The 113643-nt window shown below is 59.8% G+C and carries 105 protein-coding genes and 1 pseudogene (1 of these 106 only partly in view); 64 read left to right on the top strand and 42 right to left on the bottom strand.

Going from position 1 to position 113643, the window contains the following annotated elements:
• The 3 genes from P406_RS24170 to P406_RS24160 form a co-directional block, all read left to right on the top strand.
• Positions 1 to 1044, top strand: partial view of a YegJ family protein gene (locus P406_RS24170; RefSeq protein WP_052739357.1) — the 3' portion only. It extends 183 nt beyond the left edge of the window; only the last 1044 of its 1227 coding nucleotides appear in the window; its start codon lies beyond the left edge, outside the window; it ends in the stop codon at positions 1042 to 1044.
• 82 nt (positions 1045 to 1126) lie between these two features.
• A complete protein-coding gene (locus tag P406_RS24165) occupies positions 1127 to 1966 on the top strand; it encodes a TauD/TfdA dioxygenase family protein (RefSeq protein WP_003410004.1) in 840 nt (279 codons plus the stop codon).
• A 92-nt stretch (positions 1967 to 2058) separates the two neighbouring features.
• Positions 2059 to 2310 (top strand): hypothetical protein, encoded by a 252-nt coding sequence (locus P406_RS24160; RefSeq protein WP_032702858.1) that lies wholly within the window; start codon positions 2059 to 2061, stop codon positions 2308 to 2310.
• Positions 2311 to 2331: 21 nt separating this feature from the next.
• Here the strand turns inward: P406_RS24160 and P406_RS24155 are convergent, their stop codons facing one another.
• Positions 2332 to 2838: a GAF domain-containing protein gene (locus P406_RS24155; RefSeq protein WP_003410007.1), complete on the bottom strand. Its 507-nt coding sequence runs from the start codon at positions 2836 to 2838 to the stop codon at positions 2332 to 2334.
• A gap of 224 nt (positions 2839 to 3062) precedes the next feature.
• Here P406_RS24155 and P406_RS30435 point away from each other — a divergent pair.
• Positions 3063 to 4109 (top strand): annotated as a pseudogene (locus P406_RS30435) (methyl-accepting chemotaxis protein); the annotation flags it as partial.
• Positions 4092 to 4964 carry a methyl-accepting chemotaxis protein gene (locus P406_RS30430; RefSeq protein ID WP_370737614.1) on the top strand — a complete coding sequence of 291 codons (873 nt, stop codon included), beginning with the start codon at positions 4092 to 4094 and terminating at the stop codon, positions 4962 to 4964. The pseudogene P406_RS30435 and the gene P406_RS30430, both read left to right, overlap by 18 nt.
• Before the next feature lie 81 nt (positions 4965 to 5045).
• On the opposite strand, the gene P406_RS24145 is transcribed toward P406_RS30430, so the two are convergent.
• Complete coding sequence (locus tag P406_RS24145) at positions 5046 to 5951, bottom strand: LysR family transcriptional regulator (protein WP_046237582.1); 906 nt, start codon at positions 5949 to 5951, stop codon at positions 5046 to 5048.
• A gap of 103 nt (positions 5952 to 6054) precedes the next feature.
• Between P406_RS24145 and P406_RS24140 the strand changes: the two genes are divergently transcribed.
• Together P406_RS24140 and P406_RS24135 are read left to right on the top strand one after the other, a co-directional pair.
• Positions 6055 to 7257: an aspartate aminotransferase family protein gene (locus tag P406_RS24140; RefSeq protein ID WP_046237581.1), complete on the top strand. Its 1203-nt coding sequence runs from the start codon at positions 6055 to 6057 to the stop codon at positions 7255 to 7257.
• Positions 7258 to 7381: 124 nt separating this feature from the next.
• Positions 7382 to 7927 carry a DUF4174 domain-containing protein gene (locus P406_RS24135; RefSeq protein WP_046237580.1) on the top strand — a complete coding sequence of 182 codons (546 nt, stop codon included), beginning with the start codon at positions 7382 to 7384 and terminating at the stop codon, positions 7925 to 7927.
• A 53-nt stretch (positions 7928 to 7980) separates the two neighbouring features.
• Here the strand turns inward: P406_RS24135 and P406_RS24130 are convergent, their stop codons facing one another.
• A complete protein-coding gene (locus P406_RS24130; RefSeq protein WP_046237579.1) occupies positions 7981 to 8421 on the bottom strand; it encodes a CBS domain-containing protein in 441 nt (146 codons plus the stop codon).
• A gap of 223 nt (positions 8422 to 8644) precedes the next feature.
• Between P406_RS24130 and P406_RS24125 the strand changes: the two genes are divergently transcribed.
• Positions 8645 to 11008, top strand: a complete 2364-nt coding sequence (locus tag P406_RS24125) for a DNA polymerase II (protein ID WP_046237578.1) — start codon at positions 8645 to 8647, stop codon at positions 11006 to 11008.
• On the opposite strand, the gene P406_RS24120 is transcribed toward P406_RS24125, so the two are convergent.
• The 3 genes from P406_RS24120 to P406_RS24110 all read right to left on the bottom strand — a co-directional run bounded on the left by P406_RS24120 (position 11005) and on the right by P406_RS24110 (position 14127).
• A complete protein-coding gene (locus P406_RS24120; RefSeq protein WP_046237577.1) occupies positions 11005 to 11850 on the bottom strand; it encodes an NAD-dependent protein deacetylase in 846 nt (281 codons plus the stop codon). The two genes, P406_RS24125 and P406_RS24120, sit on opposite strands and share 4 nt — an antisense overlap.
• A 220-nt stretch (positions 11851 to 12070) precedes the next feature.
• Positions 12071 to 12910 carry a TIGR03915 family putative DNA repair protein gene (locus P406_RS24115; protein ID WP_032661479.1) on the bottom strand — a complete coding sequence of 280 codons (840 nt, stop codon included), beginning with the start codon at positions 12908 to 12910 and terminating at the stop codon, positions 12071 to 12073.
• Complete coding sequence (locus P406_RS24110; protein WP_046237576.1) at positions 12907 to 14127, bottom strand: putative DNA modification/repair radical SAM protein; 1221 nt, start codon at positions 14125 to 14127, stop codon at positions 12907 to 12909. Before P406_RS24110 ends, P406_RS24115 begins: the two co-directional genes overlap by 4 nt.
• A 356-nt stretch (positions 14128 to 14483) precedes the next feature.
• Here P406_RS24110 and aztA point away from each other — a divergent pair, with 356 nt between their 5' ends.
• The 3 genes from aztA to P406_RS24095 are packed head-to-tail and all read left to right on the top strand — an operon-like array spanning position 14484 to position 17004.
• Positions 14484 to 15230 carry a zinc ABC transporter ATP-binding protein AztA gene (gene aztA, locus P406_RS24105; RefSeq protein WP_046237575.1) on the top strand — a complete coding sequence of 249 codons (747 nt, stop codon included), beginning with the start codon at positions 14484 to 14486 and terminating at the stop codon, positions 15228 to 15230.
• Positions 15227 to 16096 carry a metal ABC transporter permease gene (locus P406_RS24100; protein WP_046237574.1) on the top strand — a complete coding sequence of 290 codons (870 nt, stop codon included), beginning with the start codon at positions 15227 to 15229 and terminating at the stop codon, positions 16094 to 16096. The genes aztA and P406_RS24100 overlap by 4 nt, the downstream gene beginning before the upstream one ends.
• Positions 16097 to 16107: 11 nt before the next feature.
• Positions 16108 to 17004: a metal ABC transporter substrate-binding protein gene (locus P406_RS24095; RefSeq protein WP_046237573.1), complete on the top strand. Its 897-nt coding sequence runs from the start codon at positions 16108 to 16110 to the stop codon at positions 17002 to 17004.
• A 53-nt stretch (positions 17005 to 17057) separates the two neighbouring features.
• Here the strand turns inward: P406_RS24095 and P406_RS24090 are convergent, their stop codons facing one another.
• Positions 17058 to 18206 (bottom strand): aldose epimerase family protein, encoded by a 1149-nt coding sequence (locus P406_RS24090; protein WP_046237572.1) that lies wholly within the window; start codon positions 18204 to 18206, stop codon positions 17058 to 17060.
• 261 nt (positions 18207 to 18467) lie between these two features.
• Here P406_RS24090 and P406_RS24085 point away from each other — a divergent pair, with 261 nt between their 5' ends.
• From P406_RS24085 to araH, 4 genes are all read left to right on the top strand, one after another.
• Positions 18468 to 19340, top strand: a complete 873-nt coding sequence (locus P406_RS24085) for an SMP-30/gluconolactonase/LRE family protein (protein WP_003410035.1) — start codon at positions 18468 to 18470, stop codon at positions 19338 to 19340.
• A gap of 185 nt (positions 19341 to 19525) precedes the next feature.
• Positions 19526 to 20539, top strand: coding sequence for a substrate-binding domain-containing protein (locus tag P406_RS24080; protein WP_003410036.1), 1014 nt, complete (start codon positions 19526 to 19528; stop codon positions 20537 to 20539).
• Between the two features lie 55 nt (positions 20540 to 20594).
• Complete coding sequence (araG, locus tag P406_RS24075) at positions 20595 to 22118, top strand: L-arabinose ABC transporter ATP-binding protein AraG (RefSeq protein WP_002553558.1); 1524 nt, start codon at positions 20595 to 20597, stop codon at positions 22116 to 22118.
• Positions 22119 to 22159: 41 nt separating this feature from the next.
• Positions 22160 to 23125 carry an L-arabinose ABC transporter permease AraH gene (gene araH / locus P406_RS24070; RefSeq protein ID WP_004664988.1) on the top strand — a complete coding sequence of 322 codons (966 nt, stop codon included), beginning with the start codon at positions 22160 to 22162 and terminating at the stop codon, positions 23123 to 23125.
• A 39-nt stretch (positions 23126 to 23164) separates the two neighbouring features.
• Here araH and P406_RS24065 read toward each other — a convergent pair whose 3' ends face one another.
• Positions 23165 to 23908, bottom strand: coding sequence for a GntR family transcriptional regulator (locus P406_RS24065; RefSeq protein ID WP_046237571.1), 744 nt, complete (start codon positions 23906 to 23908; stop codon positions 23165 to 23167).
• 117 nt (positions 23909 to 24025) lie between these two features.
• On the opposite strand from P406_RS24065, the gene P406_RS24060 reads away from it, so the two are divergent.
• Together P406_RS24060 and dctA are read left to right on the top strand one after the other, a co-directional pair.
• Entirely contained in the window at positions 24026 to 25381 is a 1356-nt protein-coding gene (locus tag P406_RS24060) for a class-II fumarase/aspartase family protein (protein WP_046237570.1), read from the top strand.
• Between the two features lie 75 nt (positions 25382 to 25456).
• Positions 25457 to 26758 carry a C4-dicarboxylate transporter DctA gene (gene dctA / locus P406_RS24055; RefSeq protein ID WP_046237569.1) on the top strand — a complete coding sequence of 434 codons (1302 nt, stop codon included), beginning with the start codon at positions 25457 to 25459 and terminating at the stop codon, positions 26756 to 26758.
• Positions 26759 to 26829: 71 nt separating this feature from the next.
• Here dctA and P406_RS24050 read toward each other — a convergent pair whose 3' ends face one another.
• The 4 genes from P406_RS24050 to P406_RS24035 all read right to left on the bottom strand — a co-directional run bounded on the left by P406_RS24050 (position 26830) and on the right by P406_RS24035 (position 30459).
• A complete protein-coding gene (locus P406_RS24050; protein WP_046237568.1) occupies positions 26830 to 28143 on the bottom strand; it encodes a sensor histidine kinase in 1314 nt (437 codons plus the stop codon).
• Positions 28140 to 28841 carry a response regulator transcription factor gene (locus tag P406_RS24045; protein WP_046237567.1) on the bottom strand — a complete coding sequence of 234 codons (702 nt, stop codon included), beginning with the start codon at positions 28839 to 28841 and terminating at the stop codon, positions 28140 to 28142. Before P406_RS24045 ends, P406_RS24050 begins: the two co-directional genes overlap by 4 nt.
• Before the next feature lie 51 nt (positions 28842 to 28892).
• On the bottom strand, positions 28893 to 29672 hold the full coding sequence (locus tag P406_RS24040) for a MipA/OmpV family protein (RefSeq protein ID WP_046237566.1): 780 nt from the start codon (positions 29670 to 29672) through the stop codon (positions 28893 to 28895).
• A gap of 145 nt (positions 29673 to 29817) precedes the next feature.
• Complete coding sequence (locus P406_RS24035; RefSeq protein WP_046237565.1) at positions 29818 to 30459, bottom strand: TetR/AcrR family transcriptional regulator; 642 nt, start codon at positions 30457 to 30459, stop codon at positions 29818 to 29820.
• Positions 30460 to 30550: 91 nt separating this feature from the next.
• Between P406_RS24035 and P406_RS24030 the strand changes: the two genes are divergently transcribed.
• From P406_RS24030 to P406_RS24015, 4 genes are all read left to right on the top strand, one after another.
• Positions 30551 to 31285 (top strand): nitroreductase family protein, encoded by a 735-nt coding sequence (locus tag P406_RS24030; RefSeq protein ID WP_211145843.1) that lies wholly within the window; start codon positions 30551 to 30553, stop codon positions 31283 to 31285.
• A 168-nt stretch (positions 31286 to 31453) separates the two neighbouring features.
• Positions 31454 to 32878: an efflux transporter outer membrane subunit gene (locus P406_RS24025; RefSeq protein WP_082100940.1), complete on the top strand. Its 1425-nt coding sequence runs from the start codon at positions 31454 to 31456 to the stop codon at positions 32876 to 32878.
• Between the two features lie 82 nt (positions 32879 to 32960).
• The gene (locus tag P406_RS24020) at positions 32961 to 33971 is read left to right on the top strand and encodes an efflux RND transporter periplasmic adaptor subunit (protein WP_244467804.1); all 1011 of its coding nucleotides are present in this window, start codon (positions 32961 to 32963) and stop codon (positions 33969 to 33971) included.
• Positions 33968 to 37048 (top strand): efflux RND transporter permease subunit, encoded by a 3081-nt coding sequence (locus tag P406_RS24015; protein WP_046237563.1) that lies wholly within the window; start codon positions 33968 to 33970, stop codon positions 37046 to 37048. Before P406_RS24020 ends, P406_RS24015 begins: the two co-directional genes overlap by 4 nt.
• Here the strand turns inward: P406_RS24015 and P406_RS24010 are convergent.
• Positions 37045 to 38358 carry an APC family permease gene (locus P406_RS24010; RefSeq protein WP_046237562.1) on the bottom strand — a complete coding sequence of 438 codons (1314 nt, stop codon included), beginning with the start codon at positions 38356 to 38358 and terminating at the stop codon, positions 37045 to 37047. The two genes, P406_RS24015 and P406_RS24010, sit on opposite strands and share 4 nt — an antisense overlap.
• Before the next feature lie 327 nt (positions 38359 to 38685).
• On the opposite strand from P406_RS24010, the gene P406_RS24005 reads away from it, so the two are divergent.
• The gene (locus tag P406_RS24005; RefSeq protein ID WP_046237600.1) at positions 38686 to 38928 is read left to right on the top strand and encodes a hypothetical protein; all 243 of its coding nucleotides are present in this window, start codon (positions 38686 to 38688) and stop codon (positions 38926 to 38928) included.
• A gap of 71 nt (positions 38929 to 38999) precedes the next feature.
• Here P406_RS24005 and P406_RS24000 read toward each other — a convergent pair whose 3' ends face one another.
• The gene (locus tag P406_RS24000; RefSeq protein WP_046237561.1) at positions 39000 to 42470 is read right to left on the bottom strand and encodes a hypothetical protein; all 3471 of its coding nucleotides are present in this window, start codon (positions 42468 to 42470) and stop codon (positions 39000 to 39002) included.
• Between the two features lie 15 nt (positions 42471 to 42485).
• On the opposite strand from P406_RS24000, the gene P406_RS30425 reads away from it, so the two are divergent.
• From P406_RS30425 to P406_RS23970, 8 genes are all read left to right on the top strand, one after another.
• A complete protein-coding gene (locus P406_RS30425) occupies positions 42486 to 42632 on the top strand; it encodes a formate dehydrogenase N subunit beta transmembrane domain-containing protein (RefSeq protein WP_162234395.1) in 147 nt (48 codons plus the stop codon).
• A 470-nt stretch (positions 42633 to 43102) separates the two neighbouring features.
• Positions 43103 to 43264 (top strand): hypothetical protein, encoded by a 162-nt coding sequence (locus P406_RS29515; RefSeq protein ID WP_003369172.1) that lies wholly within the window; start codon positions 43103 to 43105, stop codon positions 43262 to 43264.
• Between the two features lie 131 nt (positions 43265 to 43395).
• Complete coding sequence (locus P406_RS23995; RefSeq protein WP_046237560.1) at positions 43396 to 44331, top strand: SctD/MshK family protein; 936 nt, start codon at positions 43396 to 43398, stop codon at positions 44329 to 44331.
• A complete protein-coding gene (locus P406_RS23990; RefSeq protein WP_046237559.1) occupies positions 44328 to 44687 on the top strand; it encodes a hypothetical protein in 360 nt (119 codons plus the stop codon). Before P406_RS23995 ends, P406_RS23990 begins: the two co-directional genes overlap by 4 nt.
• Complete coding sequence (sctY, locus tag P406_RS23985) at positions 44684 to 45022, top strand: type III secretion apparatus assembly chaperone SctY (RefSeq protein WP_003416326.1); 339 nt, start codon at positions 44684 to 44686, stop codon at positions 45020 to 45022. The genes P406_RS23990 and sctY overlap by 4 nt, the downstream gene beginning before the upstream one ends.
• On the top strand, positions 45019 to 47166 hold the full coding sequence (sctV, locus tag P406_RS23980; RefSeq protein WP_024693169.1) for a type III secretion system export apparatus subunit SctV: 2148 nt from the start codon (positions 45019 to 45021) through the stop codon (positions 47164 to 47166). Before sctY ends, sctV begins: the two co-directional genes overlap by 4 nt.
• Entirely contained in the window at positions 47163 to 48479 is a 1317-nt protein-coding gene (locus P406_RS23975) for a type II and III secretion system protein family protein (protein WP_003416330.1), read from the top strand. Before sctV ends, P406_RS23975 begins: the two co-directional genes overlap by 4 nt.
• Before the next feature lie 12 nt (positions 48480 to 48491).
• Positions 48492 to 48908 carry a hypothetical protein gene (locus P406_RS23970; RefSeq protein WP_046237558.1) on the top strand — a complete coding sequence of 139 codons (417 nt, stop codon included), beginning with the start codon at positions 48492 to 48494 and terminating at the stop codon, positions 48906 to 48908.
• 2 nt (positions 48909 to 48910) lie between these two features.
• Here the strand turns inward: P406_RS23970 and P406_RS23965 are convergent, their stop codons facing one another.
• On the bottom strand, positions 48911 to 49693 hold the full coding sequence (locus tag P406_RS23965) for a tetratricopeptide repeat protein (protein WP_003410071.1): 783 nt from the start codon (positions 49691 to 49693) through the stop codon (positions 48911 to 48913).
• 175 nt (positions 49694 to 49868) lie between these two features.
• On the opposite strand from P406_RS23965, the gene P406_RS23960 reads away from it, so the two are divergent.
• The 13 genes from P406_RS23960 to P406_RS23900 all read left to right on the top strand — a co-directional run bounded on the left by P406_RS23960 (position 49869) and on the right by P406_RS23900 (position 58939).
• Positions 49869 to 50480 (top strand): hypothetical protein, encoded by a 612-nt coding sequence (locus P406_RS23960; RefSeq protein WP_003410074.1) that lies wholly within the window; start codon positions 49869 to 49871, stop codon positions 50478 to 50480.
• A 20-nt stretch (positions 50481 to 50500) separates the two neighbouring features.
• Positions 50501 to 50719 (top strand): hypothetical protein, encoded by a 219-nt coding sequence (locus P406_RS23955; protein WP_024693172.1) that lies wholly within the window; start codon positions 50501 to 50503, stop codon positions 50717 to 50719.
• Positions 50720 to 50728: 9 nt separating this feature from the next.
• Entirely contained in the window at positions 50729 to 51160 is a 432-nt protein-coding gene (locus P406_RS23950) for a hypothetical protein (RefSeq protein ID WP_032698439.1), read from the top strand.
• Between the two features lie 3 nt (positions 51161 to 51163).
• Positions 51164 to 51943 (top strand): type III secretion system inner membrane ring lipoprotein SctJ, encoded by a 780-nt coding sequence (sctJ, locus tag P406_RS23945; protein ID WP_046237557.1) that lies wholly within the window; start codon positions 51164 to 51166, stop codon positions 51941 to 51943.
• Positions 51940 to 52563 (top strand): hypothetical protein, encoded by a 624-nt coding sequence (locus tag P406_RS23940; RefSeq protein ID WP_046237556.1) that lies wholly within the window; start codon positions 51940 to 51942, stop codon positions 52561 to 52563. The genes sctJ and P406_RS23940 overlap by 4 nt, the downstream gene beginning before the upstream one ends.
• Positions 52556 to 53152: a FliH/SctL family protein gene (locus P406_RS23935; protein ID WP_003410087.1), complete on the top strand. Its 597-nt coding sequence runs from the start codon at positions 52556 to 52558 to the stop codon at positions 53150 to 53152. The genes P406_RS23940 and P406_RS23935 overlap by 8 nt, the downstream gene beginning before the upstream one ends.
• Positions 53149 to 54477: a FliI/YscN family ATPase gene (locus P406_RS23930; RefSeq protein ID WP_003410090.1), complete on the top strand. Its 1329-nt coding sequence runs from the start codon at positions 53149 to 53151 to the stop codon at positions 54475 to 54477. Before P406_RS23935 ends, P406_RS23930 begins: the two co-directional genes overlap by 4 nt.
• 102 nt (positions 54478 to 54579) lie before the next feature.
• Entirely contained in the window at positions 54580 to 55089 is a 510-nt protein-coding gene (locus P406_RS23925; RefSeq protein WP_003410092.1) for a hypothetical protein, read from the top strand.
• Positions 55086 to 56144, top strand: coding sequence for a type III secretion system cytoplasmic ring protein SctQ (gene sctQ / locus P406_RS23920; protein WP_046237555.1), 1059 nt, complete (start codon positions 55086 to 55088; stop codon positions 56142 to 56144). Before P406_RS23925 ends, sctQ begins: the two co-directional genes overlap by 4 nt.
• Positions 56141 to 56797 (top strand): type III secretion system export apparatus subunit SctR, encoded by a 657-nt coding sequence (sctR, locus tag P406_RS23915; RefSeq protein ID WP_003369210.1) that lies wholly within the window; start codon positions 56141 to 56143, stop codon positions 56795 to 56797. The genes sctQ and sctR overlap by 4 nt, the downstream gene beginning before the upstream one ends.
• Positions 56798 to 56801: 4 nt before the next feature.
• Positions 56802 to 57071 carry an EscS/YscS/HrcS family type III secretion system export apparatus protein gene (locus P406_RS23910; RefSeq protein WP_003369212.1) on the top strand — a complete coding sequence of 90 codons (270 nt, stop codon included), beginning with the start codon at positions 56802 to 56804 and terminating at the stop codon, positions 57069 to 57071.
• A gap of 6 nt (positions 57072 to 57077) precedes the next feature.
• Positions 57078 to 57893: a type III secretion system export apparatus subunit SctT gene (sctT, locus tag P406_RS23905; RefSeq protein WP_003410099.1), complete on the top strand. Its 816-nt coding sequence runs from the start codon at positions 57078 to 57080 to the stop codon at positions 57891 to 57893.
• Positions 57893 to 58939: an EscU/YscU/HrcU family type III secretion system export apparatus switch protein gene (locus P406_RS23900; protein WP_003410101.1), complete on the top strand. Its 1047-nt coding sequence runs from the start codon at positions 57893 to 57895 to the stop codon at positions 58937 to 58939. Before sctT ends, P406_RS23900 begins: the two co-directional genes overlap by 1 nt.
• A 20-nt stretch (positions 58940 to 58959) precedes the next feature.
• Here P406_RS23900 and P406_RS23895 read toward each other — a convergent pair whose 3' ends face one another.
• Positions 58960 to 61782, bottom strand: coding sequence for an ATP-binding protein (locus P406_RS23895; RefSeq protein WP_046237554.1), 2823 nt, complete (start codon positions 61780 to 61782; stop codon positions 58960 to 58962).
• Positions 61783 to 62202: 420 nt separating this feature from the next.
• Between P406_RS23895 and P406_RS23890 the strand changes: the two genes are divergently transcribed.
• The 3 genes from P406_RS23890 (at position 62203) to P406_RS23880 (ending at position 66934) form a co-directional block, all read left to right on the top strand.
• Positions 62203 to 62634, top strand: coding sequence for a hypothetical protein (locus tag P406_RS23890; protein WP_003410106.1), 432 nt, complete (start codon positions 62203 to 62205; stop codon positions 62632 to 62634).
• On the top strand, positions 62631 to 63365 hold the full coding sequence (locus P406_RS23885) for a DUF72 domain-containing protein (RefSeq protein WP_046237553.1): 735 nt from the start codon (positions 62631 to 62633) through the stop codon (positions 63363 to 63365). The genes P406_RS23890 and P406_RS23885 overlap by 4 nt, the downstream gene beginning before the upstream one ends.
• 248 nt (positions 63366 to 63613) lie before the next feature.
• Positions 63614 to 66934, top strand: coding sequence for a type III effector HrpK domain-containing protein (locus tag P406_RS23880; RefSeq protein ID WP_046237552.1), 3321 nt, complete (start codon positions 63614 to 63616; stop codon positions 66932 to 66934).
• Positions 66935 to 66993: 59 nt separating this feature from the next.
• On the opposite strand, the gene P406_RS23875 is transcribed toward P406_RS23880, so the two are convergent.
• The 4 genes from P406_RS23875 to mqo form a co-directional block, all read right to left on the bottom strand.
• Positions 66994 to 67371, bottom strand: a complete 378-nt coding sequence (locus P406_RS23875) for a response regulator (protein WP_046237551.1) — start codon at positions 67369 to 67371, stop codon at positions 66994 to 66996.
• Complete coding sequence (locus tag P406_RS23870; RefSeq protein ID WP_046237599.1) at positions 67368 to 70352, bottom strand: ATP-binding protein; 2985 nt, start codon at positions 70350 to 70352, stop codon at positions 67368 to 67370. The genes P406_RS23875 and P406_RS23870 overlap by 4 nt, the downstream gene beginning before the upstream one ends.
• Positions 70353 to 70752: 400 nt before the next feature.
• Positions 70753 to 70989: a hypothetical protein gene (locus P406_RS23865; RefSeq protein WP_010411190.1), complete on the bottom strand. Its 237-nt coding sequence runs from the start codon at positions 70987 to 70989 to the stop codon at positions 70753 to 70755.
• A gap of 157 nt (positions 70990 to 71146) precedes the next feature.
• A complete protein-coding gene (gene mqo, locus P406_RS23860) occupies positions 71147 to 72790 on the bottom strand; it encodes a malate dehydrogenase (quinone) (RefSeq protein WP_044309634.1) in 1644 nt (547 codons plus the stop codon).
• A gap of 891 nt (positions 72791 to 73681) precedes the next feature.
• On the opposite strand from mqo, the gene P406_RS23855 reads away from it, so the two are divergent.
• From P406_RS23855 to P406_RS23840, 4 genes are read left to right on the top strand one after another with little or no spacing between them, the layout of a single operon-like run.
• Positions 73682 to 74362, top strand: coding sequence for a (2Fe-2S)-binding protein (locus P406_RS23855; RefSeq protein WP_003420887.1), 681 nt, complete (start codon positions 73682 to 73684; stop codon positions 74360 to 74362).
• The gene (locus P406_RS23850; RefSeq protein ID WP_046237550.1) at positions 74362 to 75345 is read left to right on the top strand and encodes an FAD binding domain-containing protein; all 984 of its coding nucleotides are present in this window, start codon (positions 74362 to 74364) and stop codon (positions 75343 to 75345) included. The genes P406_RS23855 and P406_RS23850 overlap by 1 nt, the downstream gene beginning before the upstream one ends.
• A 9-nt stretch (positions 75346 to 75354) precedes the next feature.
• A complete protein-coding gene (locus P406_RS23845) occupies positions 75355 to 77571 on the top strand; it encodes a xanthine dehydrogenase family protein molybdopterin-binding subunit (RefSeq protein ID WP_046237549.1) in 2217 nt (738 codons plus the stop codon).
• A gap of 2 nt (positions 77572 to 77573) precedes the next feature.
• Complete coding sequence (locus P406_RS23840) at positions 77574 to 78542, top strand: XdhC family protein (RefSeq protein WP_046237548.1); 969 nt, start codon at positions 77574 to 77576, stop codon at positions 78540 to 78542.
• Here the strand turns inward: P406_RS23840 and P406_RS23835 are convergent.
• Positions 78523 to 79146 carry a nucleotidyltransferase family protein gene (locus tag P406_RS23835; RefSeq protein WP_046237547.1) on the bottom strand — a complete coding sequence of 208 codons (624 nt, stop codon included), beginning with the start codon at positions 79144 to 79146 and terminating at the stop codon, positions 78523 to 78525. The two genes, P406_RS23840 and P406_RS23835, sit on opposite strands and share 20 nt — an antisense overlap.
• Before the next feature lie 140 nt (positions 79147 to 79286).
• Here P406_RS23835 and P406_RS23830 point away from each other — a divergent pair, with 140 nt between their 5' ends.
• Entirely contained in the window at positions 79287 to 79871 is a 585-nt protein-coding gene (locus P406_RS23830; protein WP_003416370.1) for a flavin reductase family protein, read from the top strand.
• Positions 79872 to 80174: 303 nt separating this feature from the next.
• On the opposite strand, the gene P406_RS23825 is transcribed toward P406_RS23830, so the two are convergent.
• On the bottom strand, positions 80175 to 81566 hold the full coding sequence (locus P406_RS23825) for an aldehyde dehydrogenase family protein (protein WP_046237598.1): 1392 nt from the start codon (positions 81564 to 81566) through the stop codon (positions 80175 to 80177).
• Between the two features lie 101 nt (positions 81567 to 81667).
• Between P406_RS23825 and ptrR the strand changes: the two genes are divergently transcribed.
• A complete protein-coding gene (ptrR, locus tag P406_RS23820) occupies positions 81668 to 82543 on the top strand; it encodes a putrescine utilization regulator PtrR (protein ID WP_046237546.1) in 876 nt (291 codons plus the stop codon).
• On the opposite strand, the gene P406_RS23815 is transcribed toward ptrR, so the two are convergent.
• Complete coding sequence (locus tag P406_RS23815; RefSeq protein WP_046237545.1) at positions 82540 to 83634, bottom strand: tartrate dehydrogenase; 1095 nt, start codon at positions 83632 to 83634, stop codon at positions 82540 to 82542. The two genes, ptrR and P406_RS23815, sit on opposite strands and share 4 nt — an antisense overlap.
• Positions 83635 to 83758: 124 nt before the next feature.
• On the opposite strand from P406_RS23815, the gene P406_RS23810 reads away from it, so the two are divergent.
• Positions 83759 to 84673 carry a LysR substrate-binding domain-containing protein gene (locus P406_RS23810; protein WP_046237544.1) on the top strand — a complete coding sequence of 305 codons (915 nt, stop codon included), beginning with the start codon at positions 83759 to 83761 and terminating at the stop codon, positions 84671 to 84673.
• 16 nt (positions 84674 to 84689) lie between these two features.
• On the opposite strand, the gene P406_RS23805 is transcribed toward P406_RS23810, so the two are convergent.
• From P406_RS23805 to ribBA, 5 genes are all read right to left on the bottom strand, one after another.
• The gene (locus tag P406_RS23805) at positions 84690 to 85844 is read right to left on the bottom strand and encodes an ABC transporter ATP-binding protein (protein WP_046237543.1); all 1155 of its coding nucleotides are present in this window, start codon (positions 85842 to 85844) and stop codon (positions 84690 to 84692) included.
• Positions 85841 to 86656 (bottom strand): ABC transporter permease, encoded by an 816-nt coding sequence (locus P406_RS23800; RefSeq protein WP_003410149.1) that lies wholly within the window; start codon positions 86654 to 86656, stop codon positions 85841 to 85843. Before P406_RS23800 ends, P406_RS23805 begins: the two co-directional genes overlap by 4 nt.
• 6 nt (positions 86657 to 86662) lie before the next feature.
• On the bottom strand, positions 86663 to 87619 hold the full coding sequence (locus P406_RS23795; RefSeq protein ID WP_080343755.1) for an ABC transporter permease: 957 nt from the start codon (positions 87617 to 87619) through the stop codon (positions 86663 to 86665).
• Complete coding sequence (locus P406_RS23790; protein WP_046237541.1) at positions 87604 to 88629, bottom strand: ABC transporter substrate-binding protein; 1026 nt, start codon at positions 88627 to 88629, stop codon at positions 87604 to 87606. The genes P406_RS23795 and P406_RS23790 overlap by 16 nt, the downstream gene beginning before the upstream one ends.
• Before the next feature lie 290 nt (positions 88630 to 88919).
• Complete coding sequence (gene ribBA, locus P406_RS23785) at positions 88920 to 90029, bottom strand: bifunctional 3,4-dihydroxy-2-butanone-4-phosphate synthase/GTP cyclohydrolase II (RefSeq protein WP_024648946.1); 1110 nt, start codon at positions 90027 to 90029, stop codon at positions 88920 to 88922.
• Positions 90030 to 90123: 94 nt separating this feature from the next.
• Here ribBA and P406_RS23780 point away from each other — a divergent pair, with 94 nt between their 5' ends.
• Entirely contained in the window at positions 90124 to 90414 is a 291-nt protein-coding gene (locus P406_RS23780) for a DUF1330 domain-containing protein (RefSeq protein WP_003434186.1), read from the top strand.
• A gap of 32 nt (positions 90415 to 90446) precedes the next feature.
• Here P406_RS23780 and P406_RS23775 read toward each other — a convergent pair whose 3' ends face one another.
• The 6 genes from P406_RS23775 to P406_RS23750 form a co-directional block, all read right to left on the bottom strand.
• Positions 90447 to 91010 (bottom strand): NUDIX hydrolase, encoded by a 564-nt coding sequence (locus P406_RS23775; protein WP_004403846.1) that lies wholly within the window; start codon positions 91008 to 91010, stop codon positions 90447 to 90449.
• 1 nt (position 91011) lies between these two features.
• The gene (locus tag P406_RS23770; protein ID WP_003410157.1) at positions 91012 to 91764 is read right to left on the bottom strand and encodes a GntR family transcriptional regulator; all 753 of its coding nucleotides are present in this window, start codon (positions 91762 to 91764) and stop codon (positions 91012 to 91014) included.
• Between the two features lie 175 nt (positions 91765 to 91939).
• Positions 91940 to 92425 carry a flavin reductase family protein gene (locus P406_RS23765; protein ID WP_003410158.1) on the bottom strand — a complete coding sequence of 162 codons (486 nt, stop codon included), beginning with the start codon at positions 92423 to 92425 and terminating at the stop codon, positions 91940 to 91942.
• A gap of 13 nt (positions 92426 to 92438) precedes the next feature.
• On the bottom strand, positions 92439 to 93920 hold the full coding sequence (locus tag P406_RS23760; RefSeq protein ID WP_046237540.1) for an aldehyde dehydrogenase: 1482 nt from the start codon (positions 93918 to 93920) through the stop codon (positions 92439 to 92441).
• Positions 93917 to 94765 carry an alpha/beta fold hydrolase gene (locus P406_RS23755; RefSeq protein ID WP_003416402.1) on the bottom strand — a complete coding sequence of 283 codons (849 nt, stop codon included), beginning with the start codon at positions 94763 to 94765 and terminating at the stop codon, positions 93917 to 93919. The genes P406_RS23760 and P406_RS23755 overlap by 4 nt, the downstream gene beginning before the upstream one ends.
• A 53-nt stretch (positions 94766 to 94818) precedes the next feature.
• Positions 94819 to 95409, bottom strand: coding sequence for an amino acid synthesis family protein (locus P406_RS23750; RefSeq protein WP_003348679.1), 591 nt, complete (start codon positions 95407 to 95409; stop codon positions 94819 to 94821).
• 270 nt (positions 95410 to 95679) lie between these two features.
• Here P406_RS23750 and P406_RS23745 point away from each other — a divergent pair, with 270 nt between their 5' ends.
• Together P406_RS23745 and P406_RS23740 are read left to right on the top strand one after the other, a co-directional pair.
• A complete protein-coding gene (locus P406_RS23745; RefSeq protein WP_003318011.1) occupies positions 95680 to 96819 on the top strand; it encodes a glutathione-independent formaldehyde dehydrogenase in 1140 nt (379 codons plus the stop codon).
• Positions 96820 to 96931: 112 nt separating this feature from the next.
• Positions 96932 to 97792: an SDR family oxidoreductase gene (locus tag P406_RS23740; RefSeq protein WP_024691873.1), complete on the top strand. Its 861-nt coding sequence runs from the start codon at positions 96932 to 96934 to the stop codon at positions 97790 to 97792.
• Between the two features lie 107 nt (positions 97793 to 97899).
• On the opposite strand, the gene P406_RS23735 is transcribed toward P406_RS23740, so the two are convergent.
• A complete protein-coding gene (locus tag P406_RS23735; protein ID WP_046237539.1) occupies positions 97900 to 100668 on the bottom strand; it encodes an RHS repeat domain-containing protein in 2769 nt (922 codons plus the stop codon).
• Between the two features lie 250 nt (positions 100669 to 100918).
• On the opposite strand from P406_RS23735, the gene P406_RS23730 reads away from it, so the two are divergent.
• Positions 100919 to 102349: an NAD-dependent succinate-semialdehyde dehydrogenase gene (locus P406_RS23730; protein WP_046237538.1), complete on the top strand. Its 1431-nt coding sequence runs from the start codon at positions 100919 to 100921 to the stop codon at positions 102347 to 102349.
• Positions 102350 to 102420: 71 nt separating this feature from the next.
• Here the strand turns inward: P406_RS23730 and pbpG are convergent, their stop codons facing one another.
• Positions 102421 to 103356, bottom strand: a complete 936-nt coding sequence (gene pbpG, locus P406_RS23725) for a D-alanyl-D-alanine endopeptidase (RefSeq protein WP_046237537.1) — start codon at positions 103354 to 103356, stop codon at positions 102421 to 102423.
• A 268-nt stretch (positions 103357 to 103624) separates the two neighbouring features.
• On the opposite strand from pbpG, the gene P406_RS23720 reads away from it, so the two are divergent.
• On the top strand, positions 103625 to 104185 hold the full coding sequence (locus P406_RS23720) for a hypothetical protein (protein WP_003318017.1): 561 nt from the start codon (positions 103625 to 103627) through the stop codon (positions 104183 to 104185).
• 95 nt (positions 104186 to 104280) lie between these two features.
• Here P406_RS23720 and P406_RS23715 read toward each other — a convergent pair whose 3' ends face one another.
• Positions 104281 to 104463 carry a hypothetical protein gene (locus P406_RS23715; protein ID WP_003416408.1) on the bottom strand — a complete coding sequence of 61 codons (183 nt, stop codon included), beginning with the start codon at positions 104461 to 104463 and terminating at the stop codon, positions 104281 to 104283.
• A 173-nt stretch (positions 104464 to 104636) separates the two neighbouring features.
• A complete protein-coding gene (locus P406_RS23710) occupies positions 104637 to 104993 on the bottom strand; it encodes a hypothetical protein (RefSeq protein ID WP_003410180.1) in 357 nt (118 codons plus the stop codon).
• Between the two features lie 211 nt (positions 104994 to 105204).
• Here P406_RS23710 and P406_RS23705 point away from each other — a divergent pair, with 211 nt between their 5' ends.
• Positions 105205 to 106020 (top strand): shikimate 5-dehydrogenase, encoded by an 816-nt coding sequence (locus P406_RS23705; RefSeq protein ID WP_046237536.1) that lies wholly within the window; start codon positions 105205 to 105207, stop codon positions 106018 to 106020.
• A 22-nt stretch (positions 106021 to 106042) separates the two neighbouring features.
• Here the strand turns inward: P406_RS23705 and P406_RS23700 are convergent, their stop codons facing one another.
• Positions 106043 to 106717, bottom strand: coding sequence for a YceH family protein (locus tag P406_RS23700; protein WP_046237535.1), 675 nt, complete (start codon positions 106715 to 106717; stop codon positions 106043 to 106045).
• A 154-nt stretch (positions 106718 to 106871) separates the two neighbouring features.
• Here P406_RS23700 and P406_RS23695 point away from each other — a divergent pair, with 154 nt between their 5' ends.
• Complete coding sequence (locus P406_RS23695; RefSeq protein ID WP_003369297.1) at positions 106872 to 107381, top strand: DUF1993 domain-containing protein; 510 nt, start codon at positions 106872 to 106874, stop codon at positions 107379 to 107381.
• 302 nt (positions 107382 to 107683) lie between these two features.
• A complete protein-coding gene (locus P406_RS23690) occupies positions 107684 to 108838 on the top strand; it encodes an MFS transporter (RefSeq protein WP_046237534.1) in 1155 nt (384 codons plus the stop codon).
• On the opposite strand, the gene nhaR is transcribed toward P406_RS23690, so the two are convergent.
• Positions 108835 to 109737 carry a transcriptional activator NhaR gene (gene nhaR / locus P406_RS23685; protein WP_046237533.1) on the bottom strand — a complete coding sequence of 301 codons (903 nt, stop codon included), beginning with the start codon at positions 109735 to 109737 and terminating at the stop codon, positions 108835 to 108837. The two genes, P406_RS23690 and nhaR, sit on opposite strands and share 4 nt — an antisense overlap.
• 131 nt (positions 109738 to 109868) lie before the next feature.
• On the opposite strand from nhaR, the gene P406_RS23680 reads away from it, so the two are divergent.
• Positions 109869 to 110111, top strand: a complete 243-nt coding sequence (locus P406_RS23680; protein ID WP_024959827.1) for a hypothetical protein — start codon at positions 109869 to 109871, stop codon at positions 110109 to 110111.
• Positions 110112 to 110145: 34 nt separating this feature from the next.
• Complete coding sequence (locus P406_RS23675) at positions 110146 to 110904, top strand: TerC family protein (protein WP_046237532.1); 759 nt, start codon at positions 110146 to 110148, stop codon at positions 110902 to 110904.
• Positions 110905 to 111024: 120 nt separating this feature from the next.
• On the opposite strand, the gene P406_RS23670 is transcribed toward P406_RS23675, so the two are convergent.
• Positions 111025 to 111207 (bottom strand): hypothetical protein, encoded by a 183-nt coding sequence (locus P406_RS23670; protein ID WP_046237531.1) that lies wholly within the window; start codon positions 111205 to 111207, stop codon positions 111025 to 111027.
• A 220-nt stretch (positions 111208 to 111427) separates the two neighbouring features.
• On the opposite strand from P406_RS23670, the gene P406_RS23665 reads away from it, so the two are divergent.
• Positions 111428 to 112123 carry a peptidase C39 family protein gene (locus P406_RS23665; RefSeq protein ID WP_046237530.1) on the top strand — a complete coding sequence of 232 codons (696 nt, stop codon included), beginning with the start codon at positions 111428 to 111430 and terminating at the stop codon, positions 112121 to 112123.
• 59 nt (positions 112124 to 112182) lie between these two features.
• Here P406_RS23665 and P406_RS23660 read toward each other — a convergent pair whose 3' ends face one another.
• Entirely contained in the window at positions 112183 to 113466 is a 1284-nt protein-coding gene (locus tag P406_RS23660) for an NAD(P)/FAD-dependent oxidoreductase (protein ID WP_003416423.1), read from the bottom strand.
• Between the last annotated feature and the right edge of the window lie 177 nt (positions 113467 to 113643).

Raw genomic sequence — 113643 nt, 5'->3', positions numbered from 1 at the left:
GTGAAAGCGCTGGACCTGGCTGCGGTAAAGGTGTCCTTCACGACTGACTCAGCCGATCCCGACAGCCCATCGGTTGAGAACATGTGGGTCACGGATGTCGATTTCGACGGCCTGACCCTCTCGGGCATTCTCATGAATGAGCCTGTGTGGGTGAGTTCGATAAATGCAGGGGACCCTGTGTCGGTTTCCCTGGACCGCTTGAATGACTGGGTCTATGTGTTTGGCGGTCGCGCATTTGGCGGTTTCACTATCGATGCCCTGCGGTCCGGCATGTCTGCGGCCGAGCGCGTCGAGCATGACCAGGCGTGGGGGTTGGACTTTGGTGAGGCGGGGACCGTTATGCTTGTTCCGCCAGCAGAGGGCAAGTCACCGGTCTGCTTCTCGCGCGCACTGGACAGTGCATCGGATAAACGTGCCTTGAACAAGCTGGAGCGGCTTGAGCATCCGATGGGACTGAACGCACAGGGTGCCGTGGAAGAGGGCCTTCGGGATGATCCGGGTCTGGCCACTGACTACGACGACTCGGGCTGGCAAATGATCCATCGCGAAACCCTCGCCGGTAATTGCAATTTCGTCGCTACGCTTCTGTACATGGGGGCAGATTCTGCGGCGACCAACAGCAATGGCCATGACGTACTGACGCTTGCGCGTATTGCAGGATGGCCGAGAACCATCGAGCTCTTGGAGGGGGATCGGTCGAACCTTGAAAAGCACGTACAGCGTCGTGGCTTTCCAGCCTGGCCCATTGGGCTGACGATGGCGGTCATCGGGGTGGTCGGCCTTTATTTTGCTGCCTTGAGTCAGTCGACAGGTTCTCTGATTGTCAGAAACGACAGCCTCTTAAGCACTGGGCTTTTCATTGTCCTTGTCTGGTTCCTGGGGCAGGGTCTTATTCTCTGTACGGGCCCCTGGTATTTTCGACTCCGGGAGCGCACGCCGATATGGGGCAAGGCCAGAGCGCTGGATTTGCTGGCAATGCTTATCGGAGTATTGCTCGCTTTCTTCCTGCACGATCACTTGGGTAATTATCTGCATTCCCTTTAAAACGTCCCGCGGCAAAACAGAGCTATTGCTTCCATTTCCTCATAAGTGTACCGTTGTGTTCACTTATGAGGAGGGTCGCACCATGTTAGCCACTTCGCTCGTTCAGCTGTCACAGGAGCCCATCAAGCCAGGTATTGGCGCGCGTGTTTTCAACGGCAAGCAGGAACTGCTGTCGGGGCAATTCGCTGGCGAGATCCGGGAGCTGCTGGAGCAGCGAGGGGTGCTGGTGTTCCCGCAGATTCATTTTTCCGACGCAGAGCAAATTGCCTTCACTCGCACGCTGGGTACGTTCTGCCCTGAACCCGGCGATGGGCAGAACATCACCCGGATCAGCCTGGATGTGAAAGAGAATCCGGCAGGCGCGGAGTTTCTCAAAGGTTCGCTCTACTGGCACATAGACGGTACGAGCAGCGATTCACCCATTCTGGCTTCGTTGTTGTCCTGCAAGGTGCCCGCCAGCTGGGGAGGCAACACGGGTTTCTGTAACACTTACGCGGCGTACGAGGGACTATCGAGCGCTGAGCAACAGCATTACGACGGTCTGCGCGTCATTCATGCCCCATGGGCATCGTTACTCTATTACAATCCGGAGCCCGGCCTTGCGATGCTCGAGGCCATGCAGGCTATCGGCGAGAAGGAGTTGCCGCTGGTCTGGAAGCACCGATCCGGTCGCAAGTCGCTGATTCTGGGCTGCACCGCGCAGCAAGTCGTTGGCCTCAGCCTGGCGCAAAGTGCGCGAATTCTGGTTGGCCTTCGCGAGTGGGCCACGTCCGAGGCGTTCAGTTACAGCCATGCGTGGCAGGTCGGTGATCTGGTGATCTGGGACAACACCGGCACCATGCACCGGGCCGAAGCTTATGACCCCGAGTGCGGGCGAATGATGCACCGCACCAAGTTGCAGGGCGAAGAGCCCTTCGCGTAATGCGACGACCGCGAGAGCCGGGTGACGCCCCGGCTTTTATACTGAGTGGCTCATTGTGAGCCAGATCGTTTTGCCGGATTGGAGAAACGAGAATGTGCAGACCCAAAGAACCCATTGCGGGTATTTTTCTATTGTTGGTCCTGGCCGCTGGCGGTTGGGTGGCTCAGGAGCCATTTCCTCATTTCGGGATCGATCTGCCTGTCGAAGCCTTGCTGGACGGCGATCACCCTGCGACACCCGTTCCGCCCCGACATCGCATGCAACTCGACGAAGGTCAGTTCAGCAGTGCCTTGCTCGAATCGGTGCCCCTGTATGCGCTTGCAGAGCAGTCTGTCAGCCCGTAAGTCGGCAGTGCTGCGCCCGAGTCAGCTGCCTTCGTTGATGTTGGCGAAGAAAATGCACCCGATCAATCGGGCGAACAGGGTCAGGGTTTCCGCCAGATCGGGGTCGTCAAACAGCGTCGTTCTGGAGTCCAGAGCGCACAACGCGCCATACAGTTGCCCGTCGGGAAGGTAGATCGGTACGCCGGCATAGCTTTCGATGGCGTAGCGCTTTACCACCGGCAGGTTCGCATACCGGCCGTTCGTGCTGATCTGCGGCACGAACAGTGCTTCGGGGTTGACGCAAAACTCGTTGCAGAGCGTGGTCTCGAGTTTGAACACGTCGCCGTCGTCGATACCCAGGTCTGTCGGGTCATAGACAGAGCAGGCGATCCAGTCGGCATCGGTAAACTTGGCAATACCGGCGAAGCGCATGCCTGTCAGGCGAGTGACAAGGCGCAGCACATTGGTCGTGGCCTCGATCTCGGCAATTGCAGAGCGCTCCTCGATGGTCAACAAGCTGCTTTTTGAGGCGATCAATTCCAGACTCATGCACTTCTCCAGAATACCCAAGTGTGGGTAACGGCCCATGCTAACTGACTCGAATGAAAATGCCATCGGGGTTGGTCGCGCCCGCGAGGATTTATTTTCAAGCGAAATATTGACGTCAGTTTTAAAGTTTGAAGCCTCGCTGCCGACATCTGTGGATTGTATAGATAGATGGCAAGGACAGGCCTCTTGCATTCCACTGATGACCAACAAAAGAGCGACTCCCCGTGATAAATACTCTGAGCAATATTTCTGTCAGGTCCAAGCTCGTGCTCGGGTTTGCTTTGGTCATCGTACTGACGGTGCTGATTGCGCTGACAGGCTGGACAGGCATCACCTCGCTGAGTGAACGAAGCGAGCGGATTTCCGACATCGGCAAGCTGAGCTCGCTTACGCGAGATGTCCGTATTGCCCGATTGGCCTATTCGGTCAACTATGACGCCGAGCGCGCCAGCAACTGGCTGAAAGCATTCGAAAGTCTCGAAAATCATGTGAAGTATGCGCAGAAGGTGTTCGACTCGCCGTTGAATATACCGCTGGTCAATACTGCCGCCGACGCCTTGAAGGATTACCGTATTCACTACGACAACCTCATGCAGGCAACCGCTGCCCGTGAGGCCACCCGTTCGGTGTTTGGCCAGTACGCCGATGCAGGCGCTGATGATTTGCAAAAGCTCAACGCCGTTGCCCGATCCGATGACGGCACCCCCGCGCAGCGCGATGCCATCGTGCAGGCGATGACGCTGTTCCAGAAAATGCGCTTCGACTTGCGTGGTTACACCTATTCGCTGAAGCCGGAAAACCGTGCTCCAGCGGAAACATCGATGAACACGGTTATCGAGTTTGTCAGAAATCTGCAAGGTTTCGAGGGTCAGTCGGTGACCATCAAGCACCTTGTTGACTCTATGCTCAGCTATCAGAACACCTTGAATCAGTTCACCGCGGCGCAGGCCAGGATTGATCTGGCTCAGGCAGGCATCACCAAAGACATCGGCATCCTGTTTGAATGTGCTGACAAGCTGTCCGAGAACCAGGTCAACCTGAGAGTTGAGGATGTGAGTCAGGCCAAGATGCTGCTCTCTGTCTGGCTGATTGCAGCGTTGATCATGAGCGCCCTGGCGGCGTGGGTCATTACCAACCTTATCGTTGGCCCGCTGCGTGAAACATTGAAACTGGCCGAGCGTGTCGCTGATGGTGATCTGACGCACAACCAGGTAGTCACCCGCAAGGACGAACTGGGCCAGTTGCAGGGCAGCATGATGCGCATGACCGGCAACCTGCGCGAGCTGATTGGTGGCTTGCGCGATGGCGTGACACAAATCGCCAGTGCCGCCGAACAGTTGTCGGCCGTCACCGAGCAGACCAGCGCTGGCGTCAACAGCCAGAAGAGCGAAACCGATCAGGTCGCCACTGCGATGCACGAAATGTCTGCGACCGTTCAGGAAGTCGCACGCAACGCAGAACAGGCTTCGCACGCTGCGGTCAACGCCTCGAAAGAAGCTCGCGAAGGCGACGGCGTGGTTTCCAAGGCGGTTGCCCAGATCGAGAAGCTCGCAACTGAAGTCTCTCACTCCAAGTCCGCGATGGACGACCTCAAGAATGAGAGCAACAAGATTGGTGGCGTGCTCGATGTCATCAAGGCCGTTGCCGAGCAGACCAATCTGCTGGCCCTCAACGCTGCAATCGAAGCCGCGCGTGCGGGCGAAGCAGGCCGAGGCTTTGCGGTGGTGGCTGACGAAGTGAGAAGCCTGGCCCAGCGCACGCAGACGTCGACCGAAGAGATCGCGGCATTGATCAGTGGCCTGCATACCCGCACGGCGCAGGTGGCAACGATCCTCGACAACAGCCAGGCACTGACTGCAAACAGTGTCGAGCTGACGCGCAACGCGGGTGTTTCCATCAATAACATGACTCAGGCGATCTCGACGATCGAGACGATGAACCATCAGATCGCCGCTGCCGCCGAAGAGCAAAGCGCCGTTGCCGAAGAGATCAACCGCAGTGTCCTCAATGTGCGAGACATCTCCGAACAGACGGCTTCTGCCAGTGAAGAGACCGCTGCGTCGAGCGTCGAGCTCGCTCGTCTGGGCGTGCATCTGCAAAGCCTGGTCAGTCGATTCCGGGTCTGACGTTCATTCCCGGTACACCCCGGCGCGCACCGCAAAGGCTGCGCGCCGGAGTCGACCCGTTAACCCTCCGGCGGTAAGCCCTTACCGCCCCCAAAGCCCCGTCGCGTACTCCACAAAACTTCTCAGCTTGGGCAATCGATAACGGTCCTGCACATACAGCAGGTTTGTCGGTCGTCTGGGCAAATGGTAGTCGGGGAACAACGCAATCAGCCGGCCTTCCTGCAAGTCTCGCTGCACCAGCGCATCCGGAAGCATCACTACGCCCATGCCTGCACGAGCCGCCTGATAAAGACCGGCGGAAGTGTTGGCCACCATCGAACCGCTTACCTCCACCAGCACGTCGCCGTCTGCGCCGGTCATACGCCACTGTGTACCGGCAGTGCGCCATTCGTCTCCCGCCGGGTAGGCGAACGCCAGGCAGTTATGCTCACGAAGATCCTCGGGATGCGTCGGCGTGCCGTGGCGGGCCAGATAGTCCGGCGCGGCGCAGATGGTCAAGGTGTAATCCTGCAGGGCGCGCGCGATCAGTGGCGACGATTCAGGCATGTTGCCCAGGCGAATGGCGACGTCAAAGCCATTGTCGATCATGTCCAGACGTTGATTGGTCAGCACCAGATCGAGCTTGACCTCGGGAAAGCGCCGCGAAAATTCGACCAGAGCAGGCGCCAGCACTTCCGAGCCGAAGGTCAGTGGCGCGGTGATGCGCAGTGTACCTGTGGGGTCGCCGTGGGCCTGCTCGGCCAACTGCTCGGACTCGGCCACCAGCCCCAGCACCTCGAGGCAACGCTCGTAATACGCGGTACCGAATTCCGTCAGTCGCTGGCGGCGTGTGGTGCGCTGCAACAGGCTGACGCCCAGGCGCTCCTCCAGTGCGCGCAAGTGATTGCCGACCATGGTGGTGGAAATCGAACACGCTTGCGCCGCTGCCGTCAGGCTGCCTGCCTCGACCACTTTCACGTACACGCGCATTGCCTGAAATAAATCCATTATCAATCTCAGCTTTAAAATGATTGAAGTATTTCGCTGTTTATCCATTTGAGGTGGTTAACGATACTGCAAAAACCGAAACATACCCAAGGAGCTTCACCTCATGACCGCCACCTGCCTGATGAGCACTTACCAACCTCTGGCCCTGAGCTTCACTCATGGTCTGGGCACACGTCTGTGGGACCAAGGCGGGCGCGAGTACCTGGACGCCGTGGCAGGCGTGGCTGTGACCAACGTGGGGCACTCGCATCCACTGCTGGTAGAGGCGATTCGTGATCAGGCGGGTCTGCTGTTGCACACCTCCAACCTGTACACCGTCGACTGGCAGCAGCGCCTTGCGCAGAAACTGACGGCCTTGTCGGGGCTGGACGCGGTGTTTTTCAACAATTCCGGTGCCGAGGCCAACGAGACTGCGCTCAAGCTGGCGCGCCTGCATGGCTGGCACAAATACATCGAACGGCCTCTGGTCGTGGTCATGGAAAACGCCTTTCACGGCCGCACGCTGGGCACGCTATCGGCCAGCGACGGACCAGCTGTGCGCCTGGGTTTCAGTACCTTGCCGGGCGATTACATCAAGGTGCCATTTGGCGACCTGGCGGCGTTCGACAAGGTTTGCACGACCTATGGGCACCGGATCTGCGCCGTGCTGGTCGAGCCGATTCAAGGCGAGGGCGGCGCGCAGATGGCACCCGCCGGGTATCTCAAGGCCTTGAGAGAGCGTTGCACGCGGCGTGACTGGCTGTTGATGCTCGACGAAATCCAGACCGGCATGGGCCGTACCGGCAAGTGGTTTGCCTTTCAGCATGAGGGCATCGTTCCAGACGTCATGACCCTGGCCAAGGGGCTGGGCAACGGCATACCGATCGGCGCCTGCCTGGCCCGGGGCCGGGCGGCGCAACTGTTCACGCCCGGCAGCCACGGCAGTACCTTCGGCGGTAATCCGCTGGCCTGCCGGGTCGGCTGCACGGTGATCGATATCATCGAACAACAGGCGCTGGTGGCAAACGCCGCACTGCAAGGCAGGCAGTTGCTGGCCGGGCTGCGCAATGCGCTGGGTGCCCACCCGAACGTGCTGGACGTTCGTGGCCAGGGTTTGATGATCGGGATCGAATTGCGCCAGGCCATACCTGAACTGACACGCATTGCAGCCGAGGAACATGGCCTGCTGATCAATGTCACTCGGGGCAAAATCATCCGCCTGTTGCCACCCCTGGTGCTGGACGCCGCTGAAGTGGCGCAGATCGTCCAAGGCTTGGCGGCGAGCCTAGACAGCGCCTGTGATCGGTCATTTGCACGCACTGCCTGACGCCACGGATTAAGGAAAAGGACTACATCGGGCTGTACCGGGATGACCCATATGCGGTAGAACAGACCAGCATCGTGTCGGTCTGTACGCGATGGCTACCCAATGGATTTGAAAGGAGCCCACCATGTTAATCCGGTCCCTGACCCTCGCCACCCTGCTCGTCGCTGCCGGTACAGCGCTTGCTGCCGACAGCGATGGCCCTCTGGCGCAGGAGCGCGGCAAGTCGCGCCCCTTGATCATCATCGCCCCCAGCAGCAACGATCCGGTGCTGGTCAAGCTCAAGAAGTCACTGGACGAGCCTGCCAACCGTGAGGCCTTTGCGCAGCGCAATATGGTCCTGTTCACGGTGGTCAACACCATGGGCGAGCACGATGGTAAAACCATGGACCCGCAGTCGACCATGGCATTGATCCGTGAGCTGAAGCTCGGGGCGGGGACGGGGACCAGGGTCATTCTGGTGGGCAAGGACGGCGAGAAAAAGGTCGATAAGACTCTCAAAGATCCGGAATCGCTAGACCCCAAGGAAATCTTCGCCACTATCGATCAGATGCCGATGCGCGAGCAGGAAGCCGCAGCACCTGCTCCCGAGCCGCCAGCCAAACCTGCGCCGGCCGAAAAACCGGGCAAGCCGGTCAAGGGCGGGGCGCCTGGCAAGACGCTGGACGACTGAGTGAACGGCGCGGCGCGCGGCAAACGCGCGCTGCGCCTGATGCGTTGCTCAGTTCATTCGCCGCGAATGTACTGCTCGAGCTGTTGAATGAGGCTGGCCTGTTCTGCAATGGCTTCCTTGACCAGGTCACCGATGGACAGCAGGCCCAGCAACTGTCCGCCTTCCACCACTGGCAAGTGGCGCAGGTGGCTGTCGGTCATGATGCCCATGCACGCCTCGACGCTGCGTTGCGAGTCGACAGTGATCACCTTGCTGCTCATGATGTCCCTGACCGGTGTCCCCACCGACGAACGCCCCTTGAGGACCACCTTGCGCGCATAGTCCCGTTCGCTGATGACGCCGACCACCACGTTGCCCTCGACCACCGGCAGCGCACCGATGTTCTTTTCAGCCATTAACTTGAGTGCGTCGAGCACCATCTGATCCGGTCCGATGGTATGCACTTGCTGGTTCCGCAGGTCTTTCAATTTCAGTAGCTGGGCGACGGTTTTCATGGGGCTCTCCGTGATCGGGACCTGGATGGCTGTAGTGCATTGCCAGAACCACTACAGAATCATCCAGCACGCAGAAACGAGCAAGCAGTAAATAAGGATCACGGGAATAGGAGGAATCAATTATCCGCGCCCCCAATGTGCCGCTAATTCGCCCGCCAGACGCGCCTTTGGCCTCATAGCCAAGTAGAATCAGTTGTTTCACCGAGCGGTCGAGGTAACAGCGTTGGATGTACAGCAGGGCTTTATACTGAGTCGGCACTGGCAAGATACGCCCGCCGGGACCGAGGTCGACTTCTGGTTGGCCACCGATCAGGGCCCGCGCCATATCCGTCTGCCTTGCCAGCCCTCGGTTGCCTTTATTCCTGCCGAGCAGGGCGAGCGCGCCCGATCGTTATTGCGTACCGAACGTGGCGTAGAGCTACGCCCGCTGGAACTCTGTGATTTCCGTCACCGCCCGGTGCTGGGTGTGTATTGCCAGCAGCATCGCCAGTTGATGAACATCGAAAAGCTGCTGCGCAGGGGCAATGTAGACGTCTACGAAGCGGACATTCGACCGCCAGAACGCTACCTGATGGAGCGCTTTATCACCGCGCCGGTGCAGTTTGGCGGCACGCCGGATGCCGAGGGCGTGCTCTGCGACGCGCAGATCAAGCCGGCGCCCGATTACCGTCCCAACCTGAAACTGGTCTCGCTGGATATCGAAACCACGGCACGCGGCGAGTTGTATTCGATTGCGCTGGAGGGCTGTGGTCAGCGCCAGGTCTACATGCTGGGCCCGGCCAATGGTGGCGACGAGGCGCTGGATTTTCAGCTCGACTATTGCGATACCCGCGCGCAGTTGCTCGAACGCCTTAACGAGTGGCTAGCGCTGCACGACCCTGATGCGATTATCGGCTGGAACGTCATCCAGTTCGATTTGCGCGTGCTGCATGAGCATGCCCAGCGCCTGCAAGTGCCGTTAAGGCTCGGGCGTGACGGTGAAGCGATGGGCTGGCGTGAGCACGGCAGTCGCAACAACCATTTTTTTGCCGACGTGAGCGGGCGGCTGATCATCGACGGAATCGAGGCACTGCGCTCGGCGACCTGGAGTTTTCCGTCGTTCAGCCTTGAATACGTCGCGCAAACCCTGCTGGGCGAAGGCAAGGCCATCGATACGCCATATCAGCGCATGGACGAAATCAACCGCATGTTCGCCGAGGACAAGCCGGCGCTGGCACGTTACAACATCAAGGACTGCGAACTGGTTACGCGCATCTTTGCCAAGACGCAACTGCTGACCTTTCTGCTCGAACGTGCCACGGTCACCGGTCTGCCTGCCGACCGCAGCGGTGGTTCGGTTGCGGCGTTCTGCCATTTGTATATCCCGCTGATGCATCGCCAGGGTTTCGTTGCGCCCAACCTGGGCGAGCGCCTGCCGGAGGCCAGTCCTGGCGGTTTTGTCATGGATTCCCAGCCAGGGCTGTATGAGTCGGTGCTGGTGCTGGACTATAAAAGCCTTTATCCGTCGATCATTCGTACCTTTCTGATTGATCCAGTGGGTTTGATCGAAGGCCTTAGGCATCCTGCGGACAGCGAGTCGGTGCCGGGCTTTCGCGGCGCGCGCTTTTCGCGCACCCGTCACAGCCTGCCAGCCATTGTCGAGCGTGTGTGGCAGGGGCGGGAAGCCGCCAAGCGCGAGCAGAACGCGCCCTTGTCCCAGGCGCTGAAAATCATCATGAATGCCTTCTACGGTGTGCTGGGTTCGAGCGGCTGCCGCTTTTTCGATCCGCGTCTGGCTTCATCGATCACCCTGCGCGGGCATGAAATCATGCTCAAGACCCGCGACCTCATTCAGGCGCAGGGCTACACCGTGATCTATGGCGATACCGACTCGACATTCGTCTGGCTGGGTCGTCCTCACGGGCAGGAAGAGGCGGCAAGCATCGGCAAGGCGCTGGTGCAGCAGGTCAACCAGTGGTGGCGCGAGCACTTGCATGCCGAGTACGGTTTGCACAGCGCCCTTGAACTGCAATATGAAACGCATTTTCGGCGCTTCCTGATGCCCACGGTGCGCGGTGCGGAGGAGGGCAGCAAGAAGCGTTATGCCGGTCTGGTGACCCGTGCTGACGGTTCCGAAGAGATGGTCTACAAGGGCCTCGAAACCGTACGCACCGACTGGTCGCCACTGGCTCAGCGGTTTCAGCAGGAGCTGTACCTGCGGATTTTCAAGCGTCAGCCGTATCAGGATTACGTACGTGACTACGTACAGCGCACCCTGTCAGGCGAGCTGGATGACCTGTTGATCTACCGCAAGCGCCTGCGTCGCAAGCTCGATGACTACCAGCGTAACGTGCCGCCCCATGTGCGCGCCGCGCGGTTGGCCGACGAATACAACGACCAGCAGGGACGACCGCGTCAGTATCAGAGTGGCGGCTGGATCAGCTACGTGATGACCACCGCCGGGCCGGAGCCGCTGGAAATTCGTCACGCCCCGATCGACTACGATCACTACGTGACTCGTCAGCTGCAACCGCTGGCTGACGCGATCCTGCCTTTTGTGGATGACGATTTCAGCACCCTGATCGGTGGGCAGTTGGGGCTGTTTTAACGCGAAACCCGCTGCTCGGCGAGCCACGGCAATACCTGCTCGCAGGACGCCTCGATTTTCATTGCAAGCAGTTCGTCTGCCCGGGTCTTGCCATGGTTGATGGCGATGACCGGCTTGCCCTGTTCGGCCATCGCTTTGCACAGGCGAAATGCCGACCAGGCCATCAGAGAGGTGCCGACCACCAGCAGACCTTCGGCCTCCTCGACACTCTGCATCGCCTTGGCAGCGGTCGGCGCGGCGACGTTTTCGCCGAAGAACACGACGTCCGGCTTGAGCCTGTCGCCTTCACAGTGCGGGCAGCGGGGCACCTTGAAGCTGGCCTCGAAAGCCGGGTCGAGCAGGGTGTCACCGTCGGGTGCCTGTGTCGCGTGGACGCCGATCAGATAAGGGTTTTGCGCCAGCATCTGCTCTTGGATGGCTGCCCGGTCGCTGCGCTGCTGGCAATCCAGACACAGCACCCGGTGCAGGCTGCCGTGCAGTTCGATGACGTCCCGGCTGCCGGCCTGCGTATGCAGTGCATCGACATTCTGGGTGATCAGTCCTGTGATAGCGTTTTCAGCCTGCAACGCAGCCAGGGCCTGATGTGCGGCATTGGCCTGTGCCGCGCGTATCCGCGGCCAGCCGAGCATGGCGCGTGCCCAGTAGCGCTGGCGCGCTGCGGGGTTGCCGAGGAATTCCTGATACATCATCGGCTGTTTGCCACGCCGCACACCGTCCTTGTCGCGGTAGTCCGGAATGCCGGAGGCGGTGCTGATGCCTGCGCCGGTCACCACCAGAAACGGTTTGTCGGCCATCGCCTTGCATAGCGTGTCGAGCAGATGTCGGGTTGGGCTGTCGAGCATGTTTGAACCTCGGGTGGCCTGCCTCTTGTGACGGGTCACATTATCATCTGGCGTGCAGGCAGCGTCGCGGCTGCCACAGCTGTGAGCCGCCGTGGCTGAAGTTGGTTCAATCACGGGTCCTGGCAGCGGACCGCTACCTCGTCAGTCAGGGCACTGTGCTCCGACGCAAGGGGCGTGTGTCCGTTCAACGGGCGGGTGAGGAGGGCTCTGTGCCTCGCTCTCAATCCTTCAGCGCAATTTTCTTGCCGCGTCTGGCGGCGATGTCGCTGGCCTGGCCGTCACGCTGCTTGCCGGTGCGGGCCTGGGTGATGAGGGCCGGAATCAGCGGGCCTTCCGGCAGGTTCTTCCAGAATCGCGAAGGGAAGTGGCCTTCCATGACCTTGGGGTTGAGGCGCGCAGGATTGAAGATGTGGCTGTAGTAGGTCAGCCACAGTTCGCCATGCGGGTCTTCCACTTGCCTGGCCATGGTCTGCCAGGCCTGCGGGCAGCGTCGCTCATGAATCAGTTGTTGGCCGTCGTAATACACGCCGTCCTGAGGCGTGGCGATCATCCAGCGGTGCTGCCCCATGCGGCCGATGAAATGCTCGCTGGCACTGAGCAGAATATCGTGCGCCGGTTCGTGCCAGGCCACGTACTGCGGGCGCATCAGGGCTTCGTCGTCAGCCACGGACGGCAGCGCGACAAACCGCAGGAAGGCGTGCAGATGATGGGCCTCGCGCCTTACCGATTTAAGGCGGCGATGCAATTCACTGCCGAGCCTGTCACCGGCCATCATCGCCGTGCGGTCACCGTGGGTCACCCGCCACAACACTTCGTACAGCAGGCTCCAGCGCTGATCGCCCCGGTAGCGCGAGGCGCTTTCCAGCAACTGCACCAGCTCCAGCGGAACCCGTGCCTGAAACGGCCCGGCTTCCTTGGGGTAGTCTTCCTCACTGCCAAACAGATCGGCGGCATCCGGCGACTTCCAGCTGACCTGGCTGGGGTCGATTTCGTGGCTCAACAGCCAGCGAGCCTGTTGCCGCCAGGTGTCGAACAGGTCGTCGCAGTCGAGGCAGATCATCCCCACAGGCCCATTTGCTGAGGCTGAGGCCGGTCGCGCAACTGGTGATGCAGGAACTCGCTGGTGGTTTCCGCGTGCGGCGGGTGGTAGTCACTGGTAATGATGAACGGCTTGGCCTTGGCCAGTATGCAGCGCATGCGGGTGAGATCTTCATAGCGGATGCGCCGCTGTCTGCGCAACTCGACCAGCCGCTGCGTGGTGCGGATGCCAATGCCCGGCACCCTGGCGATCAATGCAGGGTCGGCCTGGTTCAGGTCCAGCGGGAATACCTGTCGGTTGCCCAGCGCCCAGGCCAGTTTGGGGTCGATGTCCAGCGCCAGGTCACCGGGGCCGTCGAGCAGTTCACTGGCAGTGAAACCATAGCCGCGCAGCAGAAAATCAGCCTGATACAGGCGATGCTCGCGCATCAGGGGCGGTGCCGCGAGCGGAACGCTGTTGGGGCTGTTGGGTATCGGGCTGAACGCAGAATAATACACCCGGCGCAGCTTGAAGCTGCTGTACAGCGATTGTGCGCTGTGCAGGATGGTGCTGTCGTCGGTGGCATCGGCACCGACAATCATCTGCGTGCTCTGCCCGGCAGGCGCAAAGCGCGGCGAGCGAGGCTCGTTGCGCACCGTTTGCTCGCCGGTGTAAATCGTCTGCATGGCCTGCTTGATCGACGCGACGTCCTTTTCCGGTGCGAGGGTCTGCAGGCTCAGGTCGGTCGGCAGCTCGATATTGACGCTGAGACGGTCGGCGTAGCGGCCAGCCTGTTCGATCAGCGCCGGATCGGCGTCAGGGATGGTCTTGAGGTGGATGTAGCCGCGAAACTCATGCACCTCGCGCAACAGCCGGGCAACTTCGACCAATTGCTCCATGGTGTAGTCCGCAGAGCGAATGATCCCGGAACTCAAAAACAGCCCGCTCACGCAATTGCGGCGATAGAAGTCCAGGGTCAGGGTGACCACTTCTTCGGGAGTGAAGCGCGCACGGGGCACATCGCTGGAGCGACGGTTGACGCAGTATTGGCAGTCGTAAAGACAGAAGTTGGTCAGCAGAATCTTCAGCAGCGAAACGCAGCGCCCGTCCGGCGTGTAGCTGTGGCAGATGCCCATGCCATTGGTCGAGCCGAGCCCGGACTTGTCCTGCGAGCTGCGCTTGGGTGCTCCACTGCTGGCGCACGACGCATCGTACTTGGCGGCGTCTGCCAGAATGCTGAGCTTGTCGATAAGCTGCATGAAGTGCCCCTTGACTGTTTGTATATACAGTATAGGGAGGCGTGCAGTGTCACAAGTACCACACGGCGGAGTTCTGCGAGGCGATGCCGAACCGGATGCGCACCGGCGTTTATCTGCACGACTGGAAAGCAAGGTGCCAGCATGAACGTTATTTAATAACATTTGTGCGATTGATATGTAATACTGTAACAAATAGTTGCAGGTTACTTTTACTTGAAAAATCCTTCTGACGCTTCGACAGCAAGCGCTTCGATAGCACGCTCCGTTCTGGCCCAAGCGGCCTGGAAGCGGGTTCTGTTTTCCCTGGCGATACTGATATTGCTCTGGCTGGCCATTGGCTGGTCGGTGGCAGTTCCATGAGTGCCGCCATCGCTCTGGAAAACCTTACGGTGGCGTACGAACGCCGTCCGGCCGTGCACCACATCAGCGGGCGCTTCGAGGCCGGTAGCCTGACCGCTATCGTCGGGCCCAACGGCGCGGGCAAATCGACGCTGATCAAGGCCATCGCCGGAACCATGAAGCCTGCTCAGGGGCGCGTCGACCGCGGGCGTCTGGCAACCCGCACAATTGGCTATCTGCCGCAGGCCGCGGAAATTGATCGCAGCTTTCCACTGAGCGTCGCCGATACGGTTTCGATGGGCGCCTGGCACAGCATCGGCCCGTTTCGCAGTCTGACGCGCAATCATGCGCGTCTGACCGGCGAGGCGCTGATGACCGTCGGCCTCGAGGGGTTTGAAGGGCGTAGCGTGGGCTCGCTGTCGTCGGGTCAGTTTCAGCGGGTGCTGTTCGCCCGGCTGCTGTTGCAGGACGCTTCGGTGATCCTCCTGGATGAGCCGTTCACCGCCATCGACGCGCGCACCACGCGTGATCTGTTGCAACTGGTGCGTGCCTGGCACGGGCAGGGGCGCACGGTGATTGCCGTACTGCACGATATCGAACAGGTCCGTAAGCACTTTCCGCAAACCTTGCTGATGGCTCGCGAAGCCATTGCCTGGGGCGAGACAGCGCAAGTGCTCAGCGTTGCCAACCTGCGCAAGGCGCGCAACATGGCCGAGTACTGGAGCCCGGATGCCTTGTTGTGTGATGCCGAGGACGACGCATGATGCTCTATAGCCTGGTGGTTGAGCCGTTTATCGAATTCGGCTTCATGCGCCGCGCGCTGGTGGCGTGTCTGGCTCTGGGTATCGGCTCTGGGCCGGTCGGTGTGCTGTTGATGTTGCGGCGCATGAGCCTGGTGGGCGATGCGATGAGCCACGCGGTGCTGCCGGGCGCGGCGGTGGGCTTCATGGTCGCCGGGCTGTCGTTGCCGGCAATGGGGTTCGGCGGTCTGATCGCGGGGCTGGCAGTGGCCTTGCTGTCCGGTCTGGTGAGTCGACTGACCTCATTACGCGAAGACGCCAGCTTTGCCAGCTTCTATCTGACCTCGCTGGCCGCCGGGGTGCTGATCGTCTCGCTGCACGGGTCCAGCGTCGATCTGCTGCACGTGCTGTTCGGCACCATTCTGGCCATCGATAACACCGCTATTTACATGGTCGGCAGCATTGCCTCCTTCACCCTGATTCTGCTGGCGATCATCTATCGCCCACTGGTGCTGGAGTGCTTCGATCCGGGCTTTCTGCGTGCGGTCGGCGGGCGTGGCTCGCTGTACCACGTGTTGTTCCTGCTGCTGGTGGTGCTGAACCTGGTCGCAGGTTTTCAGGCGCTGGGCACCTTGATGGCCGTGGGCATGATGATGCTGCCGGCAACTGCGGCACGTTTCTGGACCAACTCGCTGAGTGGCCTGATGGTGATTTCGACACTGCTGGCGACCTTGTCAGGCCTGATCGGCCTGATCGTTTCCTACCACCTTGGCGTCGCCTCGGGGCCGGCCATCGTGCTTACCGCCAGTGCGTTCTACGGCCTTTCCCTGTTGTTCGGACGCACGGGCATCGTGCGCCGGCTGTTTCCCAAACCTCACCTGGCTAACTGAAAAGGTACGTCATGAAACGATTGATGGTGTTGAGTTCCATAGCTGCACTGGCGCTGTCGGCATTCGCCAGCCTGGCACAGGCCAAACCGCTGGAAGCTGTCGCGTCGTTCACGGTCATCGCGGACATGGTCAGTACGGTCGGCGGCGACCGTGTTCACGTAAAGTCCCTGATCGGCCCGAACGGCGATCCGCATGTCTACGAGCCAACACCAAGTGATGCCCAGGCGTTGAAAAATGCCGACCTGGCGTTTGTCAGTGGCCTGCATCTGGAAGGCTGGATGGATCGTCTCATCAAAGCGTCGGGCTACAAGGGCAAGCCGGTAGTGCTCTCTGAAGGGATCAAGACCCGCAGCATGGACGAAGACGGCAAGCGTATTGTCGACCCGCACGCCTGGAACAGCGCCGCCAACGGGGTGATTTATGTGCGTAACATTATCGCCGCGCTGAAGAAAGCCGACCCGGACGGGGCAAGCGAGTATCAGGCCAATGGCGATCGCTACATCGTCGAGCTGCAGCAACTGGACATTTACGCCCGCGATCAGATTCATTCGATTCCGGCCGCCAAGCGCAAGATCCTCACCTCGCATGATGCGTTCGGCTACTTTGGCGATGCCTATGGCGTGACCTTCCTGTCACCGTTGGGCTTGTCTACCGAATCGGAAGCGTCGGCAGCTGATGTCTCGAAACTGATTCGTCAGATCAAGGCCGAGCATGTCAGTGCCTACTTCTTCGAAAACTCCAGCGACCCGCGTCTGGTCAAGCAGATTGCCGAAGCCAGTGGTGCCCAGCCAGGCGGCGAGTTGTATGTCGAAGCCTTGTCGCCAGCCGACGGCCCTGCGTCGACCTACGCGAAGATGTTCCGTTACAACGTCGATACCCTGACTGCGGCAATGAAGCGCAATCAGTAACCTCAAGAGTCGCCAGCCCCTGGGTTTCAGGGGCTGGGCGACTTTCAACGTCCCTAATTATTGAGAAACTTGAACACGGTGGTCTGGGTGTAGGTTTTGCCTGGGTCCAGTCGTGTGCTGGGGAATTTCGGCTGATTGGGCGCATCAGGATAGTGCTGGGTCTCCAGGGTAAAGGCACCCCAGTGCGGGTAGACCTTGCCCGCCTTGCCGTAAATGCTGCCGTCCAGGAAGTTGCCGGTATACAGTTGTACGCCAGGCTCGGTGGTGAATAGCTGCAACCTGCGGCCTGATTGCGGGTCGCTGACCTCGGCGGCCAGTTTCTTCACATCACCCTTAGTGTCGAGTACCCAGTTGAAATCAAAGCCACCTTGTTTGGGTTCGGCATATTTCAACTGCTGGTGATCGTCCTTGATGTGCTTGCCGAACGCGGTGGGCTTGAGAAAGTCCATCGGCGTGCCCGCGACGGCAGGCAGTTCGCCGGTCGGGATCAGCTTGTCGTTGACTGGTGTGTAGTGCGAAGCGTGCAGGGTGGCGACCTGTTTGAGTACATCACCACTGCCTGCACCCGCCAGGTTGAAATAGCTGTGGTTGGTCAGGTTCAGCACAGTCGGCTTGTCAGTGGTGGCGCGGTAGTCAATCTTCAGCTCGTTTTGCTCATTCAGGCTGTAAGTGACTTCGGTTTTAAATGTGCCCGGAAAACCCATTTCGCCATCCGGCGACACGTAGGTTAGCTTCACGCCGACCGAATCACCGGTCTTGGTTTCTTCTGCCTTCCAGAGTCGTTTGTCAAAACCCTGAGTGCCGCCGTGCAGGGCATTGGTCTTGTCGTTGAGCGGGACTTGGTAGGTCTTGCCATCCAGGCTGAACTTGCCGCCTGCCAGGCGGTTGCCGAATCGGCCGATGGTCGCGCCGAAATAAACCGTGCCGTTGTTCTGGTAGCCCTGAACATCGTCGAAGCCCAGGACGATGTCTTCGACTTTTCCGGCCTTGTCAGGCACCAGCAGCGATTGCAGCGTCGCGCCGTAGGTGATGATGCTGGCCTGCACGCCGTGACTGTTGCGCAGGGTGAATTTCTCGACGGCAGTGCCGTCGGGCAGTTGGCCGAAAGTGCTGTGCTCGCTGGAGAGTGCCGCGGCCTGTGCAGTCAAGGTGCTGATCATCAAGGACAGTCCAAGGGTGCTGAGGAGAGCATGTGTTTTCATCTGATCTGCCTGCTTTTATTGTTATTGGTAAGACTATTTGATCGGATTAAAGCCGATGCATGGATTTATAGCCTATAAAATGCCACTTGAAAAATAAATTGTAATACTATTTAGTAGTGCCAGCTTCACTGAGGCGCGGTGCCTGTGGCGATCGATCCGCTGGATGCCTGCGAAACAGGTCGACTGGGCATGCAGGTTGGACAAGACTGCGACGCAAACATCCAAAAAGTGCCTTTACAACAATAACAAAGGACATTTTTCATGAACTGGCTGCCCGTTTCCGAGCACCGTTTCAAGCTGGCCGAGGGCTCCTTCTGGGACGCCGCGGAGCAGGCCTTGTACTGGGTCGACATTGCCGGTTTTCTGGCGTGTCGGCTGGTTGCCGGGGAGTATCGCCAATGGCGCATGCCCGAGCCGGTCTCTGCGTTTATACCGACCGAGCAGGGCGACGCACTGGTGACTCTGGCCAGCGGCGTGTATCGCCTGGACCTCAAATCCGAAAAAACCTCACTGGCGTTGTTCTGCGTGGCAGACCCGACCCCTGGCAATCGCGCCAACGAGGCCCGTTGCGACACGCGCGGCCGCCTGTGGCTGGGCAGCATGCAAAACAATATCGATGCCGAAGGCAAAGACGTACCTTTGGTCCGTCGTTCAGGCGGGCTGTTCCGGGTTGAACCCGACGCCCGCGTGACGCGTTTGCTGGACGGGCAGGGCATCGTCAATACCCTGCTGTGGAATACCGACGGCAGCGTGCTGTACAGCGCCGATACCCTCGACGAAGTGATCTACCAATACCCTGTGCTGGAAGATGGCTTGCTGGGACCACGTCAGGTATGGGCGGCCGAGCAGAGCCAGGGTTCGCCCGACGGCTCGGCAATGGATGCCGAAGGTTATGTCTGGAACGCGCGCTGGGGAGGCAGTTGCCTGATCCGTTTTGCCCCCGACGGCAGTGTCGACCGGGTTATCGAGCTGCCCGTCAGCCATCCCACCAGTTGTGTGTTCGGTGGTCCTGACCTGGAGACACTGTATGTTACCAGTGCCGCGCCTGCCGATGCTCATGGACGGTTCGATGGCGCGGTACTGATGGCGCATGTCGGCGTCAAAGGAACGCTGTGTCAGCGCTTCAGCGGTTGAAAAAGTGCCGCGCCGTCGCCTTTTCTGCAGCGGCGTCGCGATGGGAAATGCAGGAGTGACATTCGGTTACATAGCGGTCATTCATTATATGGTATGACTATTTAATCGGTTCTCGAACGCCTATGCGTTTGCAACCGCCACCTCGCTGAACGCTGTAGCTATTCAATAAAAATAAGGAGTTAGCTATGTTGAGTCGTCACGGGATTCGTTCCCTGTGCTGTGCCGCCGTCACCACCGCCATTCTGGGCATGAGTGGCATCACCTCCGCTGCTGATGAAGTCAAAATCGGCTTTCTGGTCAAGCAGGCTGAAGAGCCTTGGTTCCAGACCGAGTGGGCGTTTGCTGAAAAGGCAGGCAAGGAGCATGGTTTTACCGTGCTCAAGATTGCCGTGCCAGACGGTGAAAAGACTCTTTCCGCTATCGACAGCCTGGCCGCCAACGGTGCCAAGGGCTTTGTGATCTGCCCGCCTGATGTCTCTCTGGGCCCTGCAATCGTGGCCAAGGCCAAGGCGCTCGGTTTGAAAGTCATGGCCGTGGACGATCGTTTTGTCGACGCCAAAGGCAACTTCATGGAGGACGTGCCATATCTGGGCATGGCAGCCTTTGAAGTGGGCCAGAAGCAAGGCGCCGCCATGGCCACCGAAGCGAAGAACCGCAAGTGGGATGAGGGCGGGTGGAAAGGCACCTACGCGATCATCAACACCTACAACGAGCTGGACACCGGCAAGAAACGCACTGACGGTTCGGTGAAGGCGCTTGAAGAGGCCGGTTTGCCGAAAGATCACATCCTGTTCACCGCGCAGAAAACCCTTGATGTACCAGGCAGCATGGACGCCACCAACTCGGCGCTGCCAAAACTGCCGGGTGATGCGAAAAACCTGATCATCGGCGGCATGAACGACAACACTGTGCTGGGTGGCGTACGCGCGACGGCGAGCAATGGTTTCAGCGCGAAAAACGTTATCGGGATCGGCATCAACGGCACCGATGCCATTGATGAATTGAAGAAAAAAGAGAGTGGCTTCTTTGGCTCCATGCTGCCGAGCCCGGACAAGGAAGGCTACAACACCGCGCTGTATATGTATAAGTGGGTCACCGAGGGCGTTGAACCGCCTAAATATACCGCTATGGACGATGTGACACTGATCACCCGCGCCAACTTCCAGGAAGTATTGACCAAGATCGGTCTGTGGAAGTGAGTTGACTGAGGGGCCTGATTTTCAGGCCCCTCACACGTGCGAGGAGGTTGGTTTCATGCAACAGGCTATCGAGCAAACATCCATAAACGGTGCCTTGCGCTTCAACGGCATCGGCAAGGTTTTCCCCGGCGTAAAGGCGCTTTCGGACATCAGTTTCGAAGCGCGCCCCGGCAGTGTTCACGCCTTGATGGGCGAGAACGGTGCCGGTAAATCCACGCTGCTGAAAATCCTCGGCGGCTCTTATCAGCCCAATAGCGGCACCTTGCAGATCGGTGAACAGAGCTACCAGTTCAAATCCACCGCCGAGAGCATTGCGGCGGGTGTGGCGGTGATTCACCAGGAATTGCATCTGGTCCCGGAAATGACTGTCGCCGAGAACCTGCTGCTTGGGCACATGCCCAATCGTTTCGGTTTGATCAATCGTGGCGCGATGTACCGTCGGGCGGGCGAGCTGCTCAAAGGCCTGGCTGACGAAATCGACCCGCGCACTCGCCTGGGTGATCTTTCACTGGGCCAGCGGCAATTGGTGGAAATCGCCAAGGCCATGTCACGCAATGCGCACGTCATCGCTTTTGACGAGCCCACCAGCAGCCTGTCGGCACGTGAAATTGACCGGTTGATGGCGATCATCGTGCGGCTGCGCGACGAGGGGCGGGTGATTCTTTACGTATCCCATCGCATGGAAGAAATCTTCCGTGTCTGTGATGCCGTAACGGTATTCAAGGACGGTCGGTTTGTAAAAACCTTCGAGCAGATGGCCGATCTGGATCATGACCGGCTGGTGACCTGCATGGTCGGCCGGGATATTCAGGACATCTACAACTACCGTCCGCGTCAGCATCAAGGGCCCAGCCTGCGAGTGACCGGGTTACTGGGGCCGGGGTTGCATGAACCTGTGAGTTTTGCCGTAGAGAAGGGTGAAGTGCTGGGGTTCTTCGGGCTAGTGGGCGCCGGGCGTACCGAGCTGTTCCGTCTGCTGTCGGGTCTGACCCGCAGCACGGCAGGCACGTTGCAGTTGGACGGCAAGCCATTGACGCTCAAGTCACCGCGCGATTCGATCGAAGCGGGCATTCTGCTCTGCCCGGAGGATCGCAAGAAGGAAGGTATCGTGCCGCTGTCCAGCGTCGCGGAGAACATCAACATCGGTGCACGGCCCCGGCATGTGAATCTTGGCTGCCTGATCCAGGGCCGCTGGGAGCGCGACAACGCGCGCAGCCAGATCAAGTCGATGAACGTCAAGACACCATCGCCCGAGCAACAGATCATGTTCCTCTCCGGCGGCAATCAGCAGAAGGCGATTCTCGGTCGCTGGCTGTCGATGCCGATGAAGGTCCTGTTGCTGGACGAGCCCACCCGCGGGATTGACGTCGGTGCCAAGTCCGAGATCTACGAGATCATTCACAACCTGGCCGCCGACGGGATTGCGGTCATCGTGGTGTCCAGTGACCTGATGGAAGTCATGGGTATTTCCGACCGCATTCTGGTGATGAGCGAAGGCGCGATCACCGGTGAACTCAACCGCGATGAGGCTGATGAATCGCGACTCCTGCAATTGGCTCTGCCTCGCACGCGCAGCTGATAACCGGTCCCCTGACCATGAACAATAAGAAAGAGGTGCATATGTCTACCGAATCCAGCCTGCAGGCTCCCCGTCAGGGCATGAACCTGCGTCGTTTTGCCGATGACTGGGTGATGCTCCTGGCTGCCGTGGGAATCTTCCTGCTGTGCGCCGTGTTCATCGACAACTTCATGTCACCGCTGAACATGCGGGGGCTAGGCCTTGCGATTTCCACCGTAGGCATTGCTGCCTGCACCATGCTCTTTTGCCTGGCGTCCGGGCACTTCGACCTGTCGGTCGGTTCGGTGCTGGCCTGTTCCGGGGTGATCGCCGGGATTGTTATCCGCGACACCGACAGCGTGTTTCTCGGTGTTTCTGCCGCGCTGGCGCTGGGGCTGGTGGTTGGCCTGATCAATGGCATCGTGATTGCCAAGCTGCGCATCAATGCCCTGATCACGACCCTGGCGACCATGCAGATCGTGCGCGGCCTTGCGTATATCTTCTCCAACGGCAAGGCCGTCGGCGTCTCCAACGAGGATTTCTTCATCTTCGGCAACGGCCAGATATATGGCGTGCCGGTGCCAATCCTGATCACCATCGCCTGCTTCATATTCTTCGGCTGGTTGCTCAACTACACCACCTACGGGCGCAACACCATGGCTATCGGCGGCAACCAGGAAGCTGCACTGCTGGCGGGTGTGCATGTTGATCGCACCAAGATCATCATCTTCGCGGTTCACGGGCTTGTCGGGGCACTGGCTGGCGTGGTTCTGGCTTCGCGTATGACCTCGGGGCAGCCAATGATCGGTCAGGGCTTCGAGCTGACCATCATCTCGGCTTGCGTACTGGGCGGTGTTTCGCTGAGCGGCGGCATCGGCATGATCCGCCATGTAATCGCTGGTGTGTTGATTCTGGCGATCATCGAGAATGCGATGAACCTGAAGAATATCGATACGTTCTACCAATACGTGATTCGCGGCACGATTCTGTTGCTGGCGGTGATCATCGACCGACTGAAACGTCGCTGACCGGCGCGGCGCTGGCTTGCATGAACCAGCGCCGTCACTTCACACCGGATTCAATCCCTTCTCGCGCTTCATCTGCGTGACCAATGTAAAGCGGTCTTCGGGGTGGACTGTCTCTGACACGACCATCACGACGCCCGCGTCGTCACGGTACTGACGCAGAATTTTCAGCCCCGGCGAACCTGCCTCCGCATTCAGGCTTCTGGCGATTTCAGCCGTCAACAGCACAGCACGCACTTGCTGGTCGATCACTTCGATATGGCGGCCAAAATGCTGCTCGATCAGCGCAGCGATCAGTTCGCCGGGTTGCTCGCGCGCCAGTTCGATGACTTCGCTGTAGATATCCTGAGCGTAAACGTCGGTCCAGCACAACGGCGCGAGCACGTTCTCGCAGTCGACCCTGATGCTCGACACGCAAAAGTAATGCTCCCCTGGCGTCAGCCCCAGCCGACGCGCCTGGGCAATGTCCGCGACGAAATGGCGGACGTTCTGGATGCTGCGCACCTGGGTTTCCGCCAGATGCGCCAGGTCTGCAACGGTCGCCAGTGACTGTGAATAGCCGCCTCTGGGCGATGCCGATTCGACCCGCGTACCGACCCGCTTGCGCCGTGACACCAGGCCCTGAGTCTGCAGTTGTGTGATTGCCGCGCGCACGGTATGGCGGCTGACTGCGTAAAGCTCGCACAGCTCGAACTCGGTCGGCAGCAGTGAGCCGACCGGGTAGCGGCCACTGGCAATCGCCTCGATCAGGTCTCTGGCAACCACTGCGTAACGTGTTTCGTTCATGCCTTCTGTCAGCTCTGTGGCTTTAGCGAGTTGACAGTGTATCAGTGCGAGCGTAACAATTATGTACGGACATATTAAATATGTACGATAAATAACAACATAATCAGGACCTCGCTCATGTCCAGCACCGTTTTTGACTCCGCCCTGTTTCGCGACATGTTCGGCACCGCCGAAATGCGTGCCGTGTTCTCCGACAAATCGCTCATCGAACGTTACATCGAAGTAGAAGTGGCACTGGCCCGCGCCGAAGCCCGTTGCGGAGTGATTCCTGCCGCTGCCGCCGAACAGATCGCTGCGCTGGCCACTTACGAGTCACTTGATCTGGCACTGATGCAGCATGAAACCGAGATTGTCGGTTACCCCATCCTGCCGCTCGTAGAGCAGCTGTCCAAAACCTGCGGCGATGCTGGCCGTTACGTGCATTGGGGCGCGACCACCCAGGACATCATGGACACCGCTGTGGTGTTGCAGGTGCGTGCTGCGCTGGCCATCGTCGAGCGTGATATTCAGGCCGTACGTGGCCTGCTTGCTGACCTGGCATTGCGTTATCGCACTACGCCGATGGCGGGGCGCACCCACCTGCAACACGCGCTGCCGATTACCTTCGGGTACAAATGTGCGGTGTGGCTGAGCATGTTCGACCGCCACGCAGAGCGTCTGGTGGAATTGCGCCCGCGTGTTGAAATCGGCCAGTTTGCCGGAGCGGCCGGTACGCTGGCGTCATTGGGCGACAAGGGGCTGGACGTGCAGCAAGCGCTGATGGACGAGCTGCAACTGGGCGTGCCGCAGGCCACCTGGCATGTCGCGCGTGACGGCCTTGCGGAAACACTCAACTTCCTGGGCCTGGTCACCGGCTCGCTCGGCAAGATTGCACTGGACGTCATGATGATGATGACCAGCGAGCTGGGTGAGGTGTACGAACCCTTCGTCAAGGGACGGGGCGCCAGCAGCACCATGCCGCAGAAACGCAACCCCATTTCCTGTGAACTGATGTACGCCGCCGCCAAGGGCGTACGCCAGCACGCCGGGCTGATGCTCGATGCCATGATTCAGGATTTCGAGCGCTCTACAGGCCCGTGGCAAGCCGAGTGGATCGCCATTCCAGAAGCCTTCGCCCTCAGCGCAGCGTCTCTGGGGCAGGCGACATTCATGCTGGCCGGGCTTGAGGTGCGCACCGAACGGATGCGTCAGAACCTGGACATGACTCAGGGCCTGATCGTCGCCGAAGCCGTGATGATGGGCCTCGCGCCAGCGCTCGGCCGTCAGGTCGCCCACGACGTTGTGTATGCCGCCTGCCGCATGGCCAACGACCAGCGCATCAGTCTGCTGGATGCGCTGTTGGCGCAAGGCGAGGCCACGGCGCAACTGGATATCGAAGAACTCAAGCGTCTGACCGACCCGGCCAACTACCTGGGCCTTGCGCCGCAAATGGTGGACATCGCCCTGGCTCGTCCGGGGGCCGTGAAGCGTTGAGTTATCTCGCTCCGGGCACAGCCCGGGGCGATCAGTCCTGCAGCCGCTCTTAATAACAACAACGAGATCGCAGACATGTCTTCATCCAGCAAAAAACCGTTCTACAGGGACCTGACGTTTCAGGTCGTTGCCGCCATGCTGTTGGGCATCGCCTTTGGCTTTATCGCCCCCGAGCTGGCCGCCAAGTTCAAGATCCTTGGCGACATCTTTCTCAAACTGATCAAGACCGCCGTTGCGCCGCTGGTGTTTTTCACCGTTGTGCACGGCATTGCCTCGGCGGGCGATATCAAGCGTGTCGGCAAGGTCGGGCTGCGCGCATTGATCTACTTCGAAGTGGTGTCGACCATCGCTCTGGCCATCGGCCTGCTGTGGGGCAATCTGCTGCAGATCGGTTCGGGCATGCATGACGCCCATCCGAGCAGCGCAACGGCTGCCGCATCGGCCGCGGCGGTTGCCAAGGGGCATGCACCGGCGTCGACCATGGACTTCATCTACGGCATCTTCCCCGACAATTTCGTCGGCGCATTTGCCGGTGGTCAACTGTTACAAGTGCTGGTGATTTCCGTACTCTTCGGCTTTGCCCTGCTGGCACTCAAGGAAGAGCGTCGGGCCGTGATCGAAGAAGGTCTGAGCCGGATTTCCGAATGTTTCTTCGAGTTCATCAACCTGATCATGAAGTTCGCGCCGCTGGGCGCGTTCGGTTCGGTGGCCTATGCAGTGGGCAGCAACGGCACCGCGGTGCTCATGTCGCTGGCCAATCTGGTGTTGATGTTTTATCTGTGCATCGCGTTTTTCATCTTCGTCGTACTGGGCATCGTCTGTCGTATTTCCGGTTTCAGCCTGTGGCGATTCCTCAAGTACATCAAGGACGAAGTCTTCATTGTGCTGGGCACTGCTTCCTCGGAAAGCGCCTTGCCGCGCCTGTTGCAGAAACTGGAGAAATTCGGCTGCTCAAAACAGAGCGTCGGCCTGGTGTTGCCTACCGGTTATGCATTCAACCTGGACGGTACGTCGATCTACATGTCGTTGTGCGTGCTGTTTATCGCCAATGCCTATGGCGTACCGCTGAGCTGGGAGCAGCAGTTGGGCATCATCGCTATCATGCTGGTGACTTCCAAAGGCGCGGCGGCGGTATCGGGCGGCAGTTTCGTGGTGTTTGCCGCCACCGTGACAGCCATTGGCGTGCTGCCCGTCGAGGGCCTGGCGTTGCTGTTCGGCGTCTACCGGTTCATGTCCATGGCCATTGCGACCTGCAACACCATTGGTAACAGTGTGGCGACGGTGGTGGTGTCCAAATGGTCCGGCGAGTTTGCCGAGCAGACTGCTCGTAGTGAATATCACCGGGTGCTGGGGCGTAAACTGGAGGCTGCGCTTTGATGATATCTGCCAGGGAATTCACTGAACACGCGTGCGCTGGATGACAGCGCGGTAGCCTGGACGTCGAGGGCTCACGCTTGTTGCGCTGTCTGAGTCCTGAAATCCAGCTCCGCTCGGGTGCCTAGCGTCGGCATCGACTCGAGGGTCAGCGTCCACTGAAAGCGTTCGCAGATCCGCCGCACCAGAAAAAGCCCCAGGCCTTTCCCGGTGCCCGCTCTGGTCGAGTTTCTCAGCAATGACAGGTAGTGGAGGGACGCCTGCACAGTGTCGAAGCCTTCGCCCGAGTCGGTCACGCTCAATACACCGTCCTTGAGGCGCACGGTGATTGTTCCGTCATAGGTGTTTTCGGCAGCGTTACGCAACAGGTTGCCGATGGCAATGCGTAACATCGCATCCGGCACCCGCAGGCAAAGCGTCTGGTGGATGTGCACCGAAAACTGCACAGGTTTGCCGTCCAGAAGGTGTTGGTGATCCTTGATCAGGCCGGGCAACAGGCGGTCCAGTTCGACGGGGTCGTCCGGCGTTGAGGACATGGGCTCGCGTGACAAATACAGTAGCGCGACCATGATCTCGGTCAGGTTGTCCACGGTTGCCCGCATGCGTTGAATCGGTGGCGCTGCACACGCGGGTAGCGCTTGCCTGGCCAGCACATCCAGCGCACCGCTGATCACTGCGATAGGTGTGCGAAACTCGTGGCTGGCCTGATCCAGAAGCGCACGTTCCCGGGCCATGAATTGCTCGACCCGTTCCAGATGTGCGTTGATGCCGCAGGCGATGTCCTTGAGTTCTTCCTGGTCGTATTGCACTGGCAGACGTTGCGAGAGGCTTTCCGGATCGAGTTGCTTCATGCCTAGCGCAAGCGCCTGAACCGGGCGGTGCAGGCGCACGTATAGCCAGGCGATCACGGCAATGATCAGTATCAGGTTCATGATCAGAAAAATGCCACCGATCAGCGCGATGAGGTTCTGCTCCTGCTCCAGATCGCTGATGTCGATTGCTGCTACCAGACGTTCATTGCCCAGCGACGTCACCAGCACGGCATAGTCGGGATCGGTGAAACTCGAAGCCCTTCGATCCATATCGCCCTCGTTGTAGAAGCCTGGGGCGAGTGAAGTCAGTAAGGGCGGCATGCCGGGCGCGGGCGTGTCGCCCGACAGTCTCCAGACCTGAATCCTGCCGGCTTTCTGTGGCACTGGCTGCAGCGGGTTTTCGAGAGCATTGTTTGTCGCGGTTTCAAGCAGCTCTTTCCAGATCGGGTGATCGACGAGTTCCTGGCTCATGAATGCCTGAGTGGTCAGGCCGATGGTCATCAACAGCCCGAAGCCGAGCAGAATTGCACTGATCAGGCGATGCAGACTGCTCCGACGACCGGGAAGATTGATCATGGGCACACGCACAGGCGAAAACCGACGCCCTGAACCGTGTGGAGTAGCTTTTGTTCGTTGACTCGGTCGCCATCGATGGTCCTTCTGAGCAAATACATGTGCGAGCGCAGCAGGTCGCCGTCGGGCACGCTGTCACCCCAGATGAGCGACTCCAACTGCGCGCGGGTCACGACGTTTGGAGAGTTGCGCATCAGCACTTCCAGCAGGGTTCGTCTTATCGGCGAGAAGGGTAACTGCACGCCGCCACGCATGATGGTTTGTGTACTCAGGTCGAAGCACAGATCGGCGACTTCCAGCACCTGCCGTACATCCGAGCGCTTGTGGCTGCGTGCGGCCAGCACCCGCAGACGAATTTCCAGTTCAGGCAGGGCCAGTGGTTTGACGATGTAATCGTCCGCGCCCGATTCAAAGCCTTGCAGCTTGTCGTCCAGTTGATCCTTGGCGGTCAGCAACATCACCGGCACCGGATTGCGCAGTTCAGTGCGCAGATGACGCAGGAGACTGATGCCGTCCATACGCGGCATCATCCAGTCCAGCACAATGACGTCGTAGTGGTTTTCGGTAATCAGGCGCATCGCGGACTTGCCGTCGGGTGCGGCATCCAGAGTGTGTCCGCATGCTTCCAGGTAGTCGAACATATTGGCGGCCAGCGCCAGGTTGTCTTCGACGATTAATACACTCAGTGATCGTTCGATCATGATGGGCTCACAGTGAGTCAACTCCAGGCGCTGCACAGACAGTGTTTGGCATCAGAACTTTCTCGAAATACCGATGAACATCGAGGTAGAGCTATCGGTATCGTGCTCTACCAGCGGGCTGTCGCTCAGTTCATCCGGCAGGGCGCTGTAGCGCAGGTTACCCGAGACTTCCCACTGTTTGCCCAAGGGCTGGGAAAAGCCCAGACCGACATAGGAAACCGTGGCGCTGCCAGGACGGTATCGGGCAATCCCGCGTTGCTCTTCTTCTTTCAGCGTGCCGTAATAGTAATCCACCAGGTTGCCGGACATATGGCTAACACCGATGTTGGGTTTGAAGCGGGTGTTGCCCCAACTGAAGGGGTACGCGTATTCGAGGTTCACCGAGTAGCCGTCGCTCGCACCGCTGATGTCGTTTCTGGCGACCGCCTCAAGCTGCCCTGCAGTGCCACGCAGTTTGGCTACCAGCCCTGCGTCGATACCATTGTCGCGGTCTTCCAGCAGATCGCGGTTAATGCCGTTTCTGGCCAGTTCGCGGCGACCAAAGTCGTCACGATCAATGCCGTCCATCTGCAAGGCGAGAATGGCATCCAGAGAGAACGACCCGGTGTTGATCAGGTGGTAACCCGCAGTTATGCCTTTCACGTAAAAGCGCTCGCCTTCATAGTTGATCAACGGGATCGGATTGACCTGTGTACCGACGCCTGCATAAGGGCTTTCGCTGATTGCAGCGCCCAGACCCAGGCTGAAATCTCCCGGTTCGGCATGGGCGAGCTGCAACGACAGGGCAGGCAAGGCAACAACGGTCAGCGCGGGAAGGAAAAGCGGTTTCATGACGGTGGCTCTCTGAGTGATCTTTCTGACGTGCATCAGTGTGCGATGGCGTTTGTCGTTTGCATGTCGCTGTCAGTGATCTGGTCAGGCGCTTAAAAAAGCTGGCTATGCGTCGAAAGCTGGTATTTGTCCCTGCCAGCATCTATCAGTTGGCGCGTTTCAATCCGTCGCAATCAGGCCTGAAAAGATAGTTTTCAAGCAAAGTCACTACCTCTTGAACGAATCCTGGTTGTGCGAGGAGCTTCGGCCGATCAGCGGTGACGGTGTGGATAATTGCGTGTGCAGCGATGCCCATCAGATAGATCGAGAGATCCGGATCAGGAACGTTCTTCATAAAAGGCCTTAGCACCTGAGCAAACTGGAGCTGTAGAGAATCCTTATCGTCCTCCAGCTGCCGGATCGTACGTGGCAATTCCTCATGAATGGCCTTGTGCAGAGCCGGCGCAACACGATGCTCAGCGACAATCATCTCGATGATCATGGTTAGCGCCTCTCGAAGCGACGGCTGATCAGGCAGAACCTGTAACGCGTTGAGCAGATCTGTGCGCGTGTCGGCGGCGTGCCGTCTTTGTAATTCAGCAATGACTGCTTCTTTGTTCGGGAAAAACTGGTACAGCGAGCCGATGTTCACGCCTGCGCGTTCAGCAACCGCGTTGGTCGTCAGTCCCTCCCAGCCTACTTTGGTCAAAATGTAAGTCGCAGCTTGAATAATCGCGTCAACTGTCGCGCGAGAACGCGCCTGAGCCGGGATTTTCCTGGGCTTGACGGGTGTTCGGCTTTTACTCACGGGCAGCTCCAGAACATGAGTTTTTAAAATCTAAGCTTTAACTTACGATTTGAATTGTGAAAACACAACGTTAATCACGAATCGAGAACTCATGACCATGAACACACAAGAGAATTTACTTCCCTGGGATGGCTTTCAGGCAGCCAATCGCTTTCGCCGGGCTATACGCAAATTCAACTCGAACCCCATTGTCCCTGGTGACATTCAGTTGCTGCTTGCAGAAGCAGCCTATGCCCCCTCCAGCGGGAACATGCAGCCTTATCAACTGCACTGGGTTCGCGACCCTGGGCTCAAAGCGGATTTGGCGGTCGCTTGTAACGGCCAGAAAGCTGCGGCATCAGCGGCCGAGCTCATCGTGATCGTGGCGAGCCCTGCGCTGGGGTTGCGCACAGCCAACGTGCAACTTGCCCACGTGGAAGGTTCGTCTGCGTTGGGAGCAGATTCAAAGGCCTATTACCGCAAGCAGATAGGTATGTTTAAGAAGATTCTCGGAATGGGATCTTCTGTTTTATGGTCGCCGATCGTTGCGCTTGCAGCGCTGATCCGACCGACTCTCTCGTTACTCCCCATCGGCCATATTGGCGGTCGGCAATGGGCGGCACGCAATGCCATCTTTGCAGCTCAAACCATCATGCTTGGCGCAGCCGCGAAGGGCATCGATACGTGCCCGATGGAAGGGTTTTCAGGCGCGAAAGTTGCCAAACTTCTCAAGCTGCCACGTGGTGCCGTCATACCGCTGGTTATCGCTCTTGGCTATCGAGCAGACGATGCGAGAATCGAAGAGCGCTGGCGCAATTCGATTTCAGACATCGTCGTTACCCACTGAAGTAAAGCCTGACTCACGCGCGTGGCATGCATCACAAATGCCGTTTGCGACTTAACGTGCTTCTATCTTTGGTTATACAAGATGACACTGAACACTCTATGCCGCGCGAGCCTTCGAAGGCTTGATTCGCGCGGGCACCGGTGGCGCTCGCCACTGACGGTGCTGGTGATGATCGCAGAAATACTCAATTCATCCGGCTGCGCGTTGCAGCCAGCGTATGTCAAACCGCCCCTGTCCACGCCAGCAGCATGGTCGACGGAGACTGATCTGGTAAAAGGTCAGCAAACATTACAAAAAACGTTTTGGTGGCGTCGTTTGAACGACGCTGCCATCAACACCTTGACCGACGCTGCGTTTGCTGACAATCCCACATTGCTGCAAGCGTTGACTCGTGTCGAGGAAGCCAGAGCTGCTGTAAAAGTAAACTCTGCCGCTACGCTGCCATCAGTAGATCTTGATGCGAGCATGACGCGAGCCAAAAGTCGTAACACCTCTGCGACGAGTACAAGTACGACCATGCTGAGCACCTCTGCCTCGGCCGGACCTTCGTTGAGCTGGGAGGTCGATCTTTTCGGGCGAGTTAGCGAATCGGTAGCAGCCGCTCAAAATCACCTTGATGCCCGAACAGCGGATGCTGCCTCGTCACGCCTTACCCTCGCGGCCGATGTGGCGAATGGCGTGCTTTATCTGCGTGCATGCGAGAACTCACGTCGTGTCTGGATCAACGACATCTCATCCCGCGAAAAGACACTGGCGCTCACCCGACTGCGCCTTGACAGCGGTTTCGCATCGTCCGTTGACGAGGCACGAATACAGTCGGGCATTGCTACATCCCGCACTAACCTGGCGACTCAAACGGATCAATGCTCGCGCCAGGTGAATGGTCTTGTAACGTTGAGCGGGGAAGGGCCTGACAGTGTCCGACGCTTGGTTGGTATCTCTTCGCCGGCGAGTGATGCAGAGCCCATGTCGCTACTTGAGGCACCCAAGGCCACGCCTGAAATCCCCGCGACGGTTCTGGCGTCACACCCCAACATTATTTCGGACGAGAGGGAAGTGGCTGCTGCGTGGGCAGATATTGCAGTGGCCCGCGCGGATCGCATGCCGCGTATCAGTCTTATTGCGGTGCTGACCGGACAATGGATTCGCGCAGGGGGCTCAAGCCTGGATTTCAACACGTGGTCCATCGGACCCAGTCTGACGGGCCCGCTCTTCGACGGCGGGGCGGGTGCTGCAAACGTGGAAAGTGCCCAGGCTCGCTATCGACGTGCCACTGCCAGTTTGCAGGGGACACTGCGCACTACTGTAGAAGACGTTGAAAACGCACTCGCTGCTCAGGCGTCGGCAGCCGCTCGGGTTCAATCAACTCGTGAAGGTGGCATTGCCGCCCGTACCACATTTCAGGTTTGCGACTCTCAGTGGAAGGCTGGCGCAGTCAGCCTGTTCGAACTGGAAGACAGCCGCCGACAGTTTGCCTTGGCCCAGGACGCTGAAATTTCCGCCCGTCGTGATCAAGGACTCGCCTGGATTGCACTAGTCAAAGCCACTGGTGCGGCCATCGCCTTGCCCTCAGAGACTATTTCTCATGAATAAGTTACTTGTTTTGTCTGAGCTGTTCGGGCGCAAATCTTTGAGATTGATCGTTTCCGGCGCGGTTCTGATTGCAGGAGGCCTATTGTTTCTTGCCCTACCGATCACAGCAACTCCGGTGGACGCCCAGCCGGTTGCGGCCCTGACCGTGACAGTCACTGCGGCAACTGTTCTCCATTGGCCGTCGGTCATCGAAGCGAGCGGTTCAGTAGCTCCTTGGGAGGAAGCGGTTATAGGCTCTCAGGTTTCCAACCTGCGACTCAATGACATGCGCGTCAATGTGGGGGATTACGTGAAACGTGGCCAACTGCTCGCGACCTTTGATGCCGATTTGTTGAGTGCTGACGAATCTCGCCTCAAGGCCAACTGGCGCGAGGCGGAGTCCAATCGCAACCGCGCAGTGCAACTCAAAGGCACGGGCAGCATGAGTGATCAGGAAGTGCTCCAGTATGAAACCCAGGCGGAGGTCGACAAGGCATTGCTCACCGGTACCCAGTTGCAACTGCGTTACGCCCGGGTAATTGCTCCGGATGACGGTGTAATCAGTGCGCGTACCGCTACGGTCGGGGCGGTTTACGGCAATGGCCAGGAGTTGTTCCGACTGATTCGTCAAAGCCGACTGGAGTGGCGGGGCGAACTGAACGCGGCTCAATTGACCAGCATCAAGGCTGGCCAGCACATCACCCTTGACCTGCCTGATGGCAGCGCCGCCACCGCTACGGTCCGCGAGTTGGCACCGAGTCTGGATAATCAGACCCGCCTTGGCCTGGCTTATGCCGATATCGAGCCAGGCAGCACGGCACGCGCCGGGATGTACGCCAAAGGATTGATCGGGCTGTCCGAAAGCCCAGCGGTCGTCGTGCCTGCTGCCAGCGTGGTGATTCGTGATGGACGCAGCTACGTCGCCAGGTTACTCGACCAGAATCGGATCAAGATGCAGGCAGTAGCGGTAGGTCGTCGGCAGGCTAGCGAGGTGGAGATCGTTTCCGGGATCGGCGAAACAGACAAAGTCGTTGTACAGGGGGCTGGCTTCCTGAATGACGGCGATCTGGTGCGCATTGCTGCTGTGCCTGCTGAAGTGAAGGTGCAGCCATGAACTTCGCTACCTGGTCGATTCGAAACCCCATTCCGTCCGTCCTGCTTTTCATCCTGCTTTCCCTGGCGGGTATTCTGGGGTTTCGGGCCTTACCCATAGCCAACATGCCAGATATCGATTTACCCACGGTCGTCATTTCGCTGACTCAACCGGGCGCAGCGCCTGCGCAACTGGAAACGGAGGTGGCGCGCAAGGTAGAGAACTCGCTGGCCACACTGTCCGGTATAAAGCACATCAGCACGTCTATCGTTGATGGGCTGGTCACCATCAATGTCGAATTCATTCTTGAAAAGAAACTTTCTGATGCCTTGATCGAAGCCAAAGATGCGGTTGATCGTGTTCGTTCCGACCTACCCAGCGATTTGGAACAACCTTCAATTAGCGCAGTTCGAGTTGGCAGCGACGAGGCGACTCTGCTTTATGCAGTAGCGTCTTCACGGCTGGACGAAGAAGCCCTTTCCTGGTTCGTGGATGACTCCCTCAACAAGACAATTCTGGGTGTGCCTGGCATCGGTAAGTTCGAGCGGGTGGGCGGCGTACAGCGCCAGGTAGTTGTAGAGGTTGATCCCGCAAGGCTCGCCGCACAAGGAGCAACGGCTGCCGAAGTTTCACGGGCATTGAAAAACGTCGAACAGGAATCCTCCGGCGGCCGAGGACAAATGGGCGGGACCGAACAAGCCGTTCGCACTATTGCCACTGTGCGCCAGGCGTGGGAACTGAACAGCCTTCCAGTGGTGCTAGGCAATGGCCAACGCGTCAACCTGGATCAGTTGGCGGTGGTGAAGGACACCATTGCCGATCGCACCCAGATCGCCACCCTGGATGGTAAGCCTGTGGTGGGGTTCAGACTGTTCCGGGCCAAAGATGTCGATGAAACCCGTGTCGCGGCAGACGTCACCGATGCGCTGGATAAACTCCATAGTGCTGACCCAAGCCTGAATTTCACCAAAGTTTCCGGCACTGTCGACTACACGCACGAACAGTACGAAGGTTCCATGCACATGCTTTACGAAGGTGCCTTGCTGGCCGTTCTCGTGGTGTGGTGGTTCCTGCGTGATTGGCGAGCCACATTGATTTCGGCGTCTGCCTTGCCCTTGTCAGTCCTGCCGACTTTCCTGGTTATGAACTGGCTCGGTTACTCCCTCAACACGCTGACACTGCTCGCCCTGGCGGTCATCGTCGGCATCCTGGTGGATGATGCCATTGTCGAGATTGAGAACATCGAACGGCACAGTCGCATGGGTAAACCCATTAAGCAGGCTGCCGGTGATGCCGTAACCGAAATTGCCTTGGCCGTCATGGCTACCACCATGACCCTGGTAGTAGTGTTCCTGCCTACTGCAATGATGAGTGGCGTGCCCGGCTTGTTCTTCAAGCAGTTTGGCTGGACAGCGGTTGTGGCCGTGCTGTCTTCATTGCTGGTAGCGCGAATACTGACGCCAATGATGGCCGCCTATCTACTCAAACCCCATACAGATCACACTGAGGCAGAGGATGGCGCGCTAATGAGGCGCTACCTGAACTGCGTACGCTGGTGCCTTGACCATCGCGTTCTCACAATGATTGGTACAGGACTTGTCTTCGTCGCCTCGGTGGCCATGGTCCCGCTACTTGAGACGGGTCTCATCCCGGCCTCCGACAAAGGCTACAGCAACATCAATGTTGAGCTTCCTCCGGGCAGCAGTCTGGACGCTACGAGAGCCACCGTTGAAGCAGTCAGCCATGCCTTAAAGCATATTGACGGGATCGAGCATGTGTTCAGCACGGCGGGTGTTGCGCAACCTGCCGGGCACGGACAGACCCAGGCTGCTGAGCTACGTCGGGCGACCATGACATTGGTGCTTTCTGCTCGTGGGACGCGTGCGAGCCAGACCGATATCGAGAACCAGATACGCGCAGTTCTGCAAGATGTTCCCGGAGCGAGATTCTCTCTCGGGACGGGCGGCCTGGGCGAAAAAATGTCACTGATTCTGGCCAGTGACGACACAGTGGCACTCAGAGCTGCGGCCCAGGCACTGGAACGGGAGTTAAGGAACATTTCTGGTTTGGCTAATATCACTTCGACCGCCAGTCTGGAGCGCCCGGAAATCGTAGTTCGCCCGGATGCCAGACACGCGGCCGAGCGTGGTGTGACGACTGCTTCGATTGGCGAGACAGTTCGTATCGCCACCAACGGTGACTTCGATGCCCAGATGGCCAAACTCAATCTTGATAATCGACAGATCGCCATTCAGGTCCGCATCCCGGACGCCGCCCGCCAAGACTTGCAAACGATCTCCAATCTTCGGGTTCGTGGGCGTGATGGTCTGATTCCTGTTTCCAGCGTCGCGAACCTGACGGTGGAAAGCGGCCCTACCCAGATTGACCGTTACGACCGGCGTCGATATGCCAATGTCAGTGCGGACCTTGGGCACATGCCTCTGGGACAGGCACTTGCGGCCGCCAAGGCGCTACCAGCCATTCAGTCGATGCCTTCCAGCGTCAAGCTGATAGAAACGGGTGATGCTGAAATTATGGCGGAGCTCATGGAAGGTTTCGGCATGGCAATCGTCATTGGGCTGGTCTGCGTGTACGTTGTCCTGGTTTTGTTGTTCAGCGACTTCTTCCAGCCACTTACCATTTTGTTCGCCATCCCGCTGTCGGTAGGCGGCGCCTTTGTAGCGCTGCTCGTCACGCACGGCATGCTGAGTTTGCCATCTATGATTGGTTTGGTCATGTTGATGGGCATCGTTACCAAGAACTCCATTCTGCTCGTCGAGTATTCGGTAATGGGCATTCGCAAGCAGGGCCTGCCGGTGTTCGACGCCTTGCTCAACGCCTGTCACAAACGAGTGCGTCCGATTGTCATGACAACACTGGCCATGATCGCAGGGATGATGCCCATTGCGCTGGGCCTCGGGGCAGATGCGAGCTTCCGGCAGCCCATGGCGATCGCGGTGATCGGTGGGTTAATCACCTCTACAGCACTGAGCTTGCTGGTGGTACCAGCGGCGTTCGCCTGCGTGGATGATCTGGAGCGTAAAATACATGGCTGGTTTCGACGTCCGATCCGATCACCCTCAGAGGCAGCCGTTTAGCGCGGGTGTGAAACCAGCGCTGAACTGCCTAATCGGGTCAGTCCATAAAGCGCGGCTCCGACAGCGAGCATCATGCCGGCACGCAACCAGGTTTCAGGACCTTGCTGGGTCAGCAAAAGCAGGCAGGAAAGGATCGCCAATACCGGAATCACCCAGTGAACCTGAAAATGGCCGGCTTCGACCTTGTCGCGCTTGAGCACCAGAACCGCGATATTGACGCTGAGAAACACGAACAGCAACAACAACACCACGGTTTCGGCGAGCGTGGTCAGGGTGCTGGTAAAGGACAATGCGATAGCAACCACTGTGGTTGCGAAAATGGCCACGCCGGGTGTGCGCCGTTGAGGCAGAACCGAGCCCATCACAGCGGGCAACAGCCCTTCACGAGCCATCCCGAAGGTCAGTCTGCTGGCCATGATCATGGTCAGCAGTGCGCCATTGGCAACCGCAATCAGCGCGATCACCGCGAACCATGGGGCAGGTATCCCCAGCCCCGACGCGCTGACCACGTCCATCAACGGGGCCTGTGAAGCCTTCAACTGTTCGACGGGCAGCACCATGGCCGCGCCCACGCCGACCAGCATGTAAACCACGCCTGCAATGAGCAGTGCACCGAACAGCGCCCGTGGATAAACCCTGCGCACATCCTTGATCTCTTCGGCCAGGTTGGCAGACGTCTCGAAGCCCACAAATGAATAAAATGCCAGCAACGATGCGGCAAGAATCGCGGTGGCCGGTGAGTTGGTGTCCAGTTCGAATACACGTTGCGGCACACCATTGCCCTGACTGACGAACCAGACTGCGGCCGCAATCACCATCGCCAGCCCGCTCAACTCAATCAGGGTCATTACCAGATTGGCCGACAACGACTCCTTGATGCCACGCGCATTCAACAGCGCGACAATCACCAGAAAACCCACACATACCCACTGTGCGGGCCAGCTTACCAACGCCTGGAAGTAGTCGCCGGCAAACGCGACTGCCAGCCCGGCCGCACTGGTGACGCCTGCCGCCACCATGGAAAAGCCGACCAGAAACGACAGCAGCGGTTTGCCGAAGGCTTTTTCGGCGTACACCGCGGCACCACCCGCACGCGGGTATTTGGTCACCAGTTCGGCGTAGGACGCTGCGGTCAGCAAGGCAAAGCACAGGGCAATCAGCAAGGGCGCCCAGATGGCTCCGCCGACGCGACCGGCGATCGTACCTGCCAATGCGTAGACGCCAGCACCCAGCACGTCGCCAAGAATGAACAGGGTCAGCATGGGGGCGGTGATCGCACGGCGCAGTGATGAGGTGTCGGGAGTGGCCATGGTGGAAAATTCCTTTTCATTGACGCTACAGAAGGCTAGAGGCCAAAGAGGGTAAGCGCTGGTCTGTTCATTCGCTCGTTCGAGCCTGGACCGCCAGCGACGACGCTGCTTTCTACACTGCGCAAGCAAGCTTCATTCAGGATATTGCAGCGACAGCAGTCGTTACAGGCATGAAAAAGTGATCCTGATAACGGCGGTAAATTCAAAACGATGGACATCGAGCCTGACCGGCGGCGGTTTCAGTTCCACAGCGCGCAATAAAGTGGAGTATTGGGTTTGCAGGCTGTCTCAACCTTGCCCTTGAGCCGATCGACAGAGGATACGAAGGTGGGACATGACAGCCAGCAACAATTCGGTTTGGTCTGGAAGACGCTGCAAACGTTAAGGGAAGAGGTGCGTAACCTGCAGCTCAGTGAACTGGAGCGCGTTGAGCGTTTACGGGGTCAGCAGACGGTAGACACCCGCGAAGCAATCCAGCAATCGTTCGTCGGGCTTGAACAGGCAATCGACGATATCGAGGCTACGCTGGCGACCATTGGCGAGGCGACCGGAGAGATCGGCAAACTTTGATCGTCCCGCAGAGCGGCGGACTCCAGAGCCACTTGGTATGGCGGCTCTGGAGTCGTTTGCGCAGAGGAGACTCAGATTTTCGGGCCAGTCCAGCGGGGTGCGTTTCTCAAGTCTTCACGCTGTTGTTGATCCGGTGATTCATGCGTCTCGCCGTATTCCACATGCAGCTCGTCATCCAGACGATTGCTCGATGAACCGTCCTTTTGTGGCGTCTCGTCGAAATGCTCCCATTCGGCACTCTGGAAACGAAACAGGCTATCGTCTTCCGGCGCTTCGCGCTCCCTGTAGTGATGGATCGAATAGTGTGCGTATTCGACCTTGTCACCCCAGTCAGCCTGCAACAGGCCGTCAGCTGCCAGGTCGCGATACCAGTCATTTTCCTTTTCGGAGGCTTTCTGCTTTTTGTTGTGGTCCACGAAGTAGCCGATGACTCCGCCTACCACCGCAACCACCACCCCGACCAGAAAGAACGGTCCGGCCAGTGCCGTGGCCGCAGCGCCCCCTGCACCCACCAGTGCGGCGGTGCCCAGCACGCCGGCTGAAGCGCCGAACGCGCCGCCCGCAATTTGCAGACCGCCTGCGGCCTGAGCCAGTTTGTCACCGGATTTGACACCGTCCCTGATGGTAAACGCTCCCAGCACGATGTCGGCAAAACCGCCGGCCAGATCCGTCGCCGGACCGAGAACCTTGACCACCGAACCGGCAATCTTGCTGGCCATCCCCGGCTTCAATTTGGTCTCGCTGTCCAGTCGTTGAGAAATGCCTTGCATCGCGGTGCGTTCGCTTTCAGCGCTACCGGTCAGGTCACCGATAACGGCCATTCGGGTGTCATCAGGGATGTCCAGTGCGTTGCGGATCTCGTCGAGCCGTGCCGCAGAAAGACCGCTGGGGCTGACTTCAACCTTCGGCGGCTTCATGTCCTGCTTGCCCCAGATTTCCGGCACGGTCTTGTCCAGCCCGAGTAAATCAACCAGGCCGCCTTTGCCCATCAGGTCACCCACCTTGTCGGCCAGGCGCACAAAATGGCTGGCGCCACCGGCAAAGCTGAGGAAGTCCTTGGCGATGGCCAGGCGCTGGAGCGGTGTCTCACCGAGCTTGCCGCCGTTACCGACCATTTGATAAATGGCCGAGAACAACGACACGCCAGCCGCGACGGAGCCCATGACACCCTTGCTGTTCAGCGTGTTGAAAATCTCGCCCAGCTTGCCGCGATCGGCGACTGGAATGTAAGGCTTGGACAGGGCAGTTTTTATATCGGCCTCACTGACTTTGCCGTTTTTCTGATAAGCATCGCCCACTTCCTTCAGCGCCTTGGCGATATCAGCAGGTTTGGCGTTGCCCACGACGCCTTCCTCGATGAACTTCTCGAACGTCGGCTGCAGGAAGCGCGGCATGTCCACCAGAAAGCCCTTGAGTTCTGCCTTGAGCAGGCCGAACAGGTCCTTGGTGGCGAGGGCATTGTTTTCGTCACTGATCTTCGACGGGTCTGCCACCAGGTCATTGAGGTCGCTGGTCAATCCGTCGGCCTGGATGGACTGCGCGGCCTTGCTGGCGGCTTCGGGATCGACCAGTGCCAGTGAGGACAACGTGTCGCTCAGGTCCTTTTGCGCTTCCTGGCCGAGCCCCTGTTTCTGCAAGTCCTTGAGGTAAAGTACGTAGTCGGGGCTCGCCGTGAGGTCCAGCAGTTTTTGCTTGATCTCGTCCTTGTTGGGCACCTTGTTCACGGCATCGGTCAGCTTGCTCTGGTAATCCTGCTGCACCGTAGGGTCGGAGAACAGCGTAGTCAGCTGCTCCTGCAGCTTGCCACCGTCAATGATGTCGTGCATATCCGCCGAGCTCAGCTGAGTCTGCTTGCTGTCGAACTCTCGCCAGGTGCCGCCGAACGCACCTTGTGCCTCCTCGTACCCGGTCAGGCCGCGACCGTTGTCGTAGGCGGCCTGCGCTTCGATGGCCCGGACCAGTTTGGCGCGCGGATCGTCCTTGGGGATATCACCGTTTTTTACGCCTTCGCGGTATTGGTCGAGCAGTTCCTTGGTCGCCAGCTCGCCCACATTCAGTTCTTCGGATTTTTCGTCATCCTTGTCAGCCTTCACACCGGTATTCTGACCCATGAGGTCAACTTCGGACGCACCGGGCAGGTTATGCCGACTGCGGGTTTCACTGATATTGCCGGTGCCCAGCTCATTCCATTTCTGCACCACGTCGTCATACAGCTGGGGGCTGGCGTCCTTGGAGACGATGAACTTGCCGTCGTCGTTCTCGAAGCGGATCAGCCCCGAACCCAGCTCGTCTGGCGAACCGATGGTGATGTCCTGATTTTTCAGAAAGTCGTTGGGGCCTGCCAACGTGTAGCCTTCTTCGCGGCTGCTGTTGATCTTGTCCCAAGCGTCCTTGAGCGAGGTGACCTTGTCGAACAGATCGGGGGTCAGTGCCTGGGTCACGACAATCACTTCGCCGCTCTGATTCTTGTAGCTGATCTGGCTGCCTTCCTGGCCGGGTATCCAGTTGAACTCGGTGATGTCGTTAAGGCTCGGTAAAGGCGTGTTGCCGTCGGCGAGGAGTTGTCCTTCATTGACCGCCTTTTCCAGCGCTGCGCTTTTTTCGGGGTCTGAAACGACGCTTTGCAGCCCTGTCAAAAACTTGAACAGGCCGGGATTGTCATCACGGGCGACCACCACTTTTTCGCCGTTGTGTTCATAGCGAATGGTGCCAGGGCCGGCCTCGTTCAGCGGGCCGACGGTGGTGCCGAACACGGGCGGCCAGACTTCGTTGTCACCCGCGCGGCGATAACCTTCCGACTCGCTTTTGCTCAGGCCGGTCAGCGAGTTGTAGGCATCTTTGGCGGCAGCGTACAGCTCGGGGTTGTCGCGCCCTGACACCACAATCTTGTTGCCATCCCGGTCAACGAAGCGCATCACACCCGGTCCGACCTCGTCGACCGGACCGACTTCTGCGAAATCGCCCAGTTTGGCGGGGATTTTTTCATCCGCGTCAGCCGCCCGATAGCCATCCTGCTGGCTGCTGTTTATGCCGGAAAGCGACTTGAAATCCGACGCGACCTGCTTGAACAATTCCGGGTTGTCCTGTTGCGATACCATGATCTTGCTGCCGTCGGCGGCCTCATAGCGAATCAGGCCCGGCCCCATTTCGTCCGGTGCGCCGATGCGCAGGTAGCCACCGAGGTTCGGTGGCGCCTCGGCATCTGCCGCAGCCGGCTTGTAGCCCTGCGTCACGCTGGTCTTGAAGCCGGCAAGCCTGGGTTGATCCGCTACCACTTGCTGGTAAAGCGCCGGGCTGGTGGACCGGTAGACCAGAACGTGATCACCTTTTTCGGTCACATAGCGAACCGTATCGGCTGCGACAGTGCCCGGCTTTTCTATGGATGCATAATCGCCCAGCGCAGGCGCTTTTTCGGTCGCGCTGGCAGGACGATAGGTGCTGCTGCGGTTGCTCGATTGCAGCACCTGATTGAAGCGGATGTTTGCGTTCCCCCCCGGAGCAGAGCTGGGGGAGGGTGTCGGGCTGACTGTTGACGTCGACATGGCGGGTAACTCCTGTTGTGGGCAGTCAATGCGATTGGCCGTTGGAGGGGGGTACTTCGACCGATCGCTAAAATCGCCATGTGTTGCGCAGCAGCCTCGATATTCAGGCAATACGCGGTGGCGACGATGCAGTTTCAAACATCTTGCACAGGGCGTGGTTAAAACGAGTTCACACTTCTATAGTTTGAACGGGTTCTCGTTTTACGAATGTCCGGTCAGTGAGCTTAATGAGCAGACACTAACACTTGGCGGGCGATAAGGAAGATCAATGCCTGCGTTTTCACAACGTTTCACACGCTTGTCGAGTATCAAATCGTATGCCTGTAGGGCACGTAGTACGGCGCCTTCGGTTCGGCGGACACATAAAAACTTTGTCTTGCCAGAAATAATGCAGTAATAAATATCATTTTGATATCATTGTTGGTTAATTGTTTTAACGGGTTGTGAAAACCAATTTCACAACTTTTCACAGCATCCGTTAATCCTCCTTGCGTAGTATCGATCTGGCGGAACAGTGAACACGCTGCTCGTTGGGATCATCAAGTAACAGTCCCGGACTCACTGTTCAGTGATGGCATATTGCTCTGCCTCTTGGCAGTTGAAACTTCCCCCTCTAAGCAAGGAGAAACAACATGAGTGAGACTGCACCGGTAAGCTCCGGCAATTCGGACGCGGCAATCGAAAAGATGTCCGCTACCTTTGACATGGCTATCGAGAAGTCGGCCAAGATCACTGAAATCTCCACTGCCAAAAAGGCAGAGTTGGACGCTACCAAGCAACGTCCTCAGAACTGATGTCGTGGTGTGGGCGGCGGCGCTGCCGCCCACACTCGCTTCTTGCATGATTTGCACAACGTCTTTCGATCGACAGCTTTACCCGGCTCTGACGTGCCGTTTCCGGTAAATCACACGGTGGTGACTCGATCATGACAGCCCTGATTTCATTGAGCGCAACGCCAGATGCTGCCGAGCAGGATAATGGCGTGGCATCGCTCGAAATTCTCCACGGCTTGCACCAGGGCGTTGCCCTGACGCTCGACAAGCCGGTCTATACAATCGGCAGTGGCGCTATGGCCGATCTGGTGCTGGGCGATGCCGATATCGCTGCTCAGCATGCGCGCCTGCGCTTTTCCGATGATCTCGTTGCCATTGAGGCGCTGGGCGGTGATGTGACCGCACTGGATGCGCTTGGCAAGCGTCTGCTTATCCCCGAGGGGCATGGGCAGCGACTCGGGTTGCCCGTCGAGCTGACGCTCGGCCAAAGCCGCTTGCGTCTGCGCAGCACCCGACCTGCAAAAGCCTCATCCGCCGCACCCCGTACACTGCATGCATTCAAGTTGCCGATGCTGGGTGCGCTGTTGCTGCTGGTGACATGCGCTACTGCATTTGCGTTTCGCGCGCCGCCAGAGGCTGCGGCGCATCGTGGCGCCGTCGGTGTGGCCGCAGTGCCTGTCGACGTCTCCATGCCAACGCTGTCCGAAGCCCGGAACTGGCTGGATCAGGCACTGCGCGACGCCAGGCTTGGTCAATTGCGTGTCCACGAGCAGGACGGTCAGTTGAGTGTGGCAGGCAGTTATCCCGCTGATCTTAAAAGCAGCTGGCTAAGGGTTCAGCGCGACTTCGACAGCCGTTTTGGCCAGCGCATCGTCCTGACCCCCAACGTTCAGGTGAGCGCAGCGGTTGCGACGCCACGTGTGCGCCTGCAAGCCGTCTGGTTCGGACGCAACCCATATGTCATCGACGAGCATGGCAAGCGCGTCTATCCCGGCGCGATGCTGGCGGACGACTGGACGCTGGAAAGTATCGAAGGTGATCAGGTGCGTCTGGTGCGTGGTCAGGAACGGTTTGCCTTCACATTATGAAAGTCGACCTGCGGCCCATTACCCCGACTTCTCCGGCGTCCTTGCCAGCTGTCGAGCGTGTCGCGCCGACGCAGCCAAGACAGGGCACGCGATTCGAAGCGCTGCTGGATCAACGCGAGCGCAAGGTCCGTCGCTCACTGCGTGGCGAGCTTGAACAGACCGAGCAGGCCGCTGGTGTCGGCGCGCCGTTGTTTGGCCCGGCGCGCTCGTTGCAGGTATTGCGCTACGTGCTTGATGAAGTGCTGCCGGCGCTGGATGCAGAACCGGAAATCCGCGAGTTGGCTGAAGAGGTGATTCGAGAGGAAATCGAATTGCGTCTCTTGCTTGAACAGCAGCGTGCCGAGGTGCAGCCATGAGTGCAGCCCAGGATCGCGAATGTGTCGAGCTGTTAACCGGGCTCGGTAATCTGTACCGCCGCAGTGGTCAGCCTCAGCGGGCGCTGGTGATGCTGCTGATCGCCATCCAGCTGGCGCCGACTGACACCGCGCTGTTGCACAGCCTGGTTCTGGCGTTCACTGACAGCGGAGATGCTGACAGGGCGCTCGCTGCACTGGACCGTCTGGTCGAGCAGCAGGGCGAGAGTGCGTCGCTGATTCTGTTGCGTAGCCGGGCGCTGTGGAAAGCCGGTCGCAGGGACGAAGCGCGTCAGTGTTTCAGACGTTATCTGGATGCCCGGAGGGCCGCGCAATGACCCTCATGAACCGCCTCAACCGGCTGGCCGAGATTGCCTCGAAACGCACCGATGTGATCATCGTCGCGTTCATGCTCATGGCCATCGCAATGATGATCATACCGCTGCCCACTTACCTGGTGGACGCGCTGATTGCTCTGAACATTGCGCTCAGCCTGCTGATTCTGATCGTCGCGTTTTACATCAATCATTCGGTGGAATTTTCGGCACTGCCACCGCTGATCCTGCTCAGTACCCTGTTTCGTCTTTCGCTGTCGATCACCACGACGCGTCTGATCCTGCTGGATGGCAATGCCGGTCATATCGTCAAGGCGTTCGGCGACTTTGTGATCGCAGGCCAGGTCGTGGTCGGGCTGGTGGTGTTTCTGATCATCACCGTGGCGCAATTCGTAGTCATCACCAAAGGTGCCGAGCGGGTCGCCGAGGTCGCTGCACGGTTTACCCTTGACGCGATGCCGGGCAAGCAGATGAGCATCGACAACGATCTGCGCAACGGTGACATCGATCAGGCCGAGGCCAGACGCCGTCGTTCGCGCCTGGAGCGGGAAAGCCAGATGTTCGGGGCCATGGACGGTGCCATGAAGTTCGTCAAGGGCGATGCCATTGCCGGGCTGGTGATCCTGTTCGTCAATCTGCTGGGCGGCATGATGATCGGTATGGTTCAGCGTGGCATGCCGTTCGCCGAGGCGGCGCATACCTATTCGCTGCTGACCGTCGGCGATGGTCTGATCGCGCAGATTCCGGCGTTGTTGATTTCAGTGGCTGCGGGCACCGTGGTGACACGGGTCAACAGCGATGGCGAAGAACGCGACCTGGGCACCGAGATCGTCAGGCAACTGGGGGCCAGCCATCGGGCGCTGGGGCTTACCGCACTGATTCTGTTTGGCGTCGGGCTGCTGCCCGGCTTCCCCATGCCGGTATTCGTCGTGCTGGCGGCTCTGCTTGGCAGCAGCGCATTTTTCCTCTGGCGGCGTCAGCATCGGGCCAGCCTGCCCACTACAGAGGTCGAGCAACCTGAACAAGCGTCGGCGACTGAACCCGAGCCAGTCGCCGCGCTGGAGGAAGCCGAGCGTCCCCGCGACACTCAGGTACTGTTGAGCATCGGCGCAGGGTTGGCCGAGGTAGCGCCCCTGCAGCCGCTACGCCAGCGCATCGAAGCCATGTGTCACGACATTCGCACGGATCTGGGGGTCGAGGTGCCGGTGCCGGACGTCTACCTGGACCGCTCGATGGCGGCAGATCGCTTTCAGGTCGAACTGGAAGGCGTACCCGTCTGCGAAGGTGAATTCAGTGCCACATCGCTGCTGCTGCAGGATGATCCGCTGCATGCACAACTTATCTCCGTGGAGCCCTTCGAAGCCCCTTCGCCGATCAGTTCGCGTCCCGGTCGTTGGGTAGCGCGCGAGCATGCCGATCAGTTGCAGGAGGCAGGCATCGGCTTTCTGTTCGCCGATGAAATCCTGCGCGCCACGCTGGAACGCACCTTGCGTCGCTATGCTGCAGATTTCCTGGGGATTCAGGAAACTCGCGTGATGCTGGAGCAGCTTGAAGGCAAGTACGCAGAACTGGTCAAGGAAGCGTTACGCATCCTGCCGCTGCAACGTATTGCCGAAGTATTGCGGCTGCTGGTTGCCGAGGGTGTGTCGATACGCAACCGCCGTGGATTGCTGGAGGCGATGGTGGAGTGGGGCGGTCGCGAAGCCGACGCCGGGCGTCTGACTGAACATCTGCGCGCAGCGCTGGCGCGTCAGGTCAGCCACCAGTATGCCGATCGCAACCGGGTGATCAGCGCATTTGTGCTAGCCCCTGCCCTCGAAGAAAAATTGCGTACCGCGTTGGGCCGCCAGGACAGAAATCGTGACGCGCTGCCCGATGACATCGGACGGACCGTACTTGGACAGTTGCGGCGCCTGTGCGATGTGCTGCCCGAAGATGAGTCGACGGTATTGCTGGTACACCCCGAGCTGCGTCGCGGCCTGCGCCGCATCATCCTGCGTGGCGAGCTGCAGTTGCCTGTGCTGTCGTATCGCGAGCTGGCCAGCGAATACAACCTTCAAGCGGTCGGCACTGTCAGCCTGACTGATATCACTGCGCGCCCGGCCCCCAAGGCTGACGCGGCCACCTCTCTGGCGACTGCCTCATGATCTGTTCAGCTTCTGTAATTCGTCTGTTGTTTCTGGCGCTCAGTGCCTTGCTCATCGCTGGCGGTGCGAACGCCGAAACCATCGCCAAAGGCGCCAAGGGCACCGTTGACCTGGCGATTGGCGAAGGGCGGGTTCTGCATTTTTCGGCACCGGTGGACTCGGTCATGGTCGCAGAGCCAGGCATTGCCGATCTGCAAGTGGTATCGCCCGGTGTGATTTACGTGTTCGGCAAAACAGCCGGGCAGACCAGCCTGATCGCGCTGGACAGCGAGGGGCGGGAAACCGCGACCCTGAGCCTCGCCGTGAGCAGCGGCACGGCAGCGGTAAGCCGCCCGCTCAAGGCGTTGCACCCGCAGAGTCAGGCGCGCATCAATGCCAGCGGCAGCCGTGTGATCGCCAGCGGCGCCGTCCAGGATGTCGGTGAAGCGACCGACCTGAATGCCTTGCTGAGCACCGAGGGCCAGAACTTTCAGTCGACGGTCAACAGCGCCACTTACGCAGGCTCGGCACAGGTCAACATCCGTGTGCGCTTCGCTGAAGTTTCCCGCTCCGAACTGCTGCGCTATGGCGTGAACTGGAATGCGCTGTTCAATAACGGCACTTTTTCGTTTGGTCTGCTGACCGGTGGCAGTCTGGCTGCCGATGCCGCCAGCGGTGCGTCAAACGTGATCAGCGCCGGGCTCACCTCGGGTAACGTCAACATCGATGCGATGCTCGAGGCGTTGCAAAACAATGGCGTGCTCGAGGTGCTGGCAGAACCGAACATCACGGCGATGACCGGGCAGACGGCGAGCTTTCTGGCGGGTGGTGAAGTGGCCGTACCGGTGCCCGTCAACCGTGAAGTGGTCGGTATCGAATACAAGCCTTACGGCGTCTCGCTGTTGTTCAGCCCGACGCTGCTGCCCAACGGCCGTATTGCCCTGCAAGTGCGTCCTGAAGTCAGCAGCCTGATGAGCACCACCACGCTGGACGTCAATGGTTACCAGGTGCCTTCGTTCCGTGTGCGACGTGCCGACACCCGCGTGGAAGTCGGCAGCGGCCAGACCTTCGCCATTGCCGGGCTGTTCCAGCGCGAGAGCAGTCAGGACATGGACAAGGTACCGATGCTGGGCGACATGCCTATTCTCGGCAGTCTGTTTCGCTCCAAACGCTTTCAGCGCAACGAGACCGAACTGGTGATTCTGATCACCCCTTATCTGGTCGAACCGGTCAAGGAACGTGTGGCCGCCACCCCGTTGGACAAGCAGCGCGCCGCCACCACTGCAGCGTCCGGCCCTCGCAGTGGCGGCGCGTTCGGCTTTTACATGAACTGACAGGAACCGGCCATGAACCTCATTTCAAACATGCCACGCCTGCCGATTCTGATGACGCTGTGCCTGCTGGCAGGCTGCAAGACCCACCTGGATCCGGTGAGCTATTCGCCGGGTTATACGGCGGTGACGCGCGCCGATGGTCGCGTGGAACTGGTGCCGGATGCGTGCATGCAGCCCGCTGCGCAGGACGACATTGGCGTAGGGGAAGATTTTCAGCCGCTGCTGCCGCCGGGCTGCGCCAGCAATCTGATTCTGTTGCAGATGGTCGAGCAGCGCTCGGACGTGGTGCAGGGCCGTAGCACCGGTCCGGTCATGGCAGCCCCGGTGGGCAGGGCCGCGCAGGTGTACATCGATGGCTATGACCGCGAAGAACTGCGCCGCCGTCAGGCGGAGCAGCAGGCCAACACCGACACTCGGGAGGCGCGATGATTTCAGCGAGCGTCGACCAGCCCCAATTCGCGTGCCTGTTCGGCACGGTCGGGTATTGCCTTGATGCGTCGAGCCTCGGCGATCAGTTTGCTGCGCTCGGCCTTGGGAATGTCGTCGAAGGTCATGCTTTTGAGGTCTTTCTCTTTACCGGCGAGCACCATCACCAGCAATTGATTGCGCTGGTGGCGGGGTTGCGCCAGCGGCGACTGGCTAACGCTGTCAATGGTTTCCAGGGCCTTCTTATTGTCGTCACCCAGCACATAGGCAAGGGCCAGGTTGCAGCGGGTGTCCAGATCGCTCGGTGCCAGACGAAGGCTGCTATTGAAGGCGCTCTGGGACTTGTCCGCTTCGCCGCTGAGGATGTAGGCGATGCCCAGTCGGTTCCACGCCTGCGGCTGCTGCAAGGCAGTGGCGGCCTGATTGAGCACGGTGACGGCGCGTTGCAGCTTGCCTTGACGCAACTGTGCGGTGCCCAGGCCCAACAAGGCTTCAGGGTCATCGGCCTTGAGCTCCAGCGCACGTTGGTAGGCCCGCTCCGCGCCGCGTGTGTCGTTGCTGGCAAGCAGCGCGGCACCGAGTTTGCGCCACGATTCGACGCCGGCTTCAGGCTGTTGCGTGGCGCGCTGATAGAACGACGCCGCCGTCGTCGAGTCGCCGCGTTTTTCCAGGTCGGCGGCCAGTTGCATGAAGCGGTCGTAGCTGGCATCGGTCTTGGGCTGGGTCGTGCACGCCGTCAAGGTCAGGCAGCCGAGCAACAACAACGTGGAGACGGAACGAGGTGGCATGGACAAGGCTCTTGTGAAAGGGGACGGGGCGAGGCAATTCAGCCGTCGACGGCCTTTGCGGGCGAGCGCCAGTTTATAGCCCCGGCGCTGAATTGCGACCGTTTTTTGAGCATGGATTTTCGCGTCGCTGCGGGCCGGCGCTCGTGGCAGCGCCGCAACCGGCAGGGAGGGTGCCATGCCGTTGTTCAAGGCTGAGTGGCGCATCGCGCTAAGGCTGTTGGTGATTCTGCTGTGCTCGCTGCCCGGTGCGTTGAACGCGGCGCCGGAGCGTGAACCCGAGTGGTTCGCCGAGCCTTATGCCTATGTGCTGGTCGACCAGGATATTCGCGGTGCACTCACCGAATTCGCGCAGAACCTCGACCTGATCGTGGTGTTCTCCGACAAGGTACGCGGCAATGCCCGCGGTACGGTACGCGGGGAAACGGCTGGAGAGTTTCTTGGCCGCCTGTGCGATGCCAATCAGTTGAGCTGGTATTTCGATGGCAACGTTCTGCACATCGCGGGCGCTGATGAGGTCGGTACGCGGGTTTTCGACCTGCAAGGCGCGCAGCTGCAAGAGTTGCAGGACTACCTGGCCCGTTTGCAGGTCTCCGGCCAGCCTATGTCCAGTCGTGTCAGCCCGGACAACGACAGCCTGTTCGTGTCCGGACCGCCAGCTTATCTGGCGCAGATTCAGCAGCACGTGGATCGTCAACCTGTCGCCGAGGCCGCACCCGTGGTGCGCGAACGCGGTGTGCGGGTGTTTCGAGGCGGTGTCGTCACTCAAGTCGCCACCGACCGTCAGTAACCCCAAAAGGAGCACTAACCATGTCCGTCAACTCCGTAGATAGCAATGTCGACGTCAATGTTTCCAGTCAGGAATCGCGTTTCAACGCCGCCGTCGAGAACGCCGAACAGGCCTCCAGCGACAGTGAGTTCAACGAAGCGCTGATCACTCAGGCCGTCACCATCGGCGGGCAGTTCATCATCATGCCGCGAGCTCAGGAAATGCTGAACGAAGCCCAGTCCGATGACGACTCCGAATAGGGTACGACCATGTCTGTGAATCTAGCTGCGTCACCGGCGGCGGCTGCCTTGCCGTCGCCGGGAGGAGGCGCGGGGCCGCAGGCTTCGCAGAACCTCTTCGAACACATGGCCGAGACGTCCAAGGGGATGCCGCAGGGCGCCAGCCCGCATCAGATCGGCACCAACCTGATGGAGCGGCTGGACGGCTTTATCGACCGCTCTCGGCAGTTCTCCCAGCGCGCCGACGCCTTGACCCAGGGCAGCGCGCCGCAGGCAGCCAGTCAGCCGCCGACAGCCGCTGCGAGCGCTGCTCAGACGACCGGCAAAGTCGGTGGGCCGCAGGTCGATCAGATCGTGCAGTCGCTGGGACGGATGTTCGACTACTCCATCGAAACCCAGATGGTGGTGCGCGGGGCGACTCAGATATCCGGTTCCGCCAACACCCTTCTCAAAGGTCAATGAATCATGTCCAAACGCTGCCGTGTCCTGCGCCTGCTGATCGTGGCCACGCTTGCCAGCCTGTTGCAGGCCTGCGACATCGATCTCTACACCAACCTTGGCGAGCGGGAAGCCAACGCCATGCTGGCTGTGTTGCTGCGCGACGGCATACCGGCGTCGCGCAAGGTGCAGGACAACGGCCAGCTCAAGGTCATGGTCGACGAAAAGCGTTTCGCCGAGGCCATGGCAGCGCTGGACGATGCCGGCTTGCCGGGGCAGAGCTTCTCCAACATGGGCGAGGTGTTCAAGGGCAATGGCCTGGTGTCCTCGCCAGTACAGGAGCGCGCCCAGATGGTCTATGCGCTCAGCGAAGAATTGTCACACACGGTTTCGCAGATCGACGGCATTCTGTCCGCGCGGGTGCATGTGGTGCTGCCGGACAATGACCTGCTCAAGCGGGTGATTTCGCCGTCCTCGGCCTCGGTGCTGGTGCGCTACGACCCGCGCACCGACATCAACGTGCTGATACCGCAGATCAAGACCCTGGTCGCCAATGGTATTTCCGGGCTGGGCTACGACGGTGTGTCGGTGACCGCCATCAAGGCAGCGGTCCCTGACAAGGCCGGCGCGCAGCCGCAACTGGCGAGCTTCTTCGGGCTGTGGATGCTGGAGGATGATGTTCCGGCGGCGCGCTGGCTGTTCGGCAGTCTGTTGCTGATCGCGCTGGTGCTTGCCGGATTGCTGAGTCGTCAGTTCTGGCAACGTCGCCGGGTCGAGGGCACTTATGTATTGAGTGATGCACCATGACTGCTGCGCAGAGCGAGCAGTGGCAGGCACTCGTCGAGCGGCCTCTGACGTTTGTCAGGGAACGCTGGTTGGCCGAGTGCCTGCAACGCGGTGTCGATCCAGCCACGCTGGCTTCGCTGCGCGATTCATCGCGTTTTGCGACACGCTTCGAGCAACTGTTGAATGCGCATTTCAAGCTGCACCCGCTGCCGCGACTGGAACAGCCAGCGCAGGATGACCTGGCGGTGCTGCTGTTGACCGACAAAGATTTTGCACGTCTGCCGCGCTTGTGTGGCGCGGTCTGGCATGCCGCCACGCTGAGTCGCGAGATTCGGGGTGATGTGGTCAGTGAGTACCGCCAGGCGCTGGGGGATGATGCTTTTTCACTGGCACTTGCCCAGCGCCACCTGGCCGGGGCCGCCAACCTGCTGCGCACCCCGGTCGAACTCGTCCAGGCCATTGATCGCGATGGTGCGTGCTGCGTGGCCGCCTGGCTCGAGGCCCAACCCATCGAACTGCAAGCCTGGCTGCGCCTGCGCCTCGACATTGCGCAAAATCAGCCTCAGCCAGGCGATGAACGACAGGTGACGGTGGTGCAAACCGTTGCCCGTCTGCTGACCGGGAGCGACGACCATGAGTGATCTGCCCACCCGACCCGCATCACGGATCGTGCGCGCTGCCGAAGCGGCTCGCTGGATCGACGGCTACGCCTTCGTCGAGGCCGCTCATCAGGAGGCGCGGTCGGTTCGCGAGAACAGCGCGCAATGGCTGGAGCAGGCCCGTGCCGAAGGTTTCGAGCGCGCCCGTCAGGACGGCGCCGAGCAGGTCGCAGCGTTGCTGGCACAGACCAGCGCCGGGGTCGAGCGATACCTGGCCGGGCTGGAAAGCTCGCTGGCTGAACTGGCGCTGGGGATTGCCCGGCAGGTGCTGGGCGAGCTGGATGACCACGAACGCCTGCTACGCTGCACCGCAGAGGCACTGTCGGCGTTTCGTCAGGATCAGGCGCTGACGCTGTATGTGCCGCGTGCCGACGTCGAAGCGTTGCGTCGACGGTTGGCCCACGAGGCGCCGCCGGCGCTGAAGTCGCTGAGTGTCGTCGGTGACGATCAGCTGGCAGCCGGTCAGGCGCGGCTGGGCAGCCCGGCGGGCTCCGTTGAACTCGGGCTGGATGCGCAACTGGACAACCTGCGGCGTGCGCTGCTGCCATTGGCAGAAGGGGATGCTTGTTGAATGAGGCCCTGATCACGCTGCTGCCCGATCTTCAGCGGCGCTTGCAGCTCGCCCAGCCCAGACCGATGCGCGGCACCTTGCGCAGCATTCGCGGTGTGTTGTTGCGCGCCAGTGTGGCCGGGGTGCGGATTGGCGAGCTGTGCGTGTTGCGCGACCCGGGAAACGGACGAGAGTTGTCGGCCGAAGTGATCGGGTTCGATGAGGATGACGCGATTTTGTCGCCGATCGGTTCCATGGAAGGGTTGTCGACCCGGACCCAGATCATCGCTACCGGCCAGGCGTTGGGCGTGCAGGTCGGCGATGCCTTGCTGGGCCGGGTCATCAGCCCGATGGGCGAGTTTCTCGACGGGCCTGCACCAGCAGTTGCCAGCGGCTTGCAAAGTTACCCATTGCATGCCGAGCCACCCGCGCCGTTCAGTCGTCAGCGCATCGTCAAGCCACTTTCGCTTGGGGTACGCGCCATAGACAGCCTGTTGACGCTGGCGCAGGGCCAGCGCATGGGTATTTTTGGCGAGCCAGGGGTGGGCAAGTCCTCACTGCTGGCCAGCATCGTGCGTAACAGCAATGTCGATGTGATCGTCATCGGCCTGATCGGCGAGCGTGGACGTGAAGTGCGTGAACTGCTGGAGGGTCAGCTGGATGCCACGGCGCGGGCGCGCACGGTGGCCGTAGTGGCCACCTCGGATCGGCCTGCCGCCGAGCGGGTCAGGGCGGCTTATGTGGCGACCACCCAGGCTGAATATCATCGCGACCAGGGCCGCAGCGTGCTGCTGTTGATGGACAGCCTGACCCGCTTCGCCCGTGCTCAGCGTGAGCTCGGTCTGGCGGTGGGTGAGCCGCCGACCCGGCGCGGTTATCCGCCGTCGTTTTTCTCGGCGTTGCCGCGTCTGCTGGAGCGCGCCGGCCCTGGACCATCAGGCAGCATTACGGCGCTGTATACCGTGCTGACCGAAGGTGATGCGAGCATGGACCCGGTGGCTGAGGAAACCCGTTCCATTCTCGACGGCCACATCGTGCTGAGCGCCGATCTGGCACAGCGTGATCATTTTCCGGCAATCGACGTACTGCGCAGCCGAAGCCGCCTGATGGACCACATCGCGACAACAGAACACCGGCAACTGGCTTCGCGGATGCGCGAGCTCATCGCCCGGCGCCAGGAGATCGAGCTGTTGATTCAGGTGGGTGAATACGCGGCCGGCAGCGACCCGCTGGCCGATGAGGCGATTGCCCGCCACGCGGACATCGAGGCCTTTCTGCGTCAGCCCGCCACCGAGCATGACAGTCTGGAATTGACCCTGACGCAGATGCGCAAGGTGCTGGCATGAATTCGAGCGTTGATTGCGCACCCTGGGTACGTCTCGCTGTGATGACTGATCGCATGCATGTTCTCCTTCGATGCCGAACGGCATTTGCCATGGAAAAGACTTATGAAAACGGCTGACTTGCACAGTTTGCAGGCCCTGCGCGTGCTGCGTGAGCAGCGCGCCACAGCGCGTCTTGCCGCACAACGTGAACGCTGCCGTGAGGCTAACAGCGAGCTCGAAAAGGCTCGTGAAGCCTTGCGTCTGCACCGGGAAAAGCTCGTTCAGGAAGCCGAGCAGGCGTATGGCCGGTTCAGCGAGGGGCTGTCGGTCAGTGCCTGGCGAGCGGCACAGGAGCGCCTGCAGCAGCTGGATGATGAACGTGTGGCGTTGCAGGCCGATGCTGATGCCGTGGCCCTGTCGCTTGAGACCGAAGAGCAGGCCCGCGAGCGCCTCAGGCAAGTGCACAGGGAGCAGCAACAGAAAACCAAAGCCTGGCAAAGCCTGGTGGAGCAGCGCGTGCAAAGTGATGCACGTCTGGCCGAACAGCGTGACGAAGCCGATCAGCCGGCAGCGCCTGGCAGTACCGCTGCAACTGCTGTGACATCTGTCCTGACATCAGGAACCGAGCCATGACGATGTATGCCGGCCCCATTGCTGCGGATCCGTCGTGCCGCGAGGCGCTCAAGGCGCGATTGGCGCAGTTCGACCGTGAGGTACTGGACCTGCACAACCGGCTGCACCGCGCCCGGGCGCCTTGGCCGGTGCTGCTGGGCGGGCAAGCGGTGCAGGTGCTGTGGGCCAGCGCGAGTGGCGAGTGCCGGCAGCCGGTGCGTGTGGCCATCGCGCTCGGCGAGCATCGGATCGAACTGAATATCCCGCTGCGGCTGCTTGAGCTCTCGGGGTTGGGCTGGCAGCCCGGCGCGGCAATCGATACCGACGCTGACGCATTGCTGCTGGAACAGGCCTGGTTGAGCTGGATCGAGCCGCTGGAAGGGCTGTTGGGCGAGCCTCTGCGCGTAGTGCCATGCACGTTCGACCAACGGAATAAAAGCCTGAAGGTCGCCGTCGAGGTACGCGCCGGTGATCAGCCGGCACAGGCGTTGAAAATCCATTTCGACGCCGCGAGCGCCCAGCGGGTGAGCACGCTGCTAGAGCAGCACTGCGCAGTTACGCGCGACCCGCTGCAAGCCTTGCGTCTGGCGTTGAGTGTCGAAGCCGGGCAGGCGCCGTTGACTCACGCCGAACTGCGCAGCCTGTTGCCGGGCGATGTGGTGATGCTCGACACCCTGACCGATGCGCAGGTGCTGCTGCGGCTGGGACGTCACTGCCAGACCGTCGTCAGACGCCAGGGCGACACGCTGGTCTGGCAAGGCGCGTTACGTCCCGGCAGCCCTGCATTTTCTCCGTACCCCTTTGACAGGAATGATCCGATGAGTGAAATGAGCGCCGATGCCGATCTGGATGCCTCGCTGGACGAGTTGCCACTGACCCTGATCTGTCAGTTGGGCAGCGTGGAGCTGACCCTTGCGCAGTTGCGCGAAATGGCCCCTGGCAGCGTTCTGCCCTTTACCGGCCAGGCGCATGACGAAGTGGACCTGATGGTCAACGGTCGCCGCGTCGGTCGCGGCGAACTGGTGACCATCGGCGATGGTCTGGGCGTGCGCCTGCTTGGCTTCAGCGGCTCATGAACGGTTACCAGCCGAATTTGATCGAGATCATTCTGGTCGTTGCCACCATCGGACTGATTCCCCTGGCCGTGGTGACCCTGACCGGTTTCATGAAGATCTCTGTGGTGCTGTTCCTGATCCGCAATGCTCTGGGCGTACAGCAGACACCGCCGAACCTGGTGCTTTACGGCATCGCGCTGATCCTGTCGGTCTACGTCACCACACCGCTGATCGGCGACATGTATCGGCAGGTGCAGGGCCGCGATCTGAGTCTGCAGAACGTTCAGCAGCTCGAGGAATTGGGCAGCGCCTTGCGACCGCCCTTGCAGGCACATCTGTCGAAGTTCGCCAACGAAAGCGAGCGTGGATTTTTCGTGCAGGCGACCGAAACCATCTGGTCTCCGGAGGCACGTGCCGACCTGCGCGATGATGACCTGGTGGTGCTGATCCCGGCATTCGTCAGTTCCGAGCTGACCCGGGCCTTCGAGATCGGCTTTTTACTGTACATCCCGTTTCTGGTCGTCGATCTGCTGGTGTCCAACGTTTTGATGGCCATGGGCATGTCGATGGTTTCGCCCACCTTGATTTCAATTCCGCTGAAGATATTCCTGTTCGTGGCCCTCAGTGGCTGGTCACGCCTGATGCATGGGCTGATTTTAAGCTACGGGGGCTGAAGTCATGGGTCAGGACGTATTTCTGTCGCTGATGAATCAGGCGCTGATGACTGTGCTGCTGCTTTCCGCGCCAGCGCTGATCGTGGCGATTGTGGTGGGGTTGGGCGTGGGACTGCTGCAGGCGCTGACCCAGATTCAGGACCAGACCCTGCCGCAGGTGGTCAAGCTGGTAGGCGTGCTGCTGGTCATCGTATTCGTCGGGCCGTTGCTGGCGGGGCAAGTGGCGGAGCTGGGGAATCAGGTGCTGGACAATTTCCCGCTGTGGACGCGTTGAACAGCCATGGGCGCTGATCTGACCAACGCGTTCATCGAAATTGCCTACCCGGTGATCAGTTCGACGTCGCTGGCTGCCTCGCGGGCCATGGGCGTGGTGATCATCACGCCGGCATTCAACCGTCTGGGCCTGACCGGGATGATTCGTGGTTGCGTGGCAGTGGCCATCTCGGTGCCGATGATCCTTCCCGTTTTCTCCGCGTTCACCTCCATGCCCGAGCACAGCGGGTTCTTTCTGGCTGGATTGATGATCAAGGAATTGCTGATCGGGTTGCTGATCGGGCTGTTGTTCGGCATCCCGTTCTGGGCCGCCGAGGTGGCAGGCGAACTGATCGACCTGCAGCGTGGGTCGACCATGGAACAACTGGTTGACCCGCTCGGGCAGGGGGAGGCGAGCGTGATGGCGACCTTGCTCACGGTCATGCTGATCACACTTTTTTTCATGTCCGGCGGCTTCATTCTGATGGTCGACGGCTACTACCACAGCTATCAGCTCTGGCCGGTGACCGAATTCACACCGCTGTTCAGCAGCGCGGCGTTGACGTCGATTCTGGCGATTCTCGACCAGGTGATGCGCATCGGTGTGTTGATGGTCGCGCCGTTGCTGATCGCCATGCTGATCACGGACCTGATGCTGGCCTACCTGTCACGCATGGCCCCCAGCCTGCATATTTTTGACCTTTCATTACCGGTCAAGAACCTGTTTTTCTCGGTGTTGATGGTGGTCTATATCGGCTTTCTGATCCCGGTGATGATCGATCAACTGGCGCAGTTCCGAGGCACCATCGAAGTGCTCAAGGCGCTCGCGGTCGAGGGCGGCTGATGGGCGAATCCAGCGAGGAAAAAAGCCAGCCGGCCACGGACAAGAAGCTGCGTGATGCGCGCAAGAAGGGTCAGGTCGCGAAAAGCCAGGACCTGGTCTCCGGCATGGTCATTCTGCTGTGTACGTTGTGTATTTCGGTGCTGCTGCCCAAGGCGCGGGCGCAGGTCGAGGCGTTGATTGACCTCGCGGCATTGATCTACATCGAGCCCTTCAACGACGTCTGGCCGCGGCTGCTCGACCATGCCGAGCAGATCGTCATCGGCATTACCTTGCCAGTGGTGGCGGTAACGGTCGCGGCGGTGATTCTGACCAACATCGTGACGATGCGTGGGGTAGTGTTTTCGGTGGAGCCCATTCAGCCGGACATCAAACGCATCAACCCGGCCGAAGGTTTCAAACGCATTTTTGCAATGCGCAACCTGATCGAGTTTCTCAAGGGGCTGGTCAAGGTGGTACTGCTGGGGCTGGCGTTCTACGTGGTAGGGCGTCAGGCCCTGCAAGCGCTAATGGAGTCGTCGCGCTGTGGTGAGGGCTGCATTGAGTCGACGTTTTATCTGGTCCTCAAACCGCTGGTGTTCACCGTGCTGACGGCGTTTCTGCTGGTCGGTGCGGTGGATGTGCTGATGCAGCGCTGGCTGTTTGGTCGTGACATGAAAATGAGCCACAGCGAGCAGAAACGCGAACGCAAGGACGTCGACGGCGACCCGATGATCAAGCGCGAACGTCAGCGCCAACGGCGCGAAATGCAGGCCCTGGCGACCAAACTCGGGTTGGCGCGGGCGTCATTGATGATCGGCGACGCTGGCGGCTGGGTGGTGGGCGTGCGGTATGTTCGCGGCGAAACGCCAGTGCCGATAGTGGTCTGTCGCGCCGCACAGCACGAGTCCGCCGCATTGCTCGCCGACGCCGCGCCACTGGGCATTGCCCTGTGGCCCGACGCAGACCTTGCCGAGTCGATTGCAAAACGAAGCGTGGCGGGCGACCCGGTGCCGGAAAACACCTTCCAGGCGGTAGCCGATGCATTGGTGGCGCAGCGGCTGATCTGATATCAGCCACCACCAGACCTCTAGTGCACCACCGGACTGTAGCGGGTAGCGGGTGTGCCGCGTACCACTGTCAGACGGTTGAGGTCGGTGTTGATACGCCATGCCCAGAAATGCGTACCGTCCTCACGCGCCGTATCCAGTGCTTGAGCGAGCATGGTGCGCACATCCTCCAGCGAGTAGTCATGTGGCTGGTCGAGCATCAGTTGGGCCTTGACCCGCATGATTTCAGGCAAGTACCAGCGATCATGATTTTCCACCGCGCCAATATGAAGCTCATCGAGAATTTCCAGCGCCAGAGGTTCGAGTCTGAGTGCCGCCAGACCTGATGCGTACTCGGTGTGCAGCATCGCATGCAGAGGCGTTTCCACGTGGCTGCGCAATTGCTGCAGGGCTTCTCCCAATAGCGGTACACCCGTTGCGGCATCGCCTTCGCGGATCGCCAGAATGCTTTCATAGCAACTGGTCAGCTGGCGCCAGACATGCAGTGGCTGACGTTCGCTACTCTGCTTGAGAAGCTTGAGGAAATGCCGCGTCTTGTGCAGCGTACCGGCAATCAGCGTCGCCGGGATCGCACTGATCGCCAGGGTGTACCACAGGGTTGCAGGATGACTCAGCGCAATAGCCTGTTGCACATTGGTTTCCAGGGCGACCATCGCCTGGCCGGTATTGCCGATCAGCAACTGAACCTGGGCCCGCAGCGACTGCGCTGCAATACGCTGGTCGAAGTGCATGTCGATAATGTGCGAGGACGGCGAGCGCGGGGCGCCAAGCGCTTCTTCGATAGACTGACGCGCCGTCTTCATATCGCCCATATAGAACGCGCTGGTGGCGCGCATGCGTCTGCCCAGCAACTGGCAGTCAGCAATGCGATAGTCCTTGCCCAATGCCAGAAATTGCGAAGCGACCTGCGTACCCTGCAGATGCTTGTTGCTGCAGGTGTGGTCGTTCCATTTTCCCCACAACGCCCGCAGGCGGTATTCGGAGTCGTCCAGCGCTTCGGCATCTTCACTGACTTGCTGCCAGACCTCGCGCATTTTCTGCCCCGCGCCGTAGGTCAGCATCAGAATGCTGCCGGACATGGTCAGCAGACGCATACGCTGCCGACGGTCCATGTGTGCCTCTTCCACCTGCCGGGGCAGGCCGTGGTTTACCCAGTCCTGGTATTCGCGCACCAGCGACAGGCGCAGCCACAATGGCGAGCTGCACAGCGTCAGTTCGACCCCCAGCTGGCGGTCGCCCTCGGCCGAAAAGGCCCAGGTGAGCGCCGCTCGAATGGTATCGACCTCTATGCCGTAACGCTGGGTCCAGAGCTCCTGGGACAGTTGTTCGAGATCCTGCCTGCCGTGTTCCAGCAGGGTCAGTGCCCATTGAGCGTGAGCACGGCACAGGCGTGGCACATCATCGAACTGCACCAGTTTTTCGTGGGCGTAGAGACGTGTTGTTTCCAGCAGCCTGAAGCGCTTGCCCTGGCTGTGATCGAAGGTGCCGAGCAGCGATTTTTCCAGCAGGCTTTCGAGCATCGGCAGCGTCATGCGCACGTCCGGCAAACCGATGTTGACGATCGCCATGGCGCCGTCAATGGTGAAAGACCCGTTGAATATCGACAGCTGGCGCAGCAACGCCTGCTCGTGCCCGGTGAGCATTCCGTAGGTCCAGTCCAGCGTGGCACTCAGCGAGCGCTGGCGCGGCAAGGCGGTGCGAAGGCCGGTCATCTGCAACCGGAAACTGCCGTCCAGCAGGCCGACCAGGTCATGAATGCCGAAGGTCCTGGCGCGTGCAGCGGCCAGTTCGATGGCCAGTGGATTACCGTCCAGTTTGCGGCAGATGGCGGCGACCGTTTCGGCGTCGCCGTCATTGAAGGCAAACTCGGGGTCCTGCTCTCTGGCGCGGGTCACGAACAGCGCCACCCCGGAATAGCCCATGGCCTGCGCGGCCGTGAGCGCTTCGTGCTCATCGGGCACCTGCAGCGGGCCGAGCTCATGCACCCATTCGCCCTGCGCACGCAATGGTTCGCGACTGGTCACGACGATGCAGCACAGCGGTGCATTGGCCAGCAATGCTTCGACGGCAGCGGCGGTTTCGTCGAGCACATGCTCGCAGTTATCGAGGACCAGCAATTGCGGGCGACCGACCAGCGATGGCGGTATGTCGTGCAGCGGTTGTTCGTTCTCGGCGCTGAGCCCCAGCGCGGACGCGATTCTGCCCAATATCGTTTGTGTGCCGTTGACCGGTGTCAGGTCGACGAACGCGGTGCTGAGGCCAGATTGCGCGGCCAGACTGTCAGCCAGTGCCAGCGCTACGGTCGTTTTGCCGACGCCGCCGGGACCGCTCAGGGTCAACAGACGTCGGGACAGGGTCAGCTCCGACAGTTGCGCTATCAGTTCGTCACGCCCAAGCACCTGACGATTGATTGTCGGCACGCTTACGCTGACGGGCGTGTCCACTTGCGCCGCAGGCTCGGGGCGCACCGCCGACTGCACACTGACCGGCGCGACAAATCGGTAGCCGCGGCCCGGCACCGTGACAATGTAGTTCTCTTCGGCATCCAGTGCTCTGCGCAGGGCAACGATTTGCGCACGCAGGTTGCATTCCTCGACCACTGCTCTGGGCCATGCCAGGGTCAGCAGTTCGGCTTTCTCCAGCAATTCGCCTGGCCGTGTGGCGAAAGCGACCAGCAGCGCCATTGCGCGGCTGCCCAGCGGCACCGGCTGTGAATCCTTGAGCAGCAAATATTCGCGTGGAAGCAGGGTGAATGAGCCAAAGTGAATGGCCTCGTCGCTGCGTGACGCCTCACCTGTTTCCTGAATGGCCATTTCATCATGGCCGCTTGCTTCGAAATCCATGCTTAGACCTGTGTCAGAAGTAATAACTGCGCCGCCGCACCTTGCAGGAGCATGAAGGTCCCGATGTGTGTCTATGTAGTGATGAATGTTCTGTTTATCTGCCGGCGCCTGTTGACCTTCGGCAGATCAGTTGTAACTGAGCGGACGCCCAGTGTTACCGGGTGTACACCAATGCCTGACCGCATGCCTGATTTAACGCGTTGACTGTCCGGAAAGCGGAAAGTCTAGTGACATGAGATGACTGTTATGAGATCGATGCACAAATCGCGCCCACGTTAATTGACATCAGTTAGCCGCTACTCCGTTTACCGTTGGTCGACTTGTAACGATTTTTTATCAACACGCCATTTGCCCGAACGGTCCTTTGCATGACCGGCTGCCGAACTAACGCGACCGGTAGGGCCACTTACAGAGGACTTCATGAATCGAACCGTCAATGCTGCAGAGTTGCATATCGATTTTGCCAAGGACCCGGAAAAGGCCTTGTTCAAGTGGCTCATTGCAAGTTTTCTGATGGGCAAGCGAATTCAGTCGGCCATCGCCTGTGAGGCGTACCGGGTGATCATCGAAAAGCATGACCGCGACACGCCACGCAAACTGGGCCAATGCACCCATCGCGAGTTGGTCAGCATGCTCGGCGAAGCGCATTACGTGCGCTATGACGAGTCCACGGCCGATAGACTGCTGGCGCTGTGTGCCAGGCTCAACGCCGACTATGCGGGCACGATCGGCAATCTTCACGAGGCGAGCGAGGACCGCGCAGACTTCGAGAAACATCTGGCAGCCTTCGACGGCATTGGCCCCAAGACTGTGGAAATATTCATGCGTGAAGCCGGCAAGGTGCTGTATTGAACACCCCGTTGTCATTGCGCACAGGCTGCGCGGGCTGGAGTCTGGGGCGCGAGCACTGTGCTGCATTTCCCGCTGCCGGAACGCATCTGCAACGTTATTCGTCACGCTTCAACACCGTTGAAATCAATAGTTCGTTCTACAGGCCACACCGTCCGCAGACTTACAGGCGCTGGGCACAGTCGGTGCCTGACGATTTTCGCTTTTCGGTAAAGCTCCCCAAACTGATTACTCATGATCAACGGTTGCAGGATGCTGAAGTGTTACTGGATGTGTTTCTTTCCCAGTGCAGTGAGCTGGGTGAAAAACTGGGTTGCCTGCTTATTCAACTACCGCCTGCTCTTGACTATATTCCGGATGTCGCAGAACGCTTTTTTAAAGCGCTGCGCAGTCGTTACAGCGGCACACTTGTTCTTGAGCCGCGTCATGAGTCCTGGTGCCAGGCCGAGGCACTTCTGGTCGATCAGCGTATTGCACGAGTCGCGGCCGATCCTTCGCCGATCAGCGCGGGCCATGTTCCTGGCGGATGGCCAGGCGCCCGCTACTGGCGGCTGCACGGCTCACCGAAGATTTACCACAGTGCCTACGGCCCTCAACGGCTGGAGTTTCTGGGCCGGCAGGTGCTGGCGTCGGTGGAAGAGGGCGTCGAAACATGGTGCATATTCGATAACACGGCCAGCGGTGCGGCAATCGAAGATGCCCTGTTACTTCAGACGCTGAGCCACGCACGATAAGTTCGCCTCTTTCCTGCGCCGTATCCGGTCGTCTGGTGTACGGCAAGTTGCGCGGTGATGTCATCCCTTCTTAATGCAAAGTCTTTCTAATCGTAATTGATAGCGGACGCCTGACAGTTATCCAGGCTCCGTGCCTCTGCCTGCAAAGGCCCGTCTCGCACCAGGCCAATCCGTAGCGGCGCGCGCTGCCTGCACGAGCGGCGTTGTAACGCCATGGAACGTCTGGTGGCCAATGGAAGGAAATAACAATGACGACTGTTAGCAAGATCAGCACTGAAAAACCCACCGATCCTACCGATGCCAAAGCCTGGGAACAGGCGGTACAGCAATCACGTGAGGTCGGTATCGAGTGGCAACTGCCTGCCGATGACAAACGCTCCGCTCAGCAGATCATCGACGATAGCCCGCTGCTGAAAAACCTCGGCGGGCGAGGTGACCGAGGGGAAGCCAGGGAAAACCTGATTGCTCAGGTCGGTGACTACACCAAGGACTCAAGTGCCGCGTTTCGAGCCGTGCAATTGCTCGAACACATTGAAACCTTCGACGCCAACGGTGACCGTCTGGCCGGCAAGGACATCGGTAATAATCGTATCGATGGCTACACCAGCAGCAGCGATGCCCGGCACGGCACGGAGGCCGGTCGTCTTAAGGATTTCGGCAAGGACGGTTTCTCGAGCCTCAAGGGCAAACTGCACGAAATCAGATCACCTGCCGATGACCCTGCGGTTCGCGAACAGGCCGAGCAGCTCGGGATTCAGTGGGAGCGGCCGAAGGACGATGAAAGGGACGCCAGGAGTATCGTCGACGGTGACCCTTTGCTCAAAAACCTGGGCAATCAGAGTGACGTCAGGGACATGCTCAAAGAGCAGGTCGGCGACTTCGATACCGACGCAGATGCAGCCTATCGAGCCACTCAGGTGCTGGCCCATATCGAACAGTTCGACAGCAGTGGTGGACGAATCGTCGGCAGTGACGTGGCCAACGGCAGTATCAATGGTTTCACCAAAAGCGGCGAAGCCCGTAACGGCACCGAAGCCGGTCGTCTGCAGGATTTTGGCAAGCACGGTTTCTCCAGCCTCTCGGGTCAATTGAGCAATATTTCGGCGGCTGGCGACAACACCCAGGCTCGCGAACAAGCCGAAAAGCTGGGCTTTTTGTGGGAGCTGCCCAAGGACGACACGCGCTCGGCACAGGAGATCATCGACGCCAATCCGCTGCTCAGGGATCTCGGCAACCAGAGCGGTGTCAAGGACATGCTCAAGGAGCGCGTCGGAGATTTCGAAAAGGACGCCAACGCAGCCTTTCGCGCGGTTCAGGTGCTCGACCGGGTGACGATGTACAACGAGAAGGGTGAGATTCAGTCTGGGGGCGATGTGTTCAACAGTCGAGTCGATGGCTTCACCAAAGGTGCCGAAGCGAAGCATGGCACCGAGGCTGGACGCTTGCAGGACTTCGGCAAACTGGGCTTCGATGCGCTGCCGGCGCTGAAAAAGACCGAAGACATCAGCAGTTACAAGGACTTTCTGAAAGCCAGTCCCGATGCTGATGATGCCTCGAAGCAAATCGCCCGCTACGCAGCAATCCTCGACGAGAACCATGACGCGATCAAGGGCAAGAGCGGTTCTGCGGACCTGACCGCCGAGGCGCTGGCGACCTACCGGGACACGCATCCGCAGCTCGGCAAGGAAGTCAGGGAAGCGCTGGATTTCTGGTCGCAACCCGGCGCCTTTGCGCTGCTCGATAATGCCAAAAGCCCGCTCGAGCAAGGCACCGATGGCAAGGCCAGCCGTGGTGACATTCAGGCTTTCCTCAAGAATAGCGCGCCGAAAGACGTCGGTGCCGTGGGCACGCTGCTGGAAGCCGTTGCAGAGGGCAATCTGCTCAACAAGGTCAGCACCGACGCGCTCGACAAGGATGTGTTCGAGCATCCGCAGAACTACACCGCAGAACAGAAGGCCGCAGTCCTGCAGGAACTCAAGGCTGCCCAGAGCCTGATTGTCGAGGGCAGCGGTGCGGGCATGTGGAAGGACGACAAGTCTCAGGTGCAGATTGCCAATAATGTACGCAGTCATCCCGACCCGCAAAAGCTGCTCGATGACGTCAACGAGCATATCTCGTTGCTCGAAAAGGACCCCGAGGTGGTCACGTTTTACAACGAGAACGCGACCAGCGAATTGAGCAAGGTGCTTGAGGGCAGCGACGGGCTCAAAAGCGCCTTGCAAAGCACTTACGACAATGACATCAAGACCGGCAAGGCCCTCGACAAGCTGTGGGACGCCAACACTAAGGACGGCAAGACCGATCAGCAGACGGCTCTGGCCCGGTTCTACAGCTCGGCTCAAAGCGTTCAGGAATCGCTGGGCGTGAGTGATCCGGGTGAAATTCAAAAGGCCGTGCAAAAGTCTGCGCACAATAAGGATTTCGAATCGTTCTACGAAAAAACGCTGGTCTCGGGTGAGCGACTCAACGAGTTGTTGAAGACTGAAAGCTTCGAAGTGGCAACCAGCCAGTTCAGCATGGAAGTGGCGATGTATAACGCTGCGCTGAACCCCGAGTTCACAGGAAAGTACGACGACAAGCTGACTGAAAACTACACCGCCATTGCCCAGAACAACGTCTTCAAGGACGCTAGTTTCGAGGATCTGAAGAAGGCTTTTGGCAAGGATGGCGGCGATACGCTGGACGAAGCAAAAGTCAGGTCGCTGATCGACCAGATCGGTGAAAGCAACCCCGAGTTGCTGACCAATGCCGACGGCAAGCCGGCTACGTCCGACCAGATTCTGGGCGTGTTTCGAGGGAATTGGGATCTGTTGCGTCAGGGCACCAAGTCCATTTCCGAACTGGGCCTGTTCAGCGATAACTCTTCGATCAAGGCGGCTTCCGGTGCCGGAGTCCTGCATGGTGTCAGCGGCCTATTCATGGCCGGTATCACTATCGCCAAGGGGGCAAATGGCGCGGGGGCGCTGACTGATCGGCAGATCGTCGACATCACCACAGGTTCGGTGCAAAGCGCTACCTTGCTGACCGAGGGCGGCGTCAAGAATGTCACCACGATGTTCAAGGACATCAAGGATATGCTCGAGCCGGACATCTACAAGGAGATAACCACCAACCTGTCGAAACTGGAAAACGCTGCCAAGGGGCTGGGCGGACTGGCCGGAGTGGCTGCAGGGGCCTATGGCATCTTTGACGGTGTGAAATCGATCAGGAGAGGCGAGCTGGTCGCCGGCGGCATGAGTATCACTGCCGGGTCGCTGGGCGCAATGGCCGGTCTGGCATCAGCGGCGGAGGGCGCGGCAGGTGTCCTGCAATTGACGGGCAGCGTGGTGCGCGCCTTGCCGCTGCTGGCCGGCACTCTGGGACTGGCCGCCGCCGGGGTGGGCGCAGTGGCGCTGCTGATTCCCGGCATGATCGAGGAGGGCAAGCAGGAGACCCGCGTCGACCGGTTTTCCGATCACCTCAGGGACTACCTGACCCAGTACGAGATCGATGGGGTCAAGGACGGCACCCTCATGGACGTGCCGGACAGCGAATGGCCGGGGCCGGAAGAAACCACCATCGCTTCATAATCGGAGTGGTCAGGCCGGAGCGCCCCGGCCTGCTCTCTGACGCCGATCGAAGTAGCGAATCAGGTCTCAAGCAGCTCACTCAACGCTTCGCTCAGTTGCTCGGCACTGAACGGCTTGGCGACGCAACGCCGGTTGAGCCACGCGTCGGGGATCCCCAGCCGGCCGTACCCCGAGCAAAACATGAAGGGTATGCCGCGATCGGCAATGGCAGCGGCTATCGGGAACGAGTCTCCGCCAATAATGTTGATATCCAGGATGGCCAGGTCGTACTCGCCGTTACGCGCATATTCAATGCCGTCGTTCAGCGTGCTGGCGTGGTAAGCGGTCGCGAAACCCAGGTCCTCGAGCATCATCTCCATCAACATGGCCAGCATGGTCTCGTCTTCCACCAACAGCACTTTGGGGAGCGAGGTCTGGTTGTCCGATTCTGAACTCATAAGTGGCTTTCCGGTTTGTCTGGCCAGGGAATCAGCATTGTCCAGACGATCCCTGTACGGGCAAACTGAATGTCGGCCTGGCCTTTGAGTTCTCGCTCGATGCTGCGGCGTATCAAGCGCAGGCCAAAGCCTTTCACGGTGGTTGCGACGACCGGCGGGCCGCCTGTTTCTTTCCATTCGATTTTCAGCGTGGGCGCAGAGGGGGTGGCAGTCAGCGTAGAGGTCACTGTCACCTGACCTGCCGCTGAAGAAAGCGCACCGTGTTGCACTGCATTGGCCATCAGTTCATGGAGCACCATGGAAAGCGTCAGTGAAAAGCGCGGCTCCAGGGTCACCGGGTCGCCTTCGAAGCTGATCCTGTGTGCCCCCGAGTCCACCTCCTGCAGTTGCTCTATCAGGTCGACCAGTTCGGTGGAAATCCATTCTGCACGCGCCAGTGCATCGTGCGCCTGGCTCAGGGCGAACAGGCGCGCACCGAAGCTCTTGTGAAAGGATTCCAGTGACGCAGAGCTGTTGACAGTAAGAGAGGCGATGGCCTGGACGGTTGCCAGGGTGTTTTTTACCCGATGGTTCAGTTCGTTGAGCAACCCGGCGCGGGTCAGACGATCTTCCAGTTGCTGGCGCTCCAGTTTGCTGGAAATGGACTGGGCCAGTCGGTGAGTCGTACCGTTCTGCTTTAAAAATGTCGTTTCGCCAACGGTATCCAGCCCCTGATGCACCGGCAGGGTGAAGGAAAAGACGCTCCCCGAATCCAGTGAGCTGTCAGCCCACAGACGCCCACCGTGGGCCGTGATAATGCCCTGGCATATATACAGTCCCAGGCCGTTACCGCGCGGATTGCCTTCCTTGACGGACCAATAGCGCTGGAAAATGAAAGGCAGGTGTTCGACCGGGATACCGATCCCGTCATCACTCACCCTGAACAGCACCTCGTGCTGATCGGCGACTGCATCGATGTTGATTCGGCCACCTTTCGGGGTGAACTTGATGGCGTTACCAACCAGGTTGGAAAGTACCTGAAAGATTCGTTCCGGGTCCGCATCGACCACCAGGCCTTGCGCGGCGGTGCAGTTGAGCTCGATGTTCTTTTCGGTGGTCAGCATCACCAGCAGGCTGCAGGCTTCTTCCAGCAGGCTGGTAACACTCAGCGGCAGGCGCGACAGCTGATAACGGCCGGCTTCGATCTGCGCGGTATCGAGCAGGTCTTCCAGCAGGCTGTTCATGCGCGTCGTGGCTTTCTCGATGGTGCCCAGCGCACGGCGGATATTGCGGTTTTCAAAGTGTGTGTCGCCCACCGCCCAGCGTTGCATCATGCCGCACTGCATGATGATGATCGACATCGGGTTGCGCAGGTCATGGGAGACCACGGCGACCAGCTCATCACGCAAACGGACCGCTTCCTGTTCACGCTGCACCTGACGCTCCAGGTCGCTCTCCAGAGCAGAACGACGAATGTCTTCAGCGCCATAGAGATCTGCGCGCGACCAGGGTTTGGCAATGCCGTTAACCTCTTGCTCCCAGACATCGAAAGACTGCCTTGGATGCAGACGATGACTCGCGGAACTCTCCGGACGGGTGCTGACGTGATGGGTCGGGTCGCCGCTCCAGTTCATTGTGGAGGTGAGTTGGGCACGAAACCACATCACTGCGTTATCAATCGGCTTGGGCAGCGTGAACGCAATGACGCCGCTGGCGACGTCTTTGTAAACGGCGCTGGCGGCCAGCTCCCTCTGCATGGAGTTGGTGTGGAAAACTCCCAGACCCTGCAAGCCCGTCGCCCGCTGTCTGGTGCGTTGATGCGCCAGGCCGGTGTCGCGTATCCAGGTGTACAGCTCACGCACTTGTTCGATTGCAGGGCAGGTGCCGAACAGATGAACCTGATCGTCAATCAGCACAGCCGCACCGTCTGCCAGGGTCAGCGACATGAGAAGCTCGGGCCGGCTCACCAGCCCGTCGAGCACTTCATGATTGGCGCGACTCATGGCGTCTGCCAGTTGTCCGAGCAGGGCAACTTTCGCTTCCCGCTCGCGCTGCACATCGGTCGCGACAATGGCGGAAATTTTCACCGACAGTAACTGACCGATCATCGCGCAGGCATCGCGCAGCTCTCTGGACACCCGCAACGGCTCGGGATGACCGCAGGCAACCAGGCCCCAGAGCTCGCCGCCATCGAGCAACGAGATACTCATCGACGAGCGTACGCCCATGTTCTTCAGGTACTCGCAATGCACTGGCGACACGCTGCGCAGCGTCGAGAAGCCCAGGTCGAGCGGTTGCCCTGTCGCCGGGCGCAGGGTCGGTATCAGGGGCACGGGAACGTAGGTGGCGTCTGGAATCACACGAATCCAGTTCAGCCGATACAGTTCCCGCGCCTGGGCGGGAATGTCCGAGCCAGGGAAGTTCAGGCCGCTGTAGCTGGGCAGTGGCCCGGTCAGTGCCTGTGCAACGACTTTGCCATGGCCCTCGGGCTCGAACCGGTAAATCATGACCCGGTCGTAGCCGGTAAGCGCCTGAATCTCGTGCACACTGATATCGAACAGCGTTTCCAGGGTGGTGGCGGCCTGCAGGTTGCGTAACACCCGTGCAAGGATTCTGGATTGTCCGTGACCGGTCTCTACGAAGTCCTCCAGCTCGATAATCAGCACATCGTCGATACGCTGCAGCGAGGCGCTGTAGTGGGCGGTTCCGAGCGTCAGTTTTATCGGGTCGATGTGCGGGGCGGCGGGGTGGCCGTACGCATGGTCGATGAGGGCCGACTGTTCGGGCGACAGTAGCCATGACAAAGGCTTGCCCAGCAACTCCTCAGCGGTCATCCCGAGTGCTGTTGCGCAGTTGGCGCTGACCTGTTCAATGCAAAGGGGAGCGCCTGCAACGCTGAGCAAGACGCCGTGCGGCTGAATCGCGCCAGGAACACGAATCGGCTCTCGGGCACATTCGGCAAGCGCAGCCTCAAGCGCTGCGTCAGGCTTTGCATCCAGCATGTCCTTGATCAATTGCGTGAACTCCACAGGGTGTTTCAGCCGGGAACAGCCAGCCACTGCTTGGTACGACGTGCAGTCGTTCGACGCTGAACGCGATTCAGATGGCTTTTTGTCGGCCGCAGCGGGAATTTGGGCGGCCAGCGGCCCGGATGGACAGCGCAAGAAAATGCGAGGTTGCCGCGAAAGTGCGGCGTGGAGATCTGGATGACGCGCTCTGCTGATACAAGCCAGAGATAGAAGGAAGTGGGTCACCATAACAGGTGCCCGTTGGACGCGTAGCTTTAACTGACTCTGTCGGGGAAATGCCTGCAAGCTGGCAGGTGTGGGCCTTTGAGGCCCTGCCTGCCGTTTTTAGCGAATTATCGGCAAGTGCTGGGTTGCTACAGGCCCGCTTGGGCAATCAGCCCTGGCCATTCAGCTTGCGCTCGAGCTCACGGTTTTTAGCACGAAGCGTTTCGGCATCCTGCTCTTTTTCCTTGATGGACGTCGGGGTGATGACCTTGTCCACGCCTTCGGTTTCGGGATTTTCCTGCGCTATGTCCTTGTGCACCACATCGACCGGCTTGCCGGACTGGTCTGTGGTTGGCGCGGACTGTTCAGGCGTGTGGCTGGAAGGCTTGTCAGTATGCTTGCTCATTGCAGTTCCTCTCTGTGTGTCGTCCTGGTTGGAGGAGCAAACGACGCGAAGAGTTCGACGTGTTTTCATGTGGGCAGGGTGTGCCTGCGCAACGGCGTACAAAAAAAAAGCCCCGCCAGACAAGGTCTGGCGGGGCTTTGCTCAAGCTGTGAAAGCCTTAGAGCGCCATGTCACTGGCTGGATTGCTTTTCGCGGGCTGAGCAGCAGGTGCAGGTGTTGGAGCATTACCTGTCTTGTTCACCGGTGGTGGCGGGGTCAGCTGCAGAACTTCGGATGTGTAAGCCCATTCCTCGGCAACACGGTCCGGATTGTTGTTCAGCTTGGTGCCATAGCTAGGCACGATCTGATGCAGTTTTGCCTGCCATTCCGGAGTCGCTACCTTGTCCTTGAAGACTTTTTCAAGCACGCCCAGCATGATCGGCGCTGCAGTCGAGGCACCTGGCGAAGCACCCAGCAGGCCGGCAATGCTGCCGTCCTTGGAAGCAACGATTTCGGTACCCAGCTTCAGAACGCCGCCTTTCTCTTCGTCACGCTTGATGATCTGTACGCGTTGACCGGCTTGCATCAGGCGCCAGTCTTCTTTTTTGGCGTTCGGGAAGTACTGCTGCAGAGCAGCGAAGCGATCGTCGTCAGACATCATCACCTGACCGGCGAGGTATTCGATCAGCGGGTACTGTTCGATACCGACGCGAGTCATCGGCCACACGTTGTGCGTGGTGGTGCTGGTCAGCAGGTCGAAGTAGGAACCGTTTTTCAGGAACTTGGTCGAGAAGGTCGCGAATGGGCCAAACAGGATCACGCGCTTGCCGTCCAGAACACGGGTGTCCAGGTGCGGAACCGACATGGGTGGCGCGCCAGTCGACGCGATACCGTAGGCCTTGCCCATGTGCTGCATGGCCAGGGTCTGGTTGTCAGTGACAAGCCACGAACCGCCGACCGGGAAGCCGCCGTATTCCTTGGCTTCAGGAATACCTGATTCCTGCAGCAGATGCAGCGCTGCACCGCCGGCACCGATGAACAGGAACTTGGTGTCGGTCTCGGTGACAGTACCGTCTTTCAGGTTCTTGTACTTGACGCGCCAGGTGCCATCGTCGTTGTGATTGATGTCTTCGACTTCGCTCGACAACTGCAGATTGAAATTCTGCTTGGCTTTCAGGTTGGCGACGAACTGACGAGTGATCTCGCCGAAGTTGACGTCGGTGCCGATCGGGCTCCAGGTCACGGCCAGCTTCTGCGCCGGGTCACGACCTTCCATCATCAACGGGACCCACTTCTTGATCTGCTCGTGGTCTTCGGAGTACTGCATGCCGCTGAACAGCGGGCTGGCTTGCAATGCTGCGTAACGCTTGCGCAGGAACTGGATGTTGTTGTCGCCCCACACAAAGCTCATGTGCGGTGTGGAGTTGATGAACGAACGCGGGTCCTTCAGAACGCCGGTCTTGACCTGCCAGGACCAGAACTGACGGGAGATCTGGAACGCTTCGTTGATCTCGATGGCCTTGGAGATGTCGACGTTGCCGTTCTTGTCTTCAGGGGTGTAGTTCAGTTCGGCGAGCGCCGAGTGACCGGTACCGGCGTTGTTCCAGCCGTTGGAGCTTTCTTCGGCGACGCCGTCGAGACGCTCGACCATTTCCATCGACCAGCTCGGCTCCAGCTCGTTGAGCCAGACGGCGAGGGTTGCACTCATGATGCCGCCGCCGACGAGCAGTACGTCGACTTTCTTGGTTTCAGCCGCCTGCACGGGCATCAGGCCCATGGAAATGGCCAGACCCAGGAGGGCCGTGTTCACTTTCTTAAACATTCTGTCATCCATCTGATAAACGCCATCCGCCGACTACTCCTGGGGAAACGGCCTGTCACATGCAGCGAAGCCTGCGACAAACACTCGCACCCACGGGGACTAGAGGTGGACATACAAGGCCAATATAATACCGCTCGAGACCTCAATTTATGTCCTGCTGCGCTGACTTCTTATCATCATTGGATTCAGCGTCATGAGTGACATTTGCTCTGTTGGTGTGCTGCGATGCCCGAGAGTCTTCCCCTCTGAGCCACTTGCGAAGACACACCTGGTCAGCCTGTTCACGGAGTCTGAGACGCCGCATCGGAGCATGGAGGCACGCTCGACGCGCAATTTTATCCACGCGTACTGCGACACACCCTCGGTGGCATACCGGCAAAGACGCGGTATTTTCGCATAATGTGCACCCCCGTTGCGAGGTGCCATCATCAAATTGGCCATGAATGCGTTGATTTAGACACTTCACGGCCTTCCACTGCCTATCTGTATCGGCATTTTTGTCCGGGCCTTTAGCCCTCACACGGATATGGCCCTCACTCGGTCTGAAACTCTCCCCGAACAGCGCGTTTGTCCGGCTCTCGTGCATTGATGAGCCACGCTCATAACGGCGTGTGGCTTTGCCTGGCTAATCAGCGCGCCGACCTCCTGTTAGGGTCCGTATACGGCCGCCACGCCTGTAGTCGCAATGTTCGGATACAGACGTCCGTCAAACAGTTGGAACTTTAGAAGCGCAGACCAGTTAAACACTTGTAACGGGTGATAGCGTTTTGGCTTTGATTACCCCCTGAAAATAAAGGCAGCACGTCAGTGAGCAGGCGTAAGCCCGGGACGCTGACCACACCATAACGCCCGTCGCTTTACAGCAGCGACGGCTATTACCGAGTGATCCTGATGACCGAACCCAAGAAGCACAAGGAAACTGCTGTCGACAGCAGCGCCGTGCAGCCCTCACGCCGAAACTTTCTGAAGTTCGGTGCCTCAGGCATTGCTGCGGCCACGCTGTCTACCTGGATCCCTTCCGACGGCCTGCTGCAGGCGGCGCCTTTGGCACCTGCGGCCCCCGTGGTCGAAGACAGTGACGCACCCGCAGCGGGTGAGCAGCGCATCCAGTTGAAGGTCAATGGCCAGGTTCATACCCTGAACGTGCCGGCCAATGCCGTTCTGCTCGATGTGCTGCGTGACCGCTTGCAACTGACGGGCACCAAGAAGGGTTGTGACCACGGCCAGTGCGGCGCCTGCACGTTGCTGGTCAACGGCCTGGCGATCAACTCCTGTCTGTCGATCGCGGTTCAGCATCAGGGCGACAGCATTACTACCATCGAAGGGCTGGCCGAGAACGGCAAGCTGCACCCGGTACAGGAAGCGTTCTGGGAACACGACGCCTACCAATGCGGTTACTGCACCTCCGGACAGATCATGAGCGCGGTCGCGATTCTCAAGGACCCGAACATTGCGTCCGACGACGCCAGCGTCAGAGAGGCCATGAGCGGCAATATCTGCCGTTGCGGTGCCTACAAGAACATTCTGTCTGCCGTGCAATCTGCGCGCTCGAAAATGGGAGGTGCTGCCTGATGCGAACTTTCGACTACGCTCGCGCCGCTTCGCCCGCGCAGGCTTTCAGCACAGCGTCCGGTGAAGGGCAACGCTTCTATCTGGCCGGTGGCACAACGCTGCTGGATCTGGTCAAGCTCGACGTGATGCAACCGCAGCAACTGGTGGACATCAACCATCTGGCGTTGAAGCAGGTCGAGTCGCTGCCGGATGGCCGCCTGCGCATCGGCGCGCTGGTCAGCAACACCGACCTGGCCAGCCACCCGCTGGTGCAGGAGCGCTATCCGGTTCTGTCCGAAGCGATTCTTGCCGGTGCGTCGACCCAATTGCGCAACAAGGCAACCACCGCCGGCAATCTCATGCAACGTGTGCGCTGCCCGTACTTTCGCGACGGTATTTCAGCCTGTAACAAGCGCCAGCCGGGCTCCGGTTGTGCAGCCATTGGCGGTATGAACCGTAGTGTGCACGCAGTGCTGGGCACCAGCGATCATTGTATTGCCACGCATCCGTCGGACATGTGTGTCGGCATGGCGGCCATCGGCGGGCAGGTTACCGTTCAGGGCGCCAATGGCTCGCGGGATATCCCGTTCGCTGACTTTCATTTGCTGCCTGGTGATACGCCAGAGCGCGAACATGCGCTGGCGCCCCATGAGCTCATCACCCATGTGACCCTCGACGCGCCGCTGTCAGGCAGCCGCTCTTCTTACCTGAAGCTGCGCGACCGTACTTCTTACCAGTTCGCCCTGGCGTCCAGTGCGGTGATTCTGGTGATGGACGGCAAACGCATTACCAATGTGCGGATTGCGCTGGGTGGCGTGGGCACCAAGCCGTGGCGTGCCCTGGACGCCGAGCAAGCGCTGATCGGTCAGCCTGCCGACCTGGACACCTTTACGAAGGTTGCAGCGCTGGCGATGAAGGGCTCGCGGGCCTATGAACACAACGCCTTCAAGATCCCGCTGGGTCAGCAGGTCATCGTCCGCAACCTTCGTGACCTCACGGCCTAGGAATTTCTCATGAGCGAAAACATCATTGGTGTGCCGCAGCGTCGTATCGACGGCGGCAAGAAAGTCAGTGGTCAGGCGCGCTATGCCGCGGACCATCCGATGGGCAAGATGCTTTACGCCTATGGCGTCTATAGCATCATCGCCAACGGGCGCGTGGTGGCCATAAAGGATCAGCAGGCCAAGGCGATGCCTGGCGTGGTCGATATCTTTCACCACGACAACTTCCCCACGCTGCACCGTACTCCGAACACCAAGCTGAGCTTTGCCAAGATGCTCTCGGCCAGCAAGGCGGACGAGCATCGCCTGCCGTTCGAGGACGATCGCGTCTACTATCCTGGCCAGTTTGTGGCCTTGGTGGTGGCCGAGAGCTTCGAGCAGGCGAGGGCGGCGGCCTATCGCGTGACGGTTGATTACGACGAGCGTCCGGCGGTCAAGGACCTTGCAGAAGGCATGCGCGTCAATGGCGCTCGCGATGGCGGTGCGGGGCACAATCGGGGTAACCCGGACAGCGCGTTCGACGGCGCAAAAGTGAAAGTCGATCAGATCTATACCACGCCGGTTGAAGTGCATAACCCGATGGAAATGCACGCCAGCACCGCCTGGTGGCAGGACGGCAAGCTGTTTGTCTATGAAAGCACTCAGGGCGTGGTCAACCACCGCAACCTGCTGGCCAACGTCTTTGACCTTTCCCCCGACCGGGTGGAAGTGCGCGCGCCCTTCATCGGCTCGGGCTTTGGCGGCAAGCTGTGGCCGTGGCCGCATTCGGTCGCCGCGTGCGCCGCTGCCAAAGTTACCGGGCGACCGGTGCAACTGGTGTTGCCGCGTGCGCAGATGTTCACCACCGTGGGCCACCGCCCGGAAACTCGCCAGCGTCTGCGTCTGGCCACCGATGCGAGCGGCAAGCTGGTGTCGATTCGTCACGAGTCGTTCAACAACACCTCGATGCTCGATGACTACACCGAAAACTGCGGTGGCGTGACCAAAAGCCTGTATGCCTGCGATAACGTGCTGGTCAGCCACAAGATCAGCCCCATCAATCGCGGTACGCCGACCTCCATGCGCGCGCCGGGCGCGGCCCCGGGCCTGTTTGCACTGGAGTCCGCCATTGATGAAATGGCCCTGGCCAGTGGCATGGACCCTCTGGCATTCCGCAAGCTGAACCTCTCTGACAAGGATCAGAGCGCAGGCCTGCCGTGGTCCAGTAACCACCTGCCTGAGGCCATAGACAAAGCCGCCGAACGGTTTGGCTGGCACGCGCGCAAGGCCGACGTCGGTTCGATGCGCGAAGGCGATGAAATTATTGGTTACGGCATGGGTGCCTGCAATTGGGAAGCCTATCAAGTGCCTACCGATGCGCGGGTCATTCTGCGTTCCGACGGCACGGCGCTGGCTCAGTGCGGCTTGCAGGACATCGGCACCGGCACGTACACCATCGTCGCGCAGACTGTCAGTCAGTTGACCGGCATTCCCATGGAACGCGTCGAAGTGGAACTGGGCAGCTCGTCGTTCCCGGCAGGCCCGGTGTCCGGCGGCTCATGGGTCACCGCCAGCGTAATGCCGGCGATTGCCGGCGCCACCCGCGAAGCGTTGCAGAAGCTGCGCCAGTACGCCGTCAGCAAGGATGCCGTGTTCGCCGGACAGGACGCCGAAGCGATCAAGGTCGAGAACGGCCAACTGGTCATGGGTGAACGGCGTGCAAGCTTCGTCGATGTGCTGAACGGCCAGCGCCTGTCGCGTGCAGAGGGCACTTTTCAGAGCGGCATGCCTGAGGCGGGCAAGTACTCATTCCGCTCGTTCGGTGTGCATTTTGTCGAGGTGCGCTGGGACCCGGGCATATCCAGCCTACGCGTCTCGCGGGTGGTCAGCGCCATTGACGTGGGCAAAGTGGTCAACCCGCTGGCGGCACGCAATCAGGTGGAAGGCGCGATTGTGATGGGCATCGGCATGGCCTTGTTCGAGGCCGGTGAATACGATCCGCGCAGCGGCATGCCGGTCAATAACAACTACGCCGAGTACGTGGTGCCGGTGCATGCGGATCAACCGGACATCGACGTCTTGCTGCTGGATTATCCGGATTACAACCTGAGTGAATTCGGCGCACGAGGCATCGGCGAGATCGGTGTGACCGGGCTGGCCGCAGCAGTGGCCAATGCGGTGTATCACGCGACGGGTAAACGGGTACGCAGCCTGCCGATCAGCAAGGAAAAACTGATGGCAGGGTTGTAACGATGAAACAGCTTGATTTGCAGGTTGTACAACAGGCGCGGGACTGGCTGGCCAGCGGCAAGGCCGTCTGGCTGTGCACGGTTCTTTCCACATTCGGTTCGGCCCCGCGCGGGCCGGGGGCGATGCTGGTGGCGCTGGGCAGCGGCGAGCATCGTGGCTCTCTGTCGGGTGGTTGCGTGGAAGAGGATTTTCTCGAGCGCGTTGCTGCAGGGCAGTTCGAGCCGGTCAATCAGGTGGTTCACTACGGCGACGGCGGTTTTGCGCCAACGCGGGCCCTGCCGTGTGGCGGTGTGCTGGATGTGCTGATCGAGTTCATCGCGCCAGGGCCTGAAGCCGATGCACACCTGGCGGCCATCGAGCAGGCGCTGGCCGGGCGCGAGCTGGTCAGCAGGCAGGTGCAACTGGGCGGCGTGCGCAGAGAGATCGGGCCTGCGACGATGGGCGAGTCGCGTGTGCAGGTGGATGGCGAAAGCATCAGTATCCGCATGGGCGCGGTGTATCGTGTACTGCTCGCCGGACTGTCGCCAGTGGCAGAGTTCTGCGCCAGTTTTGCCGTTGCCATGGGCTATGAGGTGATCGTCTGTGACCCTCGTGTCGAGGTCACATCGGGGTTTTCCATGCCGGGTGTCGAGGTGCGTGGCGTGCTGCCTGCGGTGTTCATTGCCGAGGGCGGTTGCCACAGTTCGACGGCCGTTCTTGCTCTGACGCATGATCCGAAGCTGGATGATCTGAGCATGCTCGAGGCGGTACGTACCGAGGCGTTCTACATCGGCGCGATGGGCTCGATGCGCACCAGCAGCAAGCGTCTGGAGCGTCTGGGGCGAATTGGCGGGCTGGACGCACAGGTCCTGGACCGGATCCACGCGCCCATCGGCCTGAACCTGGGCAGCAAGACACCTTCCGAGATCGCCATTGCGGTAATGGCCGATATCCTGCGGGTGGCCAACGGTGTCAGTCGTGCCGAGGTGTAAGGTGTTGCCGGCAGGCTTCTGCCAACGCTGACGGGGTGTCGGCGTCACGCAATATGCCAAGGTCATCGCAGTGCAGTACGTCACATGCCTCGGGGTTTTCGATGATCAGGGCCTTCGCGCCCTGGTCGCCTTCCAGCTTGAGCAGCGCTGGCCAGAACCTGCGGCCAATGATCACTGGATGGCCGCGTTGGCCCTCGTGCATGGGCAGGACGATGCGCTGAGGATCGGCCATTCTGGCCAGGTCATGCAGGGTCTGCGGCTGTATCCAGGGCATGTCCGCAAGAACAATGGCAACCGCATCGGCAGAGGAGTCCATCACTGCCGCAACGGCGCTCGCCAGGCTGTGGCCCATCCCCAGTTCGGCCTGTTCGCTGCGGATGATCGTGACGTTCGAGGCAATCCCCAGCGCATCCGCCTGGTCATCAGGGCGCAATACCACCGCCGTTTTGCCGAATGCGTTTTGCGCGTTTTCCAGGCATGCCGTGAGCAGGGTCCGCCCGCAGGGCAGAAGCGCCTGCCGTTTGTCACCGGCAAAGCGCCTGCTGCGGCCCGCTGCAAGGACCAGGGCGAACACTTCGGGGATCTGGCTGTCTATCCTGCTCAATCCGAAACCTTATGAGTGGGTGAAAGGAGAGGGCGCACGCGGCTTGCCCGTCGCACCCTGCTGTTCTGCTGATGCACGCACAATGCCTTATTTCGCTGCCTTGCCGGTAGCGGCACGAATCATGTTTTCGAGGGTTTCAAGTGGACAATCATATTCGTCCTGTCGAGCTGGAAAAAGCCTACCGTTTGCTCAACCACGGGCCGACCGTGCTGGTCTCGTCCAGCCACGAGGGCACGCATAACGTCATGGCTGCGGCCTGGGCCTGTGCGCTCGACTTCTCGCCGCCCAAGGTGACGCTGGTCATCGACAAGATGACCAAGACCCGCGAGCTGGTTGAGAAGAGTGGCTACTTTGCCCTGCAGGTGCCCAATCTGGATCAATTGCAGATGACCTTCGACGTAGGCACCCAGAGCAAGGTCTTCACCCCGGACAAGCTGGACAAGGCCAATGTGGACCTGTTTCGCATCGACGGTCACGACTCGCCGCTGGTCGCAGGCTGCTCGGCGTGGCTGATCTGCAAGGTCATTCCCGAGCCGCACAATCAGCAGACCTATGACCTGTTCATTGGCGAAGTGGTGGGCGCCTGGGCTGATACCCGTGTGTTCAAAGACGGACACTGGGAATTTGAAAAAGCCGATCCGAAATGGCGCAGCCTGCATTACGTCGCGGGCGGGCATTTCTACACGATTGGTGAGCCTGCGGTGGTAGAAACAGGCGACGAGTAATCGCGATGTCTGGCCCTGACGATCTCCACTGGCCGTAAAGGCCTCTTCGTGAGCAAGCTCACTCCCACACAAGCACACTCATCGTTCCCGTGGGAGCAAGCTTGCTCGCGAAAGCGGACTGACTGCTCTGCAAATAGTCAGCGGCTGCACCAGCCTTTTCATGAGCAAGCACACACCGCCTCCGTGGGAGCGAGCTTGCTCGCGAAGGCGGACTGACTGATCAGCAGACATTCAGCGGCTTTCGCGAGCAACGCGGATCGCCGCCCCGGTCACTCCCGTAACGGCTGTGTACCTGCAGAACCCTCAGTGACGATCCCGCCATACGGTCTGCGCATTGCAGAACTCGCGTACACCGAAGTGCGACAGCTCACGGCCAAAGCCGCTTTTCTTCACGCCGCCGAAGGTTACACGCGGGTCTGAAGCGCTGTAGCCGTTGATGAACACACCGCCGGTTTCCAGTTCTTCGGTCATGCGCTCGGCCAGTTGCAGGTCGCGGGTATAAATCGTTGCGGTCAGGCCGAAGTCACTGTCATTGGCCAGCTCCAGGGCGTGCTGCGCGTCACGCGCGGTGATGATCGACGCTACCGGGCCGAACAGCTCTTGCCGGAACGAAGTCATCTTATCGGTGACGTCGCCGAGCACGGTCGGCTGATAATAATTGCCCTGGCCTTCGGCCTTTTTGCCGCCCAGCAACAGTGTGGCGCCTTCGGCGAGTGTGTCCTGCACCTGGGCATCCAGCTCGTCGCGCAGGTCGAAGCGCGCCATGGGGCCAATGTAGGTTTCGGCGGAAAGAGGGTCGCCTGTTACCAGTTGACGTGTTTGCTCGACGAATCTGCGGGTGAACTCCTCGACCACGCCTTGCTCGATGATCAGGCGCTTGGCCGCTGCACAGACCTGCCCGGTGTTCTGGAAGCGGCCAATCACCGCCGCCTTCACCGCCTGATCCAGGTCCGCGTCATTGAGCACGATGAACGGGTCGGAACCGCCCAGTTCCAGCACGCACTTCTTCAGTGCCGCACCGGCCTGGGCGCCGATGGCCTGGCCGGCACGCACGCTGCCGGTCAGGGTGACGGCTGCGATGCGCGGGTCGGCAATGGCGTTTGAAACGCCTTCCGGGGTGACGTTGATGACCTCGAACACACCCTCAGGGAAACCGGCACGCTTGAACGCCTCGAGCATCAGGTAAGCGCAGCCCATGACGTTGGGCGCGTGCTTGAGCACGTACGTATTACCGGCCAGCAGGGTCGGAATCGCACCGCGCAGCACTTGCCAGATCGGGAAATTCCACGGCATTACCGCGAGAATCGGGCCCAGCGGACGGTATTCGATCCGCGCCTTGTCATGCTCGACCTGAGTCGCTTCGGCCACCAGCATCGCCGGGCCTTGCGCCGCGTACCAGTCGCACAGCTGCGCGCATTTCTCGACCTCGCCTCGTGCCTGGGCGACGGGCTTGCCCATTTCCTGGCTGATCATGCGGGCAATGTTGTCGACGTCATCACGCAGGGCCTGACCCATGGCGACGATCAGTTGCGCACGTTGCTGAACCGGCGTGCGCTTCCAGCCGGCAAAACCGGCAGCCGCGCGCGACAGGCTTTGATCCAGCGCGGCGGCGGATTCAAAGGCATAGTGACCGATCTGCTCGCCGGTGGCAGGGTTGATCGAGATTGCATGGGTGTTGCTGGTGACAGTAATCATTGCGCCATCCTGTTGAGGTGGAAGTGGGACCAGAATATAGATGTGCAATGCTTTGTAAAACTGAATAATAATGAGCATAACGTTCATGTTTGGAGAATGATATGGATCTGGTTCAGCTGGAGATCTTCAAGGCGGTGGCTGAACACGGCAGCATCAGCGCCGCGGCGCAGCACATCCACCGGGTGCCCTCGAACCTGACCACGCGCATCAAGCAGCTGGAGCAGGATCTGGGCGTCGACCTGTTCATTCGCGAGAAGCACCGCTTGCGCCTGTCTCCCGCAGGCTGGAATTTTCTCGACTACACGCGACGCATCCTGGATCTGGTGCAGGAAGCGCGTTCCGCCGTTTCCGGGGAGGAGCCACAGGGGCCTTTTGCACTGGGGTCGCTGGAAAGCACGGCTGCGGTCAGGATTCCTGCGCTGCTGGCCGCCTACAACCAGCAGAACGCCAAGGTCGAGCTGGACCTGTCCACCGGCCCGTCCGGAACCGTGATCGACGGCGTGCTGGCTGGTCGACTGGTGGCTGCGTTCGTCGACGGGCCGGTGCAGCATCCATCGCTTGACGGCGTGCCGGTCTTCGAAGAGGAAATGGTCATCATCGCGCCACTCAATCATGCACCGGTCAAGCGCGGGCGGGATGTCAGCGGAGAGAGTATCTATGCGTTTCGTGCCAACTGCTCGTACCGCCATCACTTTGAACGCTGGTTCACCGATGACGCGGCAGTGCCGGGCAAGATCCATGAAATGGAGTCCTACCACGGCATGCTCGCCTGCGTCAGCGCCGGTGCCGGGCTGGCGCTGATGCCGCGCAGCATGCTGGAAAGCATGCCCGGCTGCGCCACGGTCAGTATCTGGCCGCTGTCCGAGAAGTTTCGCTACCTGCACACCTGGCTGATCTGGCGCCGCGGCACGGTGTCACGCAGCCTGACCCGCTTCGTCGAGTTGCTGGAACAGCGCAGCGAGCCAGAGAACGTTTAACGGCCTGCAGAAACCCGCTCGGTAATCGCCGCGCCGACTTGCTGAGTCGAAAGCGTGCCGCCCAGATCCGGCGTGACGTCGCCGTTGGCGATCACTTGCTCGATGGCCGTGATGATCTCGTCATGGGCCGCAGTGAAGCGCTGATCGCCCTGGCCGAGGAATTCGAGCATGAGCGCACCCGACCAGATCATGGCGATCGGGTTGGCGATGTTCTTGCCAAAGATGTCCGGGGCCGAGCCGTGAACCGGTTCGAACAGCGACGGGAAGTGGCGCTCGGGATTGAGGTTGGCTGACGGCGCAATGCCGATGGTGCCTGCGCAGGCCGGGCCAAGGTCGCTGAGGATGTCGCCGAACAGGTTGGACGCCACCACCACGTCGAAGCGCTCGGGTTGCAGCACAAAACGGGCGCAGAGAATGTCGATGTGTTGCTTGTCCCAACTGATGCCGGGGTACTGGCTGGCCATTGCTTCGGTGCGTTTGTCCCAGTACGGCATGCTGATGGCCATGCCATTGGATTTGGTCGCCGAAGTAACGTGCTTGCGCTCGCGTTTGCTGGCCATCTCGAAGGCGAATTTGAGAATGCGGTCGACGCCACGACGGGTGAACACCGATTCCTGCAGCACGAATTCGTTGTCGGTGTTTTCGAACATGATCCCGCCCAGCGACGAGTATTCACCTTCGGTGTTTTCCCGGACCACGACAAAATCGATGTCGCCCGGTTTGCGATTGGCCAGCGGGCAGGGCACGCCGGGAAACAGCCGCACCGGACGGATATTGGCGTACTGGTCGAATTCGCGGCGGAACTTGAGCAGCGAGCCCCACAGCGAGATGTGATCCGGGACCTTTTCCGGCCAGCCGACGGCGCCGAAGAAGATCGAGTCAAAGCCTTTGAGCTGTTCGAACCAGTCGTCCGGCATCATCTTGCCGTGTTTCAGGTAGTAATCGCAGCTGGCCCATTCGAAGTATTCGAACTCCAGTTCCAGCCCGTGCCGTGCGGCGGCGGCCTGCACCACGCGTACCCCTTCGGGCAGCACTTCCAGGCCAATGCCGTCACCGGCGATGGCAGCGATACGCAGTTTCTTGTTGTTCATGGTGGCGCTCTCTCTGAATCGATCCATTACGGGTGTGCGATGAATGAGTTGCACAGGCCATCCATGCTATAAGCGCACGATATAAAGATAATCAGCTGATTAATGCACTGAGAAAACACGAATCGTGAATAAATACCCCAGCTTTGATGATTTGAATGTGTTCGTTCATGTGGCCCGGCGTTCAAGCTTCGTCGGGGCTGCGGATGAGCTGGGCATGTCCGCTGCTTACGTCAGCAAGCGCATCCGTTTGCTGGAGCAGGGCATGGGGGTGGTGTTGCTGCACCGCTCGACCCGGCAGGTGTCGATTACCGAAGATGGCGAGCGCGTCTACGAGTGGGCCAGGGGGATGCTCGATTCAGTGCAGCAGATGGGCGAAGAGGTGGCGGCATTGCATGGCCAGCCGAGTGGCTTGTTGCGGGTCGTGAGCAGTCAGGGCTTCGGCCGGCGTTTCGTCGCGCCGGCGTTGTCGGAACTGGCGGCGCGTTATCCGAAGCTGGATATCCGTCTGGACATTCAGGACCGGCTGGTCGATCTGATCGAGGAGGGCGTCGATCTGGATATCCGCGTCGGCAACGAAATCGCCCCGCACCTGCGCGCCAGGCATCTGGCCAGCAACTGGCGGGTCTTGTGCGCGAGCCCCGGCTACCTCAACCTTCACGGCACGCCGCTTAATCTTGGCGAGCTGGCCAATCACGATTGCCTGGTGATCAAGGAGCGCGACCGGCCGTTCGGCATCTGGCACCTCAACGGGCCGCAGGGTGCCGAAACTGTCAAGGTGACCGGCAGCCTGTCTACCAACCACGGCGAAATCGCCCGTCAGTGGTGCCTGGACGGGCGCGGGGTGTTGCTGCGTTCGCTATGGGATGTGCGCACTGATCTGGCCGAGGGCCGTTTGATTCAGGTGCTGCCGGAGTACCGCCAGGATGCAGACATCTGGGCGGTGCACACCTCACCGCTGATGAGTTCGGCCAAGGTCCGTGTCACGGTGGAGTTTCTGCGCGACTACCTTGCCCTGCATCCTTCGCCCGTCAACCACTGAGGCACGCCACGCCCTGTCAGTGGGTGCCGGCTGCCTTGTTCAGGTCGCTGTCTGTCCATTCGGTGTAGATGCATGCGTCTGCGGCGGCCCAGCGCACGCGCACCGGGTCGCCGGCCTTGAGCGACATGCCGTTCGCGGAAAGCGCTTTGACGGTCATGGCAGTGCCTCCGGCAGTGACCACCGAGCACGTCTGGCTCTCGCCGAGGAAAAGCACTTCAGTGACCGTGGCGTTCACCTCGTTCCAGCCTGATTCGAGCGGCATGGCGGCTGCCTGGGACACACTCAGTGCCTGGGCTTTCTCCGGGCGCACCATCAGCAGCACGTCCTGATCGGTCTTCAGCCCTGCGGTCAGGCGAATCGCAAGTGTGCTGCCTTCGAAGGTCGCCACGGCATTGCCTTGGGCCTTGAGCCTGAGGAAGTTCGAGTTGCCGAGAAACGAGGCGACGAAGGCATTCGGCGGATCCTGATACAGGTCATAGCCCGAGCCCAGACCGACGATCTTGCCATGGCTGAAGATGGCGATGCGCTGTGACAGGCGCATGGCTTCTTCCTGGTCATGGGTCACGTAAACGATGGTGATGCCCAGCCGGCGATGCAACTGACGCAGTTCGTCCTGCAGGTCTTCGCGCAGTTTCTTGTCCAGTGCGCCCAGAGGCTCGTCCATCAGCAGGATGCGCGGCTCGTAAACCAGCGCCCTGGCGATGGCGACCCGCTGCTGCTGGCCGCCTGACAGTTGCGACGGTCGACGATGAGCGAAGGCTTCCAGCTGAACCAGCTTGAGCATCGCATCGACTTTCTTCTCGCGCTCGGCCGCAGGCAATTTACGGATCGCCAGCGGGAAGGCAATGTTGTCGCGTACCGACAGGTGCGGGAACAGCGAGTAGCGCTGGAACACCATGCCGATGTCACGCTTGTGCGGCGGCACATTCACCAGCGATTTGCCGCCCACCAGAATCTCGCCCGAGCTGGGCGTTTCGAAGCCGGCGAGCATCGACAGCGTGGTGCTTTTTCCCGAGCCGCTGGAGCCCAGAAAGGTCAGGAATTCACCGTCCTGGATGTCCAGGGAAATGTCGTCGACAGCGGCGAAATTTCCGTAGTGCTTGTTCAGATTACACAGGCTGACCAGTGTGTTCTGGTGCTGATGGGCGGGGTCTTTGATCACGGCACTCATGAAGTACTCCTGGCTTCGTTGCGGCGACGCAGGGTCGCGGCGATGAACATGATCAGCACCGACAGGGCGATCAGCAGCGTTGAGGCGACGGCGATGACCGGCGTCAGGTCCTGACGCAGGGTGGTCCACATTTTCACGGGAAGGGTTTGCAGGGTCGGGCTGGCCATCATCACGCTCAACACCACCTCGTCCCACGACACCAGAAACGCGAACAGCGCGCCGGCCATCATGCCCGGCCGGATGCCGGGAAAGGTCACCTTGTAGATGGCCTGCAAGCGTGAAGCGCCGCAGATGACTGCGGCATCCTCGATGGACTGGTCGAACAGCTTCAGCGAATTGATGATCGAGATGATGGTGAACGGCAAGGCAACGATCACATGGCTGACGACGAAGGAAAACAGCGTGCCGGTGTACCCGAGCTTGAGAAACAGCGCGTAGACCGCGACAGCGATGATCACCAGCGGCACGATCATCGGCAATGTGAAGACGCCGTACAGAAGGTCACGCCCCGGAAACCGGCCACGCACCAGCGCGAAGGCAGTGGGCAGGCCCAGCGCCACCGACGCGAGAGTGGTCAGGATCGCGACCTTGAAGCTGGACATGGCCGCGGCCATCCAGTCCGGGTTGGAAAAAAACTGCTGATACCACTTCAGCGTCCAGCCGGGCGGCGGAAACACCAGCCACTGCGACGAACCGAACGACAGCAGGACGATGAACAGGATCGGCAGCAACAGGAACAGCGCGATCAGGGCGGTGGTCAGGTACAGGCCCGTACGCAAGCCGGGGCTCATGGCATTGGGTGTCAGGAGCATGGCGGTTTACCTCGCGTTGCTGGCGCCGACCGGTGATTCCGGCTGGAGCTTCAGGTAGAAGTAGAACAGCACCAGCGTGATCAGCACCAGCAACGCAGCGGCGGCACTGGCCAGCCCCCAGTTGAGGAACGATTGCACCTGCTGGACGATGAATTCGGGCAGCATCATGTTCTGCGCGCCGCCGAGCAGCGCCGGGGTGACGTAGTAACCGAGCGACATGACAAACACCATCAGGCCTCCGGAAAACAGCCCCGGACGGCACAGTGGCAGAAACACTCTGAAAAAATTGCTCCACGGGCTGGCCCCGCAGATCGAACCCGCCTGCAGCACCATCGGATCGATGGCCTGCATGGTCGCCTGCAACGGCAGGACGATGAACGGAATCATGATGTAGCTCATGCCGATCACCACACCGGTCAGGTTGTGCACCATTTCCAGCGGCTGATCGATGATGCCCATGGCCATCAAGGCCTTGTTGACGACCCCGGAGGCCTGCAACAGCACCAGCCACGAATAGGTGCGGGCCAGCAGGCTGGTCCACATCGACAACAGCACGATATTCAGAATCCAGCGTCCCCAGCCGCGTGGCACCAGAGTGATCACCCAAGCAAGCGGGAAGCCCAGCAGCAGGCTGAACAGCGTCACCAGGCCCGCTACGGAAAAGGTATTGAGCAGCACCCGCGAGTAGGCCGAGTTGGCAAACAGTTGCTCATAGTTGCCAAGGCCCGGCACCGGTTCAAGCACGCCGCGCAGCAGCAGGGCGATCAGCGGCGCGAAGAAGAACAGCCCGAGGAAGATCAGCGCCGGAAGCAGATTACGGCTGCCGCGCCAGCGCTGTGCGAGGGAAGGGGATGCCTGCATGCCCGACACCTTCTGGCTGGCCGCGCCGGCGGTGCTGGAAGCACCCCCGGCCGGCATGGATTGACGAGGAGCAACCGCTGTCATTTTTACTTGACCAGCCATTCGTTCCACCGTGTCGCGATATTAGCGCCATTCTTGGCCCAGTATGCGAAGTCGAGAGTGATTTGATCGGCAACGTGCGCGGTCGGCAGGTTAGGTGCCAGCGTAGAGTCCAGGCGCGCAACGCTCTGGGTATTGACCGGGGCATAGGCACTGAGGTTGGAGAAGTCCGCCTGGCCTTTGGCGCTGGTCGCATTGGCGATGAACTTCATCGCGGCGTCCTTGTTTTTTGCGCCCTTGGGAACGACCAGAAAATCCGCCATGACCAGGTTCTGCTTCCAGCTCACCCCCACCGGCGCGCCATCCTGTTGCAGGGCGTAGACCCGGCCGTTCCACATCTGCCCCATCGACACTTCACCGGAGGCTAGCAGTTGCTGGGACTGCGCACCGCCGCCCCACCAGACGATGTCCTTCTTGATGGTGTCGAGTTTTTTGAAGGCGCGGTCGAGGTCCAGCGGGTAAAGCTTGTCGGGGGCTACACCATCGGCCAGCAGGGCCAGTTCCAGCACGCCGGGGCTTGGCCACTTGTACAGCGCGCGCTTGCCCGGGTAGGTCTTGGTGTCGAACATCGCGGCCCAGTCACCCGGCGCCTTGCCGCCGACTTTGCTTTCGTTGTAGCCGAGCACGAAGGAAAAGAAGAACGAACCGGCGCCGTGGTCAGTCACGAAGCGTTTGTCGATCTCGTCGCGCTTGATGGTGTTGAAGTCCAGAGGCTCCAGCAGGCCCTCGCTGGCGGCGCGCAGGGCGAAGTCGGCTTCGACATCGACAACGTCCCACTGCACGTTGCCGCTTTCGACCATGGCCTTGAGTTTGCCGTAGTCGGTAGGACCGTCCTGCACGACGGTGATGCCACTGGCCTTGCTGAATGGAGCCGCCCAGGCCTCCTTCTGGAAGTCCTGCGTGGAGCCGCCCCAGCTCACGAAGTTGACGCTCTCGGCGGCAATAGCGGCGACACTCGAGAAAGCCAGCACGCCAGCGGCCAGGACTGCTGTTGCACGTTTGTTCAACACCATTTTTACGCCCTCATTTGTTGTGTTTTGAGCGGGCTTTTCTTGCCCGCGTAATCGGGAGCAGTAGGTCCAATGGGCCTTGAAACCTTGTACGGGTCAGGTGCTGTTATTGGTGCTGTCCCTTGCAGGGTGCGTCTGACCAGATCTTGTATTTATGGAATGTCATATTATGGTATTCCAAACTTTCTGCAAGCGTTTTGCCCTGTCAAAACGCCTTCACGGTGGGTTTTCTGATCAGCGCCTGTGGTTGCAGGCGGCGGATTATCGGGCTCGCGTGCCAGGTGTTTACCTGGTCAGCCGGGAAACGGAATACTTTCAATCACTTCCAGATCGTAGCCGGTCAATCCGGCGTATTTCAGGGGTGGACCAAGGTGGCGCAACTTGCCGACCCCTAGGTCCTGCAAGATCTGTGCGCCCGTACCGACCTCGGAATAAATGCGTGATTGCGAGCGGGTGTATTGGCGCGGCGGCTGGGTGAGCTGCGGAATGCGCTCCAGCAGCGCCTGGGATGATTCGTGATTGGCCAGCACCACCACCACGCCGTGACCTTCCTGCGCGACACGTTGCAGGGCGGCCCAGAGCGTCCAGTTGGCAGGGCCGTTGTATTCGGCACCGACCAGGTCGCGCAACGGGTCGACAACATGCACACGCACCAGTGTGGCGGCGTCGCGACGGATGTCGCCCATCACCATGGCCATGTGCACGCCACCTTCGATGCGGTCTTCGTAGCTGAACAGACGGAAGGTGCCGTGCACGGTCGGCAGTTCGCGCTCGCCAATCCTGACGATGGTGTGTTCGGTGCTCAGGCGGTAATGGATCAGGTCGGCGATGGTGCCGATACGGATGCCGTGCTTTTTGGCGAACACTTCCAGGTCAGGTCTTCTGGCCATGCTGCCGTCATCATTCATGACTTCAACGATGACCGACGCTGGCGTGAAACCGGCCAGGCGGGCCAGGTCGCAGCCCGCTTCGGTATGTCCGGCGCGGGTCAGCACGCCGCCGTCACGCGCGCGCAATGGAAAGATATGCCCTGGCTGCACCAGGTCTTCCGGTACTGCGTGCGGGTTGACGGCGGCCTGAACAGTACGCGCACGATCTGCCGCGCTGATGCCGGTGGTCACCCCCGTGGTGGCTTCGATGGACACTGTGAACGCCGTGGCGAATACGCTGCCGTTGCTGGGCACCATCTGTTCCAGGCCCAGACGCTGGCAATGTTCGTCGGTCAGCGTCAGGCAGATCAGACCGCGCGCCTCGCGGGCCATGAAGCTGATTGCCTGAGGTGAACAGCAGTCGGCGGCGAGCAGCAGATCGCCTTCGTTTTCCCGGTCCTCATCGTCGACCAGCAACACCATCTTGCCCTGGCGGTAGTCTTCAATGATGTCTTCGATGCGATCGAACGCCATAGTCAGTTTCCCGGTTTTATGGGTGGATAAATCGTGGTATACCATAAGACAGAATATTTCACAGATTGCCTATCAATGAAACAGTGAGATCGCGATGAAAGCCTATTGGATTGCACACGTTGATGTGACCGACCCCCAGCAGTACAGCGAATACACCCAGCGCGCCCCCGCAGCTTTCGAGCTGTTCGGCGGCAGGTTCCTCGCGCGCGGCGGGCGTTCCGAGGCGCTCGAAGGGCGTGATACGCCGCAGCGCACGGTGATTATCGAATTTGAATCCTACGAGAAGGCGCTGGCCTGTTATCGGTCGCCCGAGTACCAGCATGCGATGAGCCACAGGCAGGGCGCTTCAAAGGCCGAGATCGTGATCGTCGAGGGGCAGTTTTAAGCGTTCAGTTGCGAGCTGAAAGCTTCAGGCGTTCACCGGATGAAGTGCACCTTGCCGGTATCGTCGTTGCCGATATAAATACCGTAGACACCCGCCTGGCGTTCTTCGATATAGCGTTCCAGTATCTGGCGAATGGCGGGGTAATAGATGCTGTCCCACGGGATGTCTTCGGGGGCGAAGAATCTGTAGTCCAGGGTTTCCGGGCCGAACCGGCCGGTTACCTCCAGCGCGATGGCACGGAACACGATGTAGACTTCGCTGATGCGCGGCACGCTGAAAATGGAGTAGGGCGAAAGGATCTCGGCGCGTACACCGGTTTCTTCCCAGACTTCGCGCAGCGCCGCCTGCTCGGTGGTTTCGCCGCTTTCCATGAAGCCGGCAGGCAGTGTCCAGGTGCCGGGGCGCGGCGGTATGGCACGCTGGCAGAGCAGGTACTTGCCTTCCTGCTCGATGATGCAACCCGCGATGATCTTCGGGTTGACGTAGTGTATGTACTGACAGCCGCCACAGACCAGTCGCACGTGTGTATCGCCCGACGGCACACGCTGAGCCAGATCAGCGCTACCGCATTGGGGACAGAAGCGCGGTGTGGCCATTTCAGCGACCTATGCGAGGTTCTTTCAGCGCGACGGGTGCGACGATGTCGCGGACTTTGCTGTCTTCGTCCTGCTTGGATTTGAGGTATTCCAGCGCCACGCGCGCGGCGTTGCGTACGTGATCGACCGACGCCTGGTGCGCTGCCAGTGGGTCGCCGCTCTTGATCGCTTCGACCATTAGCTCCATTTCCTTGTTGCTGGCACCGCGGCGGTTTTCCTGGGATACCGAGGTGGCGCGCAGGTAGCTGATGCGCGCCTGCAACTGGCGTAGCTGGGTCGCGGCCACATGGTTGCCCGAGCCTTCCAGCAATACATCGTAGAAACCCTGGACCGAGTCGATCACCTGCTGCAGCTCGCCTTCCTTGAGCGCCTGACGATTTTCCTCCAGAGCTTTTTCCAGTGCACGAATGTCCTTGGGCTTGGCGCGCAGGGTGAACAACTGAACGATCAGGCCTTCCAGCACGCAACGCAGTTCGTAGATATCGCACGCATCAGCCAGCGTGATGATTGCAACACGCGGGCCCTTGGCATCGGCGAACTCGACCAGACCTTCGGATTCCAGATGGCGCAGTGCTTCGCGCACCGAGGTGCGGCTTACACCGAGGCGGTCACACAGATCACGCTCGACCAGACGATCACCCGGCAGCAGCTGAAAGTTCATGATTGCGCTGCGCAGCTTGTCCAGCACGATCTCGCGCAGCGTGACGGGGTTGCGGTTGACCTTGAAGGTGTCGTCGAGAGGCAGGCGTTTCATCAGGTGTGCTCGGAATGGGGCTGTCAAAGTAAAAACGTGACTGGAAATAAAGTCTCGCTCATGTCGGCAACCCGCACACTGCGCGGGCTGCTGCATGGCCCGGACGGATGAACCCGGGTCGCGGCCGAGTTTATCACGCCCATGCCTGCAACCACCAAAACCGCCCCGAGCCGCCTCAGACGATGGCTGGCAGTGCACCCATCTTGCCCCGGTGATAAACCATCGGTGTTACCGGGGTCGCGGGCAGGATCAGGTTTTTCACCTGACCGACAATGATCGCGTGATCGCCGCCGTCGTATTCGCGCCACAGTTCACACTCGATGATCGCGGTGGCGTTGCTCAGCAGCGGGTTGCCCAGCTCGCTCAACTGCCACTCGATGCCCTTGGTCTTGTCCTTGCCTTTGCTGGCGAACGCATAGGCTTCTGCCTGCTGATCGGCAGACAGCAGGTGAATCGCGAATTTTTTGCTGTCGCGCAACACCGGGTAAGTGTCCGATTCGTAGTTGGGGCAGAACAGCACCAGTGCCGGGTCGATGGACAGCGCGCTGAATGCGCTGGCAGTAATACCGAACAGGTTGCCCTCAGCGTCCAGGGTGGTGACGATGGTCACGCCCGAAGGGAATGACGCCATGACTTCTTTGTAAATACCGGGTTCTATCATCGCAGCGGCCTCGTTAACGCATGACAAATGGATCAGGCATGGGCGCCTGCGAAAGGTTGATCCACACCGTTTTCAGTTCGGTGTAGGCCAGCACGGAGTCTATCCCGCTCTCACGACCGTAGCCGCTATTTTTGAAACCACCGATAGGCGCCATGGCCGACACGGCTCGATACGTATTCACCCAGATGATACCTGAGCGAATATCCCGCGCCAGACGGTGCGCACGTCCCAGGTCGCGGGTCCAGATTCCGGCGGCGAGGCCGAACTGAGAGTCGTTGGCGATGGCCAGCGCTTCGGCTTCGTCCTTGAAACGAATCACCGAGGCCACCGGGCCGAACACTTCTTCCTGCATGATCTTCATCGAATTGTGATCGCACTCGAACAGCGTAGGTTCATAGAACCAGCCTTTGCTGTCCAGCGTCGGTCGCTTGCCGCCCAGGCGCAGGCGTGCACCTTCGGCCAGCGCGTCGGCCACCAGGCCTTCTACCACAGCCAGTTGCTGGGCAGTGGCCATCGGGCCCATTTCAGTGCCTTCATCCTGCGGATTGCCGATGCGAATCCGGCTGGCGCGCTCGGCCAGGCGTTCGACGAACTCGTCGTAGATTTCGTCTTGCACCAGCAGTCGCGAGCCGGAAACACAGCTTTGCCCGGACGCCGCATAGATGCCGGCGACGGCGCCATTGATGGCGCTGTCCAGGTCGGCGTCGGCGAAGATGATGTTGGGTGATTTTCCGCCCAGCTCCAGTGACAGTTTGGCAAAGTTTTCCGCGCTGCTGCGCACCACATGTCGCGCAGTGGCCGCGCCACCGGTGAAGGCTATCTTGCGCACCAGCGGGTGCCGGGTGAGGGCTGCGCCAGTGGTCGGGCCGTAACCGGTGATGACGTTGACCACGCCAGGCGGAATGCCGGCTTCAAGTGCCAGACGCGCCAGTTCGAGCACGGTCGCCGAGGCGTGTTCCGAGGGTTTGAGGACGATGGTGTTGCCAGCAGCCAGTGCTGGTGCCAGCTTGATGGCGGTCAGGTACAGCGGGCTGTTCCAGGGAATGATCCCGGCCACCACGCCCATCGGTTCGTGCACGGTGTAGGCGAACAGGTCCGGCTTGTCGAGGGGCAGGGTGCCGCCTTCGAGTTTGTCAGCCAGCCCTGCGGTGTAATGAAAGAACTCCGGCAGGTAGCCGACCTGCCCGCGGGTCTCGCGAATCAGTTTGCCGTTGTCGCGGCTTTCCAGCTGCGCCAGTTGCTCCTTGTTTTCGGCAATCAGGTCGCCCAGCTTACGCAACAGCTTGCCGCGTGCCGTGGCCGTCAGGCCGCGCCAGGCCTGACCCTCGAAGGCTTTCTGGGCGGCCTGAACGGCTCGTTCGACGTCGGCTGCGTCAGCATCCGGCAATTGCGCCCAGGGTTCGGCCAGCGCCGGGTCGAGGCTGTCGAAGGTCTTGCCGGACAACGCATCGACCCACTGACCGTCGATGCACATCTGAAAGCGGGTAAGGCTCATGCAACAATCCCCTTGATCGAATGGTGAGCGGACGCTGGCTTGTCGAGGCCGATCTTTTCGAAGAAACCGAGCAGCACCTGGTTGACCAGACGTGGCGATTCAACCGGCATCATATGGCGTTGATCGGGCAATATCGCGACGTCGGCACCGGGGATACGCGCGGCCAGTTCGCGGGCCATTTGCGGCGTCGATCCCGGGTCAAGTTCGCCCGTGGCGATCAACGTCGGTGCGCGAATATCGCCCAGATCCTCGGCGCGGTACATATCCTGAGTAGCGAACAGCTTGTACGTGGTCAGGTAACCCTGCGGATCGTTGCTGGCCAGGTTGTGCCGAATGGCCGCAATCTGCGCCGGGCTGGCTGCCTGATACTCACGGCTGAACCAGCGAGACAGCGCTTCGCCCGCGTTGGCGTCCGGGCCATGCTCGGCAGCCTGGCTGGTGCGCGCAATGACGCTGGCACGCTGTTCCGCGCTGCGATTGAACACGCTGTTGAGCACCACCAGCCCCGACAGGTGCTGAGGGAACTCCAGCGCGAACGCCCGCGCCACCAGACCGCCCATCGAGAAACCGACGACCGCCGCCTGCGGCAACTGCAAATGCGTCAGCAACTCGTGCAGTTGTTCGGCGTAGCCCGGCAGACCCGTCTCCGGGTCGGGGCGGGGGCTGGCACCATGGCCGAGCATGTCATAGGCGATGACCTTGTAATGCGTGGCCAGACCGACGATCTGGCCGCCCCACATTTCCTTGTTCAGGCCCACCCCGTGAATCAACACCACGGGGTGACCTTGGCCGGTAGCCAGATAGCTGGTACCCGCCGGGGTGTGTTCAGCGGTGAGCTGAATCATGGATCGCTCCTGCGCAGAGGTTAAAGATGATCGGGCCACGAGCCCTTCATGAGTTACTGGGCTTTTTCGGCCGCCAGCTCTTCCAGGTCGATATAGCGATTGCCGATTCGCGGGTGCAGGCGCCCACCGTTGGCGGCACCAAGGACTACGATGATTTCGTCGGCACGCGGCGAATCTTCGATGTGCATCTCCAGGGTGATGTAGTGCGAGCGCAGCCCTTCATCGTCCTTGTGCATCATCGGAATCTGGATCGACGTACCCGGGCCACCACGTTTGTTGGTGAAGCTCAGGTAGCTCTTGGCCTTGACGGCATCACGGTAATGATTGCCAAAGCGCAGGGTATGGATCACGGCTGAAGCGTGTTCGATCTCGCCTTCCGCCCCGACCACGGCAGCCTTGCCGTAGGCCTCGATTTTCTCTGCACCGCCAATCGCGTCGGTAAGGCGCTTGACCATCAACTCGCCCAGTGCGGAGCAGTTGGCGCGAATCTCCGGTTTCAGGTCTTCGACGAAACCACGGCCCAGCCAGGGGTTCTTGATCACCGCCGCCAGCCCGATCATGGTGACCGGCTTGTCGGTGGCCTTGCCGCCCTCGATGAAGGTTTCTTCGGTGTACGTGACGATCTTGCGAATTTCAAAGCTCATGAACGACTCCCGGAGCAGATGTCTTTGTATTTCGTCTGATGGTATACCATAAGATTGTGCATGCAAATCCTTTATTTGCGGCGAATATCGGGCCTGTCGTTCACCTCGTTTACCGGGATCGAGGCGCACGCACAGCTCTAGCTCGCGCTCATCGACGACCATTCGTCAGGTGCGAAGGCAATCGCTTTGAACAGGCGTCTCCTGGTTGTGACAGATATTCGGTGAGCCCTAAAAAGCCCCATCGAATTTTTCACCAAGGAGACTCCGAACATGAAAGCCATCGTCTATGGCGGTCCGCGTGACGTCAGTGTCAAAAACGTACCGGATGCGAAGATCCAGAAGCCAACAGATGCTCTTGTCAGAGTGACCTCCACCAATATCTGTGGCTCGGACCTGCACATGTATGAAGGCCGTACGTCTTTCGAGACCGGGCGCATTTTCGGCCATGAGAACCTCGGCCAGGTGATTGAAGTCGGCGCTGGCGTCGACCGTATCAAGGTGGGCGACTGGGTGTGCCTGCCGTTCAACATCGGCTGCGGCTTTTGCGAAAACTGTGAGAAGGGCCTGACCGGTTATTGCCTGACTGCCAACCCTGGCAGCGCGGGTGCGGCTTACGGTTTTGCCGACATGGGCGATCATGAAGGTGGCCAAGCCGAGCTGTTGCGTGTGCCGTATGCCGACTTCAACTGCCTGCTGTTGCCCGAAGATGCCGCCGAGCGTGAAGAGGATTACGTCATGCTCTCGGACATCTTTCCGACCGGTTGGCATGCCACCGAATTGGCCGGGCTGCTGCCTGGCGAAAGCGTTGCCATCTATGGTGCCGGTCCGGTCGGTCTGATGGCCGCTCACTCGGCAATGATCAAGGGCGCCTCGCAGGTGTTCGTGGTCGACAACCATCCAGATCGTCTGGCACTCGCGGCGAAGATGGGCGCGACGCCGATCAACTCGCTGGAGCAGGGCGCAGTGGATCAGATCCTCAATCTGACCGATGGCAAAGGCACTGACCGAGGCTGTGAGTGCGTCGGTTATCAGTGCTGCGACCGTCATGGTCACGAGGCCAACCACGTCACCATGAATAACCTCGTTGCCTCGACCAAGGCGACGGGTGGAATCGGTGTCGTGGGCGTTTTCGTGCCGCAGGATCCGGGCGCCAAAAGCGACCTCGCGAAAGAAGGCAAGATGGCCTTCGACTTCGGTTCGTTCTGGTTCAAGGGCCAGCAGATCCGCACCGGCCAGGCCAACGTCAAGGCTTACAACCGTCGCCTTGCCGAGCTGATCCACCACGGTCGCGCCAAACCGTCGCAGATCATTTCCCATCGCCTGAAACTTGAAGAAGGCCCTGACGCCTACAAGCACTTCGATGCGCGTGATGAAGGCTGGACCAAGGTCGTGCTCAAGCCAGGTGCGTGATAAGCGCAGTTGACCAGGCCTGGCCTGAGAGCCCTTGTCTTATCTGCCACAGGCGATCGACAAGGGCATCAGCACTTCAGCCACAACGTTTTATTTAAAGAGATTTATTCAAATGAACGAAGAATACCCAAAGCCGCCATTTGCCAGTCAGCCACAGGACGTCCCAGGCCTGCAGGGCAAGATGGACCCCTATCCCGATTGCGGTGAAAAGAGCTACAAGGGCTCTGGACGTCTGCAGGGCAAGATCGCGCTGATCACCGGCGCGGACAGCGGCATCGGCCGTGCAGTCGCGATTGCCTTCGCACGTGAAGGCGCGCAGGTCGCGATCTCCTACTTGAGCGAGCATGAGGACGCGCAAGAAACCAAGCGCTGGGTCGAAGAGGCGGGTCGCAAATGCCTGCTATTGCCGGGCGACCTGGCGCAGAAGCAGCAATGCGAAGACATCGTGAGCAAGACCGTTGCAGAGTTTGGTCGCATCGATGTACTGGTCAACAACGCTGCGTTCCAGATGACGCATGAAACGCTGGACGAAATCTCCGACGAAGAGTGGGTCAAGACTTTCGATATCAACATCACGGCGATGTTTCGCATCTGCAAGGCTGCGGTTCCGCATATGCCGCGGGGCGGCTCGATCATCAATACCAGTTCGGTGAATTCGGACATGCCCAAGCCGACGCTGCTGGCCTACGCGACCACCAAGGGCGCGATTGCCAACTTCACTGGCGGTCTGGCGCAGTTGCTGGGCGAGAAGGGCATCCGCGTGAACAGTGTTGCTCCCGGCCCGATCTGGACGCCACTGATTCCGGCGACCATGACCGACGAAGATGTGAAAAGCTTCGGTAGCGAGACGCCGCTGGGACGCCCGGGGCAGCCGGTGGAAGTTTCGCCGATCTATGTGCTGCTGGCCTCGGACGAAGCCAGTTACATTTCCGGCTCGCGCTATGCAGTGACGGGCGGCAAGCCGATTCTGTAATTACCCCGACAACGCCTTTTTTGTTGAAACGGTGCCCAGACAGGTACCGTTTTTTCAGGCGTCAATGGCACTTTGTATCTGCACAAGCGGGTACTGCCATTGTTTGTCTAATTTCCAGGCTGATTCATCCGTGTTTGCGCATATCGGACAGGCTGGCCGGTCGCCATGACCAGCGACGAAAGCGTGTCGGCATTCATCTGCAATAATAAAGTCCGGGTCGTCGTGTTGCTCAAGAACTCTTGTTTTCGCCGTGCCGGGGTGCGCGCATTCTTGGTCAACGCCTGCATAGCGGCTATATAGTCGGCAGGATCAAATTGTTCTTCGTCGGGGCCATGCTGCGAGATTTCTCTTAATGACATTCGGATCTCGCTGGACCATGCCTCGACCTGTGCAGTATCCGCTCCGTCGACGAGGAGCTTGCCAGCATCCGTCAGATAATAAAACGCATCCATCGTATTCAGTTGGACATGGGAGGCCTCGTGAATAAGGGATCGTGCAACTTCCAGCACATCGTAGTTGGCAAGCAGGGAGGCCGACACCCCAATCCGTTCGACCGATTCCTGAAACTCGCCTTGAAAACGAGTCGATGCGAGAATGTTTTCGGGTCCATTAAAAAGAAACAGCGTCAGATCGGATTCTGGACTGCCGATGCCCTCAATGAGCTCCTGCATCTGCCGTAAGGAATCCTCCACGTCGATACTCGTAGCGGCGCGAGCGCTGGGGGCCAGCGCCCCAAAGGTTGCGTCGAATGCCTCCTTTACGTCTTCACTTGGTGATGCTTTTAACAGCTCGGAACGCGTGAACGTCAATAATGAAACGGCAACATCCCTGGCGGCAAATATTTTAAATTGCTGCTCAGGCTTGAACTCGGAAAGGTCGTCTGCGACGACTGTAAAAGGAACGTCGTGGGGAGCAGCCCCTTGTTGATCAGCAAACCGCAAAGGCGAATTCCTGACAAAACGATACAGATTCATCCCGTCCACTGTGCCCGTCGGATCCGGATTGATCCATCGCTGCAACCACGGCGCGTAATAGCGCAGGCCGTAGTAGTACAGCCCCGTCGCATCGCGTTCCTTGCCGGAATAACGAATGGTTTTATAGCTGGCTTCAACCGTACTGCGTCCTGCCCACCACGACGTACCACCAAACGGGTAGTAACTTTCCTGGCTGATGATGTGCGCATTTTTGTCCAGCTCCAGGGCGCCGGACCCCAGATGATCGGCGAAGCTGTAGCGAACCTGATCGTTTTCAAGTCCTTCGGGTTGACCCGCCTGCCAGTGCAGCACCCGTACCTCGTTGCGCCCGGCCTGGGTGACGATAACGTGCAAAGTCTCGGCTGTGGCGCTGTTGCTGTGCACCTCCAGGCCTGGTAAGTAGCGCACTTCGGTATTGTGGACAACGGCTCTCGCCTTGGTCGTATGAATTTTGCGCAGGCGTTGCCCACTGGCGTCGTAGACATAGCGCTCTTTGTCGTCGTCACCCGCTTCCCGAACCACAGGCCGCACTTGCTGCAACTGATTGCGCCAGTCCCAGCTCATCGCTTGCCCGGCTTGCAACTCATTCAGATTGCCATTGGCGTCGAATGCGGCAGCGATGGCCGCTTCATCCGGCGGTCGATCGTTGATAACCGGCAGGCTGCGATTGCTGGTTTGCGAAGTGACCAGGGTGCGCGAGTGGGACTGGGTGCCAGTGTGAGTCAGTTGCAACAGATTGCCGCTCGCATCATAACGGTAGGTTTGCGTGTAATTGGCCAGCTGCGTCGCATCGAGGGGAGTCTGGAAGGATGGAAAAACAGGGCCTTGGTTGACTTTCTTGGCCTCCCTGCCGGTAGCCTGGATCAACTGATAAAGCGTGTCGTATTGATAAGTCGAGACCGGCTCAATGCGCTGACCGGCACAACACCGTGTCGGCTGGGCGCGATCATTAATACGCAGGACATTGCCCAGCGGGTCGTGGTCATACAGCAGATGTTGCAGCAGTTGGCCATCTGCCCGTGTGCCTTTGAGTTCGATCAGACGGCCATTTGCGGCGTCGTGCAGCGCCTTGGTCACAACGCCGTTGCCAGCAGTTTCCGAGGTTACGTAGCCTTGAGCGTCGTAATCGATACTGTGAACCAGAACTCGCTCTGTCTGTCCGGGGAGGCCAAGTGAAATGGCCTCAACATGACCTGCCACAGTATGGGCAAAGGTCTGGACGTTACGCTGGGCGTCCGTCTGCGAGATGACATCGCCAAGCGGACTGTGTGCCCAGCGCGTAGTTGCGCCTGGACCAGATTCGAGCAAGGCGTCACGTTCTGTCAGCGGTTCTGGCCAGTCGACATTTTCGGGATTGAAGAGAAAATGCCGCGTCTGTTCAAGCACGCCACCCGCCAGGGCGAACTCGTCATCCATTCGCGAACCAGCCGGGTCATCATGGCGTATACATTGGCCGCACTGGTTATGGCCCTTGGTATCCGGCCCGCCGTATTGCCGCCGCTCGACGCAGCGTCCGTTTTCAATGATGGCGACGGGTCTGAGCAGGGCGTCATACTGCACGCTCCGCTCAGTCCCACGGCCATCCCAGCCAGCCACGACCGCGCCGCTGTCACCGGCCAACATCAGCCGCCAACCGGCATCGACACTGTCGCTGAGAAGCGCCTGACCACTCAGGGAAAACACAGTAGCAAGATTGACGGCAGCCTGGCTTTCCCAGAGCCTTGCATCCCAGCAGTTGACCGGATGCCCGGCAGCATCATGAGCCACGCGGTTTATAAGAACTGTCGGCGTGTCCGTGGCCTGGTTGCGCCAAAAATCAATCGCGCGAATCTCCAGACCGCGTGGCTCAATGACATTCAGGCGGGGCGTATGATGATGCAGTGCGGCAGACTGTACGTTCATGATCACGTCATCCCTGACTGGTGACTTGAGTCCAGGCTATGTAAGTAAAGTATCGTCGTAAGTGCAGCATAGCGCAGGCCTATGAGACCACCGGCGTCAAACGTGTTGTGAGCCTGTCGACGCGCGTCACGACGCGTCGCAAAATCGACGAGCCGTAGCGCTTGGCATTTTTGCCGATGGCCGGTGCTGATCAGCGAGTCTGATCCATCGGCCACACCGTTCCTTTCAGCGACTTATGGAGAAATTGTTCATGTATCCAGACGTACAGCTTTATATCGATGGTCAGTGGCGCGCGAGCCGCGACAATCGCACGTTGTCAGTCATCAACCCGGCGACGGGCGAGGCGCTGGGCACTGTGGCGCATGCCGGTATCGCCGATCTTGACGAAGCCCTGGCGGCCGCCGAGCGTGGTTTTGCCACCTGGCGCGCGACCTCGGCTTATGATCGCTACAAGCTGATGCAGAAAGCGGCGAACCTGATTCGCGAGCGTGCAGACAGTATCGCCCGAATCATGACGCAGGAGCAGGGCAAGCCGCTGGCCGAAGCGCGTATGGAAACCCTGTCGGCGGCGGACATCATCGACTGGCTGGCCGAAGAAGGGCGTCGCAGTTATGGCCGTCTCGTGCCATCACGGGGCGTGTCCATCGAGCAGAAAGTCATCAAGGAGCCGGTCGGCCCGGTCGCTGCGTTCACGCCGTGGAATTTCCCGATCAACCAGGTGGTGCGCAAGTTGTCCTCGGCATTGGCTGCGGGCTGCTCAATCATCGTCAAAGCCCCGGAAGAAACGCCGGCGTCGCCTGCCGAATTGATTCGCGCCTTCGCCGATGCCGGTGTGCCGGCCGGCGTCATTGGCCTGGTCTACGGTGACCCGGCAGAAATCTCCGGTTACCTGATCCCGCATCCGGTCATCCGCAAGGTCACCTTCACCGGCTCCACGCCGGTCGGCAAGCAACTGGCCGCATTGGCTGGCAAGCACATGAAACGGGCGACCATGGAGCTGGGCGGTCATGCACCGGCGCTGGTGTTCGATGATGCGGATATCGACCTCGCCGCTCGCGTGCTGGCCACCGCCAAGTTCCGTAACGCCGGGCAGGTCTGCGTGTCGCCGACGCGGATTCTGGTGCAGCGCAAGGTCCTCGATGCGTTCACCGAGAAATTCGTCGGCCTGACTCGCGAAATCAAGGTCGGTAACGGTCTGGAGGCAGGCACCACCATGGGGCCGGTGGCCAATGATCGACGTATTCCTGCGCTGGTCGATCTGATCGATGACGCGGTGCGTGGTGGCGCGACGTTGTCTGCCGGTGGCAAGGCTGTCGAGGGGGTGGGCTATTTCTTCGAGCCGACGGTGTTGAGTGGCTTGAAGCCGCACATGCGCATCATGAATGAGGAGCCTTTCGGCCCCGTCGCGCTGCTGGTGCCGTTCGACACGCTGGAGGAGGCCATCGCCGAGTCCAACCGCGTGCCGTTCGGGCTGGCATCCTATGCCTTCACCACGTCGATGAAGACTGCCCAGGCGCTGAGCACCTATATCGAAGCGGGCATGCTGTCGATCAACCATCAGGGTATTGGTTTGCCGGAAGTGCCGTTCGGCGGGATCAAGGATTCCGGTTACGGTTCCGAAGGTGGCACCGAAGCCATTGAGGCCTACCTGAATACCAAGCTGGTCACTCAATACAACTGAGTGTCGCTCGGGCAAATAAAAAACGGTCGCGATGTGCAAGCATCGCGACCGTTTTTCGTCGCTTGCGCCACTCAGTCTCTGGCTTGAATACCGGTCTGTCTCATGACCAGGTTCTTTTCCTTCTTGTACTGCAGGGCCACTTCGGGCGCGGGGCCGCTCTGGCCGGTTTCCATCCACTTGCGTATGCGGCTGGCGTCGGCGAAGTGCGTGTACTTGCCGAACGCATCGAGAATCACCACTGAAACCGGGCGGTTGGCCATGCTGGTCAGCAGCACCAGGCAGTGACCGGCCTGATTGGTAAAGCCGGTCTTGGTCAGCTTGATGTCCCAGTTGTCCTTGCGCACCAGATGATCAGTGTTGCTGAAACCGAGGGTGTAGGTCGGTTTGCGGAAGGTCACGGTCTTCTGCTCGGTGGTGCTCAGTTCACTGAGCAGCGGGTATTTGCGCGCCGCCATCACCAGCTTGGTGAGGTCGCGCGCGGTCGACACGTTGTACACCGACAGACCGGTAGGTTCGACGTAGGCCGTGTGTTTCATGCCCAGCGCCTTGGCCTTGGCGTTCATCGCCAGAATGAACGCCGGATAGCCGCCCGGATAGCTGTGCGCCAGGCTGGCTGCGGCGCGGTTTTCCGAGGACATCAGGGTAATCAGCAACATGTCCCGACGGTTCATTTCACTGCCGAGTTTGACGCGGGAGAAGACGCCTTTCATTTCCGGGGTTTGGGAAATGTTCACCGGAATGACTTCGTCCATCGGCTGCTTGGCATCCAGCACGACCATCGCGGTCATCAGCTTGGTGACCGAGGCAATCGGCACGATCACATCCGGGTTGCTGGAATACAGCACCTTGTCGGTCTGCAGGTCGATGACCATTGCGCTGCCTGAGGCAAGGTGCAGGTTGGAAGGATCACGGCTCAGGACGGCAGGTTCGTTTGCCTGCGTAGGGGTGGAAAGCACGGGGCCGGTAAGTACAAATAATAGGCCCAAAAGAGACAGACGGATTTTCAAGAGCAAGGCTCACTCGATAAAAGGTGGTAAATGGAAGGGATCGCGTCAAAACGCTGCATTTTATGAGCAGACTTTGCCGTATGTCGATGGGCTGGGGTAGGCGTTTGCGCAATAAATGACGCAATCGGTCGTTCATTAAGTTGCTGTTAAGTCGCTTTCTGCTCTGCAACCTGCCAAAAACCGAATCTCAATTGAATATTCGTGGTGCGCAAGGCCCGCACCGATTAGCATTCCATGCCATTCAGGTCACCGATTCAGGAGTCATGCAATGCTCAAGGGGTTTGTCAGCAAGGATTACGCAGTACTGGTGATCATCGCGTCATTGATCGTCATTCTGCTGCTGGGTGTCGGCTTTACCTCACGTCCAAGCGACTGGGCGGGCTGGATGCAGGCGATCGGCCTGATTGTCGGGCTGATGGCGGCCGTTGCAGTACCGGCCATCCAGCGCAAGCAGGAAGCGCAACTGGCGCACAAGCAGATACGTGACCGGGAAGTGGGCTACGCGCGGCGCATGCAGTACCTGTGCGGCGAGCTGAGCGAACTGCAGGGCCGCATCAGCCTCAACCTGACCCATCTGCGCGCCAGTGACAGGCACAGCCTGAAATACACTTTGCAGGATTACCTGCATCGTCTGTTCGAGTCACATAAACAGGATCTTAACGATGACCGCGTGGTGCTGGCTTATGAATTGCGTCAGGTCGCCAATGACCTGATCGATGAACTCGACAGCGGCCGTACCGATCGCGTGGTGTTCATGGCGCTGGAGAAACGCCTGCAGAAACTGACCCATCGCTGTCAGGTCAACGCGGCCATGGCCGAGCGCGGCTGAGTCTGGTCACCGGCGTTTTCCGTGGCAAAAAAAGCCCGCCATCGAAGAGGCGGGCAAGGGATGTGCGGAGCAACGCACGAGGTTTGCAGAAGAAGTCAGCTGTTGAGGGGCTGGCACTGCATTTGCCGCGACAGGGCCTCTGCAACAGGCAATGACGCGAGCGGGCCGCTGACGGGTTCGCCATCCTGAATCAGGTACCAGCAGGCCAACAGGCCGCGCGCTCTGAGCGGGGCTGGAACTGCGCTACCGACGACGGACATGATGTGTACCTTGGTCATAAGTGCCTCCTCAATCCATGGCGCTACTGTAGAGGGCGGGCGGGCAAGTCAGAAATCGACGCTCTCAATAGTGGTCATTGATAACAACGAGGGTTTGGCGCATTGCATTGGCAGCCCATAGTGTGAGCACAGCAACGAAAAACCCGCCTGAAAAGGCGGGTTTTTTTGTTCGGTTACCAGCGGCCGCGTGGCGGGCCGTAGTAATAGCCGGGGCCTGGCGGTGGCCCGTAACGATGGTAGTAGCCTGGCGGTGGAGGCGGTGGGTAGCGCTCGACAACCTGATAGACCGGTGCCGGCTGGTAATAGACCGGTGGCGGCGCGTAGTAGACCGGCTGCTGTTGCACGTATACCGGCTCGCGCTCGACGTACACCGTTCTGTCGCGACCTGAAGATACCGCCGCCCCGACAACGGCAGCGCCAACGATAGCACCTACCACGGCAGGGCCACCCCAGCCACGGTCAGCATTCGCCTGGCCAGCAAGGGCCAGGGCACCTACAAACAAGGCGATCTTGGGGATTTGACGAATCATGACTGTTCCTCGCTCTCAACCCGTTGTCGCGCGCCTGCATTACTCTCAAGCACTGCCACGGGATAACACTATGACACCGAAATTGTAAGAATCTGCGAAAGTGCTGAGTAAATTTTATGTAAGGTGTGCCGCGTATGTCCTCGCGCTCACTGGTGCGTAGCATACGCTTCTATCGAAGATTCAAGCCATTACCGTCTGGAGGAAACACCCGATGTCCGTCACTGCTAACAGGGAGACATTATTGTGCATGTCCATGGCCGCCCGTCCCGGCAACTTTGGTGTGCGTTTCCATAATCATCTTTACCAGCAGTTGGGCTTGAACTTCTATTACAAGACCTTCGCCCCCAATGACCTTGCCGCCGCCGTGGCCGGCATACGCTCGTTGGGGATTCGTGGCAGCGCAGTTTCGATGCCCTTCAAGGAGGCCTGCATCGAACTGGTCGACGAACTGGACGCCTCGGCTGCCGCTATCCAGTCGATCAATACCATCGTCAACACCGACGGGCATCTGAAGGCGTTCAACACCGATTACATCGCCGTCGCTCAACTGATGGAGAGCCATGCGGTGCCGCACAGCGCGTTTGCCCTGCGTGGAAGCGGGGGAATGGCCAAGGCGGTTGCGTTCGCGCTGCGCGATGCGGGTTTCACCGAGGGGCTGATCGTGGCCCGCAACGAGCAGGCTGGCCGGCGTCTGGCAGAGGCGTGCGGCTTTCGCTGGCAGGCGGAGCTGGGCAGCGCTCGGCCACCCTTGCTGGTCAATGTCACTCCATTAGGAATGCAGGGCGCGCAAGCTGACCAGCTGTCGTTTGACCTGCAAGCCATCGACGCCGCTGAAACGGTTTTCGATGTGGTGGCTACCCCCGCCGACACGCCGCTGATCCAGGCTGCACGTCGCCTGGGCAAGCGTGTGGTGAGTGGTGATGAAGTGGCGGCGATCCAGGCACTGGAGCAGTTTGTGCTCTATACCGGCGTGCGCCCGACCGATGAGCAGTATCAGCGGGCGGCAGCCTTCGCCAGAGCCGGCTAGCCGTCGGGTCGGGCAGGGCACATTACGCCTCGGCGTGTTCCAGTCTGGCCAGGCGTTCTTCAAGGGCCGCGACCCGTGCCTCCAGCTCATCGATACGCGAGTTGGCCGCCGGGCTTGCCGAATGTCGCTCCGGTGCCTGTTGGCGGGCGGCAATCAGCTCCTGCAGCGATTCAGGGTCACCGAGCAGGTGCATGTAACGGTCTTCGCGCTGGCCCGACTGGCGCGCCACGAGCATCGCCAGACCTCTGGCGATCAGGCGTTCCAGCTGGTGGACGACCTGCTCGCTGTCTTCGAAATCGTGCATGCGGTTACTGCGGGTCAGTAGCTCGTTGACGGTCTGCGGCCCGCGCAGCAGCAACAGACCCGTGAGGATCACCTGCGCCGGGACCAGCTCGAGCCCCTTGTCGACCCTGTGCTCCCAGCGATCGGCGCGACTGCCCATGACCAGCCGCGTCAGGCCGCGGCCTTCCAGGGCTCGAAGGCTCTGGCCGACCTGCCCCTGGGTGAGGTTCATGACAGGGTCACGACTGGTCTTCTGGTTGCAGGCAGTCACCAGTGCATTGAGGGTCAGCGGGTAGGTTTCCGGATTGGTCGCCTGTTTTTCGATCAGGCAGCCCAGAATGCGCACTTCGGTGCCGTTGAGTTGTAGCGCCTCGGCATTCGGGGAGGATTCGGTGGAGGACGATTCGATGGACATGACGCTTCCCTGAGTGATGGCGGTGGATCAGCGTAGGGCGTGGCGGACATTATTGCCAGTGTCTGCTGCACGGATCTGCAGGAGCGCTGAAAAGTGTCACGGCGTTTGGCGTCATGTGAGTCTATAATTGCGCCTTTCTCAATCAGGATATGTCATGTCTATTTCCCTGTACGCCGCTTCCATTCCTGTCTTTCAGCAAATGCTCAACGCGCTGAGCGACGTTCTGACCAAAGCCGAAGCCTACGCGACCGAGAAGAAAATTCAGCCCCCAGCATTGCTGCAGGCACGTTTGTTCCCGGACATGCTGCCGTTCACCCGTCAGGTGCAGATCGCCGTCGATTTTGCCAAAGGTGCCTCAGCGCGCCTGGCAGGCGTCGAGATCCCGCAATACGATGACACCGAAACCACCTTTGCCGAGTTGCAGGCACTGCTTGCCAAGACTCTCGCGTTCATCGGCAGCATCACCCCGGATCAGGTCGACGGCAAGGAAGGCATCGAAATCGTCCTGCGTCCCGGCACTGAAAAGGAAAAACGCCTGAACGGTCAGGCCTATCTGCTCAGCTACGCCTTGCCGCAGTTCTTCTTTCACGTCACGACTGCCTACGATCTGCTGCGCCATAACGGCGTTGAAATCGGCAAGCGTGATTTCATGGGCAAGTTCTAAACAGTGGGGGCTGAAGCCTCATTGATGTTCTCGGCCCTCGGCGTTATACACAAAGCCAACTGACCCTCGTGCCAATGCTCCGCATTGGCATGGATTGGGTGACGCAGAGCGTCACGAAATGCATTACCGCGCGGAGCGTGGGAACGAGAATTATCGGAGTGTCCGCCTCGTTTTTCGGGCTCTGCTTCACTAACTGCATGCCAGTGCGCAGCATTGGCGTGACAGTCACCTTCAAGCTGTTTTAATCCCCCTCCCGCAGGCCGCGCTGTTGCAGCGGCGTCTGTTGTTGTTCTGGAGTATTCATGTTGTTGCCCATCCTTCTGCTGTCAGCCGCCGGGTTTACCGTGCTGACCACAGAATTCGTTATCGTCGGTCTGTTGCCAGCCGTTGCCCGCGACCTGAATGTCACGGTCTCGCAAGCAGGGCTGCTGGTGACGCTGTTTGCATTCACCGTCGCCGCCTTTGGTCCTTTTCTGACCGCGTATTTTTCGCGCTTCGAGCGTAAGCGCCTGTTTGTCAGCATCCTGGTGCTGTTCGGCTTTGCAAATGTCCTGGCGGCGCTGGCGCCCAATATCGCCGTGATGGGTATCGCCCGGCTGATTCCGGCGTTGGGGTTGCCGGTGTTCTGGGCGCTGGCCAGCGAGACCGCCGTGGACATTGTCGGTCCGCAGTTTGCCGGCCGGGCAATTGCCAGGATCGGTTTCGGCATCGTTTGCGCCACGGTGTTCGGCATTCCCATCGGCACTCTGATTTCGGACGCATTCGGCTGGCGCACGGCCTTTCTGGTGCTGGCCGTTCTGGCGTTCGCCAAGGCACTGTTGCTCACGGTCTATCTGCCGAAGACGGCTGCCAAGCAGAACCCGGTATCGATCCTTAAGCAGTTCGGCATCCTGCGCAGCCGGATGATGCAGGGGCATGTGCTGCTCTCGGTGCTGGTGTTCAGCGGCATGTTCACGGCATATACCTATCTGGCGGATATGCTCGAGCGTCTTGCCGGTTTCGATGGCGCTCTGGTGGGCTGGTGCCTGATGGGCTTTGGCGCTGTCGGCTTGCTGGGCAACTCGCTGGGCGGGCGCATGGTCGACCGCCATCCGTTGATTGCCAGCCTGGTGTTCTGCGCCTTCATGGTGGTCGGCATGGTCGCGGTGGTGCCGAGTATCCATTCGGTGGTGGCCTTGCCACTCGCGCTGGCGGTCTGGGGTATCACCCAGGCGGCCTTGTTTCTGGTCAGCCATGTGCGACTGATCAAGGCCGCGCCGCAAGCACCTGCCTTCGCGGCGTCACTGAACATCGCCGGCGCCAACCTTGGCATTGGCATCGGCGCGGTGATCGGCGGCCGGGTCATTGATCACCTGGGGCTGGGCAACGTCGGTTTTGCCGCTGCTGGCATCATCGTGCTGGCGATTGTACTGGCGCTGTTGTTGATCAGGCGTGATCCGGGGCCGCTCCCGGCTTAGCCTGCATCGGTAAACAGTTGGTTTCGAGCACTTTCGGCAATGGCGACAACGCCGGGGTGCTTGACCTTGCGCTCGACGGTGATGGCGTAGAACGATTCGGTCACCGCGTCAGTATGGCCAAGCACTTGTACGCCATACTGGTCCTGCACTTCGTCGGCGATCACGCTGGGCGCCACGAACACGCCGCTGCCGGATTTGCCAAACGCCTTCATCAGCGCGCTGTCATCGAATTCACCAATGATGCGCGGCTGGATGGCCTGTTCGGCAAACCAGCGCATCAGTCTGCCTCGAACCACGGTTTCCTGACCTGGAATCAGCAGGGGAGCGCCGTGCATGCACTGCGGAAAATCGTTCCCGATACGCTCCGCCATTTCACGTGTGGCGAAAAAGCTGACCCCGCATTCTCCCAGCTTCTGGCTATAGCCCTTGATGTCCAGATGCGGCGGCATAGGGCTGTCGGAAATCACCAGGTCGAGACGCTGGATGGCCAGGTCTGCCAGCAGTCGTTCCAGCTTGTCCTCGCGACAGGTGATGCGGATGGGCTCATCCAGCGTCATGGTCGGAGCGATCAGGCGGTAGACAATGGACTTGGGCACCACGTCGGCCACACCAATGCGCAACAGCAATTGCTGTTCATCCGGCTGCGAGCGCAGCAGGTTTTCCAGGTCATTGCCGAGCTGGAACATTTGTTCGGCGTAGGGCAGGGCGAGGCGACCTGCTTCGGTCATTTCCAGTTGCCGACCGACGCGCTGGAATAGATCGACCCCCAGTGACGCCTCGAGCAGGCTGATCTGCCCGCTAACGGTCTGCGCGGTCAGATTCAGTTGTTCGCAGGCGCGCACAATGCTGCCGGTCTTGGCCACGACCCAGAAGTAGTGAAGCTGGCGGTAATTGAGCATATTTTCTGCCGATTCGGTAAAACCGAAGTATATGCCTTATAAAATCGAATTTTCCTTATGTTTCAAGATGTCTAGAATCCGCTCCAACGCCGAGCTGAACAGGTCGCCCGGTTTCACTGATTGAGGAGCCCATGAACAAAGTCCTTTATGCTGTATTGCTGAGCGGTTCGCTGCTGGTAGTGGCAGGATGCGATCAGCTAGAGTCTTCCACCAAGCATGTGGTGAATGCCGCCGCTGACAGTGCAAAACAGGTGGTTGATGACACCCATAAAGCCGCAACCCAGGCACTGGACGAGGCAAGGCAGGAACTTTCGTTGCAGGAATCACCACCAAACTCGGCTGAAACCGAAAACACGTCTGATAAAGAAATCTGACTTACAACTATTGGCGCAGGCAGGGCAGTGATCTATGGAATACCTATTGGAACTCGCGACAAGTCCGGCAGCCTGGATCGCGCTGGCGACACTGGTGGTGATGGAAGTCGTACTGGGCATCGATAACCTGATTTTCATCTCGATTCTCACCAACAAGCTGCCTGAGCATCAGCGCGAGAAGGCTCGCAAGCTGGGTATCGGCATGGCGCTGGTGATGCGCCTGGGCCTGCTCAGTACCGTTGCTTACATCGTGCAACTGACAGAGCCGGTTTTCGAGGTGCTCGGTCAGGCGTTCTCCTGGAAGGACATGATCCTGATCGCCGGTGGTCTGTTCCTGGTCTGGAAGGCAACGACGGAAATTCACCACAGCATGGACATCAAGACCGAGGAAGAGAAAGCCCTGGGTTCGGTGGTGATGTTGAGCATGAGCGCGGCGATCGTACAGATCCTGATGCTGGACCTGGTGTTCTCCATCGACAGTATCATCACTGCCGTGGGCATGACCGAACACCTGCCGATCATGGTCATCGCGGTCATCTCTGCTGTCGTGGTGATGCTTGTCGCAGCCAACCCGCTGGCGAAATTCATCAACGACAACCCGACGGTGGTCATGCTGGCTTTGGGCTTTTTGATCATGATCGGTATGACGCTGATCGCCGAAGGCTTCGGCGCCCACGTACCCAAGGGTTACATCTACGCGGCCATGGCCTTCTCGGCAGCCGTTGAAGCCTTGAACATGCTGGTACGCAGGGCAAGACGCAAGAAAGCGGTTGCCCAGGTGTCCACGCACTGATAACTGGCGAAGCTGTAAAAAAGGTCGACCCTGGCAGCAGGGTCGACCTTTTGCATTCAAGGTGCGGGCAAATACGCTGAGGAGGGCAGATCAGCTAAACGCTGCTCGTACTCCTGTAAATCAGCTGGCTGCTACAGCGGGGGCCTTGATGTGTTTTGCAAGTACAGCCGGTTGTGCCGCACGCGGCTCGACGCTGCGCGGCTGACGACGGCGACGGGATACACGCATCACCCCCCACAGCATCGCGCTGGCGACGGCGAGCCACGAAGCGATCAGCATCACTATTGTCAATTCCAGGCTCATAAGTGCCTCCACATTCCTGCTTTTTGTTGCGGTCTTGATAACTGACAGTCTAGTACGGGGCATGTTTCGGTTAATTGACCAGTGGCATCGGGCTATGAATTATTTTCGCCATTCTGTTGGTCGAGGTGCCACACACGGCTATCCCCGAGACCCGGTCAGCTCTATCATCGGTGCTCAGGTCGGGTCGCGGGTTGCCCGACAACAGTTGAAGTGAGTGAACATGCTGTCGGTTTCTTTCTTTACCGGTACTCCCGGTGCGCTGCGTTCATGGCTGATTGCGGCCTTGCTGATGGGCCTTGCCGGTTGTTCGTCAATGGTTACGCCGGAGATGAAACGCCTTCCGGACCGGGTCGAGCTGACGTCGATCCCGTTCTTCCGGGGTAATGCCTATCAAAGCGGGCCGATGGTGCTGGCTAGCATGCTGGCCAACCAGCAGGTGCAGACGACGCCTGGTTTGCTCGACAAGCCGTTGCAATTGCCGGGTGCCGAGGACCGGCTCGAGCAGAACATGCAGAAGGTCGCGCGTGAGTACGGTTTCATGGTGTACCCGCTTGATGGCCAGTTGCAGGACCTGCTGACCCAGGTCTCGGCGGGTTATCCGGTCATGCTGCGGTTCACCCAGGGCTCTGCGTTGTGGAAAGGACCGCGTTATGCGGTGTTGATCGGCTATAACCGCATCAAGGAGACCGTGCTGCTCAACGCAGGCATGGATCGTCGCTATTCAATGAGCTTCAGCAGCTTCACCTCGGCCTGGAAAGACGCGGGCAGTTGGGCGGTGCTGATTCAGTCGCCCCGGCAGTTGCCGGCCAATGTCGATGCGCAGCGCTGGCTGCAGGCGGCCGAAGCGTTATCGACATCAGGACAGGAACAGGCAGCGGGCGAGGCGAAAAGAACGCTGGCACGCGGCGTTAAATGAAATCAACGCGGCAGGAACAAAAACGGCACCGATAAGGTGCCGTTTTACGTTCAGCGAGCCTAGAAACCGAGTCGGTCACGCAGGCTGTAATACCACGCGCCCAGCGCAGTCAGCGGGGTGCGCAGCACCTGGCCGCCGGGGAACGGGTAGTGGGGCAGGTCGGCGAACGCATCAAAGCGCTCTGCCTGACCGCGCAGCGCCTCGGCCAGTACTTTGCCGGCCAGGTGGGTGTAGGTCACACCGTGTCCGCTGCAGCCCTGCGAGTAATAGATGTTGTCGCCCAGTCGTCCAACCTGGGGCAGGCGAGACAGGGTCAGCAGGAAGTTGCCGGTCCACGCGTAGTCGATCTTCACGTTCTTGAGCTGCGGGAATGCCTTAAGCATTTTCGGCCGGATAATGGCTTCGATATTGGCGGGATCTCTGGCCCCGTATACCACACCGCCGCCGAAGATCAGGCGCTTGTCGGCGCTGAGGCGGTAGTAATCCAGCAGGTAATTACAGTCTTCGACGCAGTAATCCTGCGGCAGAAGGGTTTTTGCCAGTTCATCGCTCAACGGCTCGGTGGTGATGACCTGAGTGCCGCACGGCATCGACTTGGCCGCCAGCTCCGGGACCAGATTGCCCAGGTAGGCATTGCCGGCCACGATAATGAACTTGGCCCGGACCCTGCCTTGCGCCGTATGCACCACAGGGTTTGCCCCGCGCTCGATACGAATCGCCGCTGATTGCTCGTAAATGGTGCCACCCAGTGTTTCAACGGCCGCCGCCTCACCCAGCGCCAGATTGAGGGGATGAATATGCCCGCCGGTCATGTCCAGCAACCCGCCGATGTACTGATCACAGGCCACGACTTCATTGATCCGGCGCTTGTCCATCAGCTCGAGGCCGGTATGCCCGTAGCGCTCCCAAAGCCGCTGCTGGGCTTCGAGATGCGCCAGTTGCTTGCTGGTTAGCGCTGCGAATACACCGCCATCTTTCAGGTCGCACTGAATGCCGTAACGGGAAACCCGATCGCGAATGATGGAGGCGCCTTCGAAGGCCATCTGCCCGAGCAATTGCGCCTGGCGTGGCCCCACGGTTCGCTCGATGACATCGATGTCGCGGCTGTAGCTGTTGACGATCTGCCCGCCATTACGCCCCGATGCGCCGAAGCCGACCTTGGCCGCTTCCAGCACCGTGACCCGAAATCCGTTTTCCAACAGGAACAGCGCGCTGGACAAGCCTGTGTAACCGGCTCCGATGACACACACGTCAGTTTCGACTTCACCCTGCAGCGCCGGACGTTCCGGGGCCGCATTGGCTGAAGCCGCATAATAGGACTGCGGGTAGGGCGTGTTTGCCATCCTGAGACTCCGTTTAATATTCTTGACGATGGCGGCAATCGTACCCGAGATATAAAAGCTCTGCCAGCAGCAGGCCAAAAGAGCCCTTGTCTGTCGATTGGCAAAAAACGCTGTATTTCATAGGGTTAGCAAAAAAACAGATTGACAGGCATTCGCATATCCGTAGAATGCCGACCC

Source organism: Pseudomonas syringae pv. coryli str. NCPPB 4273 (assembly GCF_000972175.1).
GTDB lineage: Bacteria > Pseudomonadota > Gammaproteobacteria > Pseudomonadales > Pseudomonadaceae > Aquipseudomonas > Aquipseudomonas syringae.
This window is presented reverse-complemented; position numbering and strand designations above follow the sequence as displayed.

Bases quoted from the DNA above. Each gene is read 5' to 3' on its own strand.
- P406_RS24165 (WP_003410004.1), top strand. From the start codon at position 1,127: ATGTTAGCCACTTCGCTCGTTCAGCTGTCACAGGAGCCCATCAAGCCA.
- P406_RS24160 (WP_032702858.1), top strand. From the start codon at position 2,059: ATGTGCAGACCCAAAGAACCCATTGCGGGTATTTTTCTATTGTTGGTC.
- P406_RS24155 (WP_003410007.1), bottom strand. From the start codon at position 2,838: ATGAGTCTGGAATTGATCGCCTCAAAAAGCAGCTTGTTGACCATCGAG.
- P406_RS30430 (WP_370737614.1), top strand. From the start codon at position 4,092: ATGATGCGCATGACCGGCAACCTGCGCGAGCTGATTGGTGGCTTGCGC.
- P406_RS24145 (WP_046237582.1), bottom strand. From the start codon at position 5,951: ATGGATTTATTTCAGGCAATGCGCGTGTACGTGAAAGTGGTCGAGGCA.
- P406_RS24140 (WP_046237581.1), top strand. From the start codon at position 6,055: ATGACCGCCACCTGCCTGATGAGCACTTACCAACCTCTGGCCCTGAGC.
- P406_RS24135 (WP_046237580.1), top strand. From the start codon at position 7,382: ATGTTAATCCGGTCCCTGACCCTCGCCACCCTGCTCGTCGCTGCCGGT.
- P406_RS24130 (WP_046237579.1), bottom strand. From the start codon at position 8,421: ATGAAAACCGTCGCCCAGCTACTGAAATTGAAAGACCTGCGGAACCAG.
- P406_RS24120 (WP_046237577.1), bottom strand. From the start codon at position 11,850: ATGCTCGACAGCCCAACCCGACATCTGCTCGACACGCTATGCAAGGCG.
- P406_RS24115 (WP_032661479.1), bottom strand. From the start codon at position 12,910: ATGATCTGCCTCGACTGCGACGACCTGTTCGACACCTGGCGGCAACAG.
- P406_RS24110 (WP_046237576.1), bottom strand. From the start codon at position 14,127: ATGCAGCTTATCGACAAGCTCAGCATTCTGGCAGACGCCGCCAAGTAC.
- aztA (WP_046237575.1), top strand. From the start codon at position 14,484: ATGAGTGCCGCCATCGCTCTGGAAAACCTTACGGTGGCGTACGAACGC.
- P406_RS24100 (WP_046237574.1), top strand. From the start codon at position 15,227: ATGATGCTCTATAGCCTGGTGGTTGAGCCGTTTATCGAATTCGGCTTC.
- P406_RS24095 (WP_046237573.1), top strand. From the start codon at position 16,108: ATGAAACGATTGATGGTGTTGAGTTCCATAGCTGCACTGGCGCTGTCG.
- P406_RS24090 (WP_046237572.1), bottom strand. From the start codon at position 18,206: ATGAAAACACATGCTCTCCTCAGCACCCTTGGACTGTCCTTGATGATC.
- P406_RS24085 (WP_003410035.1), top strand. From the start codon at position 18,468: ATGAACTGGCTGCCCGTTTCCGAGCACCGTTTCAAGCTGGCCGAGGGC.
- P406_RS24080 (WP_003410036.1), top strand. From the start codon at position 19,526: ATGTTGAGTCGTCACGGGATTCGTTCCCTGTGCTGTGCCGCCGTCACC.
- araG (WP_002553558.1), top strand. From the start codon at position 20,595: ATGCAACAGGCTATCGAGCAAACATCCATAAACGGTGCCTTGCGCTTC.
- araH (WP_004664988.1), top strand. From the start codon at position 22,160: ATGTCTACCGAATCCAGCCTGCAGGCTCCCCGTCAGGGCATGAACCTG.
- P406_RS24065 (WP_046237571.1), bottom strand. From the start codon at position 23,908: ATGAACGAAACACGTTACGCAGTGGTTGCCAGAGACCTGATCGAGGCG.
- P406_RS24060 (WP_046237570.1), top strand. From the start codon at position 24,026: ATGTCCAGCACCGTTTTTGACTCCGCCCTGTTTCGCGACATGTTCGGC.
- dctA (WP_046237569.1), top strand. From the start codon at position 25,457: ATGTCTTCATCCAGCAAAAAACCGTTCTACAGGGACCTGACGTTTCAG.
- P406_RS24050 (WP_046237568.1), bottom strand. From the start codon at position 28,143: ATGATCAATCTTCCCGGTCGTCGGAGCAGTCTGCATCGCCTGATCAGT.
- P406_RS24045 (WP_046237567.1), bottom strand. From the start codon at position 28,841: ATGATCGAACGATCACTGAGTGTATTAATCGTCGAAGACAACCTGGCG.
- P406_RS24040 (WP_046237566.1), bottom strand. From the start codon at position 29,672: ATGAAACCGCTTTTCCTTCCCGCGCTGACCGTTGTTGCCTTGCCTGCC.
- P406_RS24030 (WP_211145843.1), top strand. From the start codon at position 30,551: ATGACCATGAACACACAAGAGAATTTACTTCCCTGGGATGGCTTTCAG.
- P406_RS24025 (WP_082100940.1), top strand. From the start codon at position 31,454: ATGATCGCAGAAATACTCAATTCATCCGGCTGCGCGTTGCAGCCAGCG.
- P406_RS24015 (WP_046237563.1), top strand. From the start codon at position 33,968: ATGAACTTCGCTACCTGGTCGATTCGAAACCCCATTCCGTCCGTCCTG.
- P406_RS24010 (WP_046237562.1), bottom strand. From the start codon at position 38,358: ATGGCCACTCCCGACACCTCATCACTGCGCCGTGCGATCACCGCCCCC.
- P406_RS24000 (WP_046237561.1), bottom strand. From the start codon at position 42,470: ATGTCGACGTCAACAGTCAGCCCGACACCCTCCCCCAGCTCTGCTCCG.
- P406_RS29515 (WP_003369172.1), top strand. From the start codon at position 43,103: ATGAGTGAGACTGCACCGGTAAGCTCCGGCAATTCGGACGCGGCAATC.
- P406_RS23995 (WP_046237560.1), top strand. From the start codon at position 43,396: ATGACAGCCCTGATTTCATTGAGCGCAACGCCAGATGCTGCCGAGCAG.
- P406_RS23990 (WP_046237559.1), top strand. From the start codon at position 44,328: ATGAAAGTCGACCTGCGGCCCATTACCCCGACTTCTCCGGCGTCCTTG.
- sctY (WP_003416326.1), top strand. From the start codon at position 44,684: ATGAGTGCAGCCCAGGATCGCGAATGTGTCGAGCTGTTAACCGGGCTC.
- sctV (WP_024693169.1), top strand. From the start codon at position 45,019: ATGACCCTCATGAACCGCCTCAACCGGCTGGCCGAGATTGCCTCGAAA.
- P406_RS23975 (WP_003416330.1), top strand. From the start codon at position 47,163: ATGATCTGTTCAGCTTCTGTAATTCGTCTGTTGTTTCTGGCGCTCAGT.
- P406_RS23970 (WP_046237558.1), top strand. From the start codon at position 48,492: ATGAACCTCATTTCAAACATGCCACGCCTGCCGATTCTGATGACGCTG.
- P406_RS23965 (WP_003410071.1), bottom strand. From the start codon at position 49,693: ATGCCACCTCGTTCCGTCTCCACGTTGTTGTTGCTCGGCTGCCTGACC.
- P406_RS23960 (WP_003410074.1), top strand. From the start codon at position 49,869: ATGCCGTTGTTCAAGGCTGAGTGGCGCATCGCGCTAAGGCTGTTGGTG.
- P406_RS23955 (WP_024693172.1), top strand. From the start codon at position 50,501: ATGTCCGTCAACTCCGTAGATAGCAATGTCGACGTCAATGTTTCCAGT.
- P406_RS23950 (WP_032698439.1), top strand. From the start codon at position 50,729: ATGTCTGTGAATCTAGCTGCGTCACCGGCGGCGGCTGCCTTGCCGTCG.
- sctJ (WP_046237557.1), top strand. From the start codon at position 51,164: ATGTCCAAACGCTGCCGTGTCCTGCGCCTGCTGATCGTGGCCACGCTT.
- P406_RS23940 (WP_046237556.1), top strand. From the start codon at position 51,940: ATGACTGCTGCGCAGAGCGAGCAGTGGCAGGCACTCGTCGAGCGGCCT.
- P406_RS23935 (WP_003410087.1), top strand. From the start codon at position 52,556: ATGAGTGATCTGCCCACCCGACCCGCATCACGGATCGTGCGCGCTGCC.
- P406_RS23925 (WP_003410092.1), top strand. From the start codon at position 54,580: ATGAAAACGGCTGACTTGCACAGTTTGCAGGCCCTGCGCGTGCTGCGT.
- sctQ (WP_046237555.1), top strand. From the start codon at position 55,086: ATGACGATGTATGCCGGCCCCATTGCTGCGGATCCGTCGTGCCGCGAG.
- sctR (WP_003369210.1), top strand. From the start codon at position 56,141: ATGAACGGTTACCAGCCGAATTTGATCGAGATCATTCTGGTCGTTGCC.
- P406_RS23910 (WP_003369212.1), top strand. From the start codon at position 56,802: ATGGGTCAGGACGTATTTCTGTCGCTGATGAATCAGGCGCTGATGACT.
- sctT (WP_003410099.1), top strand. From the start codon at position 57,078: ATGGGCGCTGATCTGACCAACGCGTTCATCGAAATTGCCTACCCGGTG.
- P406_RS23900 (WP_003410101.1), top strand. From the start codon at position 57,893: ATGGGCGAATCCAGCGAGGAAAAAAGCCAGCCGGCCACGGACAAGAAG.
- P406_RS23895 (WP_046237554.1), bottom strand. From the start codon at position 61,782: ATGGATTTCGAAGCAAGCGGCCATGATGAAATGGCCATTCAGGAAACA.
- P406_RS23890 (WP_003410106.1), top strand. From the start codon at position 62,203: ATGAATCGAACCGTCAATGCTGCAGAGTTGCATATCGATTTTGCCAAG.
- P406_RS23880 (WP_046237552.1), top strand. From the start codon at position 63,614: ATGACGACTGTTAGCAAGATCAGCACTGAAAAACCCACCGATCCTACC.
- P406_RS23875 (WP_046237551.1), bottom strand. From the start codon at position 67,371: ATGAGTTCAGAATCGGACAACCAGACCTCGCTCCCCAAAGTGCTGTTG.
- P406_RS23870 (WP_046237599.1), bottom strand. From the start codon at position 70,352: ATGCTGGATGCAAAGCCTGACGCAGCGCTTGAGGCTGCGCTTGCCGAA.
- P406_RS23865 (WP_010411190.1), bottom strand. From the start codon at position 70,989: ATGAGCAAGCATACTGACAAGCCTTCCAGCCACACGCCTGAACAGTCC.
- mqo (WP_044309634.1), bottom strand. From the start codon at position 72,790: ATGTTTAAGAAAGTGAACACGGCCCTCCTGGGTCTGGCCATTTCCATG.
- P406_RS23855 (WP_003420887.1), top strand. From the start codon at position 73,682: ATGACCGAACCCAAGAAGCACAAGGAAACTGCTGTCGACAGCAGCGCC.
- P406_RS23850 (WP_046237550.1), top strand. From the start codon at position 74,362: ATGCGAACTTTCGACTACGCTCGCGCCGCTTCGCCCGCGCAGGCTTTC.
- P406_RS23845 (WP_046237549.1), top strand. From the start codon at position 75,355: ATGAGCGAAAACATCATTGGTGTGCCGCAGCGTCGTATCGACGGCGGC.
- P406_RS23840 (WP_046237548.1), top strand. From the start codon at position 77,574: ATGAAACAGCTTGATTTGCAGGTTGTACAACAGGCGCGGGACTGGCTG.
- P406_RS23825 (WP_046237598.1), bottom strand. From the start codon at position 81,566: ATGATTACTGTCACCAGCAACACCCATGCAATCTCGATCAACCCTGCC.
- ptrR (WP_046237546.1), top strand. From the start codon at position 81,668: ATGGATCTGGTTCAGCTGGAGATCTTCAAGGCGGTGGCTGAACACGGC.
- P406_RS23815 (WP_046237545.1), bottom strand. From the start codon at position 83,634: ATGAACAACAAGAAACTGCGTATCGCTGCCATCGCCGGTGACGGCATT.
- P406_RS23805 (WP_046237543.1), bottom strand. From the start codon at position 85,844: ATGAGTGCCGTGATCAAAGACCCCGCCCATCAGCACCAGAACACACTG.
- P406_RS23800 (WP_003410149.1), bottom strand. From the start codon at position 86,656: ATGCTCCTGACACCCAATGCCATGAGCCCCGGCTTGCGTACGGGCCTG.
- P406_RS23795 (WP_080343755.1), bottom strand. From the start codon at position 87,619: ATGGCTGGTCAAGTAAAAATGACAGCGGTTGCTCCTCGTCAATCCATG.
- P406_RS23790 (WP_046237541.1), bottom strand. From the start codon at position 88,629: ATGGTGTTGAACAAACGTGCAACAGCAGTCCTGGCCGCTGGCGTGCTG.
- ribBA (WP_024648946.1), bottom strand. From the start codon at position 90,029: ATGGCGTTCGATCGCATCGAAGACATCATTGAAGACTACCGCCAGGGC.
- P406_RS23780 (WP_003434186.1), top strand. From the start codon at position 90,124: ATGAAAGCCTATTGGATTGCACACGTTGATGTGACCGACCCCCAGCAG.
- P406_RS23775 (WP_004403846.1), bottom strand. From the start codon at position 91,010: ATGGCCACACCGCGCTTCTGTCCCCAATGCGGTAGCGCTGATCTGGCT.
- P406_RS23770 (WP_003410157.1), bottom strand. From the start codon at position 91,764: ATGAAACGCCTGCCTCTCGACGACACCTTCAAGGTCAACCGCAACCCC.
- P406_RS23765 (WP_003410158.1), bottom strand. From the start codon at position 92,425: ATGATAGAACCCGGTATTTACAAAGAAGTCATGGCGTCATTCCCTTCG.
- P406_RS23760 (WP_046237540.1), bottom strand. From the start codon at position 93,920: ATGAGCCTTACCCGCTTTCAGATGTGCATCGACGGTCAGTGGGTCGAT.
- P406_RS23755 (WP_003416402.1), bottom strand. From the start codon at position 94,765: ATGATTCAGCTCACCGCTGAACACACCCCGGCGGGTACCAGCTATCTG.
- P406_RS23750 (WP_003348679.1), bottom strand. From the start codon at position 95,409: ATGAGCTTTGAAATTCGCAAGATCGTCACGTACACCGAAGAAACCTTC.
- P406_RS23745 (WP_003318011.1), top strand. From the start codon at position 95,680: ATGAAAGCCATCGTCTATGGCGGTCCGCGTGACGTCAGTGTCAAAAAC.
- P406_RS23740 (WP_024691873.1), top strand. From the start codon at position 96,932: ATGAACGAAGAATACCCAAAGCCGCCATTTGCCAGTCAGCCACAGGAC.
- P406_RS23735 (WP_046237539.1), bottom strand. From the start codon at position 100,668: ATGAACGTACAGTCTGCCGCACTGCATCATCATACGCCCCGCCTGAAT.
- P406_RS23730 (WP_046237538.1), top strand. From the start codon at position 100,919: ATGTATCCAGACGTACAGCTTTATATCGATGGTCAGTGGCGCGCGAGC.
- P406_RS23720 (WP_003318017.1), top strand. From the start codon at position 103,625: ATGCTCAAGGGGTTTGTCAGCAAGGATTACGCAGTACTGGTGATCATC.
- P406_RS23715 (WP_003416408.1), bottom strand. From the start codon at position 104,463: ATGACCAAGGTACACATCATGTCCGTCGTCGGTAGCGCAGTTCCAGCC.
- P406_RS23710 (WP_003410180.1), bottom strand. From the start codon at position 104,993: ATGATTCGTCAAATCCCCAAGATCGCCTTGTTTGTAGGTGCCCTGGCC.
- P406_RS23705 (WP_046237536.1), top strand. From the start codon at position 105,205: ATGTCCGTCACTGCTAACAGGGAGACATTATTGTGCATGTCCATGGCC.
- P406_RS23700 (WP_046237535.1), bottom strand. From the start codon at position 106,717: ATGTCCATCGAATCGTCCTCCACCGAATCCTCCCCGAATGCCGAGGCG.
- P406_RS23695 (WP_003369297.1), top strand. From the start codon at position 106,872: ATGTCTATTTCCCTGTACGCCGCTTCCATTCCTGTCTTTCAGCAAATG.
- P406_RS23690 (WP_046237534.1), top strand. From the start codon at position 107,684: ATGTTGTTGCCCATCCTTCTGCTGTCAGCCGCCGGGTTTACCGTGCTG.
- nhaR (WP_046237533.1), bottom strand. From the start codon at position 109,737: ATGCTCAATTACCGCCAGCTTCACTACTTCTGGGTCGTGGCCAAGACC.
- P406_RS23680 (WP_024959827.1), top strand. From the start codon at position 109,869: ATGAACAAAGTCCTTTATGCTGTATTGCTGAGCGGTTCGCTGCTGGTA.
- P406_RS23675 (WP_046237532.1), top strand. From the start codon at position 110,146: ATGGAATACCTATTGGAACTCGCGACAAGTCCGGCAGCCTGGATCGCG.
- P406_RS23670 (WP_046237531.1), bottom strand. From the start codon at position 111,207: ATGAGCCTGGAATTGACAATAGTGATGCTGATCGCTTCGTGGCTCGCC.
- P406_RS23665 (WP_046237530.1), top strand. From the start codon at position 111,428: ATGCTGTCGGTTTCTTTCTTTACCGGTACTCCCGGTGCGCTGCGTTCA.
- P406_RS23660 (WP_003416423.1), bottom strand. From the start codon at position 113,466: ATGGCAAACACGCCCTACCCGCAGTCCTATTATGCGGCTTCAGCCAAT.